The sequence below is a fragment of the Paenibacillus sp. J22R67 genome (genome assembly GCF_059692175.1).
Map to the genome: position 1 here is coordinate 1 of NZ_JCAUAX010000012.1, position 115,343 is coordinate 115,343.

The 115,343-nt window shown below is 45.1% G+C and carries 101 protein-coding genes, 2 tRNA genes, 1 rRNA gene and 2 riboswitches (1 of these 106 running past the window's edge); of the genes, 95 read left to right on the plus strand and 9 right to left on the minus strand.

Going from position 1 to position 115,343, the window contains the following annotated elements:
- From rrf to AC58VC_RS31365, 12 genes are all read left to right on the plus strand, one after another.
- Positions 1 to 110, plus strand: a 5S ribosomal RNA gene (gene rrf / locus AC58VC_RS31310); the annotation flags it as partial.
- A 103-nt stretch (positions 111 to 213) separates the two neighbouring features.
- Positions 214 to 1,422 carry a putative glycoside hydrolase gene (locus AC58VC_RS31315; protein WP_497374740.1) on the plus strand — a complete coding sequence of 403 codons (1,209 nt, stop codon included), beginning with the start codon at positions 214 to 216 and terminating at the stop codon, positions 1,420 to 1,422.
- A 154-nt stretch (positions 1,423 to 1,576) separates the two neighbouring features.
- Positions 1,577 to 3,034 carry an IMP dehydrogenase gene (guaB, locus tag AC58VC_RS31320; protein WP_497374742.1) on the plus strand — a complete coding sequence of 486 codons (1,458 nt, stop codon included), beginning with the start codon at positions 1,577 to 1,579 and terminating at the stop codon, positions 3,032 to 3,034.
- Positions 3,035 to 3,152: 118 nt separating this feature from the next.
- Entirely contained in the window at positions 3,153 to 4,496 is a 1,344-nt protein-coding gene (locus AC58VC_RS31325; protein ID WP_497374744.1) for a D-alanyl-D-alanine carboxypeptidase family protein, read from the plus strand.
- Positions 4,497 to 4,614: 118 nt separating this feature from the next.
- Positions 4,615 to 5,496, plus strand: coding sequence for a pyridoxal 5'-phosphate synthase lyase subunit PdxS (pdxS, locus tag AC58VC_RS31330; protein ID WP_497374746.1), 882 nt, complete (start codon positions 4,615 to 4,617; stop codon positions 5,494 to 5,496).
- Positions 5,496 to 6,074 (plus strand): pyridoxal 5'-phosphate synthase glutaminase subunit PdxT, encoded by a 579-nt coding sequence (pdxT, locus tag AC58VC_RS31335; protein ID WP_497374748.1) that lies wholly within the window; start codon positions 5,496 to 5,498, stop codon positions 6,072 to 6,074. The genes pdxS and pdxT overlap by 1 nt, the downstream gene beginning before the upstream one ends.
- Positions 6,075 to 6,165: 91 nt before the next feature.
- Complete coding sequence (serS, locus tag AC58VC_RS31340; protein WP_497374750.1) at positions 6,166 to 7,446, plus strand: serine--tRNA ligase; 1,281 nt, start codon at positions 6,166 to 6,168, stop codon at positions 7,444 to 7,446.
- A gap of 83 nt (positions 7,447 to 7,529) precedes the next feature.
- Positions 7,530 to 7,614: transfer RNA gene (locus AC58VC_RS31345), tRNA-Ser, on the plus strand.
- Positions 7,615 to 7,826: 212 nt separating this feature from the next.
- Entirely contained in the window at positions 7,827 to 11,963 is a 4,137-nt protein-coding gene (locus AC58VC_RS31350; protein ID WP_497374752.1) for a choice-of-anchor I family protein, read from the plus strand.
- 111 nt (positions 11,964 to 12,074) lie between these two features.
- The gene (locus AC58VC_RS31355) at positions 12,075 to 12,419 is read left to right on the plus strand and encodes a hypothetical protein (protein ID WP_497374754.1); all 345 of its coding nucleotides are present in this window, start codon (positions 12,075 to 12,077) and stop codon (positions 12,417 to 12,419) included.
- A gap of 23 nt (positions 12,420 to 12,442) precedes the next feature.
- On the plus strand, positions 12,443 to 12,589 hold the full coding sequence (locus AC58VC_RS31360; RefSeq protein ID WP_202556207.1) for a hypothetical protein: 147 nt from the start codon (positions 12,443 to 12,445) through the stop codon (positions 12,587 to 12,589).
- Positions 12,590 to 12,608: 19 nt separating this feature from the next.
- Positions 12,609 to 12,773, plus strand: coding sequence for a small acid-soluble spore protein P (locus AC58VC_RS31365; RefSeq protein WP_379174283.1), 165 nt, complete (start codon positions 12,609 to 12,611; stop codon positions 12,771 to 12,773).
- 255 nt (positions 12,774 to 13,028) lie between these two features.
- Here AC58VC_RS31365 and AC58VC_RS31370 read toward each other — a convergent pair whose 3' ends face one another.
- From AC58VC_RS31370 to AC58VC_RS31385, 4 genes are all read right to left on the minus strand, one after another.
- Positions 13,029 to 14,276, minus strand: coding sequence for a hypothetical protein (locus tag AC58VC_RS31370; protein ID WP_497374757.1), 1,248 nt, complete (start codon positions 14,274 to 14,276; stop codon positions 13,029 to 13,031).
- 24 nt (positions 14,277 to 14,300) lie between these two features.
- Positions 14,301 to 14,735, minus strand: coding sequence for a hypothetical protein (locus tag AC58VC_RS31375; RefSeq protein ID WP_497374759.1), 435 nt, complete (start codon positions 14,733 to 14,735; stop codon positions 14,301 to 14,303).
- Complete coding sequence (locus AC58VC_RS31380; RefSeq protein ID WP_497374761.1) at positions 14,732 to 15,271, minus strand: sigma-70 family RNA polymerase sigma factor; 540 nt, start codon at positions 15,269 to 15,271, stop codon at positions 14,732 to 14,734. Before AC58VC_RS31380 ends, AC58VC_RS31375 begins: the two co-directional genes overlap by 4 nt.
- Before the next feature lie 132 nt (positions 15,272 to 15,403).
- The gene (locus AC58VC_RS31385; protein WP_497374763.1) at positions 15,404 to 16,612 is read right to left on the minus strand and encodes an MFS transporter; all 1,209 of its coding nucleotides are present in this window, start codon (positions 16,610 to 16,612) and stop codon (positions 15,404 to 15,406) included.
- Positions 16,613 to 16,860: 248 nt separating this feature from the next.
- Between AC58VC_RS31385 and AC58VC_RS31390 the strand changes: the two genes are divergently transcribed.
- The 5 genes from AC58VC_RS31390 to AC58VC_RS31410 all read left to right on the plus strand — a co-directional run bounded on the left by AC58VC_RS31390 (position 16,861) and on the right by AC58VC_RS31410 (position 24,142).
- Positions 16,861 to 17,781 (plus strand): ABC transporter permease, encoded by a 921-nt coding sequence (locus AC58VC_RS31390; protein WP_497374765.1) that lies wholly within the window; start codon positions 16,861 to 16,863, stop codon positions 17,779 to 17,781.
- A 21-nt stretch (positions 17,782 to 17,802) separates the two neighbouring features.
- Positions 17,803 to 18,705, plus strand: a complete 903-nt coding sequence (locus tag AC58VC_RS31395) for a carbohydrate ABC transporter permease (RefSeq protein ID WP_477497979.1) — start codon at positions 17,803 to 17,805, stop codon at positions 18,703 to 18,705.
- Between the two features lie 34 nt (positions 18,706 to 18,739).
- Positions 18,740 to 20,266, plus strand: coding sequence for an extracellular solute-binding protein (locus AC58VC_RS31400; RefSeq protein WP_497374767.1), 1,527 nt, complete (start codon positions 18,740 to 18,742; stop codon positions 20,264 to 20,266).
- A 79-nt stretch (positions 20,267 to 20,345) separates the two neighbouring features.
- On the plus strand, positions 20,346 to 22,691 hold the full coding sequence (locus tag AC58VC_RS31405; RefSeq protein ID WP_497374769.1) for a helix-turn-helix domain-containing protein: 2,346 nt from the start codon (positions 20,346 to 20,348) through the stop codon (positions 22,689 to 22,691).
- A 584-nt stretch (positions 22,692 to 23,275) separates the two neighbouring features.
- The gene (locus AC58VC_RS31410) at positions 23,276 to 24,142 is read left to right on the plus strand and encodes a stalk domain-containing protein (protein ID WP_497374771.1); all 867 of its coding nucleotides are present in this window, start codon (positions 23,276 to 23,278) and stop codon (positions 24,140 to 24,142) included.
- Between the two features lie 51 nt (positions 24,143 to 24,193).
- Here AC58VC_RS31410 and AC58VC_RS31415 read toward each other — a convergent pair.
- The 3 genes from AC58VC_RS31415 to tadA form a co-directional block, all read right to left on the minus strand.
- Positions 24,194 to 24,267: transfer RNA gene (locus AC58VC_RS31415), tRNA-Arg, on the minus strand.
- A gap of 163 nt (positions 24,268 to 24,430) precedes the next feature.
- The gene (locus AC58VC_RS31420; RefSeq protein ID WP_497374773.1) at positions 24,431 to 24,589 is read right to left on the minus strand and encodes a hypothetical protein; all 159 of its coding nucleotides are present in this window, start codon (positions 24,587 to 24,589) and stop codon (positions 24,431 to 24,433) included.
- A gap of 6 nt (positions 24,590 to 24,595) precedes the next feature.
- On the minus strand, positions 24,596 to 25,051 hold the full coding sequence (tadA, locus tag AC58VC_RS31425) for a tRNA adenosine(34) deaminase TadA (RefSeq protein WP_497375002.1): 456 nt from the start codon (positions 25,049 to 25,051) through the stop codon (positions 24,596 to 24,598).
- 278 nt (positions 25,052 to 25,329) lie between these two features.
- Positions 25,330 to 25,417: riboswitch (cyclic di-GMP riboswitch) on the plus strand.
- Positions 25,418 to 25,510: 93 nt separating this feature from the next.
- Here tadA and AC58VC_RS31430 point away from each other — a divergent pair.
- From AC58VC_RS31430 to glyA, 11 genes are all read left to right on the plus strand, one after another.
- On the plus strand, positions 25,511 to 26,242 hold the full coding sequence (locus tag AC58VC_RS31430; RefSeq protein WP_497374775.1) for a PilZ domain-containing protein: 732 nt from the start codon (positions 25,511 to 25,513) through the stop codon (positions 26,240 to 26,242).
- A 78-nt stretch (positions 26,243 to 26,320) separates the two neighbouring features.
- Entirely contained in the window at positions 26,321 to 27,421 is a 1,101-nt protein-coding gene (ychF, locus tag AC58VC_RS31435) for a redox-regulated ATPase YchF (RefSeq protein WP_477497984.1), read from the plus strand.
- A 32-nt stretch (positions 27,422 to 27,453) separates the two neighbouring features.
- Complete coding sequence (gene prfA / locus AC58VC_RS31440) at positions 27,454 to 28,530, plus strand: peptide chain release factor 1 (RefSeq protein ID WP_497374777.1); 1,077 nt, start codon at positions 27,454 to 27,456, stop codon at positions 28,528 to 28,530.
- On the plus strand, positions 28,530 to 29,417 hold the full coding sequence (prmC, locus tag AC58VC_RS31445; RefSeq protein ID WP_497374779.1) for a peptide chain release factor N(5)-glutamine methyltransferase: 888 nt from the start codon (positions 28,530 to 28,532) through the stop codon (positions 29,415 to 29,417). Before prfA ends, prmC begins: the two co-directional genes overlap by 1 nt.
- Positions 29,418 to 29,792: 375 nt before the next feature.
- Positions 29,793 to 30,548, plus strand: a complete 756-nt coding sequence (gene spoIIR, locus AC58VC_RS31450) for a stage II sporulation protein R (protein ID WP_497374781.1) — start codon at positions 29,793 to 29,795, stop codon at positions 30,546 to 30,548.
- 70 nt (positions 30,549 to 30,618) lie between these two features.
- Positions 30,619 to 31,686: an L-threonylcarbamoyladenylate synthase gene (locus tag AC58VC_RS31455; protein ID WP_497374783.1), complete on the plus strand. Its 1,068-nt coding sequence runs from the start codon at positions 30,619 to 30,621 to the stop codon at positions 31,684 to 31,686.
- Between the two features lie 64 nt (positions 31,687 to 31,750).
- The gene (locus AC58VC_RS31460) at positions 31,751 to 32,311 is read left to right on the plus strand and encodes a manganese efflux pump MntP (RefSeq protein ID WP_497374785.1); all 561 of its coding nucleotides are present in this window, start codon (positions 31,751 to 31,753) and stop codon (positions 32,309 to 32,311) included.
- A 99-nt stretch (positions 32,312 to 32,410) separates the two neighbouring features.
- Positions 32,411 to 33,013, plus strand: coding sequence for a low molecular weight protein arginine phosphatase (locus AC58VC_RS31465; RefSeq protein ID WP_497374787.1), 603 nt, complete (start codon positions 32,411 to 32,413; stop codon positions 33,011 to 33,013).
- 57 nt (positions 33,014 to 33,070) lie between these two features.
- A riboswitch (ZMP/ZTP riboswitch) is annotated at positions 33,071 to 33,151 on the plus strand.
- A 103-nt stretch (positions 33,152 to 33,254) separates the two neighbouring features.
- Complete coding sequence (gene rpiB / locus AC58VC_RS31470; protein ID WP_497374789.1) at positions 33,255 to 33,713, plus strand: ribose 5-phosphate isomerase B; 459 nt, start codon at positions 33,255 to 33,257, stop codon at positions 33,711 to 33,713.
- Between the two features lie 11 nt (positions 33,714 to 33,724).
- Entirely contained in the window at positions 33,725 to 34,330 is a 606-nt protein-coding gene (locus AC58VC_RS31475; RefSeq protein ID WP_497374791.1) for a TIGR01440 family protein, read from the plus strand.
- Positions 34,331 to 34,372: 42 nt separating this feature from the next.
- On the plus strand, positions 34,373 to 35,623 hold the full coding sequence (gene glyA, locus AC58VC_RS31480; RefSeq protein ID WP_497374793.1) for a serine hydroxymethyltransferase: 1,251 nt from the start codon (positions 34,373 to 34,375) through the stop codon (positions 35,621 to 35,623).
- Between the two features lie 62 nt (positions 35,624 to 35,685).
- Here glyA and AC58VC_RS31485 read toward each other — a convergent pair whose 3' ends face one another.
- On the minus strand, positions 35,686 to 36,963 hold the full coding sequence (locus AC58VC_RS31485; protein WP_497374795.1) for an MFS transporter: 1,278 nt from the start codon (positions 36,961 to 36,963) through the stop codon (positions 35,686 to 35,688).
- A gap of 184 nt (positions 36,964 to 37,147) precedes the next feature.
- Between AC58VC_RS31485 and AC58VC_RS31490 the strand changes: the two genes are divergently transcribed.
- From AC58VC_RS31490 to AC58VC_RS31720, 47 genes are all read left to right on the plus strand, one after another.
- Positions 37,148 to 38,974 carry an ABC transporter substrate-binding protein gene (locus tag AC58VC_RS31490; RefSeq protein WP_497374797.1) on the plus strand — a complete coding sequence of 609 codons (1,827 nt, stop codon included), beginning with the start codon at positions 37,148 to 37,150 and terminating at the stop codon, positions 38,972 to 38,974.
- A gap of 185 nt (positions 38,975 to 39,159) precedes the next feature.
- A complete protein-coding gene (upp, locus tag AC58VC_RS31495) occupies positions 39,160 to 39,789 on the plus strand; it encodes a uracil phosphoribosyltransferase (RefSeq protein WP_127453437.1) in 630 nt (209 codons plus the stop codon).
- Positions 39,790 to 39,819: 30 nt separating this feature from the next.
- Positions 39,820 to 40,956, plus strand: coding sequence for a non-hydrolyzing UDP-N-acetylglucosamine 2-epimerase (gene wecB / locus AC58VC_RS31500; RefSeq protein ID WP_497374799.1), 1,137 nt, complete (start codon positions 39,820 to 39,822; stop codon positions 40,954 to 40,956).
- 223 nt (positions 40,957 to 41,179) lie between these two features.
- Positions 41,180 to 41,401: an AtpZ/AtpI family protein gene (locus tag AC58VC_RS31505; RefSeq protein WP_127453433.1), complete on the plus strand. Its 222-nt coding sequence runs from the start codon at positions 41,180 to 41,182 to the stop codon at positions 41,399 to 41,401.
- On the plus strand, positions 41,401 to 41,781 hold the full coding sequence (locus tag AC58VC_RS31510; protein ID WP_497374801.1) for an ATP synthase subunit I: 381 nt from the start codon (positions 41,401 to 41,403) through the stop codon (positions 41,779 to 41,781). Before AC58VC_RS31505 ends, AC58VC_RS31510 begins: the two co-directional genes overlap by 1 nt.
- A 24-nt stretch (positions 41,782 to 41,805) precedes the next feature.
- The gene (gene atpB, locus AC58VC_RS31515; RefSeq protein WP_240159598.1) at positions 41,806 to 42,510 is read left to right on the plus strand and encodes a F0F1 ATP synthase subunit A; all 705 of its coding nucleotides are present in this window, start codon (positions 41,806 to 41,808) and stop codon (positions 42,508 to 42,510) included.
- Positions 42,511 to 42,587: 77 nt separating this feature from the next.
- Entirely contained in the window at positions 42,588 to 42,812 is a 225-nt protein-coding gene (gene atpE / locus AC58VC_RS31520) for a F0F1 ATP synthase subunit C (protein ID WP_028556930.1), read from the plus strand.
- Positions 42,813 to 42,890: 78 nt separating this feature from the next.
- Complete coding sequence (atpF, locus tag AC58VC_RS31525; RefSeq protein ID WP_161406567.1) at positions 42,891 to 43,376, plus strand: F0F1 ATP synthase subunit B; 486 nt, start codon at positions 42,891 to 42,893, stop codon at positions 43,374 to 43,376.
- Positions 43,373 to 43,906: a F0F1 ATP synthase subunit delta gene (locus AC58VC_RS31530; RefSeq protein WP_497374804.1), complete on the plus strand. Its 534-nt coding sequence runs from the start codon at positions 43,373 to 43,375 to the stop codon at positions 43,904 to 43,906. Before atpF ends, AC58VC_RS31530 begins: the two co-directional genes overlap by 4 nt.
- A gap of 33 nt (positions 43,907 to 43,939) precedes the next feature.
- Complete coding sequence (gene atpA / locus AC58VC_RS31535; protein WP_497374806.1) at positions 43,940 to 45,454, plus strand: F0F1 ATP synthase subunit alpha; 1,515 nt, start codon at positions 43,940 to 43,942, stop codon at positions 45,452 to 45,454.
- A 130-nt stretch (positions 45,455 to 45,584) separates the two neighbouring features.
- On the plus strand, positions 45,585 to 46,442 hold the full coding sequence (atpG, locus tag AC58VC_RS31540) for an ATP synthase F1 subunit gamma (RefSeq protein WP_497375004.1): 858 nt from the start codon (positions 45,585 to 45,587) through the stop codon (positions 46,440 to 46,442).
- A 49-nt stretch (positions 46,443 to 46,491) separates the two neighbouring features.
- Complete coding sequence (gene atpD, locus AC58VC_RS31545; RefSeq protein WP_497374808.1) at positions 46,492 to 47,889, plus strand: F0F1 ATP synthase subunit beta; 1,398 nt, start codon at positions 46,492 to 46,494, stop codon at positions 47,887 to 47,889.
- Positions 47,890 to 47,935: 46 nt separating this feature from the next.
- Positions 47,936 to 48,340 carry a F0F1 ATP synthase subunit epsilon gene (locus AC58VC_RS31550; protein ID WP_497374809.1) on the plus strand — a complete coding sequence of 135 codons (405 nt, stop codon included), beginning with the start codon at positions 47,936 to 47,938 and terminating at the stop codon, positions 48,338 to 48,340.
- 233 nt (positions 48,341 to 48,573) lie between these two features.
- A complete protein-coding gene (locus AC58VC_RS31555; RefSeq protein ID WP_127453506.1) occupies positions 48,574 to 48,939 on the plus strand; it encodes an NADH-quinone oxidoreductase subunit A in 366 nt (121 codons plus the stop codon).
- The gene (locus AC58VC_RS31560) at positions 48,924 to 49,442 is read left to right on the plus strand and encodes a NuoB/complex I 20 kDa subunit family protein (RefSeq protein WP_127453417.1); all 519 of its coding nucleotides are present in this window, start codon (positions 48,924 to 48,926) and stop codon (positions 49,440 to 49,442) included. Before AC58VC_RS31555 ends, AC58VC_RS31560 begins: the two co-directional genes overlap by 16 nt.
- Positions 49,439 to 50,323 carry an NADH-quinone oxidoreductase subunit C gene (locus tag AC58VC_RS31565; RefSeq protein ID WP_497374811.1) on the plus strand — a complete coding sequence of 295 codons (885 nt, stop codon included), beginning with the start codon at positions 49,439 to 49,441 and terminating at the stop codon, positions 50,321 to 50,323. The genes AC58VC_RS31560 and AC58VC_RS31565 overlap by 4 nt, the downstream gene beginning before the upstream one ends.
- A 3-nt stretch (positions 50,324 to 50,326) precedes the next feature.
- The gene (locus AC58VC_RS31570) at positions 50,327 to 51,427 is read left to right on the plus strand and encodes an NADH-quinone oxidoreductase subunit D (protein ID WP_145668568.1); all 1,101 of its coding nucleotides are present in this window, start codon (positions 50,327 to 50,329) and stop codon (positions 51,425 to 51,427) included.
- Positions 51,427 to 52,431 carry an NADH-quinone oxidoreductase subunit NuoH gene (gene nuoH / locus AC58VC_RS31575; RefSeq protein WP_497374814.1) on the plus strand — a complete coding sequence of 335 codons (1,005 nt, stop codon included), beginning with the start codon at positions 51,427 to 51,429 and terminating at the stop codon, positions 52,429 to 52,431. Before AC58VC_RS31570 ends, nuoH begins: the two co-directional genes overlap by 1 nt.
- Positions 52,432 to 52,522: 91 nt before the next feature.
- Positions 52,523 to 52,975 carry an NADH-quinone oxidoreductase subunit NuoI gene (gene nuoI, locus AC58VC_RS31580; RefSeq protein WP_497374816.1) on the plus strand — a complete coding sequence of 151 codons (453 nt, stop codon included), beginning with the start codon at positions 52,523 to 52,525 and terminating at the stop codon, positions 52,973 to 52,975.
- Positions 52,968 to 53,498, plus strand: a complete 531-nt coding sequence (locus AC58VC_RS31585) for an NADH-quinone oxidoreductase subunit J (protein ID WP_497374818.1) — start codon at positions 52,968 to 52,970, stop codon at positions 53,496 to 53,498. Before nuoI ends, AC58VC_RS31585 begins: the two co-directional genes overlap by 8 nt.
- A gap of 2 nt (positions 53,499 to 53,500) precedes the next feature.
- A complete protein-coding gene (gene nuoK, locus AC58VC_RS31590) occupies positions 53,501 to 53,812 on the plus strand; it encodes an NADH-quinone oxidoreductase subunit NuoK (RefSeq protein ID WP_145668556.1) in 312 nt (103 codons plus the stop codon).
- Positions 53,813 to 53,827: 15 nt separating this feature from the next.
- Positions 53,828 to 55,738: an NADH-quinone oxidoreductase subunit L gene (nuoL, locus tag AC58VC_RS31595; protein ID WP_497374820.1), complete on the plus strand. Its 1,911-nt coding sequence runs from the start codon at positions 53,828 to 53,830 to the stop codon at positions 55,736 to 55,738.
- Positions 55,728 to 57,350: a complex I subunit 4 family protein gene (locus AC58VC_RS31600; protein ID WP_497374822.1), complete on the plus strand. Its 1,623-nt coding sequence runs from the start codon at positions 55,728 to 55,730 to the stop codon at positions 57,348 to 57,350. The genes nuoL and AC58VC_RS31600 overlap by 11 nt, the downstream gene beginning before the upstream one ends.
- A 4-nt stretch (positions 57,351 to 57,354) precedes the next feature.
- Positions 57,355 to 58,866: an NADH-quinone oxidoreductase subunit N gene (locus tag AC58VC_RS31605; RefSeq protein ID WP_497374824.1), complete on the plus strand. Its 1,512-nt coding sequence runs from the start codon at positions 57,355 to 57,357 to the stop codon at positions 58,864 to 58,866.
- A 260-nt stretch (positions 58,867 to 59,126) separates the two neighbouring features.
- Positions 59,127 to 61,655 (plus strand): S8 family peptidase, encoded by a 2,529-nt coding sequence (locus AC58VC_RS31610; RefSeq protein WP_497374826.1) that lies wholly within the window; start codon positions 59,127 to 59,129, stop codon positions 61,653 to 61,655.
- 19 nt (positions 61,656 to 61,674) lie between these two features.
- On the plus strand, positions 61,675 to 61,935 hold the full coding sequence (locus AC58VC_RS31615) for a DUF1146 family protein (RefSeq protein WP_235959324.1): 261 nt from the start codon (positions 61,675 to 61,677) through the stop codon (positions 61,933 to 61,935).
- Between the two features lie 197 nt (positions 61,936 to 62,132).
- Complete coding sequence (murA, locus tag AC58VC_RS31620) at positions 62,133 to 63,452, plus strand: UDP-N-acetylglucosamine 1-carboxyvinyltransferase (RefSeq protein WP_497374828.1); 1,320 nt, start codon at positions 62,133 to 62,135, stop codon at positions 63,450 to 63,452.
- A 488-nt stretch (positions 63,453 to 63,940) separates the two neighbouring features.
- Positions 63,941 to 64,465: an RCC1 domain-containing protein gene (locus AC58VC_RS31625; protein ID WP_497374830.1), complete on the plus strand. Its 525-nt coding sequence runs from the start codon at positions 63,941 to 63,943 to the stop codon at positions 64,463 to 64,465.
- A 119-nt stretch (positions 64,466 to 64,584) separates the two neighbouring features.
- The gene (gene spoIID, locus AC58VC_RS31630; protein ID WP_497374832.1) at positions 64,585 to 65,637 is read left to right on the plus strand and encodes a stage II sporulation protein D; all 1,053 of its coding nucleotides are present in this window, start codon (positions 64,585 to 64,587) and stop codon (positions 65,635 to 65,637) included.
- An 82-nt stretch (positions 65,638 to 65,719) separates the two neighbouring features.
- A complete protein-coding gene (locus AC58VC_RS31635; RefSeq protein ID WP_497374834.1) occupies positions 65,720 to 66,451 on the plus strand; it encodes a peptidoglycan DD-metalloendopeptidase family protein in 732 nt (243 codons plus the stop codon).
- 300 nt (positions 66,452 to 66,751) lie between these two features.
- Positions 66,752 to 67,042: a sporulation transcriptional regulator SpoIIID gene (gene spoIIID / locus AC58VC_RS31640; protein ID WP_029195640.1), complete on the plus strand. Its 291-nt coding sequence runs from the start codon at positions 66,752 to 66,754 to the stop codon at positions 67,040 to 67,042.
- Positions 67,043 to 67,206: 164 nt separating this feature from the next.
- Positions 67,207 to 68,208 (plus strand): rod shape-determining protein, encoded by a 1,002-nt coding sequence (locus AC58VC_RS31645; protein ID WP_079417018.1) that lies wholly within the window; start codon positions 67,207 to 67,209, stop codon positions 68,206 to 68,208.
- A 24-nt stretch (positions 68,209 to 68,232) separates the two neighbouring features.
- Positions 68,233 to 69,126: a flagellar hook-basal body protein gene (locus AC58VC_RS31650; protein WP_497374837.1), complete on the plus strand. Its 894-nt coding sequence runs from the start codon at positions 68,233 to 68,235 to the stop codon at positions 69,124 to 69,126.
- A gap of 23 nt (positions 69,127 to 69,149) precedes the next feature.
- The gene (locus tag AC58VC_RS31655; protein ID WP_497374839.1) at positions 69,150 to 70,016 is read left to right on the plus strand and encodes a flagellar hook-basal body protein; all 867 of its coding nucleotides are present in this window, start codon (positions 69,150 to 69,152) and stop codon (positions 70,014 to 70,016) included.
- Between the two features lie 26 nt (positions 70,017 to 70,042).
- Complete coding sequence (locus tag AC58VC_RS31660) at positions 70,043 to 70,270, plus strand: DNA-directed RNA polymerase subunit beta (protein WP_497374841.1); 228 nt, start codon at positions 70,043 to 70,045, stop codon at positions 70,268 to 70,270.
- A 100-nt stretch (positions 70,271 to 70,370) separates the two neighbouring features.
- Positions 70,371 to 70,889, plus strand: coding sequence for a CDP-alcohol phosphatidyltransferase family protein (locus tag AC58VC_RS31665; RefSeq protein ID WP_235959327.1), 519 nt, complete (start codon positions 70,371 to 70,373; stop codon positions 70,887 to 70,889).
- Between the two features lie 162 nt (positions 70,890 to 71,051).
- Complete coding sequence (gene fabZ, locus AC58VC_RS31670) at positions 71,052 to 71,480, plus strand: 3-hydroxyacyl-ACP dehydratase FabZ (RefSeq protein WP_161406587.1); 429 nt, start codon at positions 71,052 to 71,054, stop codon at positions 71,478 to 71,480.
- 34 nt (positions 71,481 to 71,514) lie between these two features.
- Positions 71,515 to 73,209, plus strand: a complete 1,695-nt coding sequence (locus tag AC58VC_RS31675) for a phospho-sugar mutase (RefSeq protein ID WP_497374843.1) — start codon at positions 71,515 to 71,517, stop codon at positions 73,207 to 73,209.
- Between the two features lie 171 nt (positions 73,210 to 73,380).
- Positions 73,381 to 75,429, plus strand: a complete 2,049-nt coding sequence (locus AC58VC_RS31680) for a DUF5693 family protein (protein ID WP_497374845.1) — start codon at positions 73,381 to 73,383, stop codon at positions 75,427 to 75,429.
- Positions 75,405 to 76,517, plus strand: a complete 1,113-nt coding sequence (gene csaB, locus AC58VC_RS31685) for a polysaccharide pyruvyl transferase CsaB (RefSeq protein ID WP_497374847.1) — start codon at positions 75,405 to 75,407, stop codon at positions 76,515 to 76,517. Before AC58VC_RS31680 ends, csaB begins: the two co-directional genes overlap by 25 nt.
- 53 nt (positions 76,518 to 76,570) lie before the next feature.
- Positions 76,571 to 77,359: a WecB/TagA/CpsF family glycosyltransferase gene (locus tag AC58VC_RS31690; protein ID WP_497374849.1), complete on the plus strand. Its 789-nt coding sequence runs from the start codon at positions 76,571 to 76,573 to the stop codon at positions 77,357 to 77,359.
- Positions 77,360 to 77,491: 132 nt separating this feature from the next.
- Positions 77,492 to 78,592: a glycosyltransferase family 4 protein gene (locus AC58VC_RS31695; protein ID WP_497374851.1), complete on the plus strand. Its 1,101-nt coding sequence runs from the start codon at positions 77,492 to 77,494 to the stop codon at positions 78,590 to 78,592.
- A gap of 264 nt (positions 78,593 to 78,856) precedes the next feature.
- The gene (locus AC58VC_RS31700; RefSeq protein WP_497374853.1) at positions 78,857 to 82,759 is read left to right on the plus strand and encodes an S-layer homology domain-containing protein; all 3,903 of its coding nucleotides are present in this window, start codon (positions 78,857 to 78,859) and stop codon (positions 82,757 to 82,759) included.
- A gap of 379 nt (positions 82,760 to 83,138) precedes the next feature.
- Entirely contained in the window at positions 83,139 to 86,210 is a 3,072-nt protein-coding gene (locus tag AC58VC_RS31705; protein ID WP_497374855.1) for an S-layer homology domain-containing protein, read from the plus strand.
- A 249-nt stretch (positions 86,211 to 86,459) separates the two neighbouring features.
- Positions 86,460 to 89,435, plus strand: a complete 2,976-nt coding sequence (locus AC58VC_RS31710) for an S-layer homology domain-containing protein (RefSeq protein WP_497374857.1) — start codon at positions 86,460 to 86,462, stop codon at positions 89,433 to 89,435.
- Between the two features lie 305 nt (positions 89,436 to 89,740).
- On the plus strand, positions 89,741 to 92,776 hold the full coding sequence (locus tag AC58VC_RS31715) for an S-layer homology domain-containing protein (protein WP_497374859.1): 3,036 nt from the start codon (positions 89,741 to 89,743) through the stop codon (positions 92,774 to 92,776).
- A 449-nt stretch (positions 92,777 to 93,225) separates the two neighbouring features.
- On the plus strand, positions 93,226 to 96,450 hold the full coding sequence (locus tag AC58VC_RS31720) for an S-layer homology domain-containing protein (RefSeq protein ID WP_497374861.1): 3,225 nt from the start codon (positions 93,226 to 93,228) through the stop codon (positions 96,448 to 96,450).
- A 45-nt stretch (positions 96,451 to 96,495) separates the two neighbouring features.
- Here AC58VC_RS31720 and AC58VC_RS31725 read toward each other — a convergent pair whose 3' ends face one another.
- Complete coding sequence (locus tag AC58VC_RS31725; RefSeq protein ID WP_497374863.1) at positions 96,496 to 97,191, minus strand: stalk domain-containing protein; 696 nt, start codon at positions 97,189 to 97,191, stop codon at positions 96,496 to 96,498.
- Positions 97,192 to 97,295: 104 nt separating this feature from the next.
- Between AC58VC_RS31725 and AC58VC_RS31730 the strand changes: the two genes are divergently transcribed.
- From AC58VC_RS31730 to AC58VC_RS31825, 20 genes are all read left to right on the plus strand, one after another.
- Positions 97,296 to 97,850: a hypothetical protein gene (locus tag AC58VC_RS31730; protein ID WP_497374865.1), complete on the plus strand. Its 555-nt coding sequence runs from the start codon at positions 97,296 to 97,298 to the stop codon at positions 97,848 to 97,850.
- Positions 97,851 to 98,021: 171 nt separating this feature from the next.
- Positions 98,022 to 98,294, plus strand: a complete 273-nt coding sequence (locus AC58VC_RS31735) for an alpha/beta-type small acid-soluble spore protein (protein ID WP_497374867.1) — start codon at positions 98,022 to 98,024, stop codon at positions 98,292 to 98,294.
- Between the two features lie 322 nt (positions 98,295 to 98,616).
- Positions 98,617 to 99,822: a methionine adenosyltransferase gene (gene metK, locus AC58VC_RS31740; protein ID WP_497374869.1), complete on the plus strand. Its 1,206-nt coding sequence runs from the start codon at positions 98,617 to 98,619 to the stop codon at positions 99,820 to 99,822.
- Positions 99,823 to 100,014: 192 nt separating this feature from the next.
- Complete coding sequence (locus tag AC58VC_RS31745) at positions 100,015 to 100,311, plus strand: hypothetical protein (protein ID WP_497374871.1); 297 nt, start codon at positions 100,015 to 100,017, stop codon at positions 100,309 to 100,311.
- Positions 100,312 to 100,500: 189 nt separating this feature from the next.
- Positions 100,501 to 103,104, plus strand: a complete 2,604-nt coding sequence (locus AC58VC_RS31750) for a stalk domain-containing protein (protein WP_497374873.1) — start codon at positions 100,501 to 100,503, stop codon at positions 103,102 to 103,104.
- A gap of 86 nt (positions 103,105 to 103,190) precedes the next feature.
- The gene (locus AC58VC_RS31755; RefSeq protein WP_497374875.1) at positions 103,191 to 104,387 is read left to right on the plus strand and encodes a sensor histidine kinase; all 1,197 of its coding nucleotides are present in this window, start codon (positions 103,191 to 103,193) and stop codon (positions 104,385 to 104,387) included.
- A complete protein-coding gene (locus AC58VC_RS31760) occupies positions 104,365 to 105,090 on the plus strand; it encodes a response regulator (protein WP_127453353.1) in 726 nt (241 codons plus the stop codon). Before AC58VC_RS31755 ends, AC58VC_RS31760 begins: the two co-directional genes overlap by 23 nt.
- A gap of 65 nt (positions 105,091 to 105,155) precedes the next feature.
- Positions 105,156 to 105,551 (plus strand): hypothetical protein, encoded by a 396-nt coding sequence (locus AC58VC_RS31765; protein WP_497374877.1) that lies wholly within the window; start codon positions 105,156 to 105,158, stop codon positions 105,549 to 105,551.
- Positions 105,552 to 105,598: 47 nt separating this feature from the next.
- Positions 105,599 to 107,470: an ATP-dependent helicase ComFA gene (locus AC58VC_RS31770; protein ID WP_497374879.1), complete on the plus strand. Its 1,872-nt coding sequence runs from the start codon at positions 105,599 to 105,601 to the stop codon at positions 107,468 to 107,470.
- A 270-nt stretch (positions 107,471 to 107,740) separates the two neighbouring features.
- On the plus strand, positions 107,741 to 108,241 hold the full coding sequence (locus AC58VC_RS31775; protein WP_497374881.1) for a ComF family protein: 501 nt from the start codon (positions 107,741 to 107,743) through the stop codon (positions 108,239 to 108,241).
- Between the two features lie 115 nt (positions 108,242 to 108,356).
- Complete coding sequence (locus AC58VC_RS31780; protein WP_497375006.1) at positions 108,357 to 108,773, plus strand: TIGR03826 family flagellar region protein; 417 nt, start codon at positions 108,357 to 108,359, stop codon at positions 108,771 to 108,773.
- A gap of 106 nt (positions 108,774 to 108,879) precedes the next feature.
- Entirely contained in the window at positions 108,880 to 109,152 is a 273-nt protein-coding gene (gene flgM / locus AC58VC_RS31785) for a flagellar biosynthesis anti-sigma factor FlgM (RefSeq protein WP_497374883.1), read from the plus strand.
- 30 nt (positions 109,153 to 109,182) lie between these two features.
- Positions 109,183 to 109,683 carry a flagellar protein FlgN gene (locus AC58VC_RS31790; RefSeq protein ID WP_497374885.1) on the plus strand — a complete coding sequence of 167 codons (501 nt, stop codon included), beginning with the start codon at positions 109,183 to 109,185 and terminating at the stop codon, positions 109,681 to 109,683.
- A gap of 12 nt (positions 109,684 to 109,695) precedes the next feature.
- A complete protein-coding gene (flgK, locus tag AC58VC_RS31795; RefSeq protein WP_497374887.1) occupies positions 109,696 to 111,261 on the plus strand; it encodes a flagellar hook-associated protein FlgK in 1,566 nt (521 codons plus the stop codon).
- Positions 111,262 to 111,284: 23 nt separating this feature from the next.
- Positions 111,285 to 112,181 carry a flagellar hook-associated protein FlgL gene (gene flgL, locus AC58VC_RS31800; RefSeq protein WP_497374889.1) on the plus strand — a complete coding sequence of 299 codons (897 nt, stop codon included), beginning with the start codon at positions 111,285 to 111,287 and terminating at the stop codon, positions 112,179 to 112,181.
- Positions 112,182 to 112,200: 19 nt separating this feature from the next.
- Positions 112,201 to 112,767, plus strand: a complete 567-nt coding sequence (locus AC58VC_RS31805; protein WP_497374891.1) for a DUF6470 family protein — start codon at positions 112,201 to 112,203, stop codon at positions 112,765 to 112,767.
- A 62-nt stretch (positions 112,768 to 112,829) separates the two neighbouring features.
- On the plus strand, positions 112,830 to 113,252 hold the full coding sequence (gene fliW, locus AC58VC_RS31810) for a flagellar assembly protein FliW (RefSeq protein WP_497374893.1): 423 nt from the start codon (positions 112,830 to 112,832) through the stop codon (positions 113,250 to 113,252).
- A 3-nt stretch (positions 113,253 to 113,255) separates the two neighbouring features.
- Positions 113,256 to 113,489 (plus strand): carbon storage regulator CsrA, encoded by a 234-nt coding sequence (gene csrA / locus AC58VC_RS31815; protein WP_497374895.1) that lies wholly within the window; start codon positions 113,256 to 113,258, stop codon positions 113,487 to 113,489.
- A 131-nt stretch (positions 113,490 to 113,620) separates the two neighbouring features.
- Positions 113,621 to 114,430 carry a flagellin N-terminal helical domain-containing protein gene (locus AC58VC_RS31820; protein WP_497374897.1) on the plus strand — a complete coding sequence of 270 codons (810 nt, stop codon included), beginning with the start codon at positions 113,621 to 113,623 and terminating at the stop codon, positions 114,428 to 114,430.
- A 70-nt stretch (positions 114,431 to 114,500) separates the two neighbouring features.
- Positions 114,501 to 115,343, plus strand: the 5' portion of a protein-coding gene (locus tag AC58VC_RS31825) for a glycosyltransferase (protein ID WP_497374902.1). It continues 207 nt past the right edge of the window; only the first 843 of its 1,050 coding nucleotides appear in the window; the start codon lies at positions 114,501 to 114,503; its stop codon lies beyond the right edge, outside the window.

Below are 115,343 nucleotides of genomic sequence, written 5' to 3' on the forward strand. Positions count from 1 at the left end.
ATGATGGCGGAGGGGACCCACGCGTTCCCATCTCGAACACGACCGTTAAGCCCTCCAGCGTCGATGGTACTTGAACCGCAGGGTTCTGGGAGAGTAGAACGTTGCCAAGCACTATAAAGAGTCTTTTTGGAAGAAATTCCAAGAGGACTCTTTTTTTTACATCACTACAAAATAGCGTAAAAAACCATACTAGCCCTATAAGGAGGGATTAGTATGAAAGCATTTTTTGTTAGGAAATGGATAGGTATTTTCTTAATTTGTCTTTTGGTTCTACAAGGTTGCTCGGTGAAGATGGACGCCGTGAAGGAGGAGCTGGAGCCGCTTCAATCCTTGAATCATCTGGCCAGAGTCGAGACAATCCCTGCTCCTAAATTAGAAGCAGATGCGAAGCAAGAAGCTCCTCCGGTAAAGGTAGCATCACAGCGCCAAATGCCCGCGAAGAAGGTTGTCAAAGGTATTTATGTATCAGCCTGGTCAGCGGTAGGCAGCAAACTAGAGCAATTGATTAATTTAGTGGATCAAACTGATTTAAATGCCATGGTGATCGATGTGAAGAACGATTCTGGACAGGTTACATACGCCTCGGCAGTGCCTTTGGTGAATGAGATAGGAGCCAATAGCAGCGTCATCATCCGTGATCTGAAAGGGACACTGAAGAGGTTGAAGGACAAGCATATATATACGATAGCACGTGTTGTCGTTTTTAAAGATCCCTATTTGAGCAAGAAGAAAAGCAATTATGCGATGAAGACTTATCAGGGCAGTGTTTGGCAGGATAATAAAGGCACAGCGTGGGTGGATCCATACAAGGAAGAAGTGTGGGAATATAATCTTCAAATCGCCAAGGAGGCAGCTGGGCTAGGTTTTGACGAAGTTCAATTCGACTATGTGCGATTCCCAGAGAACAGCAAAAGGGTCGATGCTGAGGTCAAATTCGATAATCCAAGCAAGCGGTCAAAAGCACAGGTCATTGAGTCTTTTCTCAGTAGGGCTAAGGAGCGCCTAGGTGATGAGGTTTATTTATCCGCAGACGTATTTGGATTAACGACCTCCTCCGACAATGACATGGGCATAGGGCAAGACTGGTCAATGATAAGCAAGCAGGTTCATTATATCTCGCCAATGCTGTATCCTTCGCATTATTCAAACGGGATGTACGGAATTAAGTATCCTGATTTGCAGCCCTATGCGGTTATTCATAAAGCCATTAGCGATGCGAATGGGAAAAACACGAGGCTCATGCGAGCAAGTGCGCCAACTGCAGAAATTAGGCCTTGGTATCAAGATTTTACGGCTACATGGGTGAAACCTCACAAGAAGTACGGAAATTTAGATGTGAAAGAGCAAATTAAAGCGGCTAAGGAGCAGGGTGTGGAACAATTTTTGTTATGGAATTCGAACAGCACATATTCCTATCGTTAACCGAATGTTCTTATTCGGATGGCTGCTGATCTCTGGAGAAGTCCTTTTCCTTGACACGAAAAATGGGCTTTTGTTAAGATTGCAATCATATACGATGAGCAGGATGCTTATGTCGAGGTTTTTGAATAGAGAGATCTAAGGAGGAATATGTGTTGTGAGGGAAGACAAGTTTGGTAAGGAAGGTTTAACGTTTGATGATGTGCTGTTGGTGCCAAGGAAGTCTGAAGTGTTCGGTAAGGAGATCGACGTTTCAACAGTTCTTGCTCCTCATGTGAAATTGAATATCCCGTTCATCAGCTCCGCGATGGATACTGTTACAGAATCTGCCCTAGCGATTGCAATGGCCAGAGAAGGCGGAATTGGAATTATCCATAAGAATATGCCTATTGAGCTTCAAGCTGAGCATGTAGACCGTGTTAAGCGCTCAGAGAGCGGGGTTATCACAAACCCTTTCTCCTTAACGCCAGAACATCATGTTTATGATGCAGAAGAGCTAATGGCGAAGTATCGGATATCAGGTGTACCCATCGTAGATGAGTCGAACAAGCTTGTTGGGATTTTAACGAATCGCGACTTGCGTTTTGTTCATGACTACTCAATTAAAATTAAAGAAGTAATGACAAAAGAAGACCTTGTTACAGCTCCGGTGGGAACTACGCTTCAGCAAGCGGAAGGCATTCTTCAAAAGCATAAAATTGAGAAGCTTCCATTGGTCGATGATAATTTTGGTCTGAAGGGATTAATCACGATTAAAGATATTGAGAAGGCGATTCAGTTCCCTAACTCCGCGAAGGACGCACAAGGCCGTTTACTTGTAGGGGCAGCTGTTGGCGTTTCTAAGGATGTAATAGAGAGAGCTGCTGCGCTAGTTAAAGCAGGAATTGATGTAATTGTAGTAGACTCTGCACACGGCCATCACATTAACATTGCTGAAACTGTGAAGAAGCTTAGAGCACTATATCCTAATCTGCCTATCATTGCAGGAAATGTAGCTACAGGGGACGGCACACGTGATCTGATCCAAGCGGGAGCATCCATGGTGAAGGTTGGTATTGGGCCAGGATCGATTTGTACAACACGAGTTATTGCAGGAATTGGTGTTCCACAAATTACAGCCATCTATGATTGCGCGCAAGCAGCTGCTGAATTCGGTGTTCCCGTTATCGCCGACGGCGGTATCAAGTATTCCGGTGACGTGGTAAAAGCGATCGCGGCTGGGGCGAGTGCTGTTATGATTGGTAGTCTTTTTGCTGGGACCGATGAAAGCCCAGGAGAATCAGAGATTTTCCAAGGACGTAAATTCAAAGTTTACCGCGGTATGGGTTCTCTAGGCGCCATGAAGGAAGGCAGCAAAGACCGTTACTTCCAAGAGAACGAGAGCAAACTTGTTCCTGAGGGCATTGAGGGGCGCGTGGCGTACAAGGGGCCATTAGCTGACACCGTATATCAACTTGTTGGCGGTCTTCGTTCAGGGATGGGCTATTGCGGTGCACGCAACATTCAAGAATTGATTCACGACACGCAGTTTATCCGGATAACAGGCGCTGGTTTGAAGGAAAGTCACCCGCACGATATTCAAATTACAAAAGAAGCTCCTAACTACTCATTATAATTGTAACAATATGGCTATAATTGGAGGCGCAGGATTTGAACCTGTGTCTTCTTTTTTTTGTCTAATAGGGTGTGTTACAATATAAAATGTTATAAAAATTACTAGGGAGAGTGAAGTTGTGAGATTTTTTAGTTTTACAAGGAAAAAGATTGCTTTGGTGTTAGGTGTTAGTTTAATCGCTCAATCCGTACTTTTACATATACAACCGGCGTTCGCCGCAGATACCAAAACACCAGCCGCAACGACAGCTCCTACTACGACTACAGCCCCTGCGGGGAGCGAGTTGAAGGTCAACGCTAAATCCGCAATTATTATGGAAGCAAGCACAGGCGCAGTTCTCTATGAAATGAATGCAGATGAGGCGCTTCCGCCGGCAAGTATGGCGAAGATGATGACAGAGTACTTAGCGATGGAGAGTATCAAAGAAGGCAAGTTCACCTGGGAATCCCAAGTCACAGCTTCTAAGAATGCTGCTGACGTTATTGGTTCCGGTCAGTTGATCGCAGAGAATGAAACGTTATCTTTTAAAGATATGTTCAGTGCGATGTCCATTTATTCCGCAAATGATGCTTCTGTAGCTTTCGCTGAGCTCCTTGGCGGGGGATCAGAGGAAAATTTCGCGAAAATGATGAATGACAAGGCTAAGCAATTAGGCATGTCCGACAAGGCTAATTTTATTAGCGCTACAGGACTTTCTCGTGCCGATCTGAAGGATCCGCCGCAATCCATTGAGGGCGAAACGAAAATGACAGCGCGAGATGCGGCAATTCTTGCTTACAACATCCTCAAGGACCACAAGGAAATTCTAGATTTCACGAAAATCCCTACGTTAAAGCTTCGACCAACTGACAAAACGCCTATGATCAATTGGAACTGGATGCTGGAAGGCAATTCAACGAATGCTAATTTTAAAAAATATGCTTATCCAGGCCTGGACGGTTTAAAAACAGGTTCTACGGATGACGCTGGCTATTGCTTTACGGGTACTGCAGAGAAAAACGGGATGCGTCTTATCACGGTTGTGATGGGAACGAAGACAGAACCTGAGCGTTTTAACGAAACTAGGAAGCTGTTGGACTATGGTTTTAATAATTTCGAGATTAAACCTTTCCTAAATGCGAAACAAGAAATAGATTCATTGAAAATCGTAAACATTAAGAAAGGCGTGCAAACGCAAGTACCTCTAGTAACAAAAACAGGTCTAACCTTCGTTACGAAAAAAGGCGCGAAAGATACAGATTTTAAAATCACGGCAGAGCCGTTGGAAGAAAGCAAATTGGTAGCTCCAATTGCGAAAGGCGATACACTGGGTAAAGTAAAAGTTACTTACAATGGACAAGAAAAAACAGCAGATCTTATTGCCAATGAGGATGTCGAAAAAGGAAGTTGGATCCGGCTGTTGTTCCGCTCCATCAAAAACTTCTTTAGCGATATGTTTAAAGGGATCAAGGGTGGTTCCTAGACCAGATAATGGGTTGTATAATGCCCCTCCTTCATGTAAAATGTTTGTTTAGAAGTTTACTATCGAATCGTGTAGGAAACTGTATAAAATCGCACTAAGGTATAGGAGGAAATAAAGAATGGAAACAGGAACATCACGCGTTAAAACAGGTATGGCCGAAATGCAAAAAGGCGGCGTAATTATGGACGTTATGAACGCCGAGCAAGCAAAGATCGCAGAAGCAGCTGGTGCCTCCGCTGTTATGGCGCTAGAGCGCGTACCTGCTGACATTCGTGCGGCTGGCGGGGTATCCCGTATGGCTGATCCAACTATCGTTGAAGAAGTTATGAAAGTCGTATCCATTCCGGTTATGGCGAAAGCAAGAATCGGGCACTTTGTAGAAGCAAAAGTCCTGGAGTCTCTGGGCGTTGATTATATCGATGAGAGTGAAGTTTTGACACCTGCGGATGAAGTGTTTCACATCAATAAACGTGATTTCACTGTTCCTTTCGTGTGCGGTTGCCGTGATTTAGGCGAAGCTTTGCGCCGTATTGGAGAAGGAGCATCCATGCTTCGTACCAAAGGTGAGCCAGGAACAGGTAACATCGTTGAAGCTGTCCGTCACATGCGTCAGATTCAAGGTCAAATTCGCAAAGTTCAAGGGATGTCCAAGGATGAGTTGATGTTTGAAGCGAAAACAATTGGAGCTCCTTATGAATTGATGCTGCAAGTTCATGAAACAGGCAAATTGCCAGTTGTTAACTTCGCTGCAGGCGGTGTGGCGACTCCAGCTGATGCGGCACTAATGATGCATTTGGGTTCCGATGGGGTATTCGTAGGCTCCGGTATCTTCAAATCGGATAGCCCTGAGAAGTTCGCGAAAGCGATTGTTCAAGCTGTAACTCACTACACAGACTTTAACTTGATTGCAGAAATTTCGAAAAACCTAGGTAGCCCTATGAAGGGAATCGAAATCTCCAAGCTGCAAGCTTCCGAGCGTATGCAGGAGCGCGGCTGGTAATGACGAAAATAGGGGTTCTCGCGCTTCAGGGCGCGGTAGCAGAGCATATTCGTGGCATCGAGAAGGCAGGAGCCGAGGGCGTTGTAGTCAAGCGTACAGAGCAGCTTGTAGATCTTGATGGCATTATTCTACCAGGCGGAGAAAGTACGACAATTGGTAAGCTTATGCGCACGTTTGGTTTTATCGATGCGCTTAGAGAATTTTCTGCCGCAGGGAAGCCGATCTTCGGTACCTGCGCAGGGTTGATTGTCATCGCGAAAGAGATCACCGGACAGCCAGAAGCTCACCTTGAGCTGATGGATATTACGGTGGCTCGCAACGCGTTTGGGCGTCAACGCGAAAGCTTTGAGACGGATTTGCCGATCAAAGGCATAGACGAGAACGTTCGTGCGGTCTTCATCCGTGCTCCACTGATTGAGAAAGTGGGTCCAGATGTTGAGGTTCTGGCTACGTATAACGGCCAGATCGTCGCAGCGCAGCAAGGACATCTCCTTGCGGCATCGTTCCACCCTGAGCTGACAGACGATTTCCGTTTGCACAGCTATTTCTTAGATATGGTAAAAGAAAGTCAAGCATAATTAATGGTACAAGCACCTTGAAATCACCGGATACTTCGGTAAGGGTGCTTGCTTCCATATACAACCATTTTGCGCTAACGGAGGAATCTCCTTGTTTGATGTAAAGTTACTTCGAAACGATTTGGCAGCCGTGCAAGCAGCCATGCAAAACCGTGGTAAGCAGATTGAAGAGCTGAACGGTTTCACAGCATTAGATTTAAAGCGTAGAGAGCTTCTGCAAGAAACAGAGCAGCTCAAGAATCGCCGCAACACCGTTTCCCAAGAGGTAGCTGGTCGTAAAAGGTCCGGCGAGAACGCCGATGAGCTGATCCAGGAAATGAAAGTTGTCGGAGACCGCATTAAAGAGCTGGATGATGAGATTCGTGTATTGGACGAGTCCTTACAACAAGTGCTCCTCTCCATCCCGAATATGCCTCATCCTAGCGTACCTGTGGGCCGCTCTGAGGAAGAGAATGTGGAGATGCGCCGTGTTGGCGAGATTCCACATTTCGATTTTGAAGTGAAGCCGCACTGGGAAGTAGCGCAAGAGCTGGGCATTCTAGATTTCGAAGCGGCGGCGAAGGTAACCGGCTCGCGTTTCGTCTTCTATAAAGGGCTTGGCGCAAGATTAGAGCGAGCATTGATCAACTTCATGATGGACCTCCACAGCGATGAGCATGGCTATGAAGAAATGCTGCCGCCTTATATCGTTAATCGCGATAGCTTAACAGGTACAGGTCAACTTCCAAAGTTTGAGGAAGATGTCTTTAAAGTAGAGAATTCTGAGTATTTCCTAATTCCTACGGCAGAGGTACCGGTTACGAACTATCACCGAGATGATATTTTGACAACAGAGCAGCTGCCTGTTAACTTCGTGGCGTTCAGCGCCTGCTTCCGCTCCGAAGCAGGTTCAGCTGGAAGAGACACACGAGGCTTGATCAGACAGCACCAATTCAACAAAATTGAGCTCGTTAAGCTTGTTAAGCCCGAGGACTCCTATGATGAGCTAGAGAAGCTCACAGGGCACGCTGAGCGCGTTCTACAGCTGTTGAAGCTGCCATACCGTGTGCTATCCCTATGTACAGGTGATATCGGCTTCACATCAGCGAAGACGTATGACTTGGAAGTATGGCTTCCAAATAGCGGCGCGTACCGCGAGATCTCTTCTTGCAGTAACTTCGAAGACTTCCAAGCGCGCAGAGCGAATATTCGCTTCCGTAGAGACGCTAAGGCGAAACCCGAGTTCGTACATACATTGAACGGTTCAGGATTAGCTCTTGGACGTACAGTTGCGGCGATCCTCGAAAATTACCAGCAGGCAGACGGTTCGATTGTTGTGCCAGAGGTTCTTTTTCCGTACATGAACAACGTAAAAGTAATCACGAAAAAATAGCACTTGCTTCTTAGCTGGAGTATGTGATACAATGGTTTTTGTCACTGCACAAGGTTGTCTCCTCTAGAGGGGACAGCTATCGTGGAGAGGTGGTCGAGTGGTTTAAGGCAGCGGTCTTGAAAACCGCCGAGGTGCAAGCCTCCGTGGGTTCGAATCCCACCCTCTCCGTAACCATGGTAATACCCCAACCAAAAAGTCATGCGATTCCATTGAATCGTGTGGCTTTTTTTGTTGTTTCTTTTAATGACACTCATTTACAAATAATTAAAAATAAATTGACACAAAGTGTGTATTTAGCGGTTTTCATTTTTTTTATAATGGACAAGATATTCCATGCTAAGGAGAGTGAGCAACAGTTGAATACGGTTAGGAAGAGATTAATGTCCGTTATGTTATCAGCGGCAGTAAGCGTATCTTCGTTTGGCTCCATCGTTTCAAACGCAGCTGCAGAAGTTATCGTTGTACCAGGGACTCCGTATCAAGCGAACGGCACTTATGATGTAAATGTGCCGCACGTGTTTATTAACCAAGTTTACGGCGGGGGTTTAGTTCTAGATTCAAGTAATACGGCCTCATCCAATGGTTTTATTGAGCTATACAATCCTACAAATCAAGATGTCGTTCTCAATGGATGGTCCTTGCAATACGCGGATCGCGGAACGTCGGCAAAGACAGGCCCAACGGGTGATTGGGAGAAGTTAGACCTAGTAGGTACGATTAAAGCCAAATCTTCCTTCCTTGTTCTTGGACAAGCGACAGGAGCAAGTTCTCCTAAATTTAGTTTGTCGACTACATATGACCAATTATGGACGGGACGTTGGATTAATAATAAAGGTTTGAAGGTTGCACTTTTGAGCAATCAGACGAAATTAGAAAGTACGAACAAGAATCCTTTTAGCAATAATCCCAAGCCTGCTGGGTATGTGGATATGGTCGGTACCGGAAGCAATGACGGCGATAATAAGGATGTTCAAACAGACATAGACGGTTACGAGTTTGACTATCCGAAGGGATCCACGGAAGGAACATCGAAGCAGAAGTCTATTCGTCGGAAAGCGTTAGTGGATACGGATAATAATAAAGTCGACTTCGGACAGTTCGATATCACTGGTGCGGCAACAACCGACCAAGATAGAGCCATAAAAGGTCCGAAATACGGGGCTTATGGGCAATGGTTTTCCCTGTTAGGCTATACGAACGGAAGTTTGCCTGATGCGTATGAACAAATGGCATACTCCGTAATGATGAACGTATATGGTGGTAAACCACCGTACACTTTCTCAGCCACGGGTCTTCCAAATGGCTTATCGATCAATTCAATCACGGGGGAAGTGTATGGCTCGCCTGCACAAGGAACGTCTGTCACAACTAGTGTTTACGTGAAGGTAACAGACAGTTTGCTTGCACAGTACGGTCAGAATCTGTCTTTAACGGTTCTGGCTCCACCTGTAGCTAATGATGCTTTGAGCATATCCAAAATTGGGCAATTTGCCGTAGGCGTTACAAATAAAGACGGCGGAGTAGCTGAAATTGTTAAGTACAACAAGGATAATAATAAGTTTTATTTAGTAAATGGTTCAGGAGATCCACCTAGTTTGGAAATTGTTCGTTTAGACCTTGTGCAAGGCTTAGTCAAGGAAAAAACAATCACGATGAAAAATCTGGTTGAAAAGGAAGGGTTCTTATATGGAGACCTGACAAGCGTGGATGTCAATACAATGACGAAACGCATTTCCTTGTCTGTCCAGGAGCTGGACTCCAAGAAGCCAGGGAGAATCCTTGTTATGGATTATGATGGCAACGTTCTGAAATCTTACGTAGCAGGCGTACAGCCGGATATGATTAAAACTACAACGGATGGTCGATATATTTTGACTGCCAATGAAGGTGAGCCGCGCACAAGCGGAGCTGATCCTGAAGGAAGCATCACGATTATTGATACAACCAATGATACAGTTTCCAATGTTAGATTCAACAACGTCTCCGTTATTGATGATAAGGTACATATTCGCGGTGCATCTGATGGAGCGACTGGCGCTGTTACTGGCGAAGGACAGAAAGCGGATGCCGTGTTTGATTTGGAGCCGGAATATATCGCAATCTCTGAGGATAATACCAAAGCTTATGTGTCGTTCCAAGAAAACAATGCAATCGGAACTGTGGACATTGCTTCAAAAACCCTTTTGTCCGTAAAAGGATTGGGTTTCAAGGATTTGAATCTTCCAGGCAATTCACTGGATCTCGTCAAAGATAATGCGATTAAGTTTGAGAATGTGCCTTTTTACGGCATGTATATGCCAGATGGTATTTCAACGCAAACGATTAACGGAGTTCCGTATCTCTTCACAGCCAACGAGGGAGATGTTACAGAATGGCCAGGCGTCAGAACGAATGGAAACACTATTGGCGCTATGAAGGGCAGTTTGGTACCAGGTTCAGCGGCAGCAATGTTCCTAGCAGGAAAAACCGCCTATGACGGTGTCGAGGTTGCTGGTGATATGGGCCATGACAGCATTTATCTCTATGGTGGACGCTCCTTCTCGATCTGGCAAGCTAATACCATGGATAAAGTTTATGATAGCGGCAATGAATTTGAGAAAGTGACGGCACAGCGTTTGCCTAGCAATTTCAATGCAAGCAATAGTAAAACAGCAATGGATGACCGCAGCACGAAAAAAGGTCCTGAACCTGAAGATATTAAAGTTAGCAAAGTCGGTAGTAAGGTTCTAGCTTTTGTAGGATTAGAGCGCGTTGGTGGAATTATGACTTACGATGTTACGGATCCATCTCAAGCGAAGTTTATTAATTACACGAACTCGCGTGTATTTACTCCTAAAGATAACTTGAACACGGATACGGGTCCTGAAGGCATAGAATTTATCCCTGCATCCATTAGCCCGAATGGCAACCCGCTCCTGCTAGTTGCTAATGAGGTTGGCGGAACAGTAGCGGTATATCAGCTGAACGTTCAAAAAGTTGCTTTGGATAAGACCATTTTATCCGTATCGGAAGGTACGGCATCAACAAAACTGACAGCGACGGTAAAGGACTCACAAGGAAATATCGTTACATCAGGTACGGTGCAATGGAAGTCGTCTAACCCGTCTATTGCAACTGTTAGTGCGGAAGGGATTGTATCTTTCGTAGCATATGGCAGTGCAGTGATTACCGCTATTAGCCCGGATGGGTACGGGGCTGCGGAAGCCAATGTAAACGTATATTCGACTAGTTCCGATGATAAAGGAAATGGAGGTACGCCAGCGCAATCTGGGCCAACAACTCCATCCACAGAACCAACAACGCCTAGCACTAACGGCGATAAAGCAACGATTACTCCTTCTGTGGAAAAAGACAGCAAAGGAGCTTCTATTGCTAATGTTTCTGTCGCTCAAGTAACGAAAGCTTTAAAAGATATGACAGAATCGACAAGCAAATCGACCGTTCTTGAGATTAAAGCAGCGGCAGATGCAACTTCGAATCAAGTGGAAGTCAAGCTGCCTGCAGAAGCAATGAGTAAGATTGCAAGCAGTTCAACAACGGAAATTAAGATTGCAGCAGGCATCGGGCAAGTTTCTTTTGACAAGCAGGCCGTATCTACTATCTCTTCGGCCGCGTCAACGGGCGATGTTTCGTTCTCCATACGCAAAGCAGATGTGAATGACATTACGCAGAATATGGATGCCGCGGCAAGTGAAGCAATCAAAGAGGCTGTGAAAGATCGTCCGATCTTTGACTTTACGGTAACAGCCGGCGGTAAAACAGTTTCGAGCTTCAATGGGGGATCGGCTCAGGTCGAGATTCCGTACCAACCAGCCGCTAATGAGGATGTTAACGCTATTGTGGCTTACTACATCGCAGATAACGGTGAGATTACCAAGGTAACGAATAGCCACTTTGATCCTGTTACAGGAACACTAAGCTTCAATGTGAAGCATTTCTCCAAGTATGCTGTTGGATATCAGAAAGCAATTTACAAGGATACAGCTTCGAGCTTCGCAAAAGATTACATTACTTATCTGTCAGCTAGAGACATTCTCAATGGTGTCAGTGAGGAAGCGTTCGCCCCGGAAGCGGATATAACCAGAGCCGATTTCACTCTGATCCTCGCTCGTATGGCTAATGCTGATGTAAGCTCTTATACAGGCACAGGCTTTACGGATGTCAAAGCGGATAGCTACTATGCCAAAGCTGTACAATGGGCGGCTGAGAAAGGGATTACGAGCGGGGTACGCGCAGGCGAATTCGATCCTCAGGCGAACATTACTCGTGGCCAGATGGCAGCTATGATTACCCGCTTCGCTTCTACCATGAGTTATACATTACCTAAGGCGATGCAGGCGACAGATTTTGCAGATCAATCAGTGATTCCTGCTTATGCCGCAGACGCAGCGAAATCTCTGCAACAAGCCGGAATCATTTCCGGAAAGTCCGGCAATGTCTTCGCGCCGCAAGACACAGCAACACGTCAAGAAGCAGCTAAGATGCTGGCGATTCTTCTACAATTGATGGTGAAATAAACAACAATTTCAAACAACTCCCCTTTGGCAAGACCTTAGGGGAGTTGTTGTTTTTTTACATGGATAAAAGCCGGGCGCCTTCCGCATTTTAAACATGTGGAGGTGTTACCTATGAGCTATGATAAGCTGACAATTGATCAAATGGAATTGGTACAAGAGTGGAGTAATGTTCTACCTACTACCCTGCAGCCAACAGATCAGGCGCGTGTATGGGCCGATGAGGCCGATCCTCAGACCGTTAGGGTTCATATTGAGGCGGGTGGACATACAGGCTACAATTTCGATTTTAAAGTCAACTACGTGGATGCTAGAGAGGTTAAAGTGGAATTGATGGATGTTCAGCAGGGGACCATGCACATCGATGAAACAGGCGATGTTGTGCAAAATCTTGTGGATGACTATGTTCGCCACATTCATGAATGCGCGCAAACGCTCCACAGAGTCACAAACGTTTAAAATGCGGAGGGGAGTTCACTCACATGACGAAGCAAAAAGCACCAGATAAAAACTTGCAAAATGTAGATAAAGACTTCCGAACGAAGGCTGTAAACAGCCACAATAGACAGCAACAGCAGCAGCAAGTGAATGATCGCAGACATCAAGATGCTCTTAATCATGAAGAATAACTAGGAGGGAATGATCTCAATGAAATCAGATGCCTATGGAGTAACGGATACATCTCAGAATCAGTCTAGCGGTAATAGCCAGCGACAAAAGCAACAAGAACCCCTCTCAGGATCGAAAAAAGTAAAAAATCGCAACCATTCTAGAAATAATGGTCACGGTGAAGGCGCCGGTCACGGTCATTAATAAATTACCCTAAGGATGTTTAAAGTTCGATCAACCGGACATACTATATTTGTCGGTGAGCAGAGAGGTGTGGTTCCGTTGGAGCATTCCGCGAAACAAAAACCGTTGCATAGAGGACTTTCATACCTGTTATAATCAGGCTGGAGGGGATGTGCCAAAGACACTTACCGTGTTTTATAAGCAGATTTACCTAAAGGTTTACGTGTAACATGTTTAAAAGAAATCAAAAAAACACCGACAAAAAAAAGAACCCCCTTAAAAAGGGTTCTTTTTTTCGTTTATTTCTAGATAAATCTGAGATAAATCGGAATCTGATTCTTTATTATCTCTCTTTTTGTCTTCTGGATAATAAGCAGATGAAAAAGGAGTTGCAGACGGATCAGCATGAACAGGCCGCGTTTTACGATAAAGCAATAATTTAATGCCGCCGCCGATAAGAATCACAGCTACAATCAACGTTTGACCGAAGTTGTTCAGCCAATACATGTAATTCATATTCGGGAACAGCTGGTACAGGAACTGGACAATGACCTCTTTGAATATATAGTAGCCCCCGAGGAGGATGAGAACGAACCCGATGGAGCGATGATACGCTGACCAGTTTTCGACGATAGGTTTATCTACCAATGTGCCATTTTCGTACTTTGAGATACTCTGTAAGCCATCAAAGAAGCTGAAGAACCACAGAATCGGAATCAAGAAGAAGAAAAAAGACAACCGCAGCACATCCAGCACATAAATGGAGAACAAGAAAATCGCCATCAATTGAATGCCCCGTTTATTCATGGACAGATACAAGTGAGCTGCACCTGGGAAAATGGCGATTATCGTTGCCAATGTTCGGTTCTTACGGCCAGCATCTTCGCCTAAATGAAAATCATCGAACAGGCTGCGATCCACGAGAACTAGCCCCGCTTGCTTACGCTCTTGCTGCTTAAGTGCATCAAACATCGTGTAAAACCACAAGACGGGCATAGCCAGGAGAAAAGCTACGAAACTTTCGTTATGGGTCATCATGGTGATGAAAAAGACGAGAACAGCAACCCCGAAGAACGAAACCATAGCGGTTAATCCACGCTGCATAAGACCCAGCTGGAAATGACCTAGGCCGGGGATGAAGGAAAGCAGCATAACTCTCGTTCTTTCTTGCTGCGCGGCAGCATGAACGGCATAAGGATTAGGTTCCCATGCGGGCGTATGGTGGTCGTACGGCGGTTCAGCACCGTATGGCGCCCCTTGCGGTCTGTAATAGGGTCGGGAGCGCAGCAAGTAGACGATCATATCGACCATATTTACTACAGCAACAAAAACTGCAAATAGGAAAAGCGGAATTAGTATATCATCATCTGTGTGACTGGCAGCTACACTGACGAAGATAAGGAATAAAGGACCAAAGAATCCTACACTGTATAAAATGGCACGTAAGGGCCGATTCATATAGAGATGACCCGCTCCGGGGATGAAAGACAACAGGAATGCGGTGATAGTGCTTTTATTAGGCATTAAGTGTGTAAACCTCCTCGTGGCTTATTTATTTTGCAAGGTGTCCAGCCAGGTTAACGTTTTATTTAACAATTGGTCCGATATCGGTTGATCGATTTTCATTTCCGAAGGAGGAGCGGGCTGTAAGGCGCCTTGAGGTCCCAACTCCTGTGATAATCCGTGGAAAAAGCCAGTAGCCACTAATATCAGTGTAGCAGCCGCGGCAATCCCATAATGAAGGATCGTGGAGTGGTACCAAGAGCGCTTGGTTCCCAACGTTCGTGTGAGTACGGCGTCTACAAACGTTCGTTCGTCTGTTTCCAATGTGGGCAGGGTCAGTGTCATTTGCTCCATACAAATCATATATCGAGTCAAACAATCATTGCATCGGTATAAATGAAGCTCCATCTCACTGATTTCATTTGGCAGCAGCCGTTCATTGATATAAAGACTCCAGGCTTGTTCATCGTAGTGTTTCACATGAAATCCTCCTCCTTCCAGTTGTTGCGGAGCCACTGCTTGGCCCTATACAGTTTCGATTCGATCGTTTTTACCGTTACCCCGTGGGCACTTGCTATATCTTGATAAGACTGATGTTGAATATAATAGGCCGTTAAGACTTCATGGTAATTAGCTGGAATTTCGTGCAGCTTCTTGCGGACGAGCTCTGTGGTTTCCTTCATCAACACTTCTTGCTCCACACCAGTAGAGGAAAAAGCTGAGGTCCCTGCGGGCTCAGCGGCTTGCATCGGAACTTCCATCTCTGCCGTCACTTCTTCCCTTCGCCTGCTGGCCGAGCGTTTAAAATCAATCGCCCGATTCACCGCAATGCGAGTCATCCAGGTCTTGAGTCCTTTCATCTGGTACTGAGGGAGGGAGAAATAAATTCGGGACCAGACGTCCTGCGATAAATCCTCGGCATCTTTGGTATGGCGTACAATAGCGTAGATCGTCTGGAACAAGTATTGACGATAAGTCGCAACGAGTTCTCGGAACGCCGCCTCATCACCATTCAATATGCGTGTTACAAGCTCTTGTTCCTGAATGTGCTTCTCCTCCTCTCCGCATGAATAGACGAAGGTAACCTTGATTACCCCTGCACTTTACACAAAAAAAAGAGCGAATCGCTTAGATTCGCTTATTATCTGTTAAAGCGCAGCGGTAGATCCACTGGACGGGACTGCGGGAATCTTAGGCGTGCTTCTTACGAACCACTGAGATAGAAGGGCACTGAATACGCCAAGAATACCAAGCACGATAAAGCCCTGATTCAATGAGAACCAATCCCCGATCACGCCCATGAGCACTGGGCCGACGAACATCCCTAGTCCATAAATGGCTTGGAAAAATCCCATTGCTGTTGCCCGCTTTTCCGCTGGCATATGTTTAATGCTCATTCCCATCAGAAGTGTAAACGAAAGTCCGCGGCCAAAGCCGGCCAAAGCCTGGGTAATCATAAGCACCCATAAATGATGCGTAAAAGGTATTGTGAATGTAAAAATCCCCATGAGGATAAAGCCCCATACAACCATTCGCTTCTCGCCGTATTTGGCTGCCCATTTCCGCCCACCGAATAAGGAAGCTAGCGCAACAGGTACATTGGCGAATAAAGAGAGCATGGATAGGGAGAATTTATCTGCGCCGAGAGCTGTGGCATAAACGGGTGTAAACCCGAAGACCGTGGCGAAGATGAGCACCTGCGACAAAATAGCCAGTAAGGACACGAATAGCAGCGTCCGGTCCGCAGCCACGTCCCCGATGGCACGCATCGTGATTTTGGGCGCATCAGGCTCTATTTTTTCGATCAAAAAGAAAGAACCGACGAACCCAAGCACCCCTAGCAGCGCTCCCAGAATAAAGGCAGCCTCCCAGCCGAGTGAATCTGCTGCCCATCCCGCGGAGAGAATGCCGAGCACTTGCCCTAAGGAGTTGAAAAAAGAGATCGTTCCGATCGCTTTCGTTGACTCTTCGTGCTTATAGTAGCTCGTAAATAGAACGGTGAAGTCAACCCACGTTGCTGCGGCTGCACCCGCTAGTGCCCGTAGAATTAGAATCCACGTGAAATCATGGGTGAACCAAAGACCTAGCCCGCCGATGGCTGTAAAAAACAGGCCAAACGTAATAAAAAGTTTTCGTTTATGAAAGCGATCCGACATGATGCCTACAGGTATGCGCAGCAGCATTTGGGAAATCCCATACATGCCAACGATCCATCCCGCCAGTTGGTGATTCCCGCCAAGGAATTCCACATAAGGGGCCATGATGGGAACGCTCGTATACATGGACATCCAGAACAACAAGGTGACTGCGCAAAACAAAGGAATGCGATAAGAGCTTGGGATTTTGTTAATTGTCACGGAGAGCTCCTTTCAGACCTAATCTACTACCGCTTTATTATAGAACATCGACTATGGCAAGGCTATGATTGGTTGTTTGCAAAATAAGACAACGGGTGGAAATTGCCTAGAAAACCCTTGATTTCCCGCTATATCTAGGTCACAAAAATGGATGATTGTAGGAAACAGGTGCACCATGTAAATTGAATCTTGTCGCCAGGCAAGTACCTGCCAGCTGACATCATTACAACGAGAATGGAGGAATACAAGTGGGCGCGAGTCGATTGAAACAAGTCTGGTCAGGCATCACTCGGGACAAATTTTTATATGTGTTAGCGCTTCCGGGGCTGCTCTACTTCCTTATTTTCAAATATGTGCCTATGTGGGGGATCGTCATAGCCTTTCAAAACTATTCACCCTATCAAGGCATGTCGGGGAGCCCGTGGGTGGGGCTGGAGCACTTTCAGCGGTTCTTCTCCAATCCGGATTTCTTCACACTCTTTCGAAATACGCTAGCAATTAACGTCTTATCCTTATCGCTCTTCTTTCCGCTGCCGATTCTTCTATCCTTAATGCTGAATGAAGTGCGCCATATGGTTTATAAGAAAATCATCCAATCGATTGTATATTTACCTCACTTTCTATCGTGGGTCATTATCGTAGGGATCACCTTCCTGCTGTTTTCAACAGGAGACGGGGCTATCAACCAAATGCTAGTCGCCATGGGCTTCGATAAAGTCGATTTCTTAACAAATAAGAACTATTTCTGGGGCATGCTGACGGCTCAATCCATTTGGAAAGATGCCGGCTGGGGTACGATTATCTTCCTTGCGTCGATGGCGAGCATTGATCCTCAATTATATGAAGCAGCGAAAATGGACGGCGCCGGCCGGTTCCGTCAAATGTGGCACATAACTCTGCCAGGTATTCGCTCAGTCATTATCATTCTTCTCATTCTACGGATCGGTCATATCATGGATGTCGGCTTCGAGCAGGTCTTCTTGATGATGAACGGGGCTGTGTCCGAGGTAGCGGACGTGTTCGATACTTATGTGTACAGGCTTGGTGTGAAACAAGGTCAGTTTAGTTACAGTACGGCAGTCGGGTTGTTCAAATCAGTTGTCGGCTTGCTGCTAGTTATTGGGGCGAATAAGCTGGCCAAAAAATTTGGCGAAGACGGCGTTTACTAGAAAGGAAAGGAGGAATCCTAGATGTCATCTGAACATGTATCTACAAATATCGCTTCCAAAGGCGATCGCGTATTTAACGCGGTGAACGCCATCCTGCTAGGAATAATGGGAATTATTACATTCTTTCCGCTCTACTATGTGTTTGTCGTTTCGTTCAGTGATCCGTCCAGCTACATTTCCAGTGAATTCAAATTGCTTCCTGCCAAATGGAGCTTAGCATCCTACAAATATCTGATGTCTACCGATGCTTTCCTGCATGCTATTGGAAACAGCGTATTCTTAGCTGTAGTTGGGACAGTGCTTAGCTTGCTGGTAACATCCTGTCTTGCTTATGCGATTTCTCGTAAAAGACTTCAGGGCCGTAAGTTCATCATGCTGCTCATCCTGTTAACGACCCTGTTCAATCCGGGGATCATTCCCCCCTATTTGTTGGTGCGAGACTTGCACTTGATTAACAGCACGTGGTCGCTCATCCTGCCCGTTCTAACGAGCGGCTGGTATGTGCTGCTGATGAAAGGTTTCTTCGACAGCATTCCGGCGAGCCTGGAGGAATCGGCGCGTATCGATGGCTGTAATGATATCAGCGTCTGGTATCGCATTATTTTGCCGCTGTCGCTGCCATCGCTTGCTGCTTTCGGACTATTTTATGCGGTAGCATACTGGAACACCTTCTTCACAGCTCTTCTCTATATCAACGATTTCACGAAGCAGCCGCTTCAAGTGTTGCTGCAAAATATGTTGATCGACGCTTCAACGGCTGCAGGCGGCGGTGCCGCGGCTGAAATGATGTCTGAACAGCGGATTCCTCCGGAAACGCTTAAGATGGCGGCAGTTGTTATTGCGACCATCCCAATTTTGTTGGTGTACCCGTTCCTGCAAAAACACTTTGCCAAAGGTGCAATGGTAGGTTCGGTTAAAGAATAGGTAATTGATGATAATTTGGGGAGGTTGTACAATAATGGTTATGAAAAAGAAAGCAATAAGTGTAGTAGCATCCACCCTTCTAGTTTCCTCTGTGCTCGCTGCATGTGGAAGCAAAGACAGCGCACCGGCGAACAGCGCGGGAGAAGCAGCATCCGCCAAGCCAACAGAGATCAGCATTATGACAATGTATTACACACCGGAGCCTCCGGGGCCGGACAACGTTATCGTCAAAGAAATCGAAAAGAAAACGAACACAAAGCTCAAAATTACTTGGGTTTCACCAAACAACTATGGCGATAAAATCAACGTAACACTAGCTTCAGGTGATATTCCTGATCTGATCCTGCTCGATGATCCGTTCAGTGCTCAAGTACGCGGCATGGTCGCTCAAGGTGCCTTCTGGGAATTGACACCGATGCTGAAGGACTATCCGAACTTGATGGAATATCCGAAGGAATCATGGGAAAATACCAAGCAAGCAGACGGTAAAACGTACGGTATTCCACGTGCCCGTCCTACGGATGGCGGAGGTTTCCCTTACCTGCGTAAGGATTGGCTAGATACGTTACATTTAGAGATTCCGAAAACAACGGACGAACTATATACCGTACTGAAAGCTTTTGTTGAGAAAGATCCAGATGGCAATGGGAAAAATGACACCATCGGCTATGTTGGCTTCGTCGACCAAAATGGGATGTCTTATATGAATCAGCTGCAGAACAGCTTCACGAAAGTCAATGGCGATTGGAAGCTTGTCGACGGCAAATTGGTCAACGTAAACGTACTGCCTGAAATGAAGGATGCGCTTACTTGGATGAACCGTGCGTACCAGGAGAAATTAATTCCTGAGGACATCGCGGTACTCAAGAATACACAAGCCAAGGACTTGCTGAAAGCAAACCGCGGTGGCGGCTTCCAGGATACAGCCGAAGCAGCATGGGAACCAACGGAAGAATTGCGTAAAACGAACCCGAAAGCTGACTTTATCCCACTAGTTTCGTTAAATGGCTATTCGAACAAAGACAGCGGATACTTCGGTATGTACGCTATACCGAAATCTGTGCCAGAAGCGAAAGTGAAACAATTGCTGAAATTCATGGATTACGGCGCTACGCAAGAAGGCTATGATCTAGCAAGCTTTGGTCAGAAGGATGTCCACTATACAGAGAAAGACGGCATCAAGACACCAACAGAGCAAGCAAAGAAAGATATTGTAGCCCAACAAGCGCTAGGTCAAATTTTCTTGAAATATGATAAGTACCTGCGTGCTTACCGTACTGGTATGCCGAATGATTACCTGGAACGCAACAGAAAAATCATTGATGAAAAAGTAAAAATCAGCGTTGGTGACCCTTCGCTAGGTCTAAATTCCGATACAAACCAAAAGGTAGGTACGGAACTTAGGAAGAAAATTCAAGACATGAAGACCAAAGTCATTATGGGGAAAGAATCACTCAGCGCATGGGATAGCTATGTAGCTAAGTTGAAGACAGATCCGGATATGGTGAAAATCACGGAAGAAATGAATGCTGCTTATCAGAAACGCAATAGCGCGAAATAAATAAATACCGCCCCCCCGACGCCAAAAAAATTGCGGCAGTCGCGGGGGATTTCGGCATTTGATGAAAGAGGGACAGATGATGTGGAGTCGATGGAGGCAGAGTTGGTATTTGTGGGCACAACGTTCCGGCAGGGGGAATTTTTATCGCAGAAGCTTGATCTTGGTGTTGTGCATTACCAGCTTGCCTACAGCCATCATCGGGTACACTTCGTATATTACGGGACGTGCGCATATCGAGAAAGAGATTATGCGCAACCATGATACCCTGCTGAAGAAAACGATGGATCGTATGAATGATAATCTGGCTCAGCTCGAACTTGCTGCTACACAGTGGTCTCTGGACAGCAGGATGGATGCCAGAATTGCAGATATGAATCTAAAAGATGAATACAACACAACGCAAAATCTATATCGTTTCCTTGGGCTCATGAAGGGAGCGTACCCTTTAATTGATCAGGCGCAGCTATATTTGGACCGGCAAGATCCTGTGATTATTTCGGATAGCGAGGGTATTGTTCCGATTGCTACTCAGGAGGAGCGGGATATTTTCCACACATTAATGAAGCAAGCGCGAGGAGTTTTCTGGTGGGAGTCTCTGCCTAAGGGCAATGGGAAGCCAGACTCAACCTCCATAGCTCTTATCGAGAAGCTGCCTAGCGTAGGCGAGCCGTATGGAGCGCTTATTTTATATTTAAATCGTGAGAAGCTGGTAGAGATGGTTGAAGAAATGGCCACAGATCCCAATGGTGCCGCGTTTCTTATGAGCAAGGATGGACATATTATCATCTCCCCAGGTAATGGGAATGAGGAACATGCTGAGTTAGAAGCTGCCGTTAGGGAAAGTGTCATGGGGCGGTCGGAAGAGATAGGCTCTTACATTCTAGACCGTAAAGGCCAGTCCTATTCTGTTGCGTTCGGCCAGTTCTCCCGTTCAGGCACACTGTGGAAATTCGTTACGGCAACCTCTTTATCGCAATTGACGGCCCCCGTGGAGTTCATGTCTAGAAGCATGCTCAGTATTGGGGGAATAGGGCTTCTCTTAGCTGTGCTGCTTTCGTGGGTGGCTTCCAAGCGAATTTATCAACCGATTGTTCGGCTGGTGAATGTGATTAAGGATTATAAGCCTACACAGGAGAGCCAAGGGGATGACCTTGCCTTTATTGAGCAGGAGTGGAGGCATTTAAGTCAGGAGAGCAGGGTGCTCGAATCCAAGCTGGATAAGGCTTATCCTGCCTTAAGGTCCGCGTTCCTTTTGCAATTGGTACAAGGACATTTTTACTCTCTAAGCGAGGCTGAGCTGAGAGGGCGGATGGAGAGCTTCGACTGGCAGACGGAGTCCCAGTGGTTCGTTCTGCTGCTGGTGCAGATCAGCGGTTTTGCTAGGGAAGATGGCCGATTCCTAGAAAATGAGGAACAACTGGCGACCTTCGCAGCAGCTAATATTGCGCAAGAGATTGTGAAGACGCAGAGCCAAAACGCGGAGATTATGAACTTTCAGGATATGACCGTAGGTATTCTGCTCTCCTACTCCATGGATCGGACGAAACAACAGGCCAAAGACGAGCTGTATCTGTTAGCAGATGATTTGGGACAAACCATTAGCTCCCTTCTTAAAATGCAGACCACTGTTTGCATGGGGCGTTTAACAGCTAACGTGCAGGATCTGCCGCAGCTTTTAGTATTTCTGCGCAGCTCCATCCGCTATCGTGATTTGAAAGCAGACCATCAAGTGCTTGACTTGGAAGAGATGCTGCCGAGCACCAACGACGATGTGCATTATCCGTTTGCTTTGGAGAAAGAGCTGATGCAAGCCATTCGTATGGGACAAAGCGAGCAGTCGCTGAGCCTAATCGAAAGCTTCATTCATGAGCTCGTGCGCCAGTCGAGCAAGGAAAAGATCCTCCAGGAAGGGGCTATGCAGGTACTGGGCAGTATGCTGCACACGATGCTGGAGTCAGGCTTTAATCCGCATCATTTCTTCGAGGGCTACAACCTGTACGAACAGTTGAATCAGCTTCGGGAACCTGAGCAGATGGTGCGCTTTTTCCAGACGAAGGTCATATCTCCTTATATTGAAGGGCTGAATGAATACCAGGATATCCATATGAAGCGGCTGGTGGAGCGCGTCACGGAGCGGATTCAGGAGCGTTTCATGAGCAGCGATATATCCTTGGAGGAATGCGCGGACGCCTTCAATACGACAACCTATGCGCTAAGCAAAGCATTCAAGCAAATTAACGGCGTGAATTTCATCGACTATTTGATCACCCTGCGTATGGATAAGGCCAAGAAACTGCTCGTTAGCACAGACCTCAAGGTCAACGAGATTGCGGAGCAGATTGGGTATCAGCCGTCGTATTTTATACGTCTTTTTCGAAAATATGAGAATATGACGCCGGGGCAATATCGGGATCGGATGAGATAAATGGAGCCTACCGCTTTTGATGCGGTGGGCTCTTTTTAAATGAGGCTTTACCAGATGTGTGGGGAAGGAACCCCATATAGCGACTTCTTTGCTGCGCTGCGTAGGGATCTGCTTCACACCGAGGCGCAGGTTATGTAGCACTTTGTACAACACAGAAGCGGCTTTTACCTAGCAAAAGTCTTCTTCATTGCATGAAGTACACTCATTTTGCCTGTATGTTGTAAATACCGCTCCTCCCTCTCCAAAACGTTGCACAAAGTACAACGAAACTGGGCATTTAGGCCGGACCTCCGTCATTTTGTTGCACAAAGTACAACATAGCGTATGCTTTTTCCTGAGTACTACTGCTTAGTGCTCCTTCCTGCCAATTTGGGGATAACCCTCCCTCTTTTTCGTTGTTAATAACGTTCGAAAAAGTCTGTACTTATGCTCCTGTTAGTATCGCTGATTGACTTGGCGGCTTTACATTTTATTAACATGTGGATAGGTAGAAAAGAGCGATTTTTAGCAGGAATTTTCTAGAAATATTTGAATTATTATAAGTGACAATCGACAAGCTAAATTGGGCTGGGGAGAAAATTTTGATGAAAAAAAAGAAAGTAATTGTGTCTATGTTAGCATTTTGCTGTTTGGCTGGTGTCGTCCATGCAGCAAGCCTTCATGGTGACTACAAGGGGGCTCCGATTGTGAAGGTTTTATTCGGGGGGAAAGAACTTCAAGCCGAGGATGTGCCTGCTACTATACAAGATGGCAGAACCGTTGTGCCGTTGTACCTATTGAGACAAACAGGGGCAACAGTGACATGGGATGCTGAGAAGTACACGGTTGATCTTGCATTCCCTCGAGTAAGGGAAGATAACGCAATGAAAGATTTTGCAGCTACCATTCCGTCCTTAAATGAGAAAGCCAAAGAAAATCAGGCTAAAAATATCCAGCTCATCTATAACGAATATGGCGTCTACTTGAAAGCGGATTTAGAAATGTCAGGTGATTCCAATAAAAATAACGAACATCTCCTTGCACTGTCTGGTCTTTTGGTAAATTCACCAGTGGATTCAATGATTGTTAGCCTTATTCATAATAGTTCGATTACAGGCTTTATTACGGTCAAGCGATCAAATGCTGAGGAGTTCAGTAAGAGCAGTAAGGACAAACTTGCAGAATATGACTTTATTAAGAATTGGAGCCATCAGCACGTAGATAATACAACCGATTTGTCTGTTCCCAATAAGCCTCAATCAACTTCTACGCCGCAGCCTGTGTCAAATTCGCAGGTTTCAGGTCCTGTATGTCGGGAGATCACGGCTCTTTACACAGGGCAGATCCAGAGTGCTGTAGATCAATACAATGCAAATCTTAGCCAGTATTCTGGCGGTATTGTTGGCTATGTAGATAAATTAAAACAAAGTATGAAAACAGCTTTAAAAGATAACAATTGTCCGGAAAATTAAAAATAAAAGCCAGCCAACGGTATATACCGTTAACTGGCGTTTTGTTTGATACGCGCCCGAGATGATTCGAACATCCGGCCTACAGTTTAGGAAACTGTTGCTCTATCCTGCTGAGCTACGGGCGCATGGCAAAGATTATGATAGCACGAAGCCTTATGTGGCGCAACCTTTGAGTGGCAAGATTTAGCGTGTAATTGAATTTCGCTGATTACATCGTGCGACGGGGAACTACAGAGCGCTATTTGAGCCAAAAACGCAGATCCCTGGATCAGACGGAACTACAGGGTCCTATTCAGCCGAGATAGCTAACATTACGGCTAAAAACGCTGAAATTGCGGACCACAGTTCCTCTTCCTCGCTGAAATGATCAATATCCAGAGAATAGCGGCCTATAGTTCCCGCCCGTTCGCACAAGGGGATGTCACCGCTTACGAAATTTGTTCGCACAACCGTTTACTCCTTGCCGCGCAGCTTGCGGAAAAACTGTGTCAGCATAGTCGCGCACTCTTCTTGCAGCACGCCGCTGACCACATCGACCCGGTGATTGAACCGGTCCTCCTGCAGCAAGTTCATCAACGTTCCCGCGCAGCCAGCCTTGGGATCGGTTGTGCCGTAGATCACCTGCGGAACGCGCGCTTGGACAATCGCGCCCGCACACATCGGGCAAGGCTCTAACGTGACGTAGAGCCTGCAGTCAAGCAGTCGCCACGCTTGCAAATGCTCGCTAGCTTGCTTAATAGCAATCATTTCAGCATGGGCAAGTGGATCCAGTGTAGTTTCACGAAGATTATAGCCGCGGCCAATAATTTGCCCTTGATGGACAACAACGGCACCAATCGGCACTTCGCGAATGGCTTCGGCTTTACGTGCTTCTTCTATAGCTGCTTTCATCCAAGGAATATGCTCCATATATTCATCCACAGGGGGACACCTCACTAAAAATAATCTTATCCACATGTGAACAAAGGATCGAACAAATATTCGTTGTTAACAACCTGTGGATAACAATGTGTATAACTTAAAAAGTTGTGGATATTTATTTCTTTTTTCATTCATACAACAAATACATGATGTATGCAAGAGAATTAGTTGATAATGGGGAAATCCAACCGTATAATGAGAGGTAATGTAGGTCTTTTAGACCATATAGCACGATATTGTACGACAAAGCATGACATTCATGCAGGGTTCGATAATGGCAAACTTGCCGAAAGGTAAGGACGCAAAGCCGAGGGTCTACGGTTCCTATGGAACTACGACAGCCTGGTTACCGAAAATCGATGCTTTTTAGGTTGAGGTAATAGGCTGTCCCAGACAAAAGGGGCAGTCTATTTTTTATATGGAAATCGAGGGAGGGTTGATCAACAAATGGTCAGCAAAGAAAAGTCAGCGAAATACGGCAGCAAGGAAGGCTACGACGCTGATGTGATGATTGACAGCAAAGCTATGCTGAGCAAGGATGATTTCGTAGCCACTGGCGTATTGACCTACGCACTCGGTGACATTATTGAAGTGGAGCTGCCGGAATATGACGTTTTTGCGCTGGGAGATAAGTGTAAAATGACGGTATACACGAAATCCGGGCTGTTTGTTATGGATACGACAGTTGTGGCCAAAGATCGGGGCTCATTAATTGTCCTGAATCCTCCTGAAAACCGTAGGAAGTTTACGGAAAAGCGGGAGTTCCCCCGCGTAGATGTGAAGAATGAAGGGCTTATTTTCGGGCTTCAAGATAAAAACAAGAAACTTAAACATCAGTTTGAAACACCGATGCGGTTTTCTATCAAAAATCTATCCGTTAATGGCCTGGGATTCACAATTAATGAAAATGTGATGCTAGAAAAAGTTATTCAGAAGAATTCCCAACTTGAAGTTGAGTTGATTTTGGGCTTTTTGGTGCCATGTACAATGGAAATTGTTCGGCAAGAAAAAACGAATGACGGCTATTATTACGGGGCAAGTTTTATCAGCATCCCAGACGAGAAAACGAACGCGCTGCGCGGATTTATTTTAAAAAATCAGATTGAAACCTACTTCGTCCAGAAGCAGGAAAATGAAACAAAAAAAGCACTGGAAAAAAAGTCTGCAGCTAATCAGTAGCCTACAGGCTTTTTTTTGCGTTCCAAGTACTATATAATAAGAAGGATGATTTTCGAAAATTAAGGAGTTGTAACTACGATGGCTTTGAAAGCAGGTATCGTCGGTCTACCGAACGTAGGAAAATCGACATTGTTTAATGCAATTACACAGGCGGGGGCAGAATCTGCAAACTATCCGTTCTGTACGATAGATCCGAATGTTGGGGTAGTTGAAGTACCGGACGAGAGATTGCAGAAGCTGGTAGAGATGATTGTCCCTAAAAGCATTGTTCCGACAGCCTTTGAATTCGTTGATATTGCGGGTTTGGTGAAGGGCGCGAGCAAGGGTGAAGGGCTTGGAAATAAATTTTTGGCACACATTCGTGAAGTGGATGCTATTGTGCATGTTGTCCGTTGTTTTGAGGATGATAATATTACTCACGTTTCCGGTAAAGTAGACCCGATTGGCGATATCGAGACGATTAATCTTGAACTGATCTTGGCTGACATTGAGTCTGTTGAGAAAAAGATCGAGCGCTCCCGCAAAAACCTGAAAGGCGGCGACAAGAAAGTTGTAGCCGAGGTTGAGTGTCTGGAACGCATCAAGGAAGCACTTTATAACGATCTGCCGGCGCGTAGCATCGATTTGAGCGATGATGAGAAGCTGCTCGTCCGCGACCTTCACTTGCTGACAATGAAGCCTGTTCTTTATGCAGCCAACGTGAGCGAAGACGAAGTATCCACAGCAGATGAGAATCCATTCGTCAAAATCGTTAAGGAGTACGCGGAGAAAGAAAACAACGAAGTTGTTTCGATCAGCGCAAAGGTGGAATCCGAGATTGCTGAGCTCGAAGAAGAAGAAAAAGCGATGTTCCTCGAAGAGTTGGGACTTCAAGAGTCCGGCTTGAATAGATTGATTAAAGCAGCTTATCGCAAGCTTGGCTTGTATACGTATTTTACAGCTGGGGTGCAGGAAGTTAGAGCTTGGACGATCCGTAAAGGAACGAAAGCTCCTCAAGCGGCTGGCGTAATTCATACCGATTTCGAGCGTGGATTTATTCGTGCCGAGGTTGTATCTTATACGGATTTGGTAACGGCTGGCTCCATGAATGGCGCGAAGGAAAAAGGGCAAGTGCGTCTGGAAGGTAAAGAGTACGTGGTGAATGACGGCGACGTTATGCACTTCAGATTTAATGTTTAATAAATAAAAAATAAAGAAAGGAGTGATCCTTTATGTTGGATCGACTTCAGTCCGTTGTGGACCGCTATGATAAATTAAGTGAGCTACTGTGTGACCCGGATGTGACGAGTGACACAAAGAAGCTTAGAGAGTATTCGAAGGAACAATCTGATCTTCAGGAAGCCTACGATGCTTATAATGAATATAAGAGCGTGAGCGAGCAATTGGCAGACGCGAAAGCGATGCAGAATGAAAAGCTGGACGATGAAATGCGTGAAATGGTGAAAATGGAGATCGATGAGCTTAGCGAGCAAGCGGCTAGTCTGGAAGAACAACTCAGAATGCTCATGATGCCAAAAGATCCGAATGACGACAAGAACGTCATCGTTGAAATTCGTGGAGCGGCAGGCGGCGATGAAGCTGCGTTATTCGCAGGCGATCTTTACCGTATGTATACCCGCTATGCGGACGGGCAAGGATGGAAAACGGAAATTCTTGATGCTTCCGTGAACGATTTGGGCGGATTCAAAGAGATTATTTTCATGATCACAGGAAAAGGCGCATTTAGTAAGCTGAAGTTTGAGAGCGGAGCGCACCGTGTACAGCGTATTCCAGTAACTGAATCAGGCGGACGTATTCATACCTCTACTTCGACAGTTGTTGTGATGCCTGAAGCGGAAGAAGTTGAGATCATTATTAATGACTCGGATATCCGTGTAGATACATTCTGTTCGAGCGGAGCGGGCGGTCAGTCCGTTAATACAACGAAATCAGCGGTTCGTGTGACGCACGTGCCTACGGGGATTGTTGCAACATGTCAGGACGGCAAATCGCAAAACTCTAATAAGGAGCAAGCGCTTCGCGTACTGCGTGCACGGATTTCCGATAAGATACGTGAGGAAGAGGAAGCGAAGTACTCAGGCGAGCGTAAAAGCAAAGTCGGTACAGGTGACCGTTCGGAGCGAATTCGCACGTATAACTTCCCTCAAAGTCGGATTACGGATCACCGGATTGGTTTGACGCTTCACCGACTGGATACAGTGCTTAACGGTGACATGGGAGAAATCGTGTCGGCGCTAACGATTGCCGCGCAGTCGGATGCTTTGGATAATGGGGAGCAGGCAATGTGATGCCGACTGCCTCGAAGACAATTAGAGAAGCCTATGTAGAGGCTTCTTCTTTTTTAGGGAAGCTGGGCGTAGCTGAGGCTGCTTCTTGTGTGGAACTTTTGCTGCAGCACCTACTCGGCTGCAGTCGGACGGAGCTGCTGTTCCGCTTCCAGGAACAGTTTCCTGCCCAGCTGGAGGGCTCTTGGCGCCAGCTAGTGGAGAGGAAGGCCGCGGGTGAGCCGGTACAGTATGTTATCGGCGAGCAAGATTTCTATGGCCTTACGTTCGCGGTTAGCCCGGCGGTGCTGATTCCGCGGCCGGAGACGGAGCTGCTCGTGGAAGCTTTGCTCCACGAGGGCTCGCGTCTGTTCCCGCAAGGCGCTCCGCTGCTTGCGGATGTTGGCACCGGGAGTGGCATCATCCCGGTGACCGTGGCTCACGCGCGCCCTGACTGGCGCGTGGCTGCCAGCGACATCTCCGCGGCAGCGCTGGAGATGGCTCGCTCGAACGCGCAGCGCCACGGCGTGGCTGCACGGGTGGAGTGGCTCGAGGGTGACCTCCTCGAGCCTTATATCGAGCGCCGGATCGCTCCAGATATACTGGTGTCTAACCCACCGTATATTCCTGATGGCGAGCTCCCGGCGCTGATGCCCGAGGTGCGGCTGTTCGAGCCGCACACGGCTTTATTCGGCGGTGCCCTTGGACTCGACCTGTACCGCCGGATGGTTGGGCAGCTGCCGCTCTTGCCGCGAATCCCGACTGTGGTCGGGTTCGAGGTTGGCATCGGGCAGGCGGAGGCTGTGGCGGCGATGCTGCGCGCCGCCGCTGATTGGGAGGAGATCCGGTTCGTGCCGGATCTCCAGGGGATTGATCGCCACGTGATCGCGATCCGGGCGCGGGAGCACTAGGGCTACTGGCTCCTTCTGATCCCCCGTAGCCGGATCGCTCCACGGAAGTGCCTAGGTTTAACGATGTTTTTCATCGTTAAAGCCACCGTCCGAACGCAAAAAGCAGCTGTAACGCTGTTTTTCACTCTTACAGGAGTGATTCCTGGTTGTTCCAAGGGAATCATGTAGGTTTAACGATGTTTTTCATCGTTAAAGTCTCCTGCCGAATCGTCGAAATGGCAATAACGTTATTTTTCATCCTTACGGCTGGCCTGGGTTGCCTGAGATCATTACAACTCTATCAATTCTACCAAAATTAAATAGATTGCTAGGTTTAGCCTCTCCACTTTTTGCCTATACTGGCTAGTAGAAGCGAAGGGAAAGGGGCTTTTCCTCATGGTAAAAAGAACGGATCGTCATTCATTCAAGCACTTATTATTCGTGGCTTTTGCACTTATTGTTATGATAACTAGTTGGGAATCCAATCGTACGAATGCGGCGGTTATTTCGCCTACTATACCGGAAGAATCGATTCGCTTGCGTATTCTAGCAAACTCTGATTCGGCACAGGATCAAGCTCTGAAACGTGAAATTCGCGATGCGATTATTGTGCGTATGCAGGACTGGGTAGTTGGACCGCACTCTTTGGATGAAGCAAGAGCGGTGGTATTGGCTCATTTGCCGGAGTTCGATGCGCTTGTCGGGCAAATGATTGAGTCCCGTGGGTATCGTTATACGCATACGGTTGAACTTGGCAAAGTGCCTTTCCCAACGAAAATGTACGGTAACGAAGTTTATCCTGCAGGTGATTATGAGGCGCTTCGCGTCACGATTGGCAGCGGGGAAGGTCAGAATTGGTGGTGTGTGCTATTTCCACCGCTTTGCTTTGTAGATTCTGTTTCAGGAGAAGCGGTGGCAGCTGCCGCTGTTGTAGCCAAAACAGAAACTTCACCTGCACCAACAGCAAAAACAAAAGACAGTAAAGTAGCTCAACCAACGGTTAAACAAGCCAAAGAGTTGAAAGTAAGCGCCGAAGAGCAAGTGAAGCCTGCTATTGCTGATGCTACTACTGATGCTGCTGCAGACTCACAGCCCAAAGTGAAATTTTTCATCTGGGAAATGACTAAAAAAATCGTTTCATGGTTTAGCTAATATTTTGATTTAGTTAATACGTTGTTTAGTTAATACCTACAATTCATTTTGGAAGTAAGGATGATAGATCGTGACAAAATACTGGAAAGTTGACCTGGATAGGGTCAGTGACAGCGGTGGAGAAATATTGGATGCCGCAGCGCTTCTGCGGAGCGGGGACACCGTAGCTTTCCCAACGGAAACAGTATATGGCCTTGGTGCTGATGCTACAAATACCTCTGCGGTAGAACGTATTTTCTCAGCGAAAGGACGGCCATCGGATAATCCACTGATCGTTCACATCGCGGATGCTGGGCAGCTCTCAGATCTTATTGAGCCTGGCAGTGTCACGCTTGATCATTATAGGCTTATGGAGACTTTCTGGCCTGGCCCTCTTACTATTGTGCTGCCTGTGAAAACAGGTAGCATTTCGTCGTTGGTGACTGCCGGTCTTACGACCGTAGGCGTTCGTATACCTGATCATCCTGTGGCCCTAGAGCTTCTTCGCAAAGCAGAACTTCCTATTGCAGCGCCAAGCGCCAACAGCTCAGGCCGACCGAGTCCAACGCTGGCTTCACATGTTCGAGAAGATCTTGATGGTCGAATCGGAGGCATTGTGGATGGCGGCGGGACGGGCGTTGGTGTTGAATCGACGGTGATTCAGTTTGTAGATGGCAGGCTGTATATTTTACGTCCAGGCGGGGTTACGGCAGAGCAGCTGCAGTCCACGCTGCCAGCTATTCGCATTCATGAGGCTGAACGGGAAGATGTGCAAGTTTCAGAAACACCCCGTGCTCCGGGAATGAAGTATACGCATTATGCGCCGAAGGGATACATGCATATCGTATATGGAGACGATGCAGCTGCGGTGGCTGCTTGGATTCAGCGCGACATTCAAGCCGCTACAGAACGCGGGGAATCGACGGGTATCCTTACTTTTGAGGAGAGAGCCTCTCAGTTTGAAGCTGATTTGGTCATACCCTGTGGCTCGTTAGCTGAACCAGAAACGATTGCTCAGGAGCTGTACGCCGCATTAAGGCAATTTGACCAGCAAGGGATTCAGTATATTGTCGCAGAAGGCTGCCCAGAAACAGGGATTGGTCAGGCAATTATGAATCGTCTGCGCAAGGCAGCCGGTCACCGGCTTGTACGTGTTTAGCTAGCATGATTCCCAGTTTGTCCGCATATCTTGGTTAAGAAAGCGGACAAGGGGGACAGCACTTATGCTCGTAAATGGCGTTGAATTTGGACAAATAATCACCATATTCATCATGGCGTTAGCCTTGGGTTTGGATGCTTTTTCCTTGGGAATCGGTATCGGCATGAAGGGGATTCGCTTGGTGGATATTTTTAAAATAAGCATGGTGATTGGACTTTTTCATATCATAATGCCATTAATGGGCATTTTCATGGGGCAATATGTCTCGCTTCTCCTTGGTAATGTGGCTGCTGCAGCTGGCGGATGTTTGCTCATTCTTTTGGGTTCCCATATGGTGTATAGTTCAATTAGAGGAGAGGAAGCAACTTCTCTTGATCATAGGTCCTTATGGGGGCTGACGATTTTTGCGCTTAGTGTCAGTATAGATTCGTTCTCGGTAGGTGTATCCCTAGGGATGTTTGCGACGGATATCCTGTTAACCGTGCTTATATTTGGTTTGTTCGGCGCGTTGCTCTCCGTAGCTGGATTATTGGTTGGCAGACGGGTGAACGGCTGGGTTGGCGAGTATGGCGAAGCGTTTGGCGGGCTTATTCTGCTCGCGTTTGGGATCAAGTTTTTGCTATGATACAATAGAGGCGGGGCAGGCTCTGCCTATGTTTCTTAGAAAGTTTCAGCTTATGCTTACGAAGAAAACTTTCCTACGGAAAGTTCTTAGGAGGATCTCATGTTGCGAATTCTATTTGTCTGTACAGGAAATACGTGCCGCAGTCCATTAGCCGAAGGTTTGCTGCGTATCAGGGTGCACCAAGAAGGACTTGCGGCGGAAGTTCGTTCAGCTGGCGTATCCGCGATGACGGGCACTCCGATCTCCCGAAATAGTGCAGCGCTGCTACAAGAAGCAGGGTTCAAAGAGTCTATTCGTTCATTAGCCATTCAGGAGTCTGAGGTGAAGTGGGCAGATCTCATTTTGACCATGACGATGGGGCATAAACGTACGGTTATCCAGCGCTTCCCGGGTGCGATTGATAAGATTTTTACACTCAAAGAATATGTAGAGGACGATCATCGAATCCTTCAGGCAATTGAGGAAAGGGAGAAGCTGGTGACGGAAGTTCAGCTTAAGCAAGCTCTTTCACAAGCGATAACAGTCGAAGAGAGAAATCGGATTTATCTGCTTGAAGATTCAATTCCGGATTACGATATTTCTGACCCTTACGGCGGCCCATTGGAGGTTTACCGGCAGACGGCGAATGAAATTAGCGGGAGTTTAGATAAATTGGTTAAAAAACTTCGTGAGCGAAAAGATGACCCGCAGTCTGGGAAATGATTTGCGTAAGACATCTTTACACCTCGCGTATAATGCGATAAGATGGATCTATCAAGCAAGACTCAATGTAACTGGCGACGAGTGGGAGTAACCACAATGGAGCATTGAGCTATACGGCCGGTCGCCTGGGCAAAAGAGCAACGCGCTATTTCTAGCGTGTCCGCTCTTTTTTTCGTTTTCTGGTGGACTTTGGGATATAATAGAATGGTCGAATTCGAACAAGCAAAGGAGCGTTCTATTCATGAAAATTGCCTTAGGTGCGGATCATGCAGGCTACCGTTTGAAAGATGTTATCATTCCTTTTATTGAATCATTAGGCCATCAGGTCATAGATTATGGGTGCAGCTCTGCAGATTCCGTTGATTATCCGGATTATGCGATGAAGGTTTGTGACGATGTGGTCTCAGGCGAAGCTGACAAGGGAATTCTGATCTGCGGAACAGGTATCGGGATGTCGATCGCCGCGAATAAGGTTCCAGGTATCCGTTGCGCGCTGGTCCACGATCTATTTTCTGCTAAAGCTACACGGGAGCACAATGATACGAATGTACTTGCTTTAGGCGAGCGTGTCATCGGACCGGGTGTTGCCGAGGAAATCGTGAAAATTTGGCTGGAAACAGAGTTTTCGCAAGGTGTTCGTCACCAGAACCGTATTAACAAGTTGCAAAGCATTGAAGATCGCTTCGCGATTCATCCATAAGGGTGGCCACCATGACAAATTCCATACTTCACACGATCGCAGAGGATTTGGAAGCAAATCTTCGTGAGTTGGTTAAGGTGGGCAATCTAAGGCCAGGACAAATTCTGGTCATTGGTACGAGCACGAGTGAAATACTCGGTCATCGGATTGGGACATCGGGTACGCTGGAAGCAGCTCGGCCGATTTTTGAAACAGCGCAGCGCATATGCCGTGAGTTCGGTTTGCATCTGGCTTTTCAATGCTGCGAGCATTTGAACCGCGCACTTGTCATTGAGGAAGATCTATTCGCGATCTCCCCTCAGCTTGAGCCTGTGTCGGTCATTCCGGTGCCAAAAGCCGGCGGTTCAATGGCCTCATATGCGTATCGTCACTTCGCGAAGCCTGTTGTCGTTGAGACCATTCAGGCACACGCTGGGATCGATATTGGCAGCACGCTGATCGGGATGCATTTGCGTAGGGTTGCTGTGCCTGCACGGCCGCCCGTGCGGAATATGGGTCATGCTTATGTGACTATGGCGTTTACACGACCTAAGCTGATTGGCGGCACAAGAGCTGTCTACACACCAGAGGCTGCCGAGCAGCTTTATCAGCAAGCCGCGCCAGATGCGGATTGCTAGGTTAACTTATAGATATAAACTATCCTTTAGGAGGAATTCCATATGACAAACTTTCTAAGTAAACAAGATCCAAAAATCGTAGAAGCAATGAATCTAGAGCTTGGTCGTCAACGCGACAAAATTGAGCTTATCGCATCTGAAAACATCGTAAGCGAAGCAGTGCTTGAAGCGATGGGTACAGTGCTGACAAACAAATACGCTGAAGGTTACCCAGGCAAAAGATACTACGGCGGCTGCGAATACGTAGACATCGTAGAAGATATCGCTCGCGACCGCGCGAAGGAGCTTTTCGGAGCTGAACATGCGAACGTTCAACCGCACTCTGGTGCGCAAGCGAACATGGCTGTTTACTTGGCAGCTCTAAACCCTGGTGACACGGTTCTGGGTATGAACCTGGCACATGGTGGTCACTTAACACACGGCAGCCCTGTTAATGCTTCCGGTATTCTATACAACTTCGTTGCTTACGGCGTTAGTGAGAAGGATTTCCGCATCGACTATGACGATGTTCGTAAAGCAGCATTCAAACATAAACCTCGCATGCTTGTTGCTGGTGCAAGTGCATACCCGCGCACGATCGATTTCGAAGCACTAGCTTCCATCGCTAACGATGTAGGCGCATTGTTCTTCGTGGATATGGCGCATATTGCTGGACTAGTTGCAGCTGGTTTGCACCCTAACCCAGTGCCGCATGCACATTTCGTTACAACGACAACGCACAAAACGCTTCGCGGTCCTCGCGGCGGTATGATTCTTACGCGCAAAGCTTGGGCGGCTGCGATTGACAAAGCTGTATTCCCTGGTTCCCAAGGTGGTCCTTTGATGCACACAATTGCGGCAAAAGCCGTTTCCTTCGGTGAAGCTCTCCAACCGGAATTCAAAACTTACGGCCAAAACGTCATCAACAACGCGCAAGCATTGGCGACTGCACTGACAGCTGAAGGCATTAACCTTGTATCCGGCGGTACGGATAACCACTTGATGCTGATTGATCTGCGTAACCTGAACATTACAGGTAAAGACGCTGAGCACGTGCTTGATGAAATCGGTATTACGGCGAACAAAAATGCGATTCCTTTTGACCCAACTAGCCCGTTCATCACTAGCGGTATCCGTTTAGGTACACCGGCTGTTACTTCCCGCGGTATGAATGAAGAAGCTATGCAAACCATCGCGAAAGTAATTGCACTTACATTGAAAAGCCCGAAAGACGAAGCTGTGCTTGAGAAAGCTCGCGGCATGGTGAAAGATTTGACAGCTCAATATCCGCTCTACCAAGGCTTAACTTATTAATCAAAATATAAAGGGCTGTATCTGCAGGTCATCAACGACCTTTGGATACAGCCCTTATTTTTTTACACGGCCGCGGGATGCACCTTTTGCTCCGCTTCCTTCAAGCTAGGTAGAATGGATGCCATCAAGCCTATTCCGGCGATGCCGGTCAACAGAATGAATAGCGCCATTGCCCCGGATGGTAGAAAACCACCGATGATCATATTCAGTCCACTAAGCATAATAGCAACACGATTCGTCATGCTGCTGAGCGCCATATAGGAGCTGCGAGCGTGGTCAGGGACAAGCTGTACAAGCAGCGATTGCTTTAATGGCACATAGGTCAGTTCACCTATAGTGGCAATGAGCATTAGCAGCATAAGCATGATCGGTTGGCTGCCGAAAACAAGATAGGTGTAGCCGGCTACGTTAAGAAACATGGCGAACAGCATCATCCTGGTGTCGGAATTTCCCTTGAGCAGGCGGCCAACAAAGAGGGAGAGCAAGACAACGGCAAGCGTATTCTCCGTACGAAGTACGCCGACGAGCGGGAGGCCATCGATGGTAGCTGACATACCAGGAAACCAAGGGGTGTGGTGGATATCCTGAGCGAGCCGGATGCCGATATAGCCGTTTAAATTCATTTCGACTGAGACGATAAGTACACTGGAGATCAGATAGATAAGGAATCTGCGGTCGCGCAGCACTTCTTTATATCGATTGTACATTGAAATCTGTTTAGGACTTGAAGGTTGGACTCCGTCATCATTGATCTTAATTACTTCGGCTGGCATCGTTTCTGTCATGAAAAAGGCTGTCACCAGCAGCGCAACTAGTGACATTACGCTAGCAACGAGCAGAAGTTCAAAGAGATAGTCGCTAAAGAAGAAACCACCGATCATCCCCGCGACGGAAATGGCCAGATTGTTGGACCAATAATTGATCCGATAAATGGCTTTGCGCGTATCAGGTCCTGATACATCAATCAGCATGGCTTCTACAGCAGGCTTACTAAGCCCCCAAGAGGCTGTGCTGATCACTGTCATGATGAGTGTGAGCCCTGCCGAATGCCAGATCGGCGAATTGGCGAATGTCATGATGACATAGGCTAGAAGGGCAACGCCTTCCCCAATTAGCATCATTTTCTTGCGGCCGACTCGGTCTGCGTAGTGACCACCAATCGTTGCGCTGATTAGAGCGACAGCAATGGAGATGGTCGTCGCTGTGCCGGCTATCGTTGTGCCGAGTGTTCGTGCAAAATAAATCGACATGAATGGAATAACCATATTGCTTAGTATGTTGGTCAGAAAGCTCAGAGCAATGCGCAGTCGCACATTAGGGTGGAATTGAAAGAATGTCATGCGCCATCACCTGTTTCATCGTATCGTCAACGTCTGTGTTCACCCATCATAACAAATGACCATGAGTTAAAAAGTGTACGGATCTTTGGAAAACTTTCACCTTTTATCCCATCTGCAGACGGTTGACGAAATGGCAAGGCAGAACTATACTCTTTGGTAATTCGTGTAAAAGGAGGGGACTTTCATGCAGCTTGCCTTGCAATATGCGCAATTGAAAACATCAATAATGCGTGTTTCACAGATCCCCCACACGTATATGGACGTGCCTGTCTCCGTTGAAGAAATTTCCGGCTACCTGTATTGTACGGAACGCAATGTGAAAATTTTGATTCGCAAAATGACCGAAATGGGTTGGATTGTCTGGACGCCAGGGCGAGGCCGTGGTCACCGCTCGATGATTCGGTTTCTGGTTCCAGCTGAGGATGTGCTGATGGCGGAAGCGAAAATTCATGTTGAACAGGGAAATTTGAACAATGCGATGAGTTTGTTTCAAATGGAAGGTTTGGACGGGAGTGTGATGGATCGATTCCTTGCCTGGCTCGGTAGTTATTTCGGATACACAGGGAACTGTGAATCCGGATATCTTGAAACTCTGCGGCTGCCGATGCAGATTCGTGTGCTGACGCTTGACCCTGTCGATGTGCTATTCTCACGGGATCTCCATTTTGTGAAGCAAGCCTTTGACACGCTGCTCTATTTCAATCCGATCTGCGGCAGCCTGGAGCCAGGCTTGGCTCATGAGTGGGAATGCAATGCGGATGCGACCGTATGGACTTTTTATTTGCGAAAAAGGGTGAGATTCCATCATGGCCGGGAGCTGACGGCGGACGATGTTGTGTTTTCATTCAATCGGCTTCGTTCGCTGGGCACAGAGGATTCACCGAGTCGTTGGCTGTTGAAATCTGTGAAGGATATTCGCGCTGTCGATCGGCTGACAGTTCGGATGGAGCTTACTGCGCCTAATTATATGCTGCCACATTATGTTAGTTCCTACCAGGCAGCGATTGTTCCTGCTGATGTTTACAGTGCAAATAAGGTAGCGGATGCTAGTATGCTTCCCGTTGGAACAGGCCCATTTCGGATTACGAGACACGATGCGGGAGGCATTACTTTAGAAGCCTTCGAGGATTATTACAAGGAGAGCGCTCATTTGGATCGGATCGAGCTGCTTTATGTACCGGATAACGTCAGTGACCGTAGATGGCAGCAGTTGAATTTCCAGATGGGGAAGCTTAACCATTATAAACAGCCTGCCCCCGCGCATTGGTGTAAAAAAGAAGTGATGATGCTGGGATCCAGCACAGTTGTGTTCAACTTTCGCAAGAATGGTCCCCATCAAGCGTTTGAATTCCGTCAGGCCATTCAGCTTATCTTGAATCGATGCGGATTGATTAAGGAACTAGGTCTTTATCATGCGAGGCCTGCGGCTGATTTCCTGCCATCCGACTCGTCGACGGTTGAGCCCGATGATTATCAGCCAGAACGCGCGAGGGAGCTGCTCAGAGAATGTGGATACAATGGTGAACCCATTACCATGATATCCACGCAGAAGAACCAGCCCCAAGCCGAATGGATTCAAGCTCGCTGCCGAGAGGTGGGCATTCCCGTTGTTCTGAAGTTGTATACCTTTGAACAAATGGCGAAGGTGCCGCTCTTGTTAGAGGTCGATGTCATCATAAGCGGAGTTGTTGCAGATGATGATGAGGCTCGCTGCCTAATCGAGATGTATAAAGTAGGCAGCCTGCCGGTTCGTGTCTGTGCAACGGATGAGCAGCGACAAACTTTTGATGATACCATTGCAGCCATTGAAAATGAGCCCGATAGCCAGACGCGTCTACTAAGAATTCGCAGCATGCAAGATCTCGTATCGAAAAACTGCGCCGTCTTATTCCTTTTGCATACGACGCAGCAATTGGTGTACAGCCCTCATCTACAAGGCATAACGTTCAATACGCTCGGATGGTTTGACTTCAAAAACATTTGGTACCACCCTGGTCCTGTAGAAGAATAAATTAGATGCAAGAACGCTTGGGAGATGCTCTCAGGCGGTTTTTTGCGTAAATAAGGATATTCATGGTAGGTTTGGTTTTTCGGAGGATAAGTTGGATAACATATGATATAATGAACGAGGTTTGTCGTACCTTGACGCTAAATGGGTAAAATACATATAACATTGTGGTTTTTTAGGAGGCAATTATGGGGAAGTTATTTATTTGTGATCATCCGCTTATCCAGCATAAGCTGACTTTCATTCGGGATGAGAATACGAAAACAAAAGATTTCCGGGAGCTCGTAGACGAAGTTGCTACTTTAATGGCATATGAGATCACGAGAGATATTCCACTTGAGCATGTGCAGGTGAAAACACCTGTAACAACGGCGGATTGCCGCATTATTTCCGGCAGAATGCTGGGGCTTATTCCTATTTTGCGTGCAGGATTAGGCATGGTTGATGGTGTGCTTAAACTGATTCCTGCGGCAAAAGTAGGACATGTTGGTCTATACCGTGATCCTGACACGCTGCAGCCTGTCGAATATTATGTGAAGTTGCCGACGGATGTCCTGGAGCGGGAGCTCATTGTGATTGACCCGATGCTCGCAACAGGCGGTTCAGCGAATGCAGCGATTGAAGTATTGAAACGCAGAGGCTGTACACAAATGAAGCTGATGTGTTTAATTGCTGCGCCTGAAGGAATCAAAGCGGTTCAACAAGAGCATCCGGATGTTGATATTTATGTGGCGGCCGTGGATGACTACTTGAATGATCATGGCTATATCGTACCTGGATTGGGAGATGCGGGAGATCGTCTGTTCGGCACGAAATAATAGACTTATGACGATGGGGGAGAAGAACCAATGAAACGTTTGAAAGTCATTACGATTTTCGGTACTAGACCTGAAGCGATTAAAATGGCTCCGTTGATTAAGGAGCTGGAAAAGCATCCAGAACATATCGAGTCTCTCGTTTGCGTGACGGCTCAGCATCGCCAGATGTTGGATCAAGTGCTTGATATTTTCAAAATCACACCGGATTTTGATCTTAATGTGATGAAGGATCGTCAGACGCTGAATGAGATCACCATGCGTGTGCTGCAAGGATTGGAGCCAGTCTTCCAAGAGGCGAAGCCAGACCTGATTCTCGTGCACGGCGATACATTGACAACATTCCTTGCAAGCTATGCGGCATTTATGCAGCAGATTCAAGTTGGACATGTCGAAGCGGGTCTTCGCACGTGGAACAAAATGTCGCCATATCCGGAAGAAATGAACCGTCAATTGACGGGCGTTTTGGCGGATCTGCATTTTGCCCCAACACAGCAATCGGCTGATAATTTGCGCAAAGAAAATAAATCGGAATCTCAAATCTATGTAACAGGGAATACAGTTACAGATGTCTTCCAATATACGGTGCAGGAATCCTTTGAACACCCTGTTTTGGAGTGGGCGGCGGGCCGTAGGCTAATCTTGATGACAGCGCATCGCCGTGAAGCACAAGGTGAGCCGCACCGCCAAATTTTCCGCGCAGTGAAGCGTATTGCGGATGAATTTGATGATATTGCAATCGTCTATCCGGTGCACCCGAGTCCAGCTGTCAAAGAGCCAGCGCATGAAATTCTGGGCAACCACCCGCGTATCAAGCTAGTAGAACCATTCGATGCTAGTGAATTCCATAACTTCTATCCGAAGACGCATATGATTCTAACCGACTCAGGCGGTCTTCAAGAGGAAGCGCCATCATTTGGTGTGCCGGTTCTTGTCCTCCGTGATACAACCGAGCGTCCGGAAGGCATTCAAGCGGGCACTTTGGAGTTGGTTGGGACAGACGAGGAGAAGGTCTATGAGCGTGCTCGCGCGCTGCTGACAGATCCAGTTTTATACAACAAAATGAGCCAATCTGCTAACCCTTACGGCGATGGGAAAGCATCCCAAAGAATCGTTCAAGCGATTCTGCATCACTTTGGCAAGGTCTCGGAGCGTCCTGAAACATTCTAACCGTGACAAAATCATGACAAACGCTACAGCGTACAGTTCGACTGTTTGGTTTGGAAACTCGCAAACCTTAGAGCCGCAAGGCTCTGAGGAGTTTCGGGCTGCGAGGACTGTTAAGTTTCGTCAATTGACAAACCTCGCACTGCTTCGATACAATAAATGAGGATTCGTAGCACTATGTCTACGAAACAGGTTTTCCTCAGCGGAAACCTTCAGGAGGGATGCTATGAAACGGCAAAATCCCAATGATAATCCGTGGCGAGCAGTAGCGTTAACTAGTGCGATTGGTATTGACCTTGTAGTTTGTTTAGGAGCCGGATATTTATTCGGTGATTGGCTGACACGCGTACTAGGGGGACAATTCTGGTTGTTAGGCGGATTTCTGCTAGGGCTTGTAACCGGAATCATTAGCATTTACTTCATGATAAAGCGGTACGGAGGGCTATGATGGATGACTTTTCAGCCACTCTGAAAACGGTTCAAAATGTGTTTCTTTTCTTTTTATCCTTTTGTTTGGCTGCATGGGCGCTTCTTGTCGATTACCGGGTTTATTTGGCCGGCATTATGCTTGGATCTGTGGTGAGCATGATCAATGCTAGGTTCTTGGCCTGGAAGATTAACAAGTTGGCAGCAGCTGCGATAGAGCAGAAAGGGCGCAAGGTGACCCTAGGTTTTCTGACAAGAGCAGCAATTGCTGGCTTCGCAGGTTTGGTTGCCGTTCGGTATCCGGAACATGTCGCTTTAACCACGACGATTGTTGGATACTTTTTTGCTCAATTGGCAACACTCGTACTGGGTATTCTTTCTATTAGGAAGTCTAAGAAGTAATTCCATTCGATGAAAGGGGTGAAAATGGAAAACATGGAACATCACGTACCAGAATTTGAGTGGTTAGGTATTCACTTCGACGCATCAGCACTTATGATGATCGGAATTACCACTATTATCGTGCTTATTCTTGCAATCGCAGGAGCTAGCCGTGCATCCGTAACGAATCCTTCAAAAATTCAAAACTTCATGGAATGGACGATTGAGTTTGTAGAAGGCATCATTGGAAGTACGATTGGTTCTAAGCATGGCAAAGGCTTCATCGCGCTTGGCCTTACGCTCATTATGTACATCTTTATCGGCAACATGCTCGGCCTTCCTTTCTCGATCGTAACGGAAGATCATGTGTCATGGTGGAAATCACCGACAGCTGATATCGCTGTAACAGGAGCATTAACGGTTATCGTTATCGTACTAAGTCACTACTTAGGCATAACACGTAACACCAAGCATTACTTCGCGCATTACTTTGAGTACAAAGGGGCAATGTTGATCCTTCATTTGATTGAAGTCGTATCAAAGCCGCTTACGCTCGCTTTCCGTCTTTACGGTAACATTTATGCAGGTGAAATTATGATATCTGTCATCATCGGAGCTGGTTGGTTTGGAATTGCGCCTCTCTTTGTATGGCAGGGCTTTAGTGTGTTCGTAGGTGCGATTCAAGCCTTCGTATTTACAATGCTAACAATGGTTTACATCTCGCAAACGTTGATCCATGAAGAACATTAAGAGTAAGACTTACCTCGGGTAGTCTCGAGTCACTTATACACAAAACAAACCTAAGAGTTTAAGGGAGGATTTTATCAATGGGAGCAATAGCATTAGTAGCAGCAGGTATCGTATTCGGTTTAGGAGCACTAGGTGCAGGTATTGGTAACGGTTTGATCGTAGGTCGTGCTTTGGAAGGTATTTCTCGTCAACCAGAACTTCGTGGTACGCTTCAAACAACAATGTTTATCGGGGTAGGTCTAGTAGAGGCAATGCCAGTCGTTGCATTGGTTCTTGCGTTCATCTTTATGGGGAAAGCTTAAGAAACCGTTCGGCGGGGATGGCCATAGTTGCCACCACGCCTTCGTTTTGCCCATGTTATCAGAAGGGAGTGACGTTACTTGCATATTGAATGGTCCACATTTTGGATTCAACTTATCGCGTTCTTAATTTTATATTTGTTGCTTTCTAAATTTGCGTTCGGTCCTCTATTCGGAATGATGGAGAAACGCAGACAATTAGTTAAAGATCAAATTCAAACAGCTGAAGCGAGCCGCAAGCAAGCTGATCAACTGTTAGAGGAACAAAAACAAGCACTGCAACAAATGCGTAAGGAAGCTTACGATATCATCGAGCAAGCGAAACAAACAGGTTCTAAACAAGCTGATGATATTGTTCGTGCAGCTGGAGCAGAAGCATCTCGTCTGAAAGATGAAGCTTTAAAAGATATCGAGAACGAGAAGAACAAAGCGGTTGCCGCTCTTCGCAGCCAAGTTGGCGCAATGTCCGTTCTAATTGCCTCCAAAATTATCGAAAAACAAATCGACGAAAAGTCACAAGAGCAATTGGTTGAGCATTACCTCAAAGAGGTAGGAGGCAACGTATGAGTGACATCGTCGTAGCGAAGCGTTATGCCAGAGCTCTTTTTGAAGTTGCTAGAGATAAGGGAATTATTTCTCAAGTTGAAGAAGAGTTGAAATCTGTAGCTAGTGCGATTAGGGACAATGCAGACTTGCAGAAGTTCCTGAACCATCCGAACATCGGGGACACCGTCAAAACGGACCTGCTGAAGCAGATTTTTGAAGGCAAAGTTTCCGAACCGGTGTGGAACACGCTGCTGGTCTTGATTGATAAAAGAAGACAAGCCATTTTGTCCGCTCTTGTGGGCGATTATGTGAAGATTGCGAATGAAGCGCTTGGACAAGCGAGCGCTACGATTTATGCCGCTTTTACGCTCACAGAAGCTCAACAAGCGGAAATTGCATCAGAGTTCAGCAAAATTACGGGAAAAACGATTCGTGTTGAAACTGTTGTTGAGCCTAAGCTGCTCGGCGGCATTCAAGTACGCATTGGAGACCGTTTATATGATGGAAGTTTGGCAGGCAAGCTAGACCGCCTATCCAAAGCTTTGGTTTAATAACAAGCACTGTAAGAATAGGGGTGACGTTCGTTGAGTATCAAACCTGAAGAAATCAGCTCATTGATTAAACAACAGATTGAAAACTATAAATCCGATATGCAAGTGGTTGATGTAGGTACAGTCATTCAAGTTGGGGACGGTATCGCTCGTGCTCATGGTTTGGAAAACGTTATGGCAGGCGAATTGCTTGAGTTTTCAAATGGCGTTTTGGGCTACGCGTTTAACCTTGAAGAAAGCAACGTAGGTATCGTTATTCTTGGACCTTACAAAGATATCCGTGAAGGCGATCCAGTAAAACGTACAGGTCGCATTATGGAGGTTCCTGTAGGGGAAGCTTTGCTCGGCCGTGTTGTTAACTCCTTGGGTCAACCCGTTGATGGTCAAGGACCTATTGCTACAACAGAATTCCGCCCTGTAGAGAACATGGCTCCAGGCGTTATGGCTCGTAAATCCGTTCATGAGCCAATGCAAACAGGTATCAAAGCGATTGACGCGATGGTTCCAGTTGGTCGTGGTCAACGTGAGTTGATCATTGGTGACCGTCAAACAGGTAAAACTGCGATTGCAATCGACGCTATCCTTAACCAAAAAGGTAGCGGCGTGAAATGTATCTATGTTGCTATCGGTCAAAAACAATCCACTGTCGTAGGCGTTGTTGAAAAACTTCGTGCTGCTGGCGCTTTGGAATACACAATCGTTGTAACAGCATCTGCTTCCGAGCCGTCACCAATGCTTTGGTTGGCTCCATACTCAGGCTGCGCAATGGGTGAGTACTTCATGTACAAAGGCGAGCACGTGTTGATCGTATACGATGACTTGTCCAAACAAGCGGCTGCATACCGTGAGTTGTCCCTCTTGCTTCGTCGTCCACCAGGTCGTGAAGCATACCCAGGTGACGTATTCTACTTGCACTCCCGTTTGCTAGAGCGCGCTGCGAAATTGAACGATGACCTTGGTGGCGGTTCGATTACGGCACTTCCATTCATCGAGACACAAGCGGGCGACATCTCTGCTTACATCCCGACGAACGTAATTTCCATTACGGACGGTCAAATCTTCCTTGAGTCCGACCTGTTCTACTCCGGTCAGCGTCCAGCGGTTAACGTTGGTAACTCTGTATCCCGTGTAGGGGGCTCCGCTCAAACGAAAGCAATGAAAAAAGTTGCCGGTACCCTGCGTGTAGACTTGGCTCAATACCGTGAGCTTGCTGCCTTCGCAGCGTTCGGATCCGATCTTGATAGAGCAACAAAAGCCCGCCTTGATCGTGGGGTTCGCACACTCGAAATCTTGAAGCAAGGCGTGCATCAGCCGCTTTCCCTAGAGAAACAAGTTTGCTCCCTGTACACGGTTGTTAAAGGCCACTTAGATGACATTCCAGTACAAGACGTAACTCGTTTTGAAGCGCAATTCTTGGCTTACCTGGAATCCAATCGTTCCGAAATTTTGAACAGCATTCGTGATACCAAAGATATTACTGCGGATAACGACAAAGCGCTGGTTGATGCTATCAACACGTTCAAAAAGAGCTTCGCAGTTTCTGAATAAAATTTGAATACCTGCGCTTTTCTTCGTGAAAAGCCAGGTACTCCGTTTATGCCTGAGATTGGGTGCAAGCTGCCTGAGATCAGGCCTTCGAATGAAGGCTTTCCAAAGCCTCAAAAGAGAGGTGACAGGTATGGCAAAAGGAATGCGCGAGATTAAGCGCCAAATCAAATCGACACAAAACACGAAGCAAATTACGCGCGCGATGGAGATGGTTGCAGCTGCGAACTTGCGTCGAGCTCAGCAAGCTGCGGAAGCGGCTCGTCCTTACTCGGATAAGCTGAAAGAAGTAGTTGCTAGCATCGCTGCGGGCTCCAAGGGTGTGAAGCACCCAATGCTGCAAACACGCGAAGTGAAGAAAACCGCTTACTTGGTTATCACTTCGGATCGTGGTTTGGCTGGAGGCTACAACGCGAACGTATTGCGGAAAGCTATGACGGAGATTCGCGAAAGACATCAATCGCCGTCGGAATATGCTGTTTTTGTAATTGGTCGTAAAGGTAGCAATTTCTTCAAGAAACGTAATGTTGAGATCGTTCAAGAAGTTACAGGACTTCCGGATTCTCCGAAGTTCTCGGATATTAAATCAATTGCTGCTTCTGCTGTTGCTAATTTTGAGAAGGGTGCGTACGACCAATTGTTCTTGGTGTACAACAAATTCCAAAATGCAATCAGTCAGATACCGACTATGATTCGCTTGCTTCCTATGGAAGACGTAAAAGGTGCTTCAACGGCTAGTTACGAGTATGAGCCGTCTGCGGAAGGCGTTCTAGAAGTACTGCTGCCTAAATATGCGGAAACGATTATTTACAGCGCAGTATTGGAAGGTAAAGCAAGTGAGTTCGGCGCGAGAATGACAGCGATGAACTCTGCAACGAAAAATGCAACGAAGATGATCAGCAGCTACACATTAGCATACAACCGTGCACGTCAAGCTGCCATTACGCAAGAGATTGCGGAAATCGTCAGCGGCGCGAACGCGAACGCTTAATTGATAAAACGCCTCGCTTAGAGGCGAAGCTTTTCTTAGGAGGGAAACCATGAGCAAAGGGCGCGTTGTGAATATTACAGGGCCTGTCGTCGACATTGAGTTCGGACGCGGACAACTCCCTGAAATTCTGAATGCAATCAAGATTGAAAAAAATGAAGGCGGAAAATCGGTTACGATTACGGTTGAAGCGGCGGTTCACCTCGGTGACAACCTCGTTCGTTGCGTAGCGATGTCTTCCACTGACGGACTTGTGCGTGGCGCTGAAGCTACTGACACAGGAGTTCCAATTACTGTACCTGTAGGCGCAGCAACATTGGGACGCGTGTTCAACGTAGTTGGAGATCCTATCGATGGGATCGAAACGGTTGACCGTACGTTAACTAGTCCAATTCATAAAGAAGCTCCTGCTTTCGAGAACTTGTCCACGAAATCAGAAGTTCTTGAAACAGGAATTAAAGTTATTGACCTTATGGCTCCTTACGCAAAAGGTGGTAAAATCGGTCTCTTCGGCGGTGCGGGTGTAGGTAAAACCGTAACGATGCAAGAGTTGATCCATAACATTGCGCAAGAGCACGGCGGTATCTCCGTTTTCGCAGGCGTTGGTGAGCGTACTCGTGAAGGTAATGACCTTTACCACGAGATGAAAGACTCCGGCGTTATCGAGAAAACAGCGATGGTATTCGGTCAAATGAACGAGCCTCCAGGTGCGCGTCTTCGCGTAGCATTGACTGGTTTGACAATGGCTGAATATTTCCGTGATGTTGAAGGCAGAGACGTTCTTCTGTTCGTTGATAACATCTTCCGTTTCACACAAGCAGGTTCCGAGGTTTCGGCTTTGCTTGGACGTATGCCATCTGCGGTAGGTTACCAACCGACTTTGGCTACAGAAATGGGTCAATTGCAAGAGCGTATTACTTCCACGAAAAAAGGTTCCGTAACTTCGATTCAAGCGATTTACGTTCCTGCGGATGACTATACGGATCCAGCTCCAGCTACAGCGTTCGCTCACTTAGACGCGACAACGAACTTGGAGCGTAGTATTGCAGCTGCGGGTATTTTCCCAGCGGTAGATCCACTTGCTTCCTCTTCCCGTATGTTGACGCCAGAAATTCTAGGCGAAGAGCACTATAAAGTAGCACAAGGTGTTAAACAAGTTCTTCAACGTTACAAAGAGCTTCTGGATATCATCGCGATCTTGGGTATGGATGAGTTGTCCGATGAGGATAAACTAGTTGTTACTCGTGCGCGTCGTCTCCGTCTGTTCTTGTCTCAGCCGCTTCACGTTGCTGAGCCGTTCAACGGTTTCCCGGGCTTGTATGTGCCATTGAAAGAAACTGTGCGCAGCTTCAAAGAAGTTCTTGAAGGTAAGCACGACAACCTTCCTGAAGTAGCGTTCCACAACGTAGGTACGATTGAGGACGCAATCGAGAAAGCGAAAACGCTGTAAGGTTACCTTTGGTAAACTGCGCGTTAGCTGAGGAAGGAGAATCCAAGTGAGTACATTCCTACTTGAAATTGTTACTCCTGAGCGCAAAGTGTACGCTGAACAAGTGAACATGTTGGTCGCAAAGGGTGTCGAAGGGGAGCTTGGAATTCTGCCGAACCACATTCCACTCGTGACTCCATTGAAAATTAGCACGATTACTGTGAAGAAACAGGGCTCCAAAGACGAGATCATCGCAGTGAACGGCGGTTTCATGGAAGTGCGTAAGGACAAAGTGGTCATACTGGCGGAAAGCGCCGAGCTGCCAGAACAAATCGATGTGGATCGTGCGAGAGCAGCGAAAGAACGTGCGGAGAAACGCCTTGCTGAAAATAAGCAAGATAACGTTGATTTCAAACGTGCGGAAGCCGCTTTGCAAAGAGCATTGAACCGGATCAGCGTGTCCGGCAAATAATAGATGTTTGACGAGAAAGCGATGGAACTTAGGTTCCGTCGCTTTTTTTCATTTGGAAGGATTATTTTTTGATAAATATGGAAAATCTACTCACAAAGTATGTAAAAGATTGGGCTTGGAATTAGTCATCGACTCCCCTGAGCTCTTTTGGTATAATATTGAAGGTGATTATTACCAATTTGAATCAATGATTTGAGAAAGCAAATAAGAATGGAGGCGGTTACATTCAGATGATGTATACAAATAACTATGTAATCGTAGCGATTTTTCTTGGGTTAGGTATTTTCCTCCCGGTGGCAGCGCTTACGATAGGCAAATGGTTAAGACCGAGCAAACCCGTCGTGGAGAAATATACGACGTATGAGAGTGGGAACGAGCCTGTTGGTGAAGGTCAAATCCGGTTTAACATTCGATATTATTTGTTTGCTTTGATGTTTGTCATCTTTGATGTAGAGACCGTGTTCCTGTATCCCTGGGCTGTTGCTTTTAATCAGCTTGGACTTTTTGCTTTAGTAGAAATGTGCATTTTTGTAGCCTTGCTAGCCATAGGATTAATATACGCATGGAAGAAGAAGGTGCTGCAATGGACTTCAGTCTAGAGTCGATCTCCCCAGAAGAACGCGAAGAGTTAAACCGCAATGTATTTATGACGACACTGGAGCAGGTGAAAGCTTGGGCTCGCAGTAATTCACTTTGGCCTTTAACGTTTGGTCTTGCTTGCTGCGCCATTGAAATGATGGGTACGGGCGGATCGCATTATGATTTGGACCGTTTTGGAGTCATCTTCCGTACGTCCCCTAGGCAATCCGATGTGATGATTGTAGCAGGGACAGTTACGAAGAAAATGGCTCCTTTGCTGCGCCGTCTTTATGAGCAGATGCCTGAACCGAAATGGGTTATTGCTATGGGCTCCTGCGCGACTGCGGGTGGCCCGTACGTTAAATCGTACTCCGTTGTTAAAGGTGTGGACCAGATCGTTCCGGTTGATGTCTACATACCGGGTTGTCCGCCGAATCCGGCGGCACTTATCTATGGGATCAACAAGCTTCAGGAGAAGATTCGCTATGAAGCGAAAACTGGTAAGCAGGTGATCAATCGATGAGTGAGGATAAGAAGCCGGAAGAGAAGGTCGAAGTCGACCAGACGGCCTCTGCGGAAGAGACTAAGGCTGAAGGGAATTCAGGGCAGACGACGCCTGCTTCTGAGGAGAAGGCTGCCAGCGAAACGCCGGCGGCCCCCGCAGCCGAGAAGCCTGCCGAGGAGAAGACCGCTGAAGAGAAGGCAGCGGAGCGCGCCGCGGCGAGAGCCGCCCGCCTAGCGGCGAAGGCGGCTGCCGCTGAGCCGACGGGCGAGCCCGCGTCGGCAGCAACACCATCCCCTGAGGCTTCAGGGGATGACGAGAAGGCGGCCAAAGCGCAGGCCGCCGCAGAAGCCCGCGCAGCGCGAGCTAGCGCGCGCGGAGCGAAGACCGATGCGGCGGAGCCTGCCGCGCCGAAAGAGCCTTCACCGAACCAGCCGCTGCTAGACCGGCTGGTTGCGATCTTAAAAGCCGATGTAGGCGAAGACGCCGTCGTCGATCAATTCATCAACGAAAGGGACGGGCACCGTCCTTACGTTATCATTCACAGTTCCCGCTGGCCGGAGGTTGCGGTAACGCTGCGGGATCACGAAGAGCTGCGCTGCAATTACTTGCGCAATCTCTCCGGTGTGGACCAAGAGACGCATCTGGAGGTCGCGTATCACTTGCTTTCCCTCACACACAAGCACGAGTATTGTGTGAAGGTGAAAACAGACCGGGATCAGCCAAGCATCCCTTCCGTTGCTCCTGTGTGGCCAACTGCCAATTGGAATGAGCGGGAAGTATATGACCTTCTGGGAATTGATTTCCTTGGGCATCCCAACCTAGTAAGAATTATGATGCCTGACGATTGGGTCGGCCATCCACTGCGCAAAGATTACGAACCGCTTGACCCGGAGGTGTAGCATTTGTTACGGACAGAAGAGCTCCTGCTAAACGTTGGTCCTCAGCATCCAAGTACGCATGGCGTTTTCCGCGTGATTGTAAAGCTGGATGGAGAGGTCATCAAAGAAGCTATACCCGTTATGGGCTATCTACATAGAGGCACAGAGAAACTGGCTGAGAATCTGAGCTACACGCAAATTATTCCTTATACGGACCGCATGGATTACGTCTCTGCTATGACGACGAATTATGTTCTTGTTCATGCTGTTGAGAAAATGATGGGACTGGAAGTCCCGGAACGCGCGGAATTTCTTCGCTTGATCGTGATGGAACTTCAGCGGGTTGCCTCCCATATGGTGTGGTGGGGAACGTATTTGCTCGATATCGGAGCCATGAGTCCGTTCTTGTTCGCTTTCCGCGACCGGGAAATTATCATTGACCTGTTTAATGAGCTTTGCGGAGCTCGTTTGACTTACAACTACATGCGTGTGGGTGGGGTAAAATGGGACGCTCCAGACGGTTGGATCGATAAAGTTAAGAAATTTATCCCGTATATGTACGGTAAATTGGAAGAATATCATACCCTTGTATCCGGAAATGAAATTTTTCTTTCCAGGATTAAGGGTGTAGGTAAATATGATGCCGATACAGCCATTGCATATGGGCTTAGCGGCGCTAACTTGAGATGTACGGGTGTTGACTGGGATATCCGCAAAACACAGCCATACAGCCTATACAATCGCTTTCAATTCGATGTGCCTGTAAGAAGCGGCGGCGATTGTTATGATCGCTATCTTGTCCGTATGGAAGAAATAAAGCAGTCTCTGCGTATTTTAGAGCAAGCTGTGGCACAGTTCCCTGAACAAGGCGAAACCATGGGCAAAGTGCCTAGGGTTATTCGTCCTCCAGAAGGGGAAGTGTATGCGGCTATTGAGTCTCCTCGTGGAGAGATCGGCTGCTATATTATTTCCCGAGGCAAGCAGGAGCCATTCCGTCTGAAATTCCGCAGGCCATCTTTCGTAAATCTGCAAATCTTGCCCAAACTCCTGGTCGGTGAATCGATGACCAACCTGATTACGATATTGGGCGGCATCGATATTGTCGTTGGGGAGGTGGATGCCTAATGGTAAATTTGCTGGAAGAGAGTCTAACGTGGACGAACTTCTTCGTTTTCCTTTTCTGGGGCATCGTTATGCTGTTGTTGGTCCTTGGCTTCGTTACCTACGCGATTTACTTTGAGCGGAAGGTCATTGGCTGGATGCAGCTGCGGATCGGACCGAACCGGACAGGGCCGTTTGGGCTTCTGCAGAGCGTCGCGGATGTGCTCAAACTGCTTATTAAAGAGGATACCATTCCCAAAAAGGCGGAGCGCGAACTGTTCATTTTAGCGCCTGTCATTACGTTCATTCCTTCATTTACGATTATTGCAGCGATCCCTTTTTCGGATCGGATGTTTAATGCGAACTTGAATGCTGGTCTGCTTTATTACGTTGCTCTTACGGGGATTTCTACGATTGGGATTATTCTTGGGGGCTGGGCATCAAATAACAAATATGCCCTGCTAGGCGGCATGCGTTCAGCAGCGCAAATGATCAGTTATGAAGTTCCGCTCGTTATTTCCGTTATTGGTGTCATTATGATGACTGGCAGTTTAAATCTGCATACCATCGTTGACCACCAAGCTGGGGGGTTCTGGCATTGGAATTTCATTCCCCAGATTCTAGGATTCATCATCTTCGCAATTGCCGGTGTATCGGAGCTTAACCGGACGCCTTTCGATTTACCGGAAGCAGAATCCGAGCTTGTTGCAGGCTACCACGTGGAATATAGCGGCTTCCGCTTTGCATTTTTCATGCTATCAGAGTACGTATATGTGTTTATTATTGCATCACTAACTAGCCTGATTTTCTTAGGCGGATGGCATTCACCTTTCCCATTCCTTGATTTTATTCCGGGAATCCTATGGTTCCTGCTGAAATTCTCCCTCGTTGTGTTTGTCTTGTTCTGGCTGCGGGCGACGTTGCCTCGTGTACGGATTGATCAGCTCATGGGATTCGGCTGGAAAGTGCTGCTGCCATTGGCGTTAGTCAATATGCTGGTGACAGCGATCATTATGACGATCTTTTAACAAAGCCTACGATGTAAGTTTCCTACGGAAACTCTAAGCCCATGCTTACGATGTCAGTTTTGCTAAAGCAAAACTTTAAGGAGTGAAACGAATGAAAGGCATAATTAAAGGCTTAGGCGTAACGTTGAAAAGCATGACACAGAAAAAAATCACGTACGCATACCCTGAGGTCCCGATAAAAATGCCGGATCGTTTTCGCGGTATTCAACATTTTGACCCAGAGAAATGTATCGTGTGCAATCAATGTGCGCGTATTTGCCCAACCGAGTGTATTACACTGACGGGAAAAGCGAACCCGGACCCTGACAAAAAGGGTAAGGTTATCGATACGTACGATATTAACTTCGAAATTTGTATTTTGTGCGATCTTTGCACAGAGGTGTGTCCGACGGAAGCGATCGTGATGACGAATAATTTCGAGCTAAGTTCATATAGTCGCGATGATCTTTTCAAAAATTTGCAATGGTTAAATGAGAATAACCAAAACATTCGCCAGGAGAACAACTCGGCCATGCCAAAAGGGGGGGCCAAGAAAGATGTTTAACGGAATTGGTGATTTCCTCTCAAGCGGTTCAAGTTGGGCATTCTTTATTTTTGCCCTTCTTGCCATCGGCGGAGCGATTTTTATGATTTCTTTTACCAAAGTTGTTCATATGGTCATTGCGGTTGCGCTTACGTTCATTAGCTTGGCGGGGCTATATATTATCCTTGAGGCTGAGTTTGTTGCTTTCGTACAGGTGTTGATCTATGCAGGGGCTATCTCGATCCTCATGATTTTCGGCATTATGATGACGAAGCACAGACAAGGGGATGAGGAAGAGCCGAGGCGTCCTTGGCACGAAGGTTTGGCGATTGTGGGCGCTTTGGGTCTGTTCGGAGTTTTATTTTATGCGATTCAAAAAACGACTTTCGTCTCACAAGGCTCTTTGGATGCCGGTAAAGACAACACATTAGAAATCGGCAAGCTGCTGTATAACCAGCATGTAATTCCGTTCGAAATCATGTCTGTGCTGCTGACGGTAGCTTTCATCGGCGCTATTGTCGTCGCGAAGAGAGAGGAGGATTAGCTATGGGTAATATCATCACTCCCTATCTCACGCTGGCAGCAATCCTGTTCTGTATCGGTCTGTACGGCGCCTTGACGAAAAAAAATGGGGTCATCGTGCTATTGTCAATTGAGCTCATGCTCAACGCGGTGAACTTAAATTTGATCGCGTTCTCCAAGCTTGGGGATCATCCAGCGCTGACAGGTCAAATATTCTCGCTCTTCAACATTACGATTGCAGCTGCAGAAGCAGCTGTCGGGATAGCGATTCTTATTACGATTTACCGAAATAAAGGGACAGTAGATGTAACGGATTTGGATTCTATGAAGCGCTAGGAGGCTAACAAGGATATGGTATCGGACTATTCACAGTACGCCTGGCTCATTCCGTTGTTTCCGTTGATTGCTTTTCTAGCGCTTACGGCTATGGGACGTCAATTAAAGGACTTGGGCATTTATATCAGTATTTTTGCGATGTTCGCCTCGTTTATCGTCGCTGTGCTGATATTTGTTGAACGCATCGGCGGCAAAGTTGAGGATTATACGTGGGATAAGCTGAATTGGCTGCAGGTCGGTGATATCACCCTGAATATGGGGTTTGAGGTCAACAATCTGAATGCCTTAATGCTCGTTATCGTCACGTTGGTCTCTCTCCTCGTTAATATTTACTCAAGAGGTTATATGAAAGGCGACGAGCGAATCCATGTGTTCTTTGGGTATATCGCTTTGTTCTCTTTCTCCATGTTAGGCCTGGTCATTTCGGAAAACATGTTAGAACTCTACATTTTCTGGGAGCTTGTTGGGGTATGTTCCTTCCTGCTCGTGGGTTTCTGGTACTTCAAGCCAGAGGCGAAAGCTGCAGCAAAAAAGGCGTTCATTGTTACTCGTATCGGTGACGTGGGTCTGTTCCTTGGCATCCTGCTGCTGTTTTGGTATATGCCGGGTCATGCGCTTGATTTTACATCTATACATAATGCCTTTACTACGGGCAAAATTGACCCGACGATCGTCACTTGGATTGCCGTTCTGATCTTCATCGGGGCAATGGGGAAATCAGGCCAGTTCCCGCTGCACACCTGGTTGCCTGACGCTATGGAAGGTCCGACACCAATCAGTGCGCTGATCCACGCAGCAACAATGGTTGCCGCAGGGGTGTACTTAGTAGCGCGGACGTTTGATATTTTCCATGCTTCGCCGGATGCCTTAATGGTTGTTGCTTATGTGGGGGGCTTTACAGCCATCTTTGCGGCAACCATTGGGATCGCGCAGAATGATATCAAGCGGATTCTCGCTTATTCGACTGTCAGTCAGCTCGGCTATATGATGATGGCGCTCGGCATTGGTGTTTCGTATACGTCTGGGATGTTCCATTTATTCACACATGCGTTCTTCAAAGCATTGCTCTTCTTAGGCGCAGGCAGCGTGATTCACGCCGTGCATACGCAGGATATCAATGAAATGGGCGGTTTATCCCGCAAAATGAAAATAACGACTTGGACATTCGCCATCGGAACATTGGCTCTCTCGGGGATTTTTCCTTTCGCAGGGTTCTGGTCGAAGGATATGATTCTAACAGAAGCGTACGAGCATAATCAGCTGTTGTTCTGGGTTGGTGTAATTGCGGCTTTCTTCACGGCCTTCTATATGTCGCGACTCTTCTTCCTAGTTTTCCTAGGTTCGCCTAGAGGGAAAGCACAAGGTACGCAAGGGCACGACGATCACGCCCATGAGCCGCATGAGTCGCCTTCCACGATGACGATACCGCTTATCATACTGGCTGTACTCGCTGTGGTTGCGGGATTTGTGAATACGCCGTTCAACGAGTGGCTCGGCCACTGGTTAACGGGTCAAGAACATGATGAGAAAGCCAACTGGATCGTCATTATTTTATCCACACTCGCTGGGCTGCTTGGTATTGGCCTAGGCTACTTGATCTACCTGAAACGCACAATTCCGCGAGATGTCATATCTGGTAAACTGCCGTGGTTGTACACGCTGCTTAACCGTAAATATTTCGTGGATGAAATCTATGATGGTATTATCGTCAAGCCACTGCGCGGTCTGGGATGGATTCTTGAACTGATTGATGTGTACATCATTGATGGTATCGTGCGTTTGGTCGCCTTTACTGTCGTCAGTCTTGGGCGTTTGGGCTCCCGTCTTCAAAATGGTCAGATGCAGACCTACGGTGTCATCATGATTCTAGGGATGCTGATCTTGGCGCTCGCCATCGCAGGAAGGAGGTTCATCCATGCCGGCTAATCTACCTATACTCAGTCTAATCGCTTTCTCACCTTTGCTCGGCGTGTTGGTCCTGCTCTTCATTCGAAGTGATCGCGGCCGTTTAATCAAAACGATCGGTATCGTCACGACATTGATTCCGCTATTTTTGGCAGCTTGGCTGTATGTGGATTACAACTTTCAAGGTGATCCGATTCAGTACAAAGAACAGCTCGACTGGATTAAAGTCCCACTTAATCATGAGGGGATTCAACAAATCACATCGTATTTCTTTGAATTCAAATACAGCGTAGCCGTAGATGGAATCTCATTGCCGCTTGTCTTTTTAACCGCTCTTGTGTCGTCCATGGCTGCTCTGGCCTCGGTGTACATCAAGAAACGTTGGAAAACGTACTTTATTTTATTCCTGCTGTTGGAAACCGGTATGTTCGGCGTCTTTATGGCTCAGGACCTGTTCTTGTTCTTCTTGTTCTTCGAAATTACGCTCGTGCCGATGTTCTTCCTGATCGGAATATGGGGGTATATGAACAGAGAGCAGGCGGCTAACCGCTTCCTTCTCTACAATGGACTTGGTTCAGCGATCATGCTGATTGCCTTCCTTATTCTTGTCAGCACGGCTGGCTTCAACCAAGACCCCTCCCAGACAGAGGCAATCATTTACTACAGCGGAGATATTCATACGATTGCGCATAATTTGCTGCAAGATCCGGCCGCTTACGTGAATCAAGAGGGAGCGCCATTTTTCCTAAGCCCAGCCATGAAATGGACCGTGTTCATTATGCTGCTGGTCGCCTTCGGCATTAAGCTGCCGATCTTCCCGTTCCATACGTGGATGTTGAAAGTACATACAGAGGCTCCGCCTGCTGTCGTTATGATTCACTCCGGTATTTTGCTGAAAATGGGAGCGTACGGACTTATTCGCTTCGGCATTCTGTTCTTTCCAGCAGAAGCGAAGCAGTGGGCCTGGATGTTAGCGCTCCTAGGCGTAATCAACATCGTGTACGGCGCTATTCTCGCGATGGTACAAAAAGACTTCAAACTCGTGCTGGCTTACTCGAGTATCAGCCATATGGGCATCGTCCTGCTCGGTCTCGCTGCTTTTAATGTGTCGGGCCTACAGGGAGCCGTGTTCCAATTGATCTCACACGGTTTGATCTCGGCCCTGATGTTCCTGCTCGTCGGCAGCATCTACGAGCGGACGAACACGACCGAGCTCAATCGCTTAGGCGGTCTCGCCTCGTCGGTTCCCTTCATCAGCGGGATTCTGCTGATTGCGGGGATGGCATCGCTCGGATTGCCGGGCTTATCCGGATTCATCAGTGAGTTCCTCGCGTTCCTCGGACTCTTCGAGACACACCGGGTGTACGCGATAGTCGGCACACTGGGGATCATTCTCGCAGCGGTTTATGTGCTGCGCGGGGTGCTGAACATCACGTTTGGCCCTAAGCAGCCAACCTTGGTCCTGCAAGGGATACGCGATGCACGGTTAATCGAGGCGGTGCCAATGATTACCTTGGTGGCGTTCATCCTCTTGCTCGGGGTGTACCCAAGCGTGCTGAGTCAGCCGCTTCAGCAAACGATAGGCAGCTTGGATCAATTGATCCAAAGTGTAGCCGGGAAGATAGGAGGTTAGTCCGGTGGAACAGCTACGACTCCAAGTCTCCGATTTAGTACATCTGCTGCCTGAGCTTTCGCTGGTTGCCACCGCGATCATCCTATCTCTCTTGGATTTGATCCTGCCAAACAGGTTAAGTCGTTCTGTTATTGGATGGTTGACCTTGGTCGGCCTTGTGATTTCTGGTGTATTCGTCTTGTTTCAATTGAATCCGGATGAGGCGATTCAGCTGCTCAATCAGAGCTACAGAGTGGATGATTTCTCCAATATATTGAAATTGTTCACCTTAGTAGGAACTGGCTTCGTCGTTCTGATGAGTCTAAGTTTCGTAAAAGAAGATACGATTCCGCATGTAGGCGAGTACTATTACTTCTATCTCCCTGCAGCGCTGGGCGCCATGATTATGTCTTCTTCCGGAGATTTAATTACGCTATACGTAGGGTTAGAACTGCTTAGCATTACCTCGTACTTGCTTGTAGCGATGAAGAAGAAGGATAGCAAATCCAATGAAGGAGCTTTTAAATACTTAGTGATGGGTGGTATATCTTCTGCCATCATCTTGTATGGTATGTCCTTCTTATATGGCATGGCGGGATCGAGCAATCTTTCGCAGATTGGCGCTGCGCTCCCATCACTTATTGGTTCATATGAGCCGCTGCTCTATGTATCGTTCTTTATGCTGCTTGCTGGGTTCGGCTTCAAAATCGCCGCCGCCCCTTTCCACAGCTGGGCGCCGGACGTTTACCAAGGCGCACCGACGCCAGTGACGGCTTTCTTGGCTGTCGTGTCCAAAGGTGCCGGGTTTGCCATCCTTTTCCGAATCTTCTACGTCTTGTTCGGATTTACGTCTTTCGAGGAATCGAAATTCCAATCGGATGTGTTCCTGGCCATTTCGGTCATGGCTGCAATCGCTATGGTGGCGGGTAATTTCATCGCCCTGAAGCAAACGAACATGAAAAGGCTATTGGCTTACTCGGGAATTGCTAATGCTGGATATTTGCTAGTTCCAATTGCAACGTACTTCTCAGGTGTCCATTACGCGAATTTCTCTGAATTCATTTTCTATCTGATCGCGTACTTGTTCATGAATATCGGCGCTTTTGCTGTATTAATGATTATCGAGCAAGCAGAGGGGCATACCGAGGCCAAAGGCTTCGGAGGTCTGTATTATCGGGCGCCTTTTACAGCTGCTGCGATGGTACTGATTGTGTTGTCCCTAACTGGAATCCCGATTTCCGGCGGATTCTTCGGTAAGCTGTACATCATTCTCGGTACGATGCAAACCCATCAATACTGGCTCGGCTCCCTGATGATCGCGACAAGCGTTGTATCGTTTTACTACTACTTTGGTGTCGTTCGCCAAATGTTCATGCGCAGCGATTACGAGCCGGCCGAGGTGAAAGTGCCCATTACCTTGGGCATAACGGTCTGGTTATGTGCTCTTATTGGCGTAGCGCTAGGCTTTGTGCCGCATCTTGTGCTCAGATGGATTGAATCTATCTTCATGCTAACGAAGGATTTTATCTTGATGTAAATACGATGGAGTCCTCCCCTTGATGGGGAGGGCTTTTTTTGTTTTGCACAGTAGAAATGGCATGTGGTAATTGCCTCCAAATCCCACACAAATCCCACAATTGCATGTACAATAGACAGAAGTGGAAAAGCACCTGAAACTTTTTTCGAAAGTTCTGAACTTTTTGCGAAGAAAAACCGTTATATGTATCGAGAAGACGGGTAATGTGGTATAGATAGATAAGGCAAAAGACCATTAAGAGATAAAGGAACTGTGATTTCATGAAATTCATTCGACACTTATGGCTCATCGTCCTGATGATGCTCGTTGTGGAACTTACAGTGATGGTTACAAAAACAGAAGCAGCTTATCCCGTTTCGACGGATCCCATGAGGGTGAAACAAACCTATCTGGATATGATCCACATCGATCAAGCGTGGGCTGCGGCTGGAGATTCCCGTGCGTCCATTGTAGTGGCTGTGGTTGACACGGGCGTTGATCTTACACATCCTGATTTAGTAGGTAATTTGGTAGATGGCGTGAACTTGCTTCAGCCTTCAAAAAAGCCAATTGACGATAATGGACATGGAACGAATGTGGCTGGCGTCATTGCGGCTTCGATCAATAACGATAAAGGTATTGCAGGTATAGCTCCAATTGCCAAAATCATGCCGATTAAAGCGTTGGAGTCAGATGGAACCGGCGGCGAAGCGAAACTTGGCGAAGGCATCAAGTATGCCGTGGATCATGGAGCGAAGATCGTCGTGCTTTCCCTGGGACTGAATAAGTACTCCGATTACATGGCAGGCGTTGTACAGTATGCCGAGGATCACAATGTAATGTTAGTTGCTGCTGTCGGCAATGAAAGCATGAGTGTGAAATACCCTGCGGCGTATCCAACGGTTTTAGCTGTAGGAGGCGTTACGGCTGATAAACAGGCAGATCCCCGCTCGAATTTTGGGCCAGAGCTGGACCTGGTTGCACCATGGGATGTGTATACCACAGCTCTAGGCGGCGGCTATCAGTATCAAGATGGTAGCTCAATGTCTGCACCACAGGTTGCTGGGGCAGCTGCCTTAGTGTGGAGCAAATTTCCAACGATGAGCGCATATGAAGTGAGATCTCAGCTAGAGCAGACAGCGGAGGATTTAGCAGAAACCGGCTGGGATGCCAAAACAGGATATGGGATGCTGCGTGTAGATATGGCGCTGACGAAGCCTTATAAAGAGGATCGATTTGAGCCAAATGATCGTCAGAATCAAGCAGCCAAGCTGCCAATACATACCTCAGTGAAAGCAGCGCTATCCTCCGCGCTCGATGAGGACTGGTACGCGATTGATGCTGCCTATGACGGATATATTGAGTTATGGTTGCAGAACACCGATAGTGCCGGTATTCGTGCGCGCTTTGATTCGGGGGAAACGTTTATTGCTAATAATGCCTCGGATGGAACTCAGCCTTTTAAGGTGAAAGTGACAAAAGGGCGTACGTATTTGCAACTTCAGTCGGTAGATCGCGAACGGAAAACGGGAATCAATTATAGTTTGCGAACGGATTTTGTCATTTACACGGACCCATTTGAAGATAATGATAAGCAGTACAAAGCATTTGCTCTACCTGAACGCAGCCAAACGATCCACGGAACCTTTCATCAAAAAGGGGATATCGATTGGTTCGTCTTATCTCTGGAGCATTCGGGCTCAATGAGGTTGAAGCTCTCCGTCGATACAGGTCGTATAGATCCGATGATTCTTTTTCAGAAGGAAGGAGAAAAGTCGATATCCATTGATCAAGGCGGCGATGGCGGGATTGAGATCAGCTCGCTAATGGATGTATTTCCGGGGCAATACTATATTCGCGTCAGTAATACGAAGGATTATACGGAACCAATAACAGGTGAGTATACGTTGGAAATCGAATATACGCCTAAGTTGATTGATCCGAATGAACCTAATGATAAGTCGTATCAGGCGACTTTTGCAGCAATGAATTCGGTGTACGAAGGTTTATTTAATAACAATGATGATGTTGATTGGTTCGAATTCCGAATGGGCCAAAATGGTCTGGCGCAAGTGCGGTTGACCAATATCCCGACTTCGAGGACGATGTACGCAACGCTATATGATAGCACATTGAAGGAACAAGGCTTTTACCGAAATGAATATGGTTCTGATCAGCTTTTCGTTGAGAGAACGCTGAATGCAGGCACCTATTATATTAAGCTGCAGGCAAATCAATGGTTCATGAGTCAAATGTACAGGTTAAAAATTGGCAGCTACACGCTAGTAAGCGGTTTTGCTGATATTGAAGGGCACTGGGCTCAAGATGCGATAAGTAAGCTTACGGAGCAAGGCGTGATCAGTGGTTATGGAAACTACCGTTTTGCCCCGAATCAATCGATTACACGTGCAGAGGCGGCGACGGTGTTGACTCGAGCTTTGAAACTGACTAAGCGCAAGGATCTGAAGTTCTCCGACATGGATGCTTCACATTGGGCTTATGAGAATGTAGCCAAAGCGTTGCAAGCAGATATCGTTGCTGGATACCCTAACGGAACATTTGGGCCCGATCGTACGCTTACACGTATGGAGATGACGCAGATGCTTGCCCGCAGCATGAATATGACAGGGAAGAAGCGGGGGAACCCACCTTTTAACGATGTAGATGAGTCTTACTGGGGTTTGGGTATTTTGAAACAAATGTGGGCTGACGGCTGGATCACTGGCTATTCAGATGGCTCCTTCCATCCAGATGAGCAAGCCACACGTGCTGAATTCGTCTCTATGCTAGTGAAAGTAATGAATCGGTAGAACCGAAAAGGAGTGACCTATGGGAGAAACAGATAAATGGAATGAAGCCGCGAAGTATGCTTCGGTAATGAACATGGTCGATATTGTGGTTTACATCCTATGTATCGGCCTCGCGTGGTGGGCGTTGCAAGCGTTCCGCTTTGATGTGCTGCTCAAGAATCCAAAAGGTGCTCAAGCCATTATGCTCCAAATCCTACTTTCTATTGGGCTCGGGCACTTAGTTGCCAGTTTTTTCATCCAGTATTTAGGTCTCTCCATGGGCTTCGGAAAGATGTTTTAATTCCTTTTTTCGAATAATGATTTAAATAGTTGTCAACAATGGATAGTAGAACGGATCAAAAACGGAGATCCTATTCGAACTCTATGTAAGTGTTTCAGAATACCAAAAGAACACAGTTGTAACTATGTGGCTTGTGATGATAAACTTAGGAAATGTGCAAAACCTTGTAATTAAAATAAGTGCGCGGAGGGACCATGATGAGCAAAATTATCGTCCGCGGTGGCCGAAAGTTAGCTGGCAATGTGAAAATCAACGGAGCGAAAAATGCGGTACTGCCGATTATTGCAGCTTCCATTCTGGGGTCGGAAGGTGAAAGCGTCATCTACGATGCGCCTCCCCTTGACGATGTACTAGTCATTAATAAAGTATTGCAAAGCTTAGGTATCGAAGTCGCCTACGACCGACAGGTGATTCGTGTTCGAGCGGAACGCATTGACACATGCGAAGCATCCTATGATTTAGTCCGTAAAATGAGAGCCTCTTTCCTTGTTATGGGGCCATTATTAGCAAGACGGGGGCAAGCGAGAATTTCTCTCCCTGGCGGTTGTGCGATTGGCACGAGGCCGATTGATCAGCATCTCAAAGGCTTTGAAGCGATGGGTGCCGATATTGAATTGGGTCAAGGGTATATTGAAGCTAGAGTGAAAGGGCGTCTGAAGGGTGCCAAAATTTATTTGGATGTAGCCAGCGTTGGGGCAACCGAAAATATTATGATGGCTGCTACGCTTGCTGAAGGCACAACCATCATCGAGAATGCTGCCAAAGAGCCGGAGATTGTCGACTTAGCTAACTATCTGAATGCGATGGGCGCGGTTGTTCGCGGTGCAGGAACAGGCGTTATTCGCATTGAAGGCGTAGAGAAGCTTATTGGGGCCGTACATACGGTTATACCGGATCGTGTAGAAGCGGGAACATATATGATTGCTGCTGCTATTACCGGCAGTGAACTGTACATGGAAAATGCGATTGGGGATCATCTCCGTCCTGTTATTTCCAAAATGCAGGAAATGGGCGTTATCATCGAAGAAGACGAGAACGGCATTCGCGTGTGCGCCTCGGGGCCGCTGCGTGCGGTTGACGTGAAAACGCTGCCGTATCCCGGATTCCCAACCGATATGCAGTCGCAAATGATGGCGCTGCTGATGGTAGCGGATGGCACGAGTCTTGTGACGGAGACGGTGTTCGAGAATCGCTTCATGCACGTGGAAGAATTCGCGAACATGAATGCTCACATTAAAGTGGATGGCCGCACGGCTATCGTTAGCGGCAATGCAAAGCTGCGCGGTGCAAAAGTGTGCGCAACCGACTTGCGTGCTGGAGCAGCGCTGATTTTGGCGGCGCTGGCAGCGGAAGGTGAGACCGAGATTACAGGCGTTCACCATATTGATCGCGGATATGTTGATATTACGGACGTATTGCGTGGGCTTGGTGCCGATATTTATCGGTCGGTGCCGCAACAAGTGGAACAGGAAACGGCAGAGCTGGGGTTTTTCAATATCCAGCCAACGTTAGCGTAGGATGAATAGAAAGAACCGTCGGAGTGGGCTCCGGCGGTTTTTTTGTTTTAAATGGTTGGGGGCGTTCAAGGAACTATAAGCCGTTATTTCCGCGAAAAGGCACGATTTCAAAGGCAAGAGGAACTATGATCCGCTATTTGACTGATATCACCTGAAAAACGCCATATGTAGGACAATTAAGACCCTGTAGTTTCGCTCAGAGAGAAAACAGCTCGTTTTCCTCGAAATAGAGGACTCCAGTTCCGCTAAAATAACAAGGGGGATTTGTGCCAGTTGATTATCTGGCCAAATTCCTCTTTTGCTTCATACTCATATACAAATATTGTAAAAGTTTACTATTGCTTAAATCTCATAAAATAGTATTATCAATTATGTAATTAATCCCATTTTTACACAAATAGAAGAGGAGGATGGTTTAACTAGAACGTTGGAGTCTATTACTCGAACCAAACGGGTAATCCATTAATCGAGCGAGGGAGAGATAATTAATGATGATGAGAAAAAAAGGTTTTATTTCAATGCTTACCTTAATGTTAGTCGCAATGATGATCGTACCTGCATCAGCCCATGGTAACCCAATTAATGCGCCTCAAATTAAGAGGATCCTTACAACAAGATGGGGCCATTCGTTATATTTGAAGGCAGATGCTACTTTATGGGCTTGGGGTGACGGGAACATCGGACAATTGGGTAACGGTTTAGGTACGAGCAGCGCTGTTGCCGTTCAAAACACAGAGCAGCATAGCGTAGCGATTAAAAATGACGGAACGCTATGGGCATGGGGTTACAACAATTTTGGCCAATTGAGAGACGGAACGACGGGTTCGACATATCTAAGCCCCGTTCAGGTAGCGGGTCTAAGTGAGGTAACAGCCGTGTCTACGAGTGCAGCTTTCACAGTGGCACAAAAGTCAGACGGAACGGTATGGGCTTGGGGTCATAACTATTGGCGTGAACTTGGAGACGGCACAAGGACGGACCATTATACGCCTGCTCAAGTCACAGGTCTCTAAATGTAAAGTTGAATAGAACAGAGGCAGTCTCCCTTTGTTCTATTCTAGCAATACCTCTCATAAGCTAAGTCATACCAAAATACCTGCTAGTAAACGCGCTTATGGAGGCTGCTGAGACGATGTTGAAGAAAAAACGTGTTCCTGGCCGCGGGGCCATCCTATGGATGGCTGTTTGTTTGTCTTCTATGCTCTGCGTCATCCTTCTTGTTCCTGGATTGCTAGTCAAGAAGATTCCGGGTGGAGATGACCCACCTCATGGACAGCTAGCGATCGATGGCTCTCATCAGGAGACGGTGACCGCTCAAGGGTTGATGATCCCTGTTTATTTGTCCAAAAAAGATGAGATCGAAACGGTGCCATTGGAGCAGTACGTGAAAGGTGTACTTGCGGCAGAAATGCCAGTAGAATTCGAGCTAGAAGCGCTCAAAGCGCAAGCAATGGCAGCTAGAACGTACGTCGTACGTAGGGTGTTGGAGAAGGACTATAGTAATGTGCCTGTAAATGATGCGCTTGTAACGGATACGACCGCACACCAAGCCTATCTGACCGATCAACAGTTAAGAGAGAAGTGGACGAAAGATACGTATGAGAAGAATATGGCGAAAATCGATAGAGCTGTGAATGAAACGAAAGATATGATTTTGACTTACGAACACAAGCCTATCAATGCTACATTTTTCTCAACAAGCAACGGATATACGGAAAACTCAGAGGATTACTGGCCTTTCATGAGTCCCTATTTGCGCAGTGTGCCAAGCCCATGGGATGTGAAGTTGTCTTCACGCTATCAAGAAACCGTAGATATCACTTACAAGAATATGCTGCAGAAGCTAGGCGTTACGAGTATAGCGACCACAGGTACTGGAACGAAGAGTATGAAAGTACTAGAGTGGTCAACGGGACATCGGATCAAGAAGATGACTATTGGAGGAAAAACATTCTCTGGTCGCGAAGTAAGAGAGAAGCTAGGGTTAGCATCCTCCCAGTTCGCATGGAAATGGTCCGGCTCCAAAATTACGTTTACGACCTATGGATACGGTCATGGCGTTGGCTTAAGCCAATGGGGCGCTAACGGAATGGCCAAGGAGGGCAAGACTGCAGCGCAAATCGTAACCTACTATTACACAGGTATATCTATTGAAAAAGCGACGCCTTTTATCCAAAAATCTTAGTTAGCAATGTTTCTATAAAAATATCTTTCTTCAAGTATAAAACCTTTAAATGTGTCAAGAATGGTTGATGAGGTGATTAACCATGAGTGATCAAAACAAAGGTTTTCAAAAAGAAGAAGCTCCTAAAACTGTTCAAGGGGCACAAGGAAGTCCATCCGCATGGAAGAGGTTGCTTGCTAAGAAATGGGTATTCCCAGCAACGTATGTAGCAGCAGCGGCAATTATCTTAACCTTAATGTGGGTGTACCAGGACACAGGTACAAAAACAGTCAGCCAAGACGATCTGGGCATTAAGGTAAGCAGCGACGATCAAGCACCTGACAATTCCAAAGATGGGGCGCTTGCCGTTAACGCACCTGCAGAAGCTATGCAATGGCCTGTGAAAGATAGAGCGGCTCTAGACGTATCCATCCCGTTCTATGACACCAATGCAACCAATGAAGTCAAACAGGCGGCAATGATTCAGTATAACGATCAATTGACGCCGCATACCGCAATCGATTTGAAAGCCAAAGATGGCGCTGCGTTTGATGTATTGGCCGCTTTGAGTGGTAAAGTTACGGCAGTTGAGCAGAATCCGGTTGTCGGTAGTCTTGTCGAAATTACACACAGCAATGGCTTGATCAGCGTGTACCAAAGCTTAGCTGAGGTCAAAGTAACTAAAGGCGCTGAAGTGAAAAAAGGCGACGTCATCGCAAAAGCGGGACGTAATGAGTTCGAGAAGGAAGACGGCGTGCACCTGCACTTTGAAGTGCGTCAAGTTAGCGATAATGCCGCTCTGAACCCAGAAACGATTTTAAACGCTAAACAGTAATCGGTACAAATGAAAAGGCAAGCAGGTGGCTTCGTCACCAATCAGCCTACATAGAATGAGGGCAGCGGGTATATCCTGCTGCTTTTTTGCTTTGAAGTCTGGGGTAATTACTCCATGGCTTGCCCTCCATCACATACACAGCAGACTTGTCCATGCCAAAAAAGACCGCATAAGCCCTTATTTCCTGATTTTTTTGAAAATAAATATGGGAAATGGGCCTGTCAGGCTTGGTTACGTAGAATATCTAGTCATGCCCCTCATATACTTTACCAAACTATCTCGAGTAGGGAGGCGAGGGGAGTGCACGATTACATCAAAGAGCGAACCATTAAGATTGGTACCTGTATCGTCGAGACCAAGAATACGGTTCGCACCATTGCGAAGGAATTCGGTGTTTCCAAGAGCACGGTGCATAAGGATTTGACGGAAAGACTGCCGGAAATCAACCCGGACCTGGCCAACCAGGTGAAGCACATTTTGGAGTATCACAAGTCCATTAGACATCTAAGGGGAGGAGAAGCGACGAAAATCAAGTATCGAAAGACGCGAAACCCGAAGCACTCCGAGAACTTAGTCACGGTCAAATCCTAAAAATACCTACATCCCGTCGGTTTCCTGGAACTGGACATGTCGAAATTTCACGGAAAAAGAGGAATTAATGCATTTGCAGCGAATTTAGCTTATAATTAGAACTATCTATAAGAGCGCCGATTCTTCACGGGATGGACGGTAGATTTAGGGAGGATTAACTTGAAATGTTAAGCAAGGATATTGGGATAGATCTCGGCACGGCTAATGTGCTCATTCATGTGAAAGGACGCGGCGTTGTGCTCGATGAGCCTTCTGTAGTAGCGATTGAAAGCGATACGAAACGCGTGCTTGCTGTAGGAGAAGAAGCTTTCCGCATGGTGGGTAGGACTCCTGGCAACATTATCGCGATTCGTCCATTGAAAGATGGTGTTATCGCAGACTTTGATATTACAGAAATGATGTTAAAGCATTTTATTGCAAAAGTAGGGGGCAAGAACTGGTATTCGCATCCGCGCATCTTGATTTGCGCCCCTACCAACATCACCTCGGTTGAGCAGAAAGCGATTCGCGAAGCGGCTGAGCGCAGTGGTGCCCGAGAGGTATTCATGGAAGAAGAACCGAAGGCAGCTGCAATTGGCGCCGGTATGGATATTTTCCAACCTAGCGGCAACATGGTTGTTGATATTGGCGGAGGGACGACGGATGTAGCCGTGTTATCCATGGGTGACATCGTCACCTCCTCCTCCATCAAAATCGCTGGCGACAAGTTCGATATTGCGATCACGAAGTATATCAAAAATAAGTACAAGCTGCTGATTGGTGAGCGGACAAGCGAAGATATTAAGTTGAAAATCGGAACGGTATATCCACACGGCAGAGATCAAGAGATGGATATTCGCGGTAGAGATATGGTATCCGGATTGCCGCTTACGATTACGATTCATTCGAGTGAGGTCCAGGAAGCCCTATGGGATCCGGTTTCATCGATCGTAACGGCTGCGAAGAGTGTTCTGGAGCGTACGCCACCTGAACTTTCCGCAGACATCATTGATCGTGGCGTTATTCTGACAGGCGGCGGGGCTTTGCTGCACGGCCTGGATCAGTTGTTAGCAGACGAGCTGAAGGTTCCGGTTTTAATTGCGGAAGATCCAATGTCTTGCGTAGTTAAAGGAACAGGGATTATGCTCGATAATTTAGATAAAGTTTCGAAACGTAAATTTAACTAGTCAGTTTATCCAAGAGGTGAAGAGATGCTAAGAGGACTGTATACCGCGGCGGCAGGAATGATCTCCGAGCAGCGCAGACACGATACCATTACGAACAATATTGCTAATATTAATTCCCCGGGCTTTAAACAAGGTAATGCCTTGTCACGCTCGTTCCCGGAGATGCTAATTTCTACAATTCGCGGTGGACAAGGCGCATCGTCGGCACCGCTTGGGAAGATGAGTCTCGGTGTGTTTTCGGAGGAGAGTATTTCCGTTCACGCACAAGGTGACCTGCAGGAAACGCAAAATCCTTTTGATTTTGCCCTCGTGTCGAACATTCAATTGCCAGGTATAGCTTTTGACGCTTCGGGGAAATACGTGAATGCGGACGGCGAGCGCACGTTTCAGCCGCAAGCACTATTCACCGTGATGAATGCGGATGGAGAGCCCCGGTATTCCTTGAATGGTAAATTCACCGTAGATTCGACAGGGCAGCTTGTGAACGCCAATGGTAATCAAGTGCTGGGCCGTGATGGACAACCTTTGCTGCTTGTTGATGGAGCGGGTCAGCCTGTTCGATCCTTTAAGGTGACAGACAAAGGGGAGTTCCTTGACGGTAATGGTCAACCGCTGTTGAATCAAGCTGGACAACCTGTAGGATTAATGCTTTCGCGTGCAGAGAATCCGAATCTGCTGCTGCGTGAAGGGAATGGTTTGTTACGGATTAATCCCGGCGACGAAGCGACGGTTACACAGGTTGCCGCCAATGATCAAGTCGAGGTTCGCCAAGGCTTTATCGAACGCTCCAACGTGGATTCTGCGCAGTCTATGGTCGATATGATGTCGGCACTCCGCGCATATGAAGCCAATCAGAAAGTCATTCAATCGTATGATAAAAGTATGGACAAGGCAGCGAACGAAGTAGGACGCGTCTAATCTAGCTTGCGAAGGAGCCACACATGAACAATTCCATGATTAACTCATCGGTATCCATGCACAGCTTACAGCAAAAGCTGGATATCTTGTCTAATAACATAGCAAACATCAATACAAACGGTTTTAAGAAAAAGGATGCCTCTTTTGAGGATGTTCTGACCAATGTGCAGTCACAGCCGGAAGGGTTCCGTCAGCAAGGCAGGTTCTCACCCCTTGGCTTCAACCAAGGGTGGGGTTCAAAGCTGGTGCAAATCCAAACGAACCTGAAGCAAGGACCTATTCAGTCAACGGGCAGTATTTCGGATTTTGCGATTCAGGGAGACGGGTTGTTTGAAGTATCTCTTAGCAAGGTTGATGGAAACGGAAACCAGGTGTTCGAACCTGCATGGACGCGTAATGGTGCTTTCAATTTAACGCCTGATGCTAATGGCGATACGGTGCTTACCACCAAAGAGGGCCATTTTGTTACAGGTGCAGACGGCAATCCAATTCGTGTACCTGCTGGCTTCAGACCTGTCGTTCAACCGGACGGTATCATCAATGGATACAGCGAGCAAGATCCGAATGCGGAGCCACTTAATCTTGGACAGATCAAGCTGGTTCGCGTTGTGCGCCCACAATTGCTCCAAGATGTTGGGGACAACCTGTACGCACTTCCTGCGGGAATTACGGCAGCCGAGAAGGCGAACATTTTGCAAAATGTGAACCCAGGGCTGGATACAACCAATAATCGGGTAACTTTGATGCAGGGGTTTCTGGAGCAATCCAACGTGACGCTTTCCGACGAAATGACGGATCTTGTGATGGTGCAAAGAGCACTTCAACTCAATTCCCGGGCGATTACATCTTCCGATCAGATGATGAGTATCGCGAATAGTTTGCGCGCCTGATCGTAGAAAGGGAGGGATAGGGCTCGATGTCTGACAAGCCTAACAAGCCTACTCCAAAGAAAAAAGCACCAAGGCCGAAATGGCTTAACATCATATGGCTTATTTTCAAAATCATACGTATTCCCGTTCTTTGCGTGCTAGCCGTTTATATCGGACTATGGATTGGATACTCCAAGCTGGGCCATCAGCCGTCAGCAGAAATCCTCCATATAAGCACTTGGCGGCATTTATACGATCTGGTATTTGCGAATTAATTCAAACTCCCTTATTGGGAGTTTTATTTTTGTGTAAGCAAATGTATAATGAATGAAGGCTAATCGTCAGATACCAGATAAAAGGAGCAGGAGGGGTACTTTGAATATTCCGAACATGCTCACCATAAGCAGGTTTGTTCTTATCCCTGTGTACCTTATCATTTTTTTCGGCGGCCATATCCAGATAGCCTTCCTGATCTTGCTCGCAGCAGGGCTTACTGATATCTTAGACGGTTATATTGCTAGAACTCGAGGTTTAGTTACACCTGTTGGTGTTATGCTGGACCCCCTTGCGGATAAGTGCATGATGATTGCGGTCATCCTATCTCTGCTTATTACAGAGATGATACCATGGCAGGCGGCGGCAGCCATTTTTATTCGTGATCTGGGTATGATCATGGGCTCTGCTTTTGTTCACTTCAGGGGTAAATTAACCGTTCCCGCCAATGTGATGGGGAAATTAACGACAGTACTTTACTATCTCGCCATTCTCTTCATTGTTTTTCATTTAGACTTCGCCATTACGTACTTGTGGTTCGTGATCGGTGTTTCCTTCTTAACTTCCTTCATTTATATTTTTCAATTCTTGCTTTTAAACCGGAGGGCCAAAGCCAAATAGACCTATAACGTAAAAAGAGCCTATGTAAGGGCTGTGCACACACCTCTTTACATAAGCTCCCCCTATATGAACCTTCACTTCTGCAGTTAATGAAGGGACACCAGTATTGTAAGTGATTACCTTGTATTTTATACAAGAAAGTTGAAAGGAGTATTACCCGTTATGTTAGATATTAATCAGATTCAAGAAATAATTCCACATCGCCCGCCTTTTCTGCTCGTTGATCGCATTTTGGAAGTCGAGCAAGGCGTGAAGGCGGTAGGGATTAAGAATGTAACAATCAATGAACCGTTTTTTGCAGGACATTTCCCAGGGTATCCGGTTATGCCGGGTGTGCTGATTATTGAAGCTTTGGCACAAGTAGGCGCTGTAGCCGTCCTCTCCATGCCTGAGTATAAAGGTAAAATTGGTTTATTCGCTGGTGCAGATGGGATTCGCTGGCGTCAACAGGTGGTGCCTGGCGACACACTGACATTAGAAATGACGATTACACGTGTAAAAGGAACGATTGTCAAAGGCAAAGCTGTGGCAAAAGTAGGCGAGAAAGTGGTAGTCGAAGGTGAACTTATGTTCGCCCTTGCTAATAAATAACCCCATAGATAAAAAGGAGATGAACCTGACTACTATGACGCGCGTACAAACAGAGTATCAATTATGGCTGAACGATCCAGCAGTGGATGCAGAAACGAAAAAGGAACTACTTGCAATTCGGGAAGATGAGAAAGAAATTGAGGATCGCTTTTACAAAGATCTCGAATTTGGTACAGGTGGGCTTCGCGGCGTGATTGGCGCTGGAACGAACCGCATCAATGTATACACCGTTGGTCGTGCAAGCCAAGGTCTTGCACAGTATGTGAATAGCACAGGCGTACAAAGCCCTTCTATTGTACTGGCTTACGATTCACGTCATATGTCGCCGGAGTTCGCTTTAGAGGCTGCCCTAGTCTTCGCAGGAAACGGTGTTAAGGCTTATTTATTCAAGACTTTGCATGCTACACCACAGCTGTCTTTTGCCGTGAGATACTTGGGTGCGACAGCGGGCGTTGTCGTGACAGCAAGTCATAATCCACCTGAATATAATGGATACAAAGTATATGGTGCAGACGGTGGACAACTCGTCCCTCAGTTTGCGGAGCAAGTGATCGCCGAAGTGCAGAGCATCGACTCTTTTGATAAAGTGAAGAAACTGAGTCAAGAAGAGGCAGAAGCGCAAGGTCTTCTTACATGGCTTGGCGAAGATGTTGATCAAGCATACATAAAGGCAGTAACCGCGATTAGTCAGAATCCGGATGTGATCAAGGAAATTAGCGATGATTTCCGCGTCATCTTCACGCCGCTGCATGGAGCGGGTAATGTACCGGTCAGAGCGGTATTGGAAACTCTCGGCTTTGGACAAGTCCGTGTTGTTGCTGAGCAGGAACTGCCGGATGCGCAGTTCTCAACAGTCAAGTCTCCGAATCCGGAAGAACGCGAAGCGTTCACACTCGCTATCGCACAAGCCAAAGAATGGAATGCTGATATCATTATCGGGACTGACCCGGATGCAGACCGTATGGGCGCTGTGGTGAAGGATCAAAACGGGGAGTATTTTGTTCTAACAGGCAACCAGTCGGGAGCCATTATTGTTAATTATTTATTATCAAGCTTGAAAGAACGTGGAACACTTCCAACCAACGGTGTAGTTGTCAAAACGATCGTAACAAGCGAAATGGGTGCGGTAATCGCAGATCATTATGGGATTCCAACGTTAAATACGCTAACCGGTTTTAAATATATCGGGGAAAAAATGACCCAATTCGAGCAAACGGGTGAGCATACCTTCCTATTTGGCTACGAAGAGAGTTATGGTTATTTGGCTGGGGACTATGCCCGAGATAAAGATGCCGTTATTGCAGCTATGCTTATCGCAGAAGCGGCAGCTTATTATAAGAAGCAAGGCAAGACATTATATGAGGTCCTGCAAGGACTGTACGAATCCTTTGGTTACTTTTTGGAAAAACTGGAATCAAGGACGCTCAAAGGGAAAGACGGCGTAGAGCAAATTGGACGCATGGTAGAAGCATGGAGAACGAATCCTCCAACAGAAATTGCAGGTACACCGGTAACGGCTATGGAAGATTATGCTAAAGGTGTAAATGGGCTTCCGCTCGAGAATGTGCTGAAATTCAAGCTGGAGGATGGTTCCTGGTTCTGCTTGCGCCCGTCGGGTACTGAACCCAAAATTAAGTTCTATTTTGCGGTAAAAGGATCATCAGGTGCAGAAGCCGCAGACCAGCTGGATCGCATCATTCAAAATGTGCTTAGCCGTGTAGACGGATAATGAAATAGGGTCAATTGAACCTCTTCAGAACCTAAGTCAGGGATAGGACGTCTAATGAATAGATGGAATAAATCCGTATTCATTTGGCCTATTTACTCGAGTTTAGGAGCTGAAGGGGTTTTCGAATGTATATGGGACTAGAAAGTAAATGCTCTAAGGAGTGGACAATTGGTGAATTGGTATAAAACATGGAATAACCCGCTCAAAAATGTATTGTGGTGGCTTGTCATTATTGGCATGTTAGGCTCGCTTCCGCTAGCTTACACGCGGCACCTAACGGAAACTTCGACGAAGAACGTCGAGTTTGTTTTTGACTATCGTGACTTATTAGATATTGCGGATTTGCAAACAAACCCGCAGAGTTTCGTCACGCAGCAGTTGAAGAATATGAAGGCCGCTGGCATTGGATCAATGGCCGTGTATGAAAGTACGCTGGGCGAGTTCAAAGAAAGCCGTCACATTGAGTTGTTTAACTCAAGGGACGCAGCTGCGCTTACCCAAACCTTCGGTGATCCTAACGAGAACTTTACCTATGTGTTGTTCAAGGACAGTGCGACTCAGCAAAAACTAGAGCCATTAATTCAGAAAACATTTGCTGACCTAAACGTTGGCATTAAACCATGGAGCTTCAAAAATCGTAACGGGCTCATTATTCAAATGAGCATGGACGATGCTTCAATTAAAGGGATGGACCCTGACCCGATTACACTGCAAATGTTGAAGGAGCAAGGCTTTCAAATCGTAGTGCGTCTATCTAATCGCCGACCTTTCGTCACGAATGAAATGGATCGCCTCTTGAAGCAGCTGCATGATATCGGTGTGAAAAGAATCATAGTCGATGGCAATGAAGTTCCGGGTTATACAGAGGAAGACACAGAAGTCAGTCTTAATAAAATGGCGGATCTACTGAACAAAAATGGCATCGGTTTAGCCGCTATCGAATTACTGAAAGAGCCTCAAAAAGGTTTTAGCACACTAGCGAAACAGACGAACTATAATGTCGTCAGACTGCATTCCTTCACGGAGAAGGATGGAGAGAAACTGACGGAGCCGCTCAAAAAGGCTGAGCTGGAAGACCGCATTCAAGGCGTTGCGGATCGTTTCGTACTTGCAGTGAAAGATCGCAATATCCGTATGGTTTTCTTGAACGGTAAGCCGCTTAAGAGCCTTGATAAAGGTAAATTAGTAGACCCTCTTTCCGCTTTTTATGAAAGTTTGCAAGGGAAAGACGGGGCGATTCCGCGCATTGAGAAGGCTGGCTTTACGCTTGGTTTAGCGCAGACATTCGATGTGCACACGACGGGATGGCAAAAAGTTGCGAGCGCCTTTATGTTGATTGGTGGTTTAAGCATCATCGTGCTTATGATTTCTTTCTTCATTCCAGAAGCTACACTCGTATTTTTTGTGCTCGGTCTACTCGGTTTGGTTGGTCTACATACCTTGTCCGCTAATTTATACGCACAGGGACTTGCCTTGGCATCAGCGATTTCTGCTCCGAGCATTGCGATTATGCTGGCGATTCGAACGGTCCGTTCGGGAGCTGCGGCGAAGTGGAAATCAGGACTTGCGTTTGCATGTTGGACACTTATCAAAACATCGGCAATTTCACTTATTGGTGTTGTCTATGAGGTTGCGCTCCTCAATCACATTACGTATTCGCTGGTTCTGCAGCAGTTCCGCGGTGTAGGTGCGCTGCATTTGTTGCCTATCGCAATCGCAGGTGTGTACTTGCTGTTCTTTAGCGAGAATAACACCTATAGTGATAAAATCATGCATATTCGCCGTATCCTTACCTCTTTTATCAGCGTGTTGTGGATCGTCGTTGCCGGGATTGGTCTGGCTGCTGTCTTCTACTACTTATCCCGCACGGGTAACGAAGGACAAGCTTCAACGGTGGAGAAATTATTCCGTTCGTTCTTGGAGAACACACTCGGCGTACGTCCGCGTACGAAAGAGTTCTTAGTAGCTCATCCTCTTTTTGTTCTCGGTGCATACTTATCTATACGATATAGACATGCTGTATACTTGATTTTCATTGGTGTAATTGGGCAGCTTTCCATTGTTGATACATTCGCTCATTTGCACACACCGCTCCATATTTCTCTCATCCGTATATCCTACGGAATCGTATTTGGTGCCATCATTGGCCTCGTTCTAATTGCAGCTTGGGAAATCATCACAAGGAGTTGGAAACGATGGGTGCCAAAGTTGTCAAAATAGCGCTATCCGGCTACTATGGTTTCGATAATAGCGGAGATGAGGCTGTGCTTCAATCTATTTTGTTCGCTTTGGAGGAGCAAGGCAGAGAGCAGGGTATTCGCATTGAACCGATCGTGCTTTCCGCGAATCCAGAGAAAACGTCAGCGATGTACGGCGTCCAATCTTATCACCGTATGAAACCAGGTCCACTTCTCCGCGCACTACGGGAAGCGGATGGCTTGATCAGCGGCGGTGGCAGCTTATTGCAGGATGCTACAAGCTCCAAGACTATTCCGTATTACTTAGCCGTTTTGAAAATCGCACAGTGGCTCGGTAAGCCTACGTTTATTTACTCCCAAGGGATCGGCCCGGTGAACCGCCGGATGTTCGATGGCTGGATCCGCGGCGTGTTCAAGCGCAGCGCTTATATCTCCGTCCGCGATGCGGAATCCGCGGCATTGCTTGCGACGATGCGCCTCCCGCGGGAGCGCATCGCCGTCGTGCCCGACCCGGTCATGGGCCTGCCGCTTCGCGGCGAGGCTGGGACCAGCGGGTCGGCTGGCACAGGCTTGCGGACGGTGGGCGTGTCAGTCCGCTTCTGGAACGAGGACCGCTCGGAGCTGGAAGCTCTCTCGCGGTCCTTGGCAAAGCTGCTCGCCGCTGATAGCAGTGTGCGGCTGCGGTTCTTGCCCTTCCACCTCCCTTCGGACGAGGTGGCCTCGCAGTTCGTGATCGACCGTTTGGGCGATTACGGCTCTAGGGCTGAGATGGGGCCGGGCATCGTCCATCCGCAGGATATGCTCGCGCAGGTCGCGGGATGCGACCTGCTGATCGGGATGAGGCTGCATTCTTTGATCTATGCAGCCTCGCAGTATGTGCCTATGGTGGGCATCTCGTACGATCCGAAGATCGACCAGTTCCTCCATAGGCTCGGCATGAAAGCTGCAGCATCGACGTCTCGTTTCGATGCGGATGCATTGGCTCAGGAGGCGCAGAGTCTCCTGGATGGCCGAGAAGCTTGGGCGGCGTCCAAGCGCGCCGCTATTGAAGAGCTTAAAGCGCAGGCGCAATTTCCTGCGAAAAGCATCATCTCCTTTTTTAATAAATAAAAAAAATTCAACCAAAACGTGAAAGCCAACGTCACATAAAGGAAGAGATATCTATGAGCTCAACATCAACAATGACACCAGGCGGAGTTGTGTCTGCCCAAGCTATACCGAAAGTTCGTATATACGGGGTTCCTGTCTCCAAAATGGGCATGGACCAAACGGTTGCCTACTTAGCGAAGGCGATTGAACAAAGACAGCCTCACCAAATCATAACGGCCAACCCGATTATGGTTATGTCAGCGCTGGATGATCCAGCTTATATGAGCATGATGCAGCAAGCCGAACTTATCGTTCCGGATGGAACAGGTGTAGTATGGGCCGCCAATTATGTCGGAGAGCCTGTCGCAGAACGGGTCCCTGGGTACGATTTGCTGAATGAGCTGATGAAAGTTGGAGAGTTAAAGGGCTGGAAAGTCTATCTGTTGGGTGCTTCTAATGAAGTGATCCAAGCGGCAGCTGACAAACTACGGATGAATTATCCCGGAATTAAGCTAGTTGGCGTGCGTGACGGTTACTTTACTGATGCGCAGGATGCCGAAGTGATTCAATCCATTGTTGATGCTGCACCGGACCTTCTATTTGTAGGCAGATCGGCAGCAAATCAGGAGCCTTGGATCGGCAAATACAAAGGGCAGCTCGGTGTTCCTGTTATGATGGGAGTCGGGGGAAGTTTTGATGTTCTTTCGGGCAAGCTAAAAAGAGCACCGGTTGTATTCCGAAAACTACGTCTTGAATGGTTCTACCGCCTGTTACAGGAGCCGTGGCGCTACAAAAGAATGTTATTACTCCCCAAATTCGCGATGAAAGTGATGCGTGACAAAGAAAAAGTCACAAAACCATGAAAATTTTTATGAAAATTGGCTGAAAACGGTCATTTCAGACAAATTTAGCAGTAGTATTTGTGGACAAATGGGAGTATAATTCTCTTCGGCGGATCACCTGCCACCCAAGACAAGAGGAGCTGTGAAGAAGACATGTATGGATTATACGCGATTGGGTTCATCGCTGCCTGCATTATTGCAGTGCTGCTGACACCCCTAGTCAAAAAATTTGCCTTCTGGGTTGGAGCTGTAGATGCCCCTAACCATCGAAAAGTTCATACCCGAATTATGCCGCGTCTCGGAGGCATTGCTATTTTCCTTGCCTTTGTCGGAGCTTATTTCGTCGTCTCTCCAGCACTTGATGCCGTTAACTCCAATGCAGCGTTTGGTTTACTGCTCGGTGGGTTGGTTATCGTCATTACGGGGGCTTTGGATGACCGGTTTCAACTATCCCCAAAATGGAAGCTTCTTGGGCAGCTTATTGCTGCATGTATCGTTGTTTCCTTTGGTCTCAAAATCGATCTCGTTAACATTCCGTTCGGAGAGACGAACCTGCCTATCGGTTGGTTGAGTATCCCGATTACGATATTATGGATCGTCGGCGTATCCAATGCCATTAACCTGATTGACGGTCTCGATGGGCTGTCCGCGGGCGTATCTGGTATTGCTACCACTACGATTCTTATTTTAGCGCTTATGATGGGCAATGTGACTGTTATTCTATTGGCTGTGATCTTACTAGGAAGTATCGTGGGCTTCATGTTCTACAACTTCCATCCGGCCAAAATCTTTATGGGCGACTCAGGTGCCTTGTTCCTTGGCTTCGCACTTGCGACACTCTCGATCCTCGGCTTTAAACAAGCCGCCGTTGTATCGCTTTTAATCCCGATTATGATCCTTGGCGTACCCTTATCCGATACCTTCTTCGCGATTATGCGCCGTTACGTGAATAAATTGCCGATCTCGGCACCGGACAAAAGCCATCTTCATCATTGCTTGTTGCAGCTCGGCTTCAGCCATCGTACAAGCGTACTGATCATTTACGGGATTGCTTCCGTATTTGGCGGTAGTGCGGTTGTATGCTCAGTCTTCATTTCCCAGGATTCCACTTGGGGCTTGATCATGATTATTGTTGCCCTATTCCTTGTGATGCTCGTTGGAGCAGAAGCGATCGGCATCATCAGTAAAAGCCGCAAGCCGGTACTTAACTTCCTGCAGAGACTTGTAGGCAAGACGGTACAGAGTGACAAATAATCAGCACTTATAAATGGTTTCCTCAAATCCAACCTTCGGGTTGGATTTTTTTCCATTTTGTGAATTTTTTTCTTTCTCTAAACAATTGAGAGGTTTTGACCGATAAGAAAGGTAAAGAACTTTTGGTAGTACGCCGCGTCAAATCATGTAGAAGGATAGAAGGATTTGGGAGGGATTGTCGAAGAAAGTTTGTCTAACCGATGGTTAGCAGCATTGCCATGTCTATATGTATGATATTTTAAAGGACATAAGGAGGAACTAGCTTTGAAGACCAAGCAAAGAAATAAGTGGATTAGCATTAGCCTCATGGTTGCCATGTTGTTGGCCTTGCTTCCGCCACTCACGGCTTCGGCCGCGCCAGTTTTGAATATTACGAATTTGTACGTACATACGGATCCAAACCCTGCGGATCCCCCGGCAACCGAATTTAAAGACTCATCCGTTCAACGTTTTACTACAAATCCAATTACGCTGAGTGTAGACATCAATGGTATTCCGAGAGAACAAGTATCAGAGATTTATTATGAAATAACGAATGTAACCACAGGGATTACCACGCCTAATCGGACTAATCGGCCTGTAATAAATTCGGATAATAACAATCAAATTACATTTCAAAATGTAGAGCTGACAGAAGGCTTAAATAGAATCGTCATTAAGTTCGAAAGTACTTCAAGCATTCCATCCTTACCAGGCTGGGCATATTTCACCCCTGTTTCAAATATAACGAATCTAAAAATTAACGACGATATACTTACGGATGGGGGCATGTTTCCATCATCTGGCCCTTATACGAATGTAAATATCACTGGTAATGCTAACAATGCTTATCAAGTAAATGCTATCGTTAATGGTACTACTTATGAAGCATCAAATTTTTACAATGGTATCTTTACTTTCCTTACTAATACAGGCAGAACTACAGATATTAACTTAAAGCCAGGGGATAACCAGATTCAGTTTATCTCCAAGAATCCAACTAACTATTATACGACGAGCAGACAGTTTAAGTATGATAATGGTTTAGGATTTGCTTATAACGGAAATGTACGTTTTATGAGTGAAACAGTATCAGCTGATAAAAAGTTGATCACTGAGCCAACCTTAGAAAGTGCAACAGAGAAAGATATTACGTTCACAGCAGATATCAAGAACAGCAAAGGTAACATAACTGCAAGCGTACTTGATTATGTTTATGCAGAGATAAGCGTAGCAGGTGCTGCAAGCTTTCGTTATACGTTTGCCGATGGCACTATAAGTAATGTTAATGGAACATTATCTGGCGGTGGAGCTATTACTCCCGTAGTATCTCAAACAGCTAATACGTCGAAATACAATACCTATCATCTTTCAGTCAGTTTGCCGTTATCACTTAGTGCTACGACACAGCAAATAGAGATTAAACTCGTTACTTCCGCTGGGTATCCTAACACACCAACATCATACTTGTTTAACTACACGAATCCGGGTCTGCCTTATTTGAAGAGTGTTGCTCAAGAATTCAACCCGATTGGCGGTCCGCAATTTGAAGTTAATTTAAGTGAACAAGGCACGAGCCAGATCAATGAATTTCCTGCTAAACTTAATATCTATACAAATGCAAATACACAAAATGTAAACGTAAATATTCCTGGATTCGCTGGAAATGGCGACTACGCGGTAACACAAAGTTCTCCTGGTATTTATAAAGCGACAGTTGACTTGCATGATCTTACGGATGGACTGACAACCATGACTGTTTTACCGAAAGATGGCGCGGGAACACTGAATAATGCCGGAAGAAAGATTTATAGTTTGAATATCTCAGGAGCACCTTATGTCATTGTTAACAATCTTTACAATGGCAAAGTGGTAAAAAGCAAGGGAGAATTATCGTGCGGCGCAGTTGGTGGTCCTTGTATCACAGGTAAAATTGTGAATCTGCCTCCTGCTAATTATCCGCTTGTTAAACTGTCTATTAATGATGTTGACATTCCATTAAGCAAAACTACAGCTCCAATTGGCTCGTTAATTGATAGCAATGGCAATTTTACGATTACTGAGACTGCATTGAATGCACTATTCGGTGGCACTGCGTCTGGTACGACGTTCACTGGTTTGTTTGATGCTGATGGCAAAAAATCAATTAAGTTCTCTCTTTATTTAAAACCTGGTACAGAAGAAATATTAGTTACTCAATCGAATTATGATGTATTTGTACTTAGCGATTATGCACCTATTATTGAAAGATTAGTACCAAATGTTAATTTAACGCCATCTACAGATGGAGATACAACAGGTTCATATTTAACATCTTCCAGTGTGCTTCAATTAGCAGGTACATTGAGAAATGCTGAGTTGAATACGGAAGCAATTCTATATCTAAGGAAAGCTCCTTCAGGCGCTAGCATGACGCCTCCAACTTTAGTAGCGAATGGCGGAAAGCAAGAAGTCTCTGTTGACGGCAAATCCTATAAGCTTGATTTCGGAACAACGACTTATACAATGGATCAATACGGTGATTACGTTTTCGAGATTGTTGCTAAGAATAATTCTGGGCGTACAACTAGTAAAATGATCACAATTACGAAGCAGCCAGTTAGCTACATTCTATTACAACCAAACAATTTCGTGAAAAACGCCGATAAAATTGATCAAGCGAATGTGAACACGAACTTCCAGACTGTTATCATTCAAGCTGATGGTGCTGACTCTGTGTTATTTGGAAAAGTAGCGGCTATACAAACTGAGCCAGGTAAATTTAGATATGACGCAGCAAACCTTAAAGCCGGTAAAAATACAATAAGCTTTGAAATTACTCGCGGACCTAACAAAGTTAAGGGCACCTTCATCTTGATGAATCAGAATACACCAATTGAAGGTGCGCAGTTCAGAACCACATTAACATCTAAAATGAGCGTGTTTAACGGTGATCTTCAACTTACATTCCCAAAAGACACGAAATTGATGCGTAATGATAGAACCGCTTCTGAACAGTTTATTACAGCAGATCGTAAACTTGTATTCGGTATTGCTAATCAGGATGACGGACGTGTAGATAAAGCTTCCGAAATTGCGCTAGTAGGAACAAGGTTCCTACAAGAGCCTACTGGACGATTCAGACCTGCGAGTAAATTGTTCTGGGTGGATGCGGGGGAAGTAGATCTTTCTGCAGCTGACAATAATGATACGCTAAAAGCTGCGCTGCAAGGGACTGGAAATCTTCCGATACCTTCAAACCCTGGACCAGGTGAGAAGAACTTCTTCTCTCGTTATATCAAAAGCATTATGATTCCAACGCAACACGGAACGATGACTTTGAAATATGATTCAGATATAAGAACTGATTCATGGAAGTATGTTACTGTGTATCAGTATGCTACCTTCCTTGACCCAAGTGGCAGTGGTAATCAATATGTAGGTTGGAAAAACATCGGTGGCGTTGTTGATGCCAAATCTCATACCATCAAAGTGCCGGTTGAGACATTTGGATACTTCCAGGTTATGTACATGGATAACAGCTTTAATGATGTTACTTCGCACGACTGGGCACGTGATTACTTGGACGTCTTATATTCAAAAGGTGTCATGAATAACAAAACAACGGGGCAGTTCCTACCTAATGATGCAATTACTCGAGGTGAATTTGTAACTCTGTTGGTTAAAGGTTTTGATATACCTCTAATTAATGACGATACATCTTATCACACAAATGACCCAACAAATCCTAATTTCCAAGGTACATTTGCAGATGTTCGCAGAGGCTTAGGTTTACCGAATAGCAGCAGCTTGTTTGACTTTATGCACATTGAGGCTGGAGCTAGGACAGGTATTGTAAGAGGAAACTCTAATGGATTATTCTTGCCGAATAACTCGATCACGAGGGAAGATGCTGCAGTAATGATTGCTCGTGCTGCTAATATGAAAGTTAGCAGTGACATTGATAAGTCAATGACAAATCTGAAAAAACAATTTACAGATGCTGATGATAGCATCATGAGCACCTATGCTATGCCATCTATTGAGGCCGTAGTAAAAGCTGGGTATATGGATGGAATCAAGAATGTGCCTGTTGAGGGTCAAAAGAAAGATACTTTTAGCTTCGATCCAAGAGGTAATATGACAAGAGCGCAAGCATCCGCTATAGTATATCGCGTTATGCAGCAAAGTGGAAAGTTGCCTAAATAATAGGAAAGAGGCTGTGTCCGATCTAACGGATGCAGTCTTTTTTCTATTTAGAATAGGAATAGCGTTCGTTTAAGCTTATTTTAAGCTAACTTTTAGCTAGAATTCAGCTTCTCTACTTATTTAGTTCACAATTACGTTGTAAATTGTAAATGTGAGTGATACATGCACAAACCGATAATTATTTAACTAGTAAATCAATGCTACTGGAAAATACTTATCAATGAAATTTAGTATATACTCACGTATACTAAGTCGTGTAGCCGAGATGATAGCCGCGGAGCTACATAGAATCGGCTCAAAAATGATTCAAACTGTCGTCCCGTTGGTTATAAGTTTTTATAACAAAAAACTTTAAAATATTAGGAGGAAACAAAACTTTATGAAGAAAACACTTTCCGTAGTTCTTACATCCGCTATGGCTCTTTCCATGTTCTCATCCCTAGCATTCGCAGCGAAATCGTCTGCTGACTTTACAGATTTGAAAGACCTAGATGCTGCTACAAAAGCAAAATTTGATGCGATGATCTCCGCTGGTATTTTCGACGGTGTATCTGAAACAACATTCGGTCTGAAAGACGAAATGAACCGTGCACAATTCGCAAAAGTTGCTGCATTGATCATGAATCTTGATGTAAACAAAGATTTGAAAACTTCCAGCTTCACTGATGTTAGTGTTGACGATGCTGCTAACGGTTATGCACTTCCTTATATCGAAGCTTTGAAAACTGCTGGCGTAACTGATGGCTATGCTGAAGGTCAATATAACCCAGCTGGTAAAGTAACTAAAGAGCAACTAGCTACTTTCTTGGTTCGTGTTCTTGGTCAAGATGAAGCAGCTAAAGGCAAAACAGGTACAGATACAACTGTTTCTGGCTGGGCACAAGGTTATGTTGCATTAGCGCTTGAATTGAAACTTCTAACGAATGGCGAAACTGGTACATTCGGTGGCCAAGCTAACGCAACTCGTGATCTTCTATTAACTGGAGCTTATGAAGCAAAACAACAATACGTACCAGCTGGTAAAGTATCTGTAACGGGTGCGAAAGCAACTGGCGCGCAACAAGTAACAGTAACATTCAACAAACCAGTTGATACAGAAAAAGCTACATTGTCCTTGAAAAAAGGGACTAGCGAAGTCGTTACAACAACGAAATTTGCTGATGATAAGAAATCCGCGGTTCTAACATTGACTGATGTTAAAGTTGGCAATGGTGAGTACACAGTAACGGTTTCCGGTTTGGATGCAGCTACTGTTGAGAAAACTTCCGCAACTTTCACAGGTGAAGATGAAGTTCTTACAAAAATCGATTTCGTAAATGCTGGCGACACGCTTGCTTATGCAGATAAAACAATCGTTAAAGTAAAAGCTTCTAACCAATATGGCGAGAACGCAACAACAAACGCTGGTTCTTACAACGTGTACACGTCCGCTGCATCATTCACTAAAATCACAAAAGATACAGATGGTACTTTGTTGATTACTTTGGATACAGCAAACGAAAGCACAACACAAGGCGTATCTGTGATCCCAGTAACTATCGTTAATAACGACAGCCACATCACAGCTACGAAAAACTTCAAGTTGGGTACACAACCAATTTTGACGAAACTTGAGCTTGGTGAAGCGCGTTACTCCGTAGGTACAGCACTTAACGGTAAAGGCGAGAACGTGAAATTCGACCTTAACCTGTTTGACCAATACGGCGGTACAATCTCTTATGACTCTTTGATCAATGCAAAAGTATACAGCAACGGCAATACAAGCACTTCTAAATTGTTCGGTGACACTACGGTCATCTGGAATGACTACATCCCAGCTGAAGATGTGAAAACAGAAGTAGAAGATAACGGAAACGATATCCCGCAAGTTAAAATCTCATTAGTCAATGATGTAGACAAAGCTGGCGACTACAACTTCACCGTGTTCAACCAAGCGGCTACAGCAAGTGGTAAAGTATCCGTTCAATCTTCGAAACTTGCAAACAAAGTTGAAATTGGTGAGCTTAACGATGTTATCGCGGCTGGCGATACAGAAGTTTATGTACCAGTCGTTGCTTATGACGCAGCTGGCAACCAATTAAGCTTGGATGACCTGACTAGCGATCAAAACATTGAGCGTATCCAAGTGAACGTTTCTGGTGTTGAAGGTCAAACGACAGCAACCATTCAGGATTCCGGTGAGCACAGAGGTTCGATTAAATTGAACCAAATTAGCAACAACACTAAAGGTGCTGTATCGATTACAGCGATCATTGCAACAGCGAATGCAAGCAGCACATCAACAAAAACATTTACTGTAGCTGACGCTCGTGTACCTGATCACTTCAAAGTCGTAACAGATCCTGCGAAATCTGTTGTTAAAGGCGGTACATCTGATATCGAGCTTGCTGTTATTGACCAATACGGACAAGTACTTGATGATGCACACTTCACAGATAGCCAAGGTAACAATGCTCCAACTTATGTTGATGGTTCGAACAACAAGTATCAAGTAAAAGTTGATGTTACTGCTACAGGTACTGCTGCTGGTACGATCGGCCTGAGAAAAGGTGACGATAATGCTACTGCAATTACTTCTGCTACTTTTGGTAAAGGTGAAACAGCTGGTGACTTCGAAGCATTCAATGACGAGTACACACTGTTCACAACAGAAAATGCTACTGAAGGTGCAAAAGCGGATTACACAGCAACAATCACGAAAAACGGCACTGAAATTTCTAAATTGACTAAAACAATCACAGTTGCTAGCGCAACAGACGACCTGACTTACTCCGTGAACACTGTTCCAACTTTGTTCAACCTAAGTGATAGCGGCGTAGTTGTTGGATCAACTTATGGTACTGGTGGAACTGCTATCAGCGCTGATGACCTTAAAGACGTAACAAAATCTCAAGTATTTGCACAAGAAGTTAAACTTACGGCTAAGAATGCTTCTGGCGATACAGTAAAACTTCCAACCGGTACAATTACAGGCATTACAACATCTAACAACGCAGTTGCAAAAGTAGCACTTGTTGGTGGTAAAGCTTATGTTCTTGGTAACAAAACAGGTACGGCTACATTGAACGTATCTTACAAAACGATCAAAGGCGAAATCAAAACGGCTACTGTTGCTGTAACATCGAAAAATGATGCACTTGCAGTCGACAAAGTCGAAGCTGAAAGCACAATGGAAGTTGGTACAACTGGTGGCAATGCATTCATCGATTCAGATCTAACTGTTACTGATAACTACGGCGTTGAGTATGAGCAAGAAGATGCTCAAAAAGCTAATGGCGTACTGGGTGTAACGTTCTCAGCTAATGGCTACTCTTCAAACGTAACTTCAGTATCCATCGATGCAAATGGTAACATTACAGTAACGAAAACAAACGGCGATGCTGGATCATTTGATCTGACAATCACATCCCCAAGTGGTAAATCCGATGTTGTTACAGTAACAGTAAAATAAGATTAACTAGCACTTAAGAAAAGAAGGCCAATCGGCCTTCTTTTTTTTCATTTCACTAATGTGCTTTGCACAAATCACCATGGAAAATACTTATCAATGCTTTTATCGTCGGTCGATAGTATACTAAGTTGGTAGCCAAGTTGATATACGAAATGATATACGAAATCAAATGCGATTCACGCAAACATCAAGTTGATCCTCAGTTTTTATAACAAAAAACTTTTAAATATTAGGAGGAAACAAAACTTTATGAAAAAAACCCTTTCCGTAGTTCTTACATCCGCTATGGCTCTTTCCATGTTCTCATCCCTGGCATTCGCAGCGAAATCTTCTACTGACTTCACAGATTTGAAGGACCTGGATGCCGCTACAAAAGTTAAATTCGACGCAATGATCTCTGCAGGTATCTTCGACGGTGTATCTGAAACAACATTTGGTCTAAAAGATGAAATGAATCGCGCACAATTTGCTAAAGTTGCAGCACTAATCATGGGTCTTGACGTAAATAAAGATTTGAAAACATCGAGCTTCACTGACGTTAGTGTTGACGATGCAGCTAATGGTTATGCACTTCCTTATATTGAAGCTTTAAAAACAGTTGGCGTTACGGATGGTTATGCGGAAGGTCAATATAACCCAGCAGGTAAAGTAACTAAAGAACAATTAGCTACTTTCTTGGTACGCGTTCTTGGTCAAGACGAAGCAGCTAAAGGCAAAACAGGAACGGACACAACTGTATCCGGTTGGGCACAAGGTTATGTCGCATTAGCGCTTGAACTGAAACTTCTTACAAATGGCGAAGATGGCACTTTCGGCGGGCAAGCTAATGCAACTCGAGATCTTCTATTAACTGGAGCTTATGAAGCAAAGCAACAATACGTACCGGCTGGTAAAGTTTCTGTTACTGGTGCGAAAGCAGCAGGGGTACAGAAAGTTGAAGTTACTTTTAATAAACCGGTTGATACAGAAAAAGCGAAGTTGTCTTTGAAAAAGGGTAACGCTGACGTTGTAACAACTACGGCTTTCGCGGCAGATAAAAAATCTGCTGTTTTGACACTGACTGATGTAAAAATCAGCAATGGCGACTACACAGTAAATATGAGCGGTCTTGATGCAGCTGCCGTTGATAAAACAACAGCCACTTTCAAAGGTGAAGACGAAGTGATGAAAAACATCGAATTCGTATCCGCGAATGACACGATTGCTTATGCGGATAAAGTCATTGTTAAAGCTAAAGCTGTAAACCAATATGGTGAAGCTTCTTCAACAAATGCAGGCTCTTACGATGTGTATACCTCAGCTGCAACTTTCACTAAAATAACAAAAGACAATGATGGTACACTATTGATCACATTGGATACTAATACAAAAGACACAACGCAAGGCGTAACTGTGATTCCGGTAACGATCGTGAATAATGACAGCCACATTACAGTAACGAAGAACTTCAAGCTGGGCACGCAACCAATCTTAACAAAACTCGAGCTAGGCACAGCACGTTACTCCGTGGGTACAGCTCTAAATGCTAAAGGTGAGAATGCTGAGTTTGATTTGAACTTATACGACCAATATGGTTCTGTTATGTCCTATGAAATGCTATCTAGCTCAGACAAGCTCAAAGATACAAGCTTGATTTGGAATGACTATCTTGCAAGCGAAGATGTTAGCTACGTAATTGAAGACAACGGTAATGACATTCCGCAAGTGAAAATCTCCTTGCTTAAAGACATCGATAAATCCGGAGATTTCGGCTTCACTGTATTTAATCAAGCGGCAACTGCAACAGGTAAAGTGAGCATTCAATCAGCAAAATTAGCGACTAAAATAGAAATTGGCGACATGAATGATGTTATTGCTTCCGGAGATACAGAAGTATACGTTCCATTGATGGCATATGACGCAAAGGGCAATCAATTGAGTGCAGAAGATTTGGCAAGTGATGCAAATGTAGAACGCATTAGAGTGTCGATCTCTGGAGCAACGGGCAGCAGCACAATTGTAACTTCCGGTGAGCACAAGGGTATGATTAAGCTGGATAAAATTGACGCTGGTTCTAACGGAGCAGTATCTGTGACAGCAGTCATTGCAACTGCAAATGCAAGCAGCACGGCTACTAAAACGTACACAGTTCACGATGCTCGTATTGCTGACCATTTAAAAGAAGTAACAGTTCCAGGCAAGAATGCTGTAGCAGGGGCAACTTCTGACTTTGAGTTCAGTGTGATCGATCAATATGGTCAAGTACTGGATGATTCCAACTATGTAAATAGCAATGGTTCTGTAGTTCCAACAGCAGATGGCAATACGAAATATAGCGTAGTTGCAACAGCAGTGACCTATGATGTAAATGGCAAAGTTATTGACAATGCTACTGCTCATGTTGTTACTCCAAATGGAGACGTATTGACGAAGAATACGTATGAAAAAGGTACAAACGACTATAAAGTTTTCAATGACGAGTTCACTTTTGAAACAACGAAAGCTGCAAAAGAAGGAACTTACGTTAAGTTTATTGCTCAAATCCTTAAAGGCGATCAAGAGATTTCCAAAGTAGAAAGAACACTTACAGTTGTGGGTGAGAATGCAGACTTAACTTACAGCGTTGGAACCGTAGCACCATTGTTCAATGCTATGGACAGCGACGTAGTGAATGACAGTGAATTGGTAGTAGCAACAAGCAAACTGTCCCGTGAAGTAAAAATTAGTGCGAAGAATGCTGCGGGTGAGTCAGTTGAACTTCCAGCCGTGGCAACACAGATTACAACTTCAAACGCTAGTGTGGCACAGGTTGCGATGGGAACTGGTGAGGATGCAGGTAAAGCCTTCGTTCTTGGTAACAAAGAAGGTACTGCAACACTAAGTATTACGTACCAAACAGTTGATGGTAATGTTAAACAAGCAAGTGTACCTGTAACAGTGAAAAGCGATATGGTTGCTGTAGACAAGCTTGAAGCTGGAGAAACAGAAGCTACTATTTCCTCGGGAGCTAATGCTTATGCAGTAGCAGATCTAACTGTAACGGATAACTATGGTGTTGAGTACGACAAAGACGAAGCACCGACTTACAACTATTTGATGGGTCTGGCATTCTCAGCAGACAATGTAAAAGGAAAAGTGGAGATCGGTTCTGACGGAACAATCAAAGCGGACACTGGTACGACATTTGATTTGATCATCACATCACCAAATGGTAAGTCAACTGTAACATCAGTAATCGTTAAGTAATTTTAAAAAAAGAAGGCCCTTCGGGGTCTTCTTTTTTGTGTTTCTAGGAAGAGCCATCTATCAGTCTACTTGGAAAATACTTGTCAATGAATTAATAGCAAGATAATAGTATACTAATCCATGTAGACGAGGTGATAGACGAAAAGCTATACGAACAGTAGCAAGGTTGATTCAATTGTCGTCCTGTTGGTTGGTTTTGGTTGGTTATAAGTTTTTATAACAAAAAACTTTAAAATATTAGGAGGAAACAAACCTTTATGAAGAAAACTCTTTCCGTAGTTCTTACATCTGCTATGGCTCTTTCCATGTTCTCATCCCTAGCATTCGCAGCGAAATCATCTGCTGATTTCACAGATTTGAAAGACCTGGATGCCGCTACAAAAGCAAAATTTGATGCGATGATCTCCGCTGGTATTTTTGACGGTGTATCCGAAACAACATTTGGTCTGAAAGACGAAATGAACCGTGCGCAATTCGCAAAAGTTGCTGCATTGATCATGAATCTTGATGTAAACAAAGATTTGAAAACTTCTAGCTTCACTGACGTTAGTGTAACCGACGAAGCAAATGGTTATGCACTTCCTTACATCGAAGCTTTGAAAACTGCTGGCGTAACTGATGGCTATGCTGAAGGTCAATATAACCCGGCTGGTAAAGTAACTAAAGAACAACTAGCTACTTTCTTGGTACGTGTTCTTGGTCAAGACGAAGCAGCTAAAGGCAAAACAGGTACAGACACAACCGTATCCGGTTGGGCACAAGGTTATGTTGCATTGGCGCTTGAATTGAAACTTCTTGCTAATGGTGAAGATGGTACTTTCGGTGGCCAAGCTAACGCAACTCGTGATCTTCTATTAACTGGTGCTTATGAAGCGAAACAACAATACGTACCGGCTGGTAAAGTATCCGTAACAGGTGCTAAAGCAACAGGTGCGCAACAAGTAACAGTAACATTCAACAAACCAGTTGATGTTGAAAAAGCAAAATTGAGCTTGAAAAAAGGCACTAGCGAAGTCGTTACAACAACGAAATTTGCTGATGACAAGAAATCCGCGGTTCTAACATTGTCCGATGTTAAAGTAAGCAAAGGTGAGTATACAGTTACAGTTTCCGGTTTGGATGCAGCTACTGTTGAGAAAACGTCTGCAACTTTCACTGGTGAAGATGAAGTTCTTACAAAAATCGATTTCGTAAATGCTGGCGACACAATTGCTTATGCAGACAAAACAATCGTGAAAGTAAAAGCTTCTAACCAATATGGTGAGAATGCAACAACAAACGCTGGTTCTTACAACGTGTATACTTCCGCTGCAACATTCACTAAAATCACAAAAGATACAGATGGTACTTTGTTGATTACTTTGGATACAGCAAACGAAAGCACAACGCAAGGCGTGTCTGTGGTTCCAGTAACTATCGTTAACAACGACAGCCACATTACAGCTACGAAAAACTTCAAGTTGGGTACACAACCAATTTTAACGAAACTTGAACTTGGTGAAGCGCGTTACTCCGTAGGTACAGCACTTAATGGTAAAGGCGAGAACGTGAAGTTCGATCTTAACCTGTTTGACCAATACGGCGGTACAATTTCTTATGACTCTTTGATGAATGCCAAAGTATACAGCAAAGACAATACAAGCACTACTAAATTGTTCGGTGATACAACCGTGATCTGGAACGACTACATCCCGGCTGGAGATGTGAAAACAGAAGTAGAAGATAACGGTAACGATATTCCACAAGTTAAAATCTCATTAATCAATGATGTAGACAAAGCTGGCGATTACAGCTTCACCGTGTTCAACCAAGCGGCTACAGCAACTGGCAAAGTATCCGTTCAATCTTCGAAACTTGCAAACAAAGTTGAAATTGGTGAGCTTAACGATGTGATCGCGGCTGGCGACAAAGAAGTTTATGTACCAGTCGTTGCTTATGATGCTGCTGGCAACCAATTAAGCTTGGATGACCTGACCAGCGATGAAAACATTAAACGTATCCAAGTGAACGTTTCTGGTGTTGAAGGTCAAACAACAGCAAGCATCCTGGATTCCGGCGAGCATAGAGGTTCGATTAAATTAGATCAAATCAGCAACAACACAAAAGGTGCTGTATCCATTACAGCGATCATTGCAACAGCGAACGCAAGCAGCACATCAACAAAAACATTTACAGTTGCTGACGCTCGTGTACCTGATCACTTCAAAGTCGTAACAGAGCCTGCGAAATCCGTTGTTAAAGGTGGTAAATCTGCAATTGAGCTTGCAGTTATTGACCAATACGGACAAGTACTTGACGATGCGCACTACACAGATAACCAAGGTAACAATGCTCCAACGTATGTTGATGGTTCGAATAATAAATATCAAGTAAACGTCAAAGTGGTTGCTACAGGTACAGATGCTGATACGATTAGCCTTCTGAACCCAGCTGATAAAGCAGTCAATTCTGTGACTTTTGGTAAAGGTGAAACAGCTGGTGACTTCGAAGCATTCAATGACGAGTTCACGCTCTTCACAACAGATAAAGCTACTGAGGGTGCGAAAGCTGATTATACAGCAACAATCACGAAAAACGGCACTGAGATTTCTAAATTGACTAAAACAATCACAGTTGCTAGCGCGACAGACGACCTGACTTACTCCGTGAACGCTGTTCCAACATTGTTCAACCTGAGTGATAGCGGTGCTGTTGTTGGATCAACTTATGGTACTGATGGCAAAGAAATCAGCGCTGATGATCTTAAAGATGTAACGAAATCCCAAGTGTTTGCACGTGAAGTTAAACTTACGGCTAAGAATGCTTCTGGCGATACAGTAAAACTTCCAGCTGGTACAATTACAGGCATTACAACATCAAACAATGCAGTTGCAAAAGTAGCACTTGTTGGTGGTAAAGCTTATGTTCTTGGTAACAAAACAGGTACGGCTACATTGAACGTATCTTACAAAACGATTAAAGGCGAAATTAAAACAGCTACAGTTGCTGTAACATCCAAAAATGATGCACTTGCAGTCGACAAAGTTGAAGCTGAGAGCACAATGACAGTTGGTACAACTGGTGGCAATGCATACATCGATTCAGATCTAATTGTTACTGATAACTACGGCGTTGAGTATGAGCAAGAAGATGCTCAAAAAGCTAATGGCGTACTGGGTGTAACATTCTCAGCTAATGGTTACTCTTCCAACGTAACTTCAGTATCCATCGATGCAAATGGTGGCATTAATGTAACCAAAACATCTGATACTGATGGGTCATTTGATCTGACAATCACATCTCCAAGTGGTAAATCCGATGTTGTTACAGTAACTGTAACAGGTAAAGCTAACAACAAATAAGATGAACTAGCGTTTTTATAAAAAAAGAAGGCCAATTGGCCTTCTTTTTTGTTTATACAGCTATTATGTACATATACATCCGCATTTATGATGAGGTTTTTCGGTGAAACACTCCTGTGGGGCTAAGTGGAATTACATTTGAACATTCACGGATATTTGGGTGCTTTCAAATAATTAAAAAGTTTTTTTGAATAATCGCAACTTTTTCGCACCCAGTGCGTTTAATACTTTGAAAGCAAGGAAATAATAAAGAGTTAACCAGATAATAACTAGCCTTACAGATATCACAAAATAACTCTTTACGACGCTATTCGACCAATGTATAATGTAAATTGGTGTGGGTGTCTTTCTTCCTACTTTACGTTTACTAGTTTCCAATGTAGCTACTAGAGCTGCACGCGAACTTAGTTATATAACGCTCTAACTCTGGAAAGGGGGTGAACCAAACTATGAGTAAATCGAGCTCAAATATTACTAGCTTTATCCAAAAAAATAAAACCAAAGATATTCAAGGAGGAGAAAAAAAGGTTATGAAGAAAAGTTTATCCGTAGTTCTTTCTACAGCAATGGCATTATCTATGTTTTCGTCCCTAGCATTCGCAGCGAAATCCTCTGCTGATTTCACAGATCTTAAAGATCTTGACGCAGCTACTAAAGCAAAATTTGATGCAATGATCAGCGCAGGTATTTTTGATGGAGTGAGCGAAACTACATTTGGTCTTAAAGACGAAATGAACCGTGCTCAATTCGCAAAAGTTGCAGCTTTGATCACTGGTATCGAAGTAAACAAAGACCTTAAAACTTCCAGCTTCTCCGATGTTAAAGTTGACGACGCTGCTAACGGCTACGCTCTTCCTTACATCGAAGCTTTGAAAACTGCTGGTATTACTGACGGCTATGCTGAAGGTGAATACAACCCAGCTGGTAAAGTAACAAAAGAGCAATTGGCTACTTTCTTGGTTCGCGTACTAGGTAAAGATGCTGATGCTAAAGGTAAAACTGGTACTGATACAACTGTTTCTGACTGGGCACAAGGCTATGTAGCACTTGCTCTTGAGTTGAAACTTCTTCCTGCTGGCGACGCTGGTAAATTCGGTGGCCAATCCAACGCAACTCGTGACCTACTTCTTACTGGTGCATACGAAGCGAAAGCTCAATACGTAGCTCCTGGTAAAGTATCCGTTACAGGTGCAAAAGCTACTGGTGCTCAACAAGTAACAGTAACTTTCAACAAACCAGTTGACACTGACAAAGCAAAAATCGCTTTGAAAAAAGGTACATCTGATGTAGCTACAACTGTTAAATTTGCAGATGACAAGAAATCCGCAGTTTTGACATTGACTGACGTTAAAGTTGGCAAAGGTGAGTACACAGTAACAGTTTCCGGTTTGGATGAAGCTACTGTTGACAAAACTACAGCAACATTCACTGGTGAAGACGAAGTTCTTACAAAAATCGACTTCGTAAACGCTGGCGATACAATTGCTTACGCTGACAAAACTATCGTTAAAGTAAAAGCTTCCAACCAATACGGTGAGAACGCAACTACTAACGCTGGTTCTTACAACGTTTACACATCTGCAGCAACATTCACAAAAATCACTAAAGATCTTGATGGTACTTTGTTGATTACTTTGGATACAGCAAATGAGAGCACAACTCAAGGTGTATCTGTAATCCCTGTAACTATCGTTAACAATGATAGCCACATTACAGCTACTAAAAACTTCAAGTTGGGTACACAACCAATCTTGACTAAACTTGAGCTTGGTACAGCTCGTTACTCCGTAGGTGACTCTTTGAACGGTAAAGGCGAAAACGTTAAATTCGACCTTAACTTGTTTGACCAATACGGCGGTACAATCTCCTATGATTCTTTGATCAATGCTAAAGTATATAGCAAAGACAATACTAGCACTGCTAAATTGTTTGGAGAAACAACTCTTATCTGGAATGACTACATTTCAACTGAAAACATTAAAGTAGAATTCGAAGATAACGGAAGTGATATCCCGCAAGTTAAGATCTCCTTGAACAATGATCTTGACAAAGCTGGTGATTACAACTTCACAGTGTTTAACCAAGCAGCTACAGCTACTGGTAAAATCTCCATTAAATCTTCTAAAGTTGCTAACAAAGTTGAAATCGGCGATCTTAACGATGTAATTGCTGCTGGCGACAAAGATGTATACATTCCAGTTGTTGCTTATGATGCTGCAGGAACTCAACTTAGCCTAGATGACCTGACTAGCGACCAAAATATCGAACGCATCAAAATTAACGTTTCTGGTGTTACTGGCCAAAATACTGCTACAATTCTAGATTCCGGTGAGCACAGAGGAAGCATTAAATTGGGCCAAATTGCCAACAGTGCTAAAGGCGCAGTTTCTGTTACTGCAATCATCGCAACAGCTAATGCAAGCAGCACTTCGACTAAAACTTTCACAGTTGCTGACGCTCGTGTACCTGATCACTTCAAAGTAGTAACTGATTCTGCAAAACAAGCTGTTCAAGGTGGTACTTCAGCAATCGAACTTGCTGTTATTGACCAATATGGTAAAACACTTGACGATGCTAACCACACAGACAGCCAAGGTAACGCTGTTCAGGATTGGAGTACTGGTCTTAACAAGTATGAAGTGACTGTAAGTGTAGCAACTTACGACGCTACTGGAACTAGCTACACTGATTTTGGTTTGAAAGACGCAAAAGGAGCTCCGATTAATGGCTCCGTTACTTATGGCAAAGATGTCAATGGTGACTTCGACGCTTTCAATGGCGAGTTCACATTGTTTACCAGCCTAAAAACTGATGCAACAGCTACAGCACCTGCAAAAGCTTTGACACCTCAAGGTGCACGTGCTGAGTATACAGCAAAAATCACTAAAAACGGTGTTGAGATCTCCAAGTTGACTAGAACATTCACTGTTGCTAAGTCTACTGACGATCTGACTTACTCCGTAAACGCTGTTCCTACATTGTTCAACTTGAGCGATAGCGGTGTTGTCGTTGATACTGTATATGGAAATGGTCAAAAAGCGCTTGCGGCTGAACTTAAAGATGTTACTTTGTCTCAAGTATTTGCACGCGAAGTTAAACTTAGTGCAAAAAATGCTTCTGGTGATGTTGTGAAACTTCCTGCTTACACAATTCAAAGCATTAGTACTTCCAACAATGCCGTTGCTAAAGTATTCTTTAACCCACTTAATGGTAAGGCTTATGTTCTTGGTAACAAAACTGGTACTGCAACATTGAACGTATCTTACAAAACTATTAAAGGCGAAATCAAGCAAACAACAGTTTCTGTAACATCTAAAAATGATGCATTGGCAGTTGATAAAGTTGAAGCTGACAGCACGATGAAAATTAACGAAACTGGTTTCAACGCTTTCATGAAACCTGACCTAATTGTTACAGACAACTATGGTAAAGAGTACGAGCAAGATGTAGCTCAAAAAGCTAACGGCGTACTTGGTGTTACTTTCTCTGCAAGCAACTTCTCTTCCAACATCAGTAATGTAGTTGTTGACGCTGCTGGTAACATCACAGTAACTAGAATTGCTGATAAAGATGGAGTTAAGCAAGATGCTGCATTTGATCTGACAATTACATCCCCAAGCGGTAAATCCGATGTAGTTGCAGTTACAGTTACAACCGCTGTACAACCGCAATAATTATTAGCTAACGCTAAATAAAAAGAAGGCCCAGTGGCCTTCTTTTTATTTTTGTATAAATGTAGTATGCACATATTTATTGGTATTTATAATGTTCTTTTGACTGTTTTCAATACTGTTGAATAAGCTGATTTGTAGACTGGAATTAATCTGTGTGTCGTTCTTTCGGGTTATCCAGATCTTTAATAGCTCTTTGGTTTGCCCAACCGATTCGAATACTTTGGACTGGCTGGAGAGTATTTCATTAATACCAGTATCTGCACCATATTGTTTATAGACGGAAGTAGCAAACTCCAAAGATTTGTTGTATTCATCCGTTAGCTCCAAATAATCACGATCAAGTAGATTTTTAAGGTCAGGTACTTGATCAAGATCCATGTATTGCTGCAGTTTACTAGCAAACATATAAATTTGCATATCCGTGTCACTCAGCCAATTATAAGCATTTGCTATAGATGAATCTTTTGAATCATTCTCACTTTGTTCATTCTTCAAAGAAACATTCACACTATACGTCGAATCGTCCCAAGCAACATCGGCACCAAGCTGCCTCAACATATAAATCGGTACCATCGTTCTTCCGTTGTAATTGATAGCTGGAACATCTTCTACCTTTAGCTCACTTCCATTCGTAGTTACACTTACGATGGGGTTACCTTCGAAATCACTGCGGATCGAGGAAGCGTTGACGGTGCTTGTGATAAAGAATAAAATCATAGTGACTGTTAGTAACTTTTTCATAGACTCACTCCATTTGCTAAATTATTTTATTGCAAATAATTCGACAAAAGAAGTAAGATAACCTTTAATTTTACAAATCATGATGACAGGAGACGTAATAGCGAATGAAAATGAACAAAATGATTTTGGCAACAGGCGGCGCTATTTTACTATTATCCACTTCTATCTCAGTCTCTCAAGCTGAAGCTCCAACACCAGGCTCGTCCACCGACCCGGTGATCACAAAGAGCTACTTCGACCAGAACACCTTAAGCGAAGCCAAGGTGAAGGATCTCATCGCCTCCGCGATCGCTGCTAACGCTGGCGGAAGCCAGCCTGGCAGTGGGAGCAACGGAGGCACAGGCACTGCCCCAACGCCAGCGGCGATGAAGGTTGTCCAATTGGCAAATGGACAAACGCTCTACGCCGGCGCTGGCGCGGAATTTATCGTGCGAAGCGGCAGGGTCCTCGCCGTGAGCAACGATGATAACGGCATCCCGGATGTGACGGGAGGCAAGGATCTTCCAGCGGGGACGGAAGTCGCGCTGAACCATCTTTTGATTTTTCCGACTGAGGGACGTGGTATAAAGCCATCACCGAAAAATACGGCAGACATTTTTGTCATGGTGCGCGGCAGTTATTTACTATTAAATGCAGATGGAAGTACGGCTGAAAAATAAAGTCTTTTTAAAAGTAAATGAAGATTAGTCATCTCCATAATTTTACCCTTAATGACAACTTCTTATGAGGTTCGAGTTTGAGAATCTAGCCATAATAAAGGTGTCCCCACTTGGGTCAGCTGCTTGCGGAGCTTGGTTTTTAATAATAAAAACTCTAAGGAGGCGTTTATTATGGCTAGAAGTAACAACAAGTTGGTTCCTCAATCAAAAAAGGCGCTAGATGCACTAAAATACGAGATTGCTGCAGAATTAGGATTGCCGGTGGGTAAGCACATGTCGTTAAGTGCGGACACGGAGTTCGCGACGGAGCTAGGCTCTATTCCTTCTTCCTCAGTGAAAGAAGACTATTGGGGTCACATCTCTTCAAGAGATACAGGGGCTGTTGGGGGAACTATAACGAAAAGGCTGATCCAACGAGCTGAAGAAGCCTTGTTTTCTCTCTAATATTAGAAATTATTCATAATTTATTCACGACTACATTCATTGACACTAGACGACAAATAAAGTAAGATAACTAATTGAAGGTCAATGTTTAATTTAACCTTTTCCAATCGGGAAAGGTTCATTTTTTTGTTGTCTTTATTCATTAGATTGTATTAAATTTTTAGCAGTACGGAATTCAAAGTTCTTGTCAGCGCAGAGCGCAAAAGAGGGATTCCGTTTGGCGTGAAAAGCTGCCGCTAAAGCCGGGCCCACTTTTTTTCATATAGAGGCATCGAGTAGAAGCTTTTCAAACATACTAAATGATATTAGGAGGATGAATGATATGGCGCAAGTACGTGGACGTCGTTTATTTACATCCGAATCCGTAACAGAAGGTCATCCGGATAAAATTTGTGACCAAATTTCTGACTCGGTATTGGATGCATTTCTTGCTAATGATCCGAATGCTCGTGTAGCATGTGAGGTATCTGTAGCAACTGGTTTGGTTTTGGTAATCGGTGAGATTACTTCTAGCTCTGAATATGTGGATATTCAAGCAATTGCAAGACAAACAATCAAAGAAATTGGTTATACACGTGCTAAATACGGATTCGATTCCCAAACATGTGCGGTTCTCGTTTCTTTGAATGAACAATCACCTGACATTGCCCAAGGCGTTAACAGAGCTCTTGAAGCAAGAGAAGGTTCTATGTCCGATGAAGAAATTGAAGCAATTGGTGCTGGTGACCAAGGTCTGATGTTCGGTTTCGCAGTTAATGAGACTCCTGAACTTATGCCACTTCCGATTTCGATTTCTCACCAATTGGCTCGTCGTTTGACAGAAGTTCGCAAAGATGGAACTCTTCCATACCTGCGTCCTGATGGTAAAACACAAGTAACTGTTGAGTACATTGACGACAAACCTGTTCGTGTAGATGCTATCGTTGTTTCCACACAGCATGGTGAAGAAGTTACTTTGGAGCAAATCCAAAATGATATTAAAGAGCATGTTATTGCTCCAATCGTTCCAGCACACTTGTTGGATGATAAAACAAACTATTTCATCAACCCAACTGGCCGTTTCGTAATCGGCGGACCTCAAGGGGATGCTGGTTTGACTGGTCGTAAAATTATCGTTGATACGTATGGCGGTTATGCACGTCACGGCGGCGGTGCTTTCTCTGGTAAGGATCCAACAAAAGTTGACCGTTCCGGTGCATACGCAGCACGTTATGTTGCGAAAAACATCGTGGCAGCTGGACTTGCCGAAAAATGTGAAGTTCAACTGGCTTACGCAATCGGTGTTGCGCGTCCGGTATCCATTGCTGTGGATACATTTGGTACGGCTAAAGTGAGCGAGGAGAAGCTAGTTGAGCTGATCCACAAAAACTTTGACCTTCGCCCAGCGGGTATCATTAAAGAGCTTGATCTGCGTCGTCCAATCTACCGTCAAACAGCTGCATACGGTCACTTTGGCCGTAATGACCTGGATGTTCCTTGGGAGCGTACAGACAAAGCTGAGCTTTTGAAAGCTCAAGCATTAGTTTAATATAACTAGAAAAGTCGTCCTAATAAGGACGGCTTTTACTTTATAGTAAAATAGAACATATGTTTGACTGTCAATATAAAAAATGGTAATATATACATATGTTCCATTGATTTTTCATCACGAGCAATTCGTATGGTATACTGAGACTACGATTAGAAGCATCTTTTATAGATGGGTCGGGGAGTGATGGAAATGGACAATGAGTTGAAAGAGGCTCTATCGGCCCTTCTGAAAGCCGAGTTTTTACCGATGTATGATAAGATAGATTTGTTGGACAAACGAATGGATGGGATTGAAAATCGTCTGACTGGTATCGACACCCGGCTAGATAGGCTAGAACTAGAACAAACACATATCAAACAAGCCGTTCTAGAAACCAATGCAACTCTAAAACGGATTGAGCTCATCCAAGAACAGCAGCATTCCATTATTGAACTTTTGTCTGCTCGATCTATTGAGCATGAAGCTAAAATAAAACGTATCCTGTAATTTTACAGGTTTTGTATCTCAAGCAGAGAGCAAGTCCCACAAGGGCTGACTCTCTTTTTTGTGTTCTATTGGTGTATAAATACAACTGCAATCCTATCGTAACTTTTTCCATAGTTTAAGAGTCTATATAAGTATCGTGAAAATGATAGATACTAGAATTAGATTGAATGAGGAGTGTGGAAAAGCAACATGACGGTACATAAGCAAGTAGGAATAGGTGCGCTGGCTTGCGCATTGATGTGGCAATTGGTAGCTGGGACTACGGTAAATGCGGCAGGGTCAACATTGACGCTTAGTTCACAGGAAACAATTACATCAGGCGCAATCATGAAGAATTATGTGTGGACTACGACGAGAAGCAATAAGGATGTTTCGGTAAACGCCAATGTGATCGAGGTCGACTTGACGAATCCGAACGTAAAGATAGACGCAATGGCAGGGACGAATACACAGTTTACGAAGAACCAGAGTGTTTTGGGCATGGTGAAGGATAGCGGCGCAGTAGCAGGTGTAAACGGAGACTTCTTCAACACACAGGCAGAAGGTGTCCCAGAAGGTGCTCAAATTACGAATGGAACGGTGTTGGCGACGCCAGCTAAAATATCGGGACTGTATTCTTTTGCAATAACGAAGAGTAACCAGCCAATTATTGACATTCTTGACTTCCAGGGTAGAGTAACAGCGAAGGATGGAACGTCTTTCGAACTTGGCGGTGTGAATAAAACCTATTATTGGGACGATAACAATGTCGCGATGATTGCTGACGGACTTTTCTTATATACGAGTGCTTGGGCAATGACACAGAGAGCAGTAGATGGAACGCATGTTCCGACTGAGGCGCTTATTCAAAATGATATCGTCAAGGAAATTGCGGTTGATACGAATATTAAAATGATTGCTCCTGCAGACGGCTATATTCTTAGAGGATCAGGCCTAGCAAGGGAGTTTATCGTAAATCACCTCAAAGTCGGAGATAAAATCACAACCAAATATGATATGGTTCCGCATGACGCTTCCAAAACATACGATTGGAAAAATTTCAAAATGCTGATCGGCGGCAGCACGCTGCTAGTGGATGAGGCGAAGCCGAGTTATTTCACACGAAATATTAATGATTTTAGTGGTTACAGTCCGCGCTCTAGAACGGCTCTAGGCTATTCTAAGGATATGAAAACAGCGTATATTATTACATCTGACCGCAGTGCAGGTAGTGCAGGTATGACGCTGCCAGAGCTTCAGCAGTTCATGATTAGCGCTGGAGTTTGGAAAGGGTTGGTTCTGGACGGTGGTGGTTCCACACAGATGGTATCCAGACCTTTGGGTGACATTGATCCGAAATTGGTGAATAAAACGGAGAATGGGAACCAACGTTCCGTTGCTAATGGTGTAGGTGTATATTCAACTGCGCCAAAAGGCGAATTAAAGGGTCTTATTTTAAAAGGTCAAAATATTTTATTCATGAACGAATCCAGCACTTATCAATTTAAAGCATATGATGATTATTATAATCCGATCTCAGTTGATGGTATTGTTCCGCAATGGAGTAGTTCCACAGCAAATGGTGGCTTTAAGGATAATGTATTTACACCCGCAGTTCCAGGTAAGACGCAGATTACAGCAAAGTCAGGCAAAGGCTCTGCATCCATGGATGTTGAAGTAATCGGTCGGAACCAAATCAATTCGATGAAATTCAATTCTGGTGCTTTTTCGTTGACTGAAGGTGGAGATTTTAAGCTGCCCATTATGGTGACTACCAAAAGCGGTGCTACAAGAGAGTTGCCCGCGGCATCAGCAACGTGGGAGCTTAGTGGAGTGAAAGGAAGCCTAAAAGATGGTATTTTACATGTAGACAGTGCTTCAGGTTCTCAGGCTGCCCAGGTTATCGCAAGATATGATGGATTCAGTACAATGGTTACTCTTCCAGTCGGTCAAGAAAAGGTATGGTATGACCTAGACAAATCTGCGGTTATAACTACAGGCGATAAATACCCGGCCGAGGTTGTCTCTTCAGTAAATATTGAGCAAACAAACGGAAATAAAAATTTAGCGATTTCTTACGATTTTACAAAAGGTACAGGAACGAAAGCTGCATATGCCCGATTCGATGGCACTAATGGTGTGCAAATTACAGGTGAGCCTGAGTTTATTACAGCTAAGGTCCTTGGTGATGGAAGCTTTAACTGGGTCCGTGCTGAAATTGTGGATGCCGACGGCAAACTGAATTATGTCAGCTTCACAGAAAATACGAACTGGACGGGCTGGCGTAAGTTGACGGCTGATGTCTCCGATCTGAAATTCCCCATTAAGCTCAAGAGTGTATATGTAGCTAATCCAGCTAATGGACAGGATGAAAGAGCACCGAAAGGGAAAATTAGTATCGATGATATCTCTTTTATTTATAAAGGACAATTGCCAGCTTTGCCGAAGAATTCAGTTAAGCTCACAGTGAACAAGAAGCAGGTAACGGTAAACTCAAAAGCGATGACGTTAGAGCAAGCACCAACGATTGTTAATGATAATACACTTATTCCAATCCGGTTTGTGACAGAAGCTCTCGGTGGTAATGTGAAATGGGATGACAAAGAACGGAAAGTTACCGTTATTCGCGGGGATAAACTAATCGATCTATGGATTGATAATGCAGATTTGCTCGCAAATGGGGATCGTGTTACGGCGGAGGTAGCACCGAAAATTATGAATAATGTGACTATGGTTCCACTTCGTGTAATTTCTGAGAAATTAGGGTTTAAAGTAGGCTGGGATCCCCAAAATTATGGCATATCCATTGAATAAATAGTGCTAGAAGTTCACTTCAAATTGTAAGAACTATGTTACAATATGGGGTAGACTAATTTCTAATATTGTTAATAAAAAGGAGCATGTTTCATTTGCAGCCAGACGCTATAGATCGTGTCATAAAAAACGCAATTAACGTCATGGAGAGCAGCAAGTATCAGATGTTCGAGATCGCTGAAGCTTCTCGCTTGGAGAAAGAATCACTTACTCGTGAACTTGAAGAAATTAAGCATGAAACGAGTATCACGATTGATTTGGTCGATAAGCTAGAGAAGGATTACAAGCGCTCCCGCATTCGACTCACGGAAGTCAGTCGTGACTTTAATAAGTACCGTGAGGAAGATATTAAGGTTGCTTATGAAGCGGCTATTGCCTTTCAATTACAACTCACTATTGCTAGGGAAAAAGAAAATAATCTGAAGACCAGACGTAACGACCTGCAAGTGCGAACTAAGAATGTGGACAAGCAGGTAGAGCGGGCCGAAACGATCGTTTCTCAGATGAATGTAGTTTTAGAATACTTATCCGGAGATCTCAATCAGGTCACTCGCATATTGGAATCAGCTAAAAATAGGCAGTTGCTTGGTTTGAAGATTATTCTGGCGCAAGAGGAAGAGCGAAAGCGCATTGCGCGTGAAATTCATGATGGTATGGCTCAGACCTTGGCAAACGTTGTGCTACGGACAGAAATTGCTCAGCGCATGCTTATTAAAGAAGATATCCCCGCGGTAAAGGAAGAACTAGTGGATTTAAAGGGCCAAGTCAGAGGGGGGCTTGAAGAAGTTCGCAAGATCATCTTCAACCTCCGCCCGATGGCGCTCGACGATCTAGGTATCGTGCCGACTCTGCGTAAATATGTTCAAGATTGCGAAGAGAAGTATCGAATTCGTACGCAATTCAATCTCGTAGGCAAGCAGACTCGCATTCCATCAGGGCTTGAAATTGCGATTTTCCGACTGGTGCAAGAAGCTCTATCTAATGTAATAAAACATGCGAAAGCAACTTTCTTATCTGTTGAGCTAACACTGGAACCTGATCAAGTACAAATCTACGTCGTAGATAATGGGATCGGATTCGATGTGCCGCAAACAGAGCTGAAAATAGCTAAAGGCAATAATTTCGGTCTGTTAGGCATGCGTGAGCGTGTTGAGCTTCTGGAAGGCACAATGATCATTGATTCCGCCAAAGATTCCGGGACCAAAATTACAATGTTAATCCCTATTGGTGGCGGTGCAGAGAACAAGGAGGAAAATCAAAATGGACAACACGGCGAGTCATAAACGCAATGTGCGAATTGTTATTGCGGACGATCACCAGCTGTTTCGCGAGGGTGTTAAACGGATTATTAATATGGAAGATGATATGGAAGTCATCGGTGAGTGTGGTGATGGAATTCAGGTTATCGAGCTCTGCAATCAAATCACGCCAGATATTGTTCTCATGGATATCAACATGCCGCTTGAGAACGGTGTAGTCGCGACTGAGCGCTTAAAGCTTATTTTCCCTGATATTAAGGTTATCATTCTTTCGCTGCATGATGATGAGAGCTATGTATTCGAGACGCTTCGCAAAGGAGCTTCGGGTTATTTGCTTAAGGATATGGAAGCAGAGTCACTTATTAATGCGATCCGTTCCGTGGTGGCTGGTCACGCCTACATTCACCCTAAAGTTACAGGAAAGCTAATCAATCAGCTAAGACGTATGACTTATTTAGATGACGTCGGTGTGGTTGGTTCAGGGCAGGGCGCTAAGGATTCTGCGCTTAAGTACATACATAATACCAACAGTCCACTTACCAAACGGGAAGCGGAAGTTCTTCGTTTAATGGCAGAAGGTAAAAGTAATAAACTGATTGGAGAGTTCCTCTATATCAGCGAGAAAACGGTTAAGAACCATGTTAGCTCCATTCTTCAAAAGATGGAGGTTGATGACCGTACACAAGCGGTTATCATCGCGATTAAGAATGGCTGGGTAACTTTGTAAGACTCCCGTTGTTGGAACCCCTCTACTTTTTGTGGCATACACTGCAAATAAGGGAGGGATCCGTTATGTGGATTGGGTTACTTTGGATCTTGGGTTGCTACGGAATTAGTATCGCAGTGCTTCATCTATTGTTCGGAGCCCGCAAGGGTAGAAATAAGAAGCCTGCGAAAGTTCTGCTTGTCACCAAAAATAACCAGAATCAAATTGAATGGTATATTCGCTCATTATTTTTTTTCTCTGGATTAAAAGGCTATGAAGTTACGGCAACGATCTTCGATGAAGGATCTTCTGACGACACGAGGCAAATTATTGAGCGATTATCCCATACCCATTTGCTTGATCTGAGATATCAAATGGAATTTGATGCAGTTGATCAGTTTATGAGTCAACATGAAGGAGAATCTTTTGTTGTTGTTCATCTCAGCAATAGGGAAGATCTTGTAAAGATTCCTGTAGGTTAATAGTAATCGCTTACAGCTGGTACTTAAAAAAGAGAGTAAGGTGAGCAATGAAGGTTCAACTTTACGCCATTTGTTTGAATAAAGAGTGGAATTGGCATTTTACGATTCACCCTATGACAGACATTCAATATTGGTTCGAGCAATACGCAGCCGACGCCGGCCTCGTACTGTTCGAACCTTTTATTTCGTTTGGGCAAGGTATGCGGATACTTCCCAAACTAAAATGTTTAAATTCGAAACAAGCGGTTAAGAACGATGAGAGTTTGTTAAGGCAGTTTTGCCAGGCGTCTAAGGAATGCGGAATACCTAACATTGACCTAATGGCAATGAAGAAAATAACGTTTAGGGAGCAAGCTGTGATCCCTAAGATGATTTTAGATCCTCGGATTTATACCAAGCTTGTATTAGCTTGCAGCGGTAGGGCGCTGCTTGTAGAGGAATTCGAGCAGCTATTAAAGTCAGCTAATTTAGATTTAGGTGCAGGGGAAGGATGGATGAGTTATCTTCAACTGGCCCATCTTAACGGGGATTTAACGTTAGGGAATGGGCTGGATATTAAGGAGTATCGGGAATGGCGTCGAGGTTTCCAGAAAAAGATTATGTATTCCTGTAAACGTTGCGGGAGCGGTGAGGAGAGTTTGTATTGGTCAGCTTGTCACTACTGCGGACAAGATTGTCCTTACTGCGAGACATGCTTAACTATGGGACGGGCAAGATTCTGCTCGTTACTTATATCTGGAGGAACAGCCGAGAGCGAGAAGCTAAAGCTGGAAGACGCGAAGCTGTCATTTGGGAATCTAGAAACCTACACCGAACCATGGGGGCTTAGTGAAGCTCAGAGCAGAGCATCACTGGAGGGGCTCCATTTTATTACCGAAGATAGGGATAAGGATATACGAGGGGTGCGAGCTCAAGGGCCTCGACGATTTCTAATTTGGGCGGTTACTGGTGCTGGAAAGACAGAGATGATATTTCCATTCGTTCATCTAACTGTCGCTAGAGGAGGAAGGGTGCTTATTGCAACTCCGCGCAAAGACGTGGTGTTGGAGCTTCAACCAAGAATATCACGAGCTTTTGCCGACTATAGCGTTGTTACGCTTTATGGTGGAAGCGAGCAACGATGGGAGCAAGGGCAGATTACGATTGCTACGACACATCAACTCATGCGTTTTGATAAGAGATTTGATCTTGTCATCATCGATGAAATTGATGCATTTCCATACCATAACAATCCAATGCTTGCCTATGCAGCAGCTAAAGTTTGCAAGCCTAACGGTGTGAATATTTTGCTATCGGCTACACCGCCGAAAGACGTTAGGCAGGCGGCTGAACGAGGGAATCTTCGACATGTGCGAGTACCTGTGCGTTTTCACAGACATCCCCTGCCGGTACCGGAGCTCTTAGCAATCCCATCCTTAAATAAATGTATAAATACTCGGGCTCTGCCTGATTCGTTATTTAGAAAGCTGGAAGTTTCAGTGAGGCGTGGTGCGCAGTTGTTTGTTTTTGTTCCCAATATTCGTTTGGTAGGGCCTACGGTGGATCTACTTATTGCTAAGTTACACGGTGATACCAACTTGTGCATCGAGGGGACTTCGTCGAAAGACCCTGATCGAGCAGAGAGGGTTCAGCGTTTTCGTAACAGGGACATTCGAGTCTTGGTAACAACAACGATTTTGGAACGGGGAGTCACAGTGCCGAAGTCGGACGTATTCATCTTAGATGCCGATTCAAAATTATTTGATGAGGCAGCGCTTGTTCAGATGGCGGGTCGAGCTGGTAGATCAAAGGACGACCCGGCTGGGAAGGTTTATTTTGCAGCAAAAGAAATCACACAATCACAAAAGGAGGCTGTTCGACAAATTGAGAAAATGAACCGCATAGCACGGAAACAAGGTTATTTTGATAGGGGGAAATGAATGAGAGATTGGAAAATTTGGCTACGTGGATGGAGAGGAACTATCTTTTCGCTACTCAGCCCTGTGAAGGAAGAGTGCTTACTGTGTAAGCAAATTAGCTCTGATTATGTTGAACAGTTGGGACTATGTCGTTCGTGTTATGTAAGGATACCTTGGATTCGAACAGCACTTTGCGCAATATGCGGGCGTGGGGAGGTATGTTATGACTGTCAAAGAAGAAGACATGCTTATTTCTCAAAAAGCCGTAGTGCGGTCAGATATGATGAAACGATGAAAGAGTTATTAGCTCGCTATAAGTATCGTGGAGATGAACGGCTCAAATCCGTCATAGGGCTCATGCTCGTTCACGCCTATCACGTATTGCAAGATGAAATGAGAGAACACTCCGTAGATTCGGCTTCAACTAAGAAACTTATCACATTCGTACCTGTCAGTGAACGCAGATTCATGGAGCGTGGTTTTAATCAAGCCGAGCAAATGGCTGTTGAATTAGGACGAAAAGTCGGGCTCCCTGTCCTACCATTACTCAATCGTTCGAAGCATACAGATAAACAAAGCTTTAAGAATAGGAGTGAGCGTCTGGATGATCTGGTTCATGTTTTTGAGATCAACGAGATGCTGCTTAAACAACTGACAAGCTGCCAGGCAGCTTCGTACGTCATATACATCGTAGATGATGTGTATACCACCGGGAGTACTATGAATCAGTGTGCAAAGGTGCTAGGCGAACGCCTACCTGTTCAAGTGTACGGGATCACATGGGCAAGGTAGAGAGTTACAAACTCAGGATCTCAAAAATAGAGATATGCAAACGCTGTCGGATTGCGGTAAACTGGAATTAAATATTTAGGTATAGGGAACAATAGAAGGGGGCCATATAATGGGCATGAATGTTGCTAATTGTCCACGCTGTGGGAAGATTTTTGTTAAGGGATTTGCTGAAGTTTGCCCGAATTGTTTGAAGGATCTGGAACAGCAGTATGATAAATGCTTGAAATATCTGCGTGCAAACAAAGGCACTAATATAAATGAATTGAGTGAAGCGACGGACGTATCCGTTAAGCAGATCACGAAGTTTATTCGTGAAGGCCGAATTTCTATCGTGAATGCCCCGAATATGGCTTACCCTTGTGAAGTGTGCGGGACCATGATTCGAGAGAATACGATATGTGAATCTTGTCGCAGCAAGCTCGTGAAGGATGTTAGGAATAATGCTGAGGATGAGCGGCGGAGAGCGGAGCGTACTGAGCAGGGTGAGAGCGCGACCTTTAGGATTCAGGAACGTTTGCGGGATCGTCATTAATTTGGTTTACTACGAAACATGAATAACTAAAGTTTTATATATGGGATGCCGATAATAAGATTAACGATTATCGGCTTTTATTTTTTAGCTAGAGAGGTGTTGCTAAATGAAAATAAATGATACAAAGCGAGTAGGATCTGTAAATCCATATAAACAGTTGAATAATCAAAACGCATTGAACGGCTTGAATAAAAAAGAAAAGCAAAAAGATCAAGTTGTTATCTCTAACGAAGCAAAAGAGCTGCTGGAAACTAGCAATACTGCACGGACTGAAGAACGTCAAGCCCAAATTAACGAACTAAAGAAATCCGTTGCATCAGGGACCTACCATGTAGAAGCTGGAAAGATTGCGGAGAAGCTGCTGCCTTATTTGAAATGAGTAATTCTGATAAAGAATAGGTGAGTTCGAGTGAGTATTGTTAAATTAATAGAAACACTAGAAGTCTTAATTATAGTACACCATGAACTAATGGAGTTGGCCTCACAGAAAACACCTATTTTAGTAAATAATCGCGTTGATGAGCTTAACACTATTGTTCACAAAGAGAATAAGCTAATTAAACAAATCGAAGAACTGGATCGATCGAGAGTACAACTTACTAATGAGTACTTACTTTCACGCGGGTATAATCCGGATCCTAGGGTGCGTATTAGCGATTTAATAAAGATTATCTTTAAAGCTGATGAAAAGTTGGCTCTGACTGATGTGCAGGGAAGGTTAGTTAAAACAATTACAGAGATGAAAAAGATAAATGAAGTAAACCAAAAGTTAGTCAAACAATCACTATCTTTTCTAGATTACTCGTTAGATTTATTTATCAAAACGCCTGAACAAGATGCCTTCTATCAACGTCCGAATCATGCTGGATATAGTGCTGTGCGCAATGGACTGTTTGATACTAAAGCCTAGAGGAGTGTTACCGTGACTTCAACTTTTCATTCAATAGAAACAGCAAAAAGAAGTTTATTCACACAAACCGCAGCACTAAATACAACAGGACATAATATTGCAAATGCGAATACAGCCGGCTACTCTCGTCAAGTAGTTAATATGCAGGCTTCACAACCTATGGAGTATCCTGGGTTAACACGTTCGAACGTACCTGGACAATTAGGTACAGGTGTTGAATTTAGTTCCATTAACAGAATACGCGAATCATTCTTAGACGATCAATTTCGAAATGAGAATAAATCATTGGGCAACTGGGAAATTCAATCTGATACTCTAAATAAACTTGAAACAATCATGAGTGAGCCTTCCGATACTGGATTACGTACAGTTTTAGATAAGTTTTGGGCTTCATGGTCTGATTTAAGTAAGGATCCAGAAAGTGCAACTGGCCGTAAAATTGTTCGTGAAAATGCAATGGCACTTACTGATGCACTGAATCAGATGAGTAAACAATTGAGTGATTTAAGCTCCGATCTAACGTCTAACATTGGGGTAAAAGCTACTGATATCAATACAAAGTTGGATATGATTTCAAACCTGAACAGTGAAATTTATCGTATTGAGGGGCTTGGCGATGACGCAAATGATCTTAGAGATCAACGCGATCTTTTGACAGATCAGCTATCCAAAACTATTAATATTACAGTAACCAATACTCCTCAAGGTTACTCGATCAACATGGGTAATAAGAACCTTGTTTCGGGGGGGACTTATACAGCCACAAGTGTAGCGGATCTAGAGAGCTCTTTTGGAACAGGAGACGGAACTAGTGATTTAAAAAGTGGTGAAGTATTTGGAATGATTACTTCCAAAAATAAATATGTCTCCGATTATCAAACCCAACTAGATACAATTGCTAATAGCATTGCTAATGGTGATGTTACTGTCACGATTCCATCAGGATCTGTTTTGCCTGAGGGTACTGTCTTAAATGGAATCACTTATTCGGGAGCAACAAGGACGTTAACCTCGGATTTGAAAGTTACTGTTGCTGGAATTAATGGTCTTCATAAACTAGGATATACGTTTGGAACGCCAGCCTCATCTGGTGTTGAATTCTTCACATCAAAAGACGGTGGTGTTACGGCAGCTTCTATTACTTTAAATCCTGTTATTGCTGCTGACGCAAGTAAAATTGCTACTTCCCTTAGAACCGAAGGAACAGGAACAAGCGAGACTACGGTTAAGGGGAACAATACATTAGCTCTGCTGGTAGCTCAATTAAAAGATAATAAATTCCAATATACAACGACTTCCAATGGTATGTCGGAAGGCACAATCGATGACTACTTGCGCTCCGTTATTGGGCAGTTAGGTGTACAAGGTCAGGAAGCTGATCGTCAGGTTACGAATCAGCAGGCATTGGTTGATCAGGTAGATTCACGAAGACAATCCGTAAGTGGGGTTTCATTGGATGAGGAGATGTCAAATCTGATTAAGTTCCAGCATGCTTATGGCGCTGCATCGAGATTTATGACAACGTTCGATGAATTACTAGACAAGTTAATTAATGGAACAGGTACTGTAGGCCGGTAAATAACAGAGGGGAGTAGCTAACCATGGGAGTTCGTATAACACAGGGCATGATGCATAGCCAAATGCTCAGAAATGTTAATAACAACTTAAATAGAATGGAAAACAATCAAAACATATTATCAACCGGTAAGAAAATCAATAAACCTTCAGACGATCCGGTTGGTATTACATACGCATTGAGATATCGAAGCGAATTGTCCATCAATGAGCAGTATCAGAAAAACGTGGATGCTGCTGTGTCTCAAGTTGATCATACAGACACTGTTGTTGGGCAGATAGGAGATCTTGTTCAAAGAGCAAACGAACTTGTGACTAAAGGCATTAGCGGTACTAACCCCCAAACTGCACTTAATGCAATTGCGGAAGAGTTAGGCCAGATTTATGAGCAAGCAGTTACATTAGGAAATGATACGTTAAATGGGAAATATATCTTTAATGGTCAAAAGACAGATATTAAGCCCTATTCGTCAACTGGAGCTCCAGGTGAAACAACGGATAATGGGGAGATCGTTTCTCAGTTTGCTGCAGGGGTTACGATTCCTTTAAATGTAACCGGTACAGAGGTTTTTGGACAGCCGGCTGATGCAGATAATCTATTCTCAGTTCTAAAGGGATTACAAAATGCTTTCACAGCGGGTGACCAAGCTACGGCTACTTCACTTTATACGCAACTTGGTTCAAGAATTAGTAAGGTACTTGAAGTTAGGTCCGAAGTAGGTGCAAGAGCAAATAGATTGGATTTAATTAATAACCGGATTAAAGATTTAGATCTTAATTTAAATAGCCTTGATGCATTAACAGAGGATGCGGATATTGCTGATACGATTACAAAGCTAAAATCCGATGAAAGTGTATACCAAGCATCGCTTTCCGTTAGTGCTAAGATTATTCAGCCAAGTTTAATGGACTATCTTCGGTAATTTGTAAGGAGTGTTTAAATTGAACCTTCTTCGTTTATCCATAAGCCAGGTTTATGGACAGATAGGAATAGATACGAATAACGCAAGCCAATCGATGGAGTCTCCACGGGGAGAATTGTCCATTGAACAACCACAGGCAGCGATGAGCATTGAGCAGCCTTCAGGTGAGTTAACTGTTGACTCAACGGAGGCCTGGAATGCATTGGGTGAGGGGCCGCACTTGCAGTTTATGAGTAATATCTATAGTCAATCTTCGGGTATTGCACTTCAAGGCATTGCTCGGAGAGTTGAGGAAGGTAACCGTATGGCGCAAATCACGAATGGCAGTAATGCTTTTGCAGAAATCGCCTTCAACAATCTTCACGATAGCAATCCTATAGAATATACAACGGGGGCATCTAATCTAAATGTGAAGTTGAGCTATGAAGCTAAGCCTGCCATTATAGATATTGAACCTCAAAAAGCGAATATTCAGTACACACCTAGAAAGCCTGATATTCAATACAATCCAGGGTCGGTTGAAATTTATATAAAGCAGATGAATTCAATCGATATTCAAGTTAGTGAATATAATTTTTACAAATAAATTGGCAATGCTATAGCTATAATCGCTATAGCATTGTTGTGTTTCACGGGAGGAGACAGAATATGTTACAAATATTGCATGGCCATACCCTGCAGCTTCAGGGAAGCATTCTTGGTTTTGAAGAGTTAAATAGTTTTAACTTCAGTGTCGTAGAAGAGAATGATGCATTTGCATATCTTCAAAGTTCAGAAAATGAGAATATTTCATTTTTGGTCACGTCCCCTTTCATATTTAAGGAAGAGTACTCGATTATACTTGAGGATGGAGTAAAGTCAGTACTCCAAGTGGAAAAAGAAGAGGATGTTGCAGTCCTATCGATTATCACAATTTTTGAGAAGTTTAACGAGTCTACAATGAACCTGCTTGCACCAATTGTAGTAAACACAAGGACAATGAACGGAAGACAAGTAGTGCTTCCTCCTTCTAACATGTATAAAACGAATGAGCCTCTATTCTCGCTAGGTTCAACTGAAAGTGGTGATTAACCAGTGTTAATTCTCTCAAGAAAGAAAGGGCAATCCATATTAATAGGTAATAATATTGAAATTGTTATCTCGGCGATAGATGGTGATCAAGTAAAGATAGGCATTCAGGCACCCAAAGATGTGAATATATTACGGAAAGAAATCTATGAGACGATTCAGTCAAGCAACCTCAACGCCTCCAGAGTTAAAGTTAGCCCAGATACTCTTAGAAATATGTCAAATTTCAAAAAAAAGTAGTAAAAGAATAGAGAAAATGTAGAAAAGGCTATTAATTTTATGATGCTCTTCTCCGATATATATCTATGTAAGGTCAAAAGACCTACTCCACACGGAAGTGGAGATTATACAATTCAGGGAGGAAACATCCAATGATTATCAATCACAATCTTAACGCAATGAACGCGCACCGCAACCTGCAATCCAACAACATTTCTCAAGGTAAATCAAGTGAAAAATTGTCTTCCGGTTTCAAAATTAACCGTGCTGCTGACGATGCTGCTGGTCTATCCATCTCCGAAAAAATGCGTACACAAATTCGTGCTCTTAACCAAGCACAATCCAACGCACAAGATGGCGTTTCCTTGGTTCAAACAGCTGAGGGTGCAATGAACGAAGTTTCCGATATGCTTTCCCGTATGAAAGAATTGGCAGTTAAAGCAGCAAACGGTACTTACAATGGTTCAGACCTTTCCGCTATTGACTCCGAGTTCAAAGCACTTAGCACAGCAATCGATAATGTTGCTAAGCAAACTAACTTCAACGGCATCAATGTTTTGAACAGCACAAGTGCTGTTACAATTCAAATTGGTGATAAAGCAGGCGATATCGTAACGGTATCACTTCAAGACATTAAACTTTCATCCTTAAGCATCAGTGGTAAGGATCTAACAAGCATGGCAAATGCTAGTACTGCTCTTGCTAACATCGACACAGACATCTTGAAAGTAAACTCCGCTCGTTCTGCATTTGGTGCTGCACAAAACCAATTGGAGCACACTTTCAACAACCTAGGATCAACTACAGAAAACTTGCAAGCCGCTGAGTCCCGTATCCGTGATACAGACATGGCGAAGGAAATGATGAACTACACGAAATTGAACATCTTACAACAAGCTTCCACTTCCATGTTGGCGCAAGCAAACCAAGGAACTCAAGGCGTTCTTCAATTGCTACGTTAAGATTAGTGGTTCGCGCAAGACAAGAAGCCCATTACTATGTAATGGGCTTCTTATTTACTAAGGGGGACTTATGAACATTAGTGTATGCATGATAATAAAAGACGAGGAGCAGAGCCTACACCGGTCCTTGTCGAGTATACCTAGAGATTATGAAGTTATTATTTTGGATACCGGTTCCAAAGATAGAAGTGTAGAAATCGCAAAACAATTTGGAGCATTAGTATTCGAATATAAGTGGAATAACGATTTCTCTGAGGCTAGAAACATATGTGCTTCCTATGCTACAGGACAATATATTTTAGTTCTAGACGCAGATGAGGAACTACCTAGTGATTGCGTGGATACAATACTTAAGTTCATTCAACATTATCCAGACTCAATGGGTACCGTCACAATAAATAATTTGATGAATGACGGCAATAAACATCACAGAATGATAAGATTCTATCCTAATAGGTCTACGTATAGATTTGTTGGGCAAGTACATGAACAAGTTCAAGTAGAAAAGCAGAATGCGCAATTTCATGATACTCAGCTTGTAGTTACCCACTATGGGTACAATGAAGGAACGTACGAAAAGAAGAATAAGGCAAACCGTTACCTACCTATGTATTTAAATCATTTACAAAACAATCCTTATGATGGATATATGCGCTATCAACTAGGTAAGTTATATTATGGGATCGAAAGATATACTGAAGCCGAGCAGCAACTGTTCCTCAGTTTACAAATAAATGAAATATCAGCTTTATATTTTCCCGTTATGGTAGTAATGCTAGGTTATGTTTTGAAGGAACAAGGAAAGTTTGCTGAAGCAGTACAATTGTTGAAGCAGTACGATGAACTTTATCCAGGGTTTCCAGATTTGCCATTTCTTCTAGGGCTTCTAGCTATGGATACAGGTAAAATTTAT

Coding starts and splice junctions, on each gene's coding strand:
- AC58VC_RS31315 (WP_497374740.1), top strand. CDS start 214: ATGAAAGCATTTTTTGTTAGGAAATGGATAGGTATTTTCTTAATTTGT.
- pdxS (WP_497374746.1), top strand. CDS start 4,615: ATGGAAACAGGAACATCACGCGTTAAAACAGGTATGGCCGAAATGCAA.
- pdxT (WP_497374748.1), top strand. CDS start 5,496: ATGACGAAAATAGGGGTTCTCGCGCTTCAGGGCGCGGTAGCAGAGCAT.
- AC58VC_RS31350 (WP_497374752.1), top strand. CDS start 7,827: ATGTCCGTTATGTTATCAGCGGCAGTAAGCGTATCTTCGTTTGGCTCC.
- AC58VC_RS31355 (WP_497374754.1), top strand. CDS start 12,075: ATGAGCTATGATAAGCTGACAATTGATCAAATGGAATTGGTACAAGAG.
- AC58VC_RS31360 (WP_202556207.1), top strand. CDS start 12,443: ATGACGAAGCAAAAAGCACCAGATAAAAACTTGCAAAATGTAGATAAA.
- AC58VC_RS31365 (WP_379174283.1), top strand. CDS start 12,609: ATGAAATCAGATGCCTATGGAGTAACGGATACATCTCAGAATCAGTCT.
- AC58VC_RS31370 (WP_497374757.1), bottom strand. CDS start 14,276: ATGCCTAATAAAAGCACTATCACCGCATTCCTGTTGTCTTTCATCCCC.
- AC58VC_RS31395 (WP_477497979.1), top strand. CDS start 17,803: ATGTCATCTGAACATGTATCTACAAATATCGCTTCCAAAGGCGATCGC.
- AC58VC_RS31400 (WP_497374767.1), top strand. CDS start 18,740: ATGGTTATGAAAAAGAAAGCAATAAGTGTAGTAGCATCCACCCTTCTA.
- AC58VC_RS31405 (WP_497374769.1), top strand. CDS start 20,346: ATGTGGAGTCGATGGAGGCAGAGTTGGTATTTGTGGGCACAACGTTCC.
- AC58VC_RS31410 (WP_497374771.1), top strand. CDS start 23,276: ATGAAAAAAAAGAAAGTAATTGTGTCTATGTTAGCATTTTGCTGTTTG.
- tadA (WP_497375002.1), bottom strand. CDS start 25,051: ATGGAGCATATTCCTTGGATGAAAGCAGCTATAGAAGAAGCACGTAAA.
- AC58VC_RS31430 (WP_497374775.1), top strand. CDS start 25,511: ATGGTCAGCAAAGAAAAGTCAGCGAAATACGGCAGCAAGGAAGGCTAC.
- ychF (WP_477497984.1), top strand. CDS start 26,321: ATGGCTTTGAAAGCAGGTATCGTCGGTCTACCGAACGTAGGAAAATCG.
- prfA (WP_497374777.1), top strand. CDS start 27,454: ATGTTGGATCGACTTCAGTCCGTTGTGGACCGCTATGATAAATTAAGT.
- prmC (WP_497374779.1), top strand. CDS start 28,530: ATGCCGACTGCCTCGAAGACAATTAGAGAAGCCTATGTAGAGGCTTCT.
- spoIIR (WP_497374781.1), top strand. CDS start 29,793: ATGGTAAAAAGAACGGATCGTCATTCATTCAAGCACTTATTATTCGTG.
- AC58VC_RS31460 (WP_497374785.1), top strand. CDS start 31,751: ATGCTCGTAAATGGCGTTGAATTTGGACAAATAATCACCATATTCATC.
- AC58VC_RS31465 (WP_497374787.1), top strand. CDS start 32,411: ATGTTGCGAATTCTATTTGTCTGTACAGGAAATACGTGCCGCAGTCCA.
- rpiB (WP_497374789.1), top strand. CDS start 33,255: ATGAAAATTGCCTTAGGTGCGGATCATGCAGGCTACCGTTTGAAAGAT.
- AC58VC_RS31475 (WP_497374791.1), top strand. CDS start 33,725: ATGACAAATTCCATACTTCACACGATCGCAGAGGATTTGGAAGCAAAT.
- glyA (WP_497374793.1), top strand. CDS start 34,373: ATGACAAACTTTCTAAGTAAACAAGATCCAAAAATCGTAGAAGCAATG.
- AC58VC_RS31485 (WP_497374795.1), bottom strand. CDS start 36,963: ATGACATTCTTTCAATTCCACCCTAATGTGCGACTGCGCATTGCTCTG.
- AC58VC_RS31490 (WP_497374797.1), top strand. CDS start 37,148: ATGCAGCTTGCCTTGCAATATGCGCAATTGAAAACATCAATAATGCGT.
- upp (WP_127453437.1), top strand. CDS start 39,160: ATGGGGAAGTTATTTATTTGTGATCATCCGCTTATCCAGCATAAGCTG.
- wecB (WP_497374799.1), top strand. CDS start 39,820: ATGAAACGTTTGAAAGTCATTACGATTTTCGGTACTAGACCTGAAGCG.
- AC58VC_RS31505 (WP_127453433.1), top strand. CDS start 41,180: ATGAAACGGCAAAATCCCAATGATAATCCGTGGCGAGCAGTAGCGTTA.
- AC58VC_RS31510 (WP_497374801.1), top strand. CDS start 41,401: ATGGATGACTTTTCAGCCACTCTGAAAACGGTTCAAAATGTGTTTCTT.
- atpB (WP_240159598.1), top strand. CDS start 41,806: ATGGAAAACATGGAACATCACGTACCAGAATTTGAGTGGTTAGGTATT.
- atpE (WP_028556930.1), top strand. CDS start 42,588: ATGGGAGCAATAGCATTAGTAGCAGCAGGTATCGTATTCGGTTTAGGA.
- AC58VC_RS31530 (WP_497374804.1), top strand. CDS start 43,373: ATGAGTGACATCGTCGTAGCGAAGCGTTATGCCAGAGCTCTTTTTGAA.
- atpG (WP_497375004.1), top strand. CDS start 45,585: ATGGCAAAAGGAATGCGCGAGATTAAGCGCCAAATCAAATCGACACAA.
- atpD (WP_497374808.1), top strand. CDS start 46,492: ATGAGCAAAGGGCGCGTTGTGAATATTACAGGGCCTGTCGTCGACATT.
- AC58VC_RS31555 (WP_127453506.1), top strand. CDS start 48,574: ATGTATACAAATAACTATGTAATCGTAGCGATTTTTCTTGGGTTAGGT.
- AC58VC_RS31560 (WP_127453417.1), top strand. CDS start 48,924: ATGGACTTCAGTCTAGAGTCGATCTCCCCAGAAGAACGCGAAGAGTTA.
- AC58VC_RS31565 (WP_497374811.1), top strand. CDS start 49,439: ATGAGTGAGGATAAGAAGCCGGAAGAGAAGGTCGAAGTCGACCAGACG.
- nuoH (WP_497374814.1), top strand. CDS start 51,427: ATGGTAAATTTGCTGGAAGAGAGTCTAACGTGGACGAACTTCTTCGTT.
- nuoI (WP_497374816.1), top strand. CDS start 52,523: ATGAAAGGCATAATTAAAGGCTTAGGCGTAACGTTGAAAAGCATGACA.
- AC58VC_RS31585 (WP_497374818.1), top strand. CDS start 52,968: ATGTTTAACGGAATTGGTGATTTCCTCTCAAGCGGTTCAAGTTGGGCA.
- nuoK (WP_145668556.1), top strand. CDS start 53,501: ATGGGTAATATCATCACTCCCTATCTCACGCTGGCAGCAATCCTGTTC.
- nuoL (WP_497374820.1), top strand. CDS start 53,828: ATGGTATCGGACTATTCACAGTACGCCTGGCTCATTCCGTTGTTTCCG.
- AC58VC_RS31600 (WP_497374822.1), top strand. CDS start 55,728: ATGCCGGCTAATCTACCTATACTCAGTCTAATCGCTTTCTCACCTTTG.
- AC58VC_RS31610 (WP_497374826.1), top strand. CDS start 59,127: ATGAAATTCATTCGACACTTATGGCTCATCGTCCTGATGATGCTCGTT.
- AC58VC_RS31615 (WP_235959324.1), top strand. CDS start 61,675: ATGGGAGAAACAGATAAATGGAATGAAGCCGCGAAGTATGCTTCGGTA.
- murA (WP_497374828.1), top strand. CDS start 62,133: ATGAGCAAAATTATCGTCCGCGGTGGCCGAAAGTTAGCTGGCAATGTG.
- AC58VC_RS31625 (WP_497374830.1), top strand. CDS start 63,941: ATGATGATGAGAAAAAAAGGTTTTATTTCAATGCTTACCTTAATGTTA.
- spoIID (WP_497374832.1), top strand. CDS start 64,585: ATGTTGAAGAAAAAACGTGTTCCTGGCCGCGGGGCCATCCTATGGATG.
- AC58VC_RS31635 (WP_497374834.1), top strand. CDS start 65,720: ATGAGTGATCAAAACAAAGGTTTTCAAAAAGAAGAAGCTCCTAAAACT.
- AC58VC_RS31645 (WP_079417018.1), top strand. CDS start 67,207: ATGTTAAGCAAGGATATTGGGATAGATCTCGGCACGGCTAATGTGCTC.
- AC58VC_RS31650 (WP_497374837.1), top strand. CDS start 68,233: ATGCTAAGAGGACTGTATACCGCGGCGGCAGGAATGATCTCCGAGCAG.
- AC58VC_RS31655 (WP_497374839.1), top strand. CDS start 69,150: ATGAACAATTCCATGATTAACTCATCGGTATCCATGCACAGCTTACAG.
- AC58VC_RS31660 (WP_497374841.1), top strand. CDS start 70,043: ATGTCTGACAAGCCTAACAAGCCTACTCCAAAGAAAAAAGCACCAAGG.
- fabZ (WP_161406587.1), top strand. CDS start 71,052: ATGTTAGATATTAATCAGATTCAAGAAATAATTCCACATCGCCCGCCT.
- AC58VC_RS31675 (WP_497374843.1), top strand. CDS start 71,515: ATGACGCGCGTACAAACAGAGTATCAATTATGGCTGAACGATCCAGCA.
- csaB (WP_497374847.1), top strand. CDS start 75,405: ATGGGTGCCAAAGTTGTCAAAATAGCGCTATCCGGCTACTATGGTTTC.
- AC58VC_RS31690 (WP_497374849.1), top strand. CDS start 76,571: ATGAGCTCAACATCAACAATGACACCAGGCGGAGTTGTGTCTGCCCAA.
- AC58VC_RS31695 (WP_497374851.1), top strand. CDS start 77,492: ATGTATGGATTATACGCGATTGGGTTCATCGCTGCCTGCATTATTGCA.
- AC58VC_RS31705 (WP_497374855.1), top strand. CDS start 83,139: ATGAAGAAAACACTTTCCGTAGTTCTTACATCCGCTATGGCTCTTTCC.
- AC58VC_RS31710 (WP_497374857.1), top strand. CDS start 86,460: ATGAAAAAAACCCTTTCCGTAGTTCTTACATCCGCTATGGCTCTTTCC.
- AC58VC_RS31715 (WP_497374859.1), top strand. CDS start 89,741: ATGTTCTCATCCCTAGCATTCGCAGCGAAATCATCTGCTGATTTCACA.
- AC58VC_RS31720 (WP_497374861.1), top strand. CDS start 93,226: ATGAGTAAATCGAGCTCAAATATTACTAGCTTTATCCAAAAAAATAAA.
- AC58VC_RS31725 (WP_497374863.1), bottom strand. CDS start 97,191: ATGAAAAAGTTACTAACAGTCACTATGATTTTATTCTTTATCACAAGC.
- AC58VC_RS31730 (WP_497374865.1), top strand. CDS start 97,296: ATGAAAATGAACAAAATGATTTTGGCAACAGGCGGCGCTATTTTACTA.
- AC58VC_RS31735 (WP_497374867.1), top strand. CDS start 98,022: ATGGCTAGAAGTAACAACAAGTTGGTTCCTCAATCAAAAAAGGCGCTA.
- metK (WP_497374869.1), top strand. CDS start 98,617: ATGGCGCAAGTACGTGGACGTCGTTTATTTACATCCGAATCCGTAACA.
- AC58VC_RS31745 (WP_497374871.1), top strand. CDS start 100,015: ATGGACAATGAGTTGAAAGAGGCTCTATCGGCCCTTCTGAAAGCCGAG.
- AC58VC_RS31750 (WP_497374873.1), top strand. CDS start 100,501: ATGACGGTACATAAGCAAGTAGGAATAGGTGCGCTGGCTTGCGCATTG.
- AC58VC_RS31755 (WP_497374875.1), top strand. CDS start 103,191: ATGTTTCATTTGCAGCCAGACGCTATAGATCGTGTCATAAAAAACGCA.
- AC58VC_RS31760 (WP_127453353.1), top strand. CDS start 104,365: ATGGACAACACGGCGAGTCATAAACGCAATGTGCGAATTGTTATTGCG.
- AC58VC_RS31765 (WP_497374877.1), top strand. CDS start 105,156: ATGTGGATTGGGTTACTTTGGATCTTGGGTTGCTACGGAATTAGTATC.
- AC58VC_RS31770 (WP_497374879.1), top strand. CDS start 105,599: ATGAAGGTTCAACTTTACGCCATTTGTTTGAATAAAGAGTGGAATTGG.
- AC58VC_RS31775 (WP_497374881.1), top strand. CDS start 107,741: ATGAAAGAGTTATTAGCTCGCTATAAGTATCGTGGAGATGAACGGCTC.
- AC58VC_RS31780 (WP_497375006.1), top strand. CDS start 108,357: ATGAATGTTGCTAATTGTCCACGCTGTGGGAAGATTTTTGTTAAGGGA.
- flgM (WP_497374883.1), top strand. CDS start 108,880: ATGAAAATAAATGATACAAAGCGAGTAGGATCTGTAAATCCATATAAA.
- flgL (WP_497374889.1), top strand. CDS start 111,285: ATGGGAGTTCGTATAACACAGGGCATGATGCATAGCCAAATGCTCAGA.
- fliW (WP_497374893.1), top strand. CDS start 112,830: ATGTTACAAATATTGCATGGCCATACCCTGCAGCTTCAGGGAAGCATT.
- AC58VC_RS31820 (WP_497374897.1), top strand. CDS start 113,621: ATGATTATCAATCACAATCTTAACGCAATGAACGCGCACCGCAACCTG.